Annotated in this window: 104 protein-coding genes, 1 tRNA gene and 1 pseudogene (2 of these 106 running past the window's edge); 50 read left to right on the plus strand and 56 right to left on the minus strand. The window is 59.4% G+C overall.

The features are described from left to right. The 6 genes in view from ACEN2T_RS12440 to ACEN2T_RS12465 are tightly spaced (at most 7 nt apart) and all read right to left on the minus strand, a layout consistent with a single transcriptional unit that may run on beyond the window. On the minus strand, window positions 1-286 hold the start of the coding sequence (locus ACEN2T_RS12440) for a DUF58 domain-containing protein (protein WP_442116805.1). The gene continues 1046 nt to the left of window position 1, outside the view; the window shows 286 of its 1332 coding nt (coding positions 1-286); it begins with the start codon at window positions 284-286; its stop codon lies beyond the left edge, outside the window. A 7-nt stretch (window positions 287-293) separates the two neighbouring features. Next, window positions 294-1289, minus strand: a complete 996-nt coding sequence (locus tag ACEN2T_RS12445) for an AAA family ATPase (RefSeq protein ID WP_099602757.1) — start codon at window positions 1287-1289, stop codon at window positions 294-296. Next, window positions 1286-2443 carry a DUF4350 domain-containing protein gene (locus tag ACEN2T_RS12450; protein ID WP_099602758.1) on the minus strand — a complete coding sequence of 386 codons (1158 nt, stop codon included), beginning with the start codon at window positions 2441-2443 and terminating at the stop codon, window positions 1286-1288. Before ACEN2T_RS12450 ends, ACEN2T_RS12445 begins: the two co-directional genes overlap by 4 nt. Then, a complete protein-coding gene (locus ACEN2T_RS12455; protein ID WP_442116806.1) occupies window positions 2440-3960 on the minus strand; it encodes a DUF4129 domain-containing protein in 1521 nt (506 codons plus the stop codon). The genes ACEN2T_RS12450 and ACEN2T_RS12455 overlap by 4 nt, the downstream gene beginning before the upstream one ends. After that, window positions 3947-4927 carry a stage II sporulation protein M gene (locus ACEN2T_RS12460; RefSeq protein ID WP_099602760.1) on the minus strand — a complete coding sequence of 327 codons (981 nt, stop codon included), beginning with the start codon at window positions 4925-4927 and terminating at the stop codon, window positions 3947-3949. The genes ACEN2T_RS12455 and ACEN2T_RS12460 overlap by 14 nt, the downstream gene beginning before the upstream one ends. Beyond that, window positions 4924-5616, minus strand: a complete 693-nt coding sequence (locus ACEN2T_RS12465) for an RDD family protein (RefSeq protein WP_099602761.1) — start codon at window positions 5614-5616, stop codon at window positions 4924-4926. The genes ACEN2T_RS12460 and ACEN2T_RS12465 overlap by 4 nt, the downstream gene beginning before the upstream one ends. A gap of 167 nt (window positions 5617-5783) precedes the next feature. Between ACEN2T_RS12465 and sbcB the strand changes: the two genes are divergently transcribed. Further along, the gene (sbcB, locus tag ACEN2T_RS12470) at window positions 5784-7211 is read left to right on the plus strand and encodes an exodeoxyribonuclease I (RefSeq protein ID WP_442116807.1); all 1428 of its coding nucleotides are present in this window, start codon (window positions 5784-5786) and stop codon (window positions 7209-7211) included. Window positions 7212-7300: 89 nt separating this feature from the next. Here sbcB and mvaT read toward each other — a convergent pair whose 3' ends face one another. Further along, window positions 7301-7675, minus strand: coding sequence for a histone-like nucleoid-structuring protein MvaT (mvaT, locus tag ACEN2T_RS12475; RefSeq protein WP_198760571.1), 375 nt, complete (start codon window positions 7673-7675; stop codon window positions 7301-7303). A 350-nt stretch (window positions 7676-8025) separates the two neighbouring features. Between mvaT and purU the strand changes: the two genes are divergently transcribed. After that, window positions 8026-8874, plus strand: coding sequence for a formyltetrahydrofolate deformylase (gene purU / locus ACEN2T_RS12480; RefSeq protein ID WP_442116808.1), 849 nt, complete (start codon window positions 8026-8028; stop codon window positions 8872-8874). Window positions 8875-8960: 86 nt separating this feature from the next. Continuing rightward, the gene (locus ACEN2T_RS12485; protein WP_442116809.1) at window positions 8961-9131 is read left to right on the plus strand and encodes a hypothetical protein; all 171 of its coding nucleotides are present in this window, start codon (window positions 8961-8963) and stop codon (window positions 9129-9131) included. 6 nt (window positions 9132-9137) lie between these two features. On the opposite strand, the gene ACEN2T_RS12490 is transcribed toward ACEN2T_RS12485, so the two are convergent. Together ACEN2T_RS12490 and ACEN2T_RS12495 are read right to left on the minus strand one after the other, a co-directional pair. Next, window positions 9138-9902, minus strand: coding sequence for a methyl-accepting chemotaxis protein (locus ACEN2T_RS12490; protein ID WP_371260758.1), 765 nt, complete (start codon window positions 9900-9902; stop codon window positions 9138-9140). 93 nt (window positions 9903-9995) lie between these two features. Next, window positions 9996-11027, minus strand: a pseudogene (locus ACEN2T_RS12495) (HAMP domain-containing protein); the annotation flags it as partial. Between the two features lie 190 nt (window positions 11028-11217). On the opposite strand from ACEN2T_RS12495, the gene ACEN2T_RS12500 reads away from it, so the two are divergent. After that, window positions 11218-12696, plus strand: coding sequence for a helicase HerA-like domain-containing protein (locus ACEN2T_RS12500; RefSeq protein WP_032891084.1), 1479 nt, complete (start codon window positions 11218-11220; stop codon window positions 12694-12696). 4 nt (window positions 12697-12700) lie between these two features. On the opposite strand, the gene ACEN2T_RS12505 is transcribed toward ACEN2T_RS12500, so the two are convergent. Continuing rightward, entirely contained in the window at window positions 12701-13156 is a 456-nt protein-coding gene (locus ACEN2T_RS12505; protein ID WP_032890886.1) for a DUF721 domain-containing protein, read from the minus strand. Between the two features lie 294 nt (window positions 13157-13450). Between ACEN2T_RS12505 and secA the strand changes: the two genes are divergently transcribed. The 3 genes from secA (at window position 13451) to ACEN2T_RS12520 (ending at window position 18490) form a co-directional block, all read left to right on the plus strand. Next, on the plus strand, window positions 13451-16186 hold the full coding sequence (gene secA / locus ACEN2T_RS12510; protein ID WP_032890888.1) for a preprotein translocase subunit SecA: 2736 nt from the start codon (window positions 13451-13453) through the stop codon (window positions 16184-16186). Between the two features lie 123 nt (window positions 16187-16309). Then, complete coding sequence (argJ, locus tag ACEN2T_RS12515; protein ID WP_032890890.1) at window positions 16310-17527, plus strand: bifunctional glutamate N-acetyltransferase/amino-acid acetyltransferase ArgJ; 1218 nt, start codon at window positions 16310-16312, stop codon at window positions 17525-17527. 18 nt (window positions 17528-17545) lie between these two features. After that, window positions 17546-18490, plus strand: a complete 945-nt coding sequence (locus tag ACEN2T_RS12520; protein ID WP_032890892.1) for a Nudix family hydrolase — start codon at window positions 17546-17548, stop codon at window positions 18488-18490. Window positions 18491-18567: 77 nt separating this feature from the next. Here the strand turns inward: ACEN2T_RS12520 and ACEN2T_RS12525 are convergent, their stop codons facing one another. The 3 genes from ACEN2T_RS12525 to ACEN2T_RS12535 are packed head-to-tail and all read right to left on the minus strand — an operon-like array spanning window position 18568 to window position 22149. After that, on the minus strand, window positions 18568-19146 hold the full coding sequence (locus ACEN2T_RS12525; protein ID WP_095185765.1) for a cob(I)yrinic acid a,c-diamide adenosyltransferase: 579 nt from the start codon (window positions 19144-19146) through the stop codon (window positions 18568-18570). 2 nt (window positions 19147-19148) lie between these two features. Further along, window positions 19149-21185, minus strand: coding sequence for a sensor histidine kinase (locus ACEN2T_RS12530; RefSeq protein WP_286819482.1), 2037 nt, complete (start codon window positions 21183-21185; stop codon window positions 19149-19151). 46 nt (window positions 21186-21231) lie between these two features. Continuing rightward, complete coding sequence (locus ACEN2T_RS12535) at window positions 21232-22149, minus strand: putative 2-dehydropantoate 2-reductase (protein WP_032890897.1); 918 nt, start codon at window positions 22147-22149, stop codon at window positions 21232-21234. A gap of 123 nt (window positions 22150-22272) precedes the next feature. On the opposite strand from ACEN2T_RS12535, the gene ACEN2T_RS12540 reads away from it, so the two are divergent. Next, the gene (locus tag ACEN2T_RS12540) at window positions 22273-22758 is read left to right on the plus strand and encodes a YajQ family cyclic di-GMP-binding protein (protein WP_003175814.1); all 486 of its coding nucleotides are present in this window, start codon (window positions 22273-22275) and stop codon (window positions 22756-22758) included. Between the two features lie 136 nt (window positions 22759-22894). Next, window positions 22895-23734 (plus strand): mechanosensitive ion channel family protein, encoded by an 840-nt coding sequence (locus tag ACEN2T_RS12545; RefSeq protein WP_032890899.1) that lies wholly within the window; start codon window positions 22895-22897, stop codon window positions 23732-23734. A 268-nt stretch (window positions 23735-24002) separates the two neighbouring features. Here ACEN2T_RS12545 and ACEN2T_RS12550 read toward each other — a convergent pair whose 3' ends face one another. Next, window positions 24003-25343 (minus strand): OprD family porin, encoded by a 1341-nt coding sequence (locus ACEN2T_RS12550; RefSeq protein ID WP_122756131.1) that lies wholly within the window; start codon window positions 25341-25343, stop codon window positions 24003-24005. Window positions 25344-26085: 742 nt separating this feature from the next. Between ACEN2T_RS12550 and ACEN2T_RS12555 the strand changes: the two genes are divergently transcribed. Beyond that, window positions 26086-26511 (plus strand): HIT domain-containing protein, encoded by a 426-nt coding sequence (locus tag ACEN2T_RS12555; protein ID WP_442116810.1) that lies wholly within the window; start codon window positions 26086-26088, stop codon window positions 26509-26511. A gap of 3 nt (window positions 26512-26514) precedes the next feature. Next, the gene (locus ACEN2T_RS12560) at window positions 26515-26721 is read left to right on the plus strand and encodes a SlyX family protein (protein WP_032890904.1); all 207 of its coding nucleotides are present in this window, start codon (window positions 26515-26517) and stop codon (window positions 26719-26721) included. A 70-nt stretch (window positions 26722-26791) separates the two neighbouring features. Here ACEN2T_RS12560 and ACEN2T_RS12565 read toward each other — a convergent pair whose 3' ends face one another. Beyond that, window positions 26792-27394: a cold-shock protein gene (locus ACEN2T_RS12565; RefSeq protein ID WP_032890906.1), complete on the minus strand. Its 603-nt coding sequence runs from the start codon at window positions 27392-27394 to the stop codon at window positions 26792-26794. Window positions 27395-27820: 426 nt separating this feature from the next. On the opposite strand from ACEN2T_RS12565, the gene ACEN2T_RS12570 reads away from it, so the two are divergent. From ACEN2T_RS12570 to ACEN2T_RS12665, 20 genes are all read left to right on the plus strand, one after another. Next, window positions 27821-28294 (plus strand): Dps family protein, encoded by a 474-nt coding sequence (locus tag ACEN2T_RS12570; RefSeq protein WP_003193874.1) that lies wholly within the window; start codon window positions 27821-27823, stop codon window positions 28292-28294. A gap of 180 nt (window positions 28295-28474) precedes the next feature. Continuing rightward, window positions 28475-28816 carry a ribbon-helix-helix domain-containing protein gene (locus ACEN2T_RS12575; protein WP_095185763.1) on the plus strand — a complete coding sequence of 114 codons (342 nt, stop codon included), beginning with the start codon at window positions 28475-28477 and terminating at the stop codon, window positions 28814-28816. Between the two features lie 179 nt (window positions 28817-28995). Beyond that, the gene (locus ACEN2T_RS12580; protein WP_010208103.1) at window positions 28996-29217 is read left to right on the plus strand and encodes an FmdB family zinc ribbon protein; all 222 of its coding nucleotides are present in this window, start codon (window positions 28996-28998) and stop codon (window positions 29215-29217) included. A gap of 107 nt (window positions 29218-29324) precedes the next feature. Further along, window positions 29325-31100 carry an aspartate--tRNA ligase gene (aspS, locus tag ACEN2T_RS12585; protein ID WP_032890910.1) on the plus strand — a complete coding sequence of 592 codons (1776 nt, stop codon included), beginning with the start codon at window positions 29325-29327 and terminating at the stop codon, window positions 31098-31100. 135 nt (window positions 31101-31235) lie between these two features. Further along, on the plus strand, window positions 31236-31982 hold the full coding sequence (locus ACEN2T_RS12590; protein WP_122680773.1) for a YebC/PmpR family DNA-binding transcriptional regulator: 747 nt from the start codon (window positions 31236-31238) through the stop codon (window positions 31980-31982). Between the two features lie 157 nt (window positions 31983-32139). Continuing rightward, window positions 32140-32664 carry a crossover junction endodeoxyribonuclease RuvC gene (ruvC, locus tag ACEN2T_RS12595; RefSeq protein WP_032890913.1) on the plus strand — a complete coding sequence of 175 codons (525 nt, stop codon included), beginning with the start codon at window positions 32140-32142 and terminating at the stop codon, window positions 32662-32664. Between the two features lie 68 nt (window positions 32665-32732). Continuing rightward, window positions 32733-33344, plus strand: a complete 612-nt coding sequence (gene ruvA, locus ACEN2T_RS12600; RefSeq protein ID WP_003175802.1) for a Holliday junction branch migration protein RuvA — start codon at window positions 32733-32735, stop codon at window positions 33342-33344. Continuing rightward, window positions 33345-34403: a Holliday junction branch migration DNA helicase RuvB gene (gene ruvB / locus ACEN2T_RS12605; RefSeq protein ID WP_003175801.1), complete on the plus strand. Its 1059-nt coding sequence runs from the start codon at window positions 33345-33347 to the stop codon at window positions 34401-34403. It abuts the gene before it with no gap. Window positions 34404-34542: 139 nt separating this feature from the next. Beyond that, entirely contained in the window at window positions 34543-34998 is a 456-nt protein-coding gene (ybgC, locus tag ACEN2T_RS12610) for a tol-pal system-associated acyl-CoA thioesterase (protein ID WP_032890914.1), read from the plus strand. Between the two features lies 1 nt (window position 34999). Then, window positions 35000-35695, plus strand: a complete 696-nt coding sequence (gene tolQ / locus ACEN2T_RS12615; protein ID WP_032890916.1) for a protein TolQ — start codon at window positions 35000-35002, stop codon at window positions 35693-35695. Window positions 35696-35718: 23 nt separating this feature from the next. Beyond that, a complete protein-coding gene (gene tolR, locus ACEN2T_RS12620; RefSeq protein WP_160384999.1) occupies window positions 35719-36171 on the plus strand; it encodes a protein TolR in 453 nt (150 codons plus the stop codon). Continuing rightward, on the plus strand, window positions 36171-37244 hold the full coding sequence (gene tolA / locus ACEN2T_RS12625; protein ID WP_032890917.1) for a cell envelope integrity protein TolA: 1074 nt from the start codon (window positions 36171-36173) through the stop codon (window positions 37242-37244). Before tolR ends, tolA begins: the two co-directional genes overlap by 1 nt. A gap of 17 nt (window positions 37245-37261) precedes the next feature. Beyond that, window positions 37262-38542, plus strand: a complete 1281-nt coding sequence (tolB, locus tag ACEN2T_RS12630; protein WP_032890919.1) for a Tol-Pal system beta propeller repeat protein TolB — start codon at window positions 37262-37264, stop codon at window positions 38540-38542. A gap of 55 nt (window positions 38543-38597) precedes the next feature. Next, window positions 38598-39098: a peptidoglycan-associated lipoprotein Pal gene (gene pal / locus ACEN2T_RS12635; RefSeq protein WP_003209827.1), complete on the plus strand. Its 501-nt coding sequence runs from the start codon at window positions 38598-38600 to the stop codon at window positions 39096-39098. A 6-nt stretch (window positions 39099-39104) separates the two neighbouring features. Beyond that, on the plus strand, window positions 39105-39941 hold the full coding sequence (gene ybgF / locus ACEN2T_RS12640; protein ID WP_032890921.1) for a tol-pal system protein YbgF: 837 nt from the start codon (window positions 39105-39107) through the stop codon (window positions 39939-39941). A gap of 164 nt (window positions 39942-40105) precedes the next feature. Further along, window positions 40106-40753, plus strand: coding sequence for a 7-carboxy-7-deazaguanine synthase QueE (gene queE, locus ACEN2T_RS12645; RefSeq protein WP_095185762.1), 648 nt, complete (start codon window positions 40106-40108; stop codon window positions 40751-40753). A 1-nt stretch (window position 40754) separates the two neighbouring features. Continuing rightward, the gene (gene queC, locus ACEN2T_RS12650; protein ID WP_122753127.1) at window positions 40755-41432 is read left to right on the plus strand and encodes a 7-cyano-7-deazaguanine synthase QueC; all 678 of its coding nucleotides are present in this window, start codon (window positions 40755-40757) and stop codon (window positions 41430-41432) included. A gap of 63 nt (window positions 41433-41495) precedes the next feature. After that, window positions 41496-41571, plus strand: a tRNA-Lys gene (locus ACEN2T_RS12655). Between the two features lie 190 nt (window positions 41572-41761). Further along, on the plus strand, window positions 41762-42340 hold the full coding sequence (locus tag ACEN2T_RS12660; RefSeq protein ID WP_032890927.1) for an NAD(P)H-dependent oxidoreductase: 579 nt from the start codon (window positions 41762-41764) through the stop codon (window positions 42338-42340). Window positions 42341-42503: 163 nt separating this feature from the next. Further along, complete coding sequence (locus ACEN2T_RS12665) at window positions 42504-42887, plus strand: MerR family transcriptional regulator (protein WP_032890929.1); 384 nt, start codon at window positions 42504-42506, stop codon at window positions 42885-42887. Window positions 42888-42989: 102 nt separating this feature from the next. Here the strand turns inward: ACEN2T_RS12665 and ACEN2T_RS12670 are convergent, their stop codons facing one another. From ACEN2T_RS12670 to ACEN2T_RS12720, 11 genes are read right to left on the minus strand one after another with little or no spacing between them, the layout of a single operon-like run. Beyond that, window positions 42990-45599 carry an efflux RND transporter permease subunit gene (locus ACEN2T_RS12670; RefSeq protein ID WP_442116811.1) on the minus strand — a complete coding sequence of 870 codons (2610 nt, stop codon included), beginning with the start codon at window positions 45597-45599 and terminating at the stop codon, window positions 42990-42992. A 35-nt stretch (window positions 45600-45634) separates the two neighbouring features. Beyond that, the gene (locus ACEN2T_RS12675) at window positions 45635-46465 is read right to left on the minus strand and encodes an outer membrane lipoprotein-sorting protein (protein WP_032890933.1); all 831 of its coding nucleotides are present in this window, start codon (window positions 46463-46465) and stop codon (window positions 45635-45637) included. Between the two features lie 49 nt (window positions 46466-46514). Beyond that, entirely contained in the window at window positions 46515-47798 is a 1284-nt protein-coding gene (locus ACEN2T_RS12680; RefSeq protein ID WP_032890935.1) for a DUF1302 family protein, read from the minus strand. Between the two features lie 2 nt (window positions 47799-47800). Beyond that, window positions 47801-48565, minus strand: a complete 765-nt coding sequence (locus tag ACEN2T_RS12685; protein WP_095185758.1) for an SDR family NAD(P)-dependent oxidoreductase — start codon at window positions 48563-48565, stop codon at window positions 47801-47803. Then, window positions 48562-49299: a 3-oxoacyl-ACP reductase family protein gene (locus tag ACEN2T_RS12690; protein WP_032890939.1), complete on the minus strand. Its 738-nt coding sequence runs from the start codon at window positions 49297-49299 to the stop codon at window positions 48562-48564. The genes ACEN2T_RS12685 and ACEN2T_RS12690 overlap by 4 nt, the downstream gene beginning before the upstream one ends. A 9-nt stretch (window positions 49300-49308) precedes the next feature. Beyond that, window positions 49309-52176, minus strand: a complete 2868-nt coding sequence (locus tag ACEN2T_RS12695) for an aminotransferase class III-fold pyridoxal phosphate-dependent enzyme (protein ID WP_442116812.1) — start codon at window positions 52174-52176, stop codon at window positions 49309-49311. Window positions 52177-52220: 44 nt separating this feature from the next. Continuing rightward, the gene (locus ACEN2T_RS12700) at window positions 52221-53438 is read right to left on the minus strand and encodes a beta-ketoacyl synthase N-terminal-like domain-containing protein (RefSeq protein WP_122680766.1); all 1218 of its coding nucleotides are present in this window, start codon (window positions 53436-53438) and stop codon (window positions 52221-52223) included. Beyond that, window positions 53435-54733 (minus strand): beta-ketoacyl-[acyl-carrier-protein] synthase family protein, encoded by a 1299-nt coding sequence (locus ACEN2T_RS12705; RefSeq protein WP_122763793.1) that lies wholly within the window; start codon window positions 54731-54733, stop codon window positions 53435-53437. The genes ACEN2T_RS12700 and ACEN2T_RS12705 overlap by 4 nt, the downstream gene beginning before the upstream one ends. Beyond that, entirely contained in the window at window positions 54730-55791 is a 1062-nt protein-coding gene (locus tag ACEN2T_RS12710; protein WP_233896887.1) for a beta-ketoacyl synthase, read from the minus strand. The genes ACEN2T_RS12705 and ACEN2T_RS12710 overlap by 4 nt, the downstream gene beginning before the upstream one ends. Before the next feature lies 1 nt (window position 55792). Continuing rightward, complete coding sequence (locus ACEN2T_RS12715) at window positions 55793-57067, minus strand: beta-ketoacyl-[acyl-carrier-protein] synthase family protein (protein ID WP_122753123.1); 1275 nt, start codon at window positions 57065-57067, stop codon at window positions 55793-55795. Window positions 57068-57076: 9 nt separating this feature from the next. Continuing rightward, window positions 57077-57646 (minus strand): acyl carrier protein, encoded by a 570-nt coding sequence (locus tag ACEN2T_RS12720; protein WP_032890945.1) that lies wholly within the window; start codon window positions 57644-57646, stop codon window positions 57077-57079. 325 nt (window positions 57647-57971) lie between these two features. On the opposite strand from ACEN2T_RS12720, the gene nadA reads away from it, so the two are divergent. Beyond that, window positions 57972-59030 (plus strand): quinolinate synthase NadA, encoded by a 1059-nt coding sequence (nadA, locus tag ACEN2T_RS12725; RefSeq protein WP_032890946.1) that lies wholly within the window; start codon window positions 57972-57974, stop codon window positions 59028-59030. A 138-nt stretch (window positions 59031-59168) separates the two neighbouring features. On the opposite strand, the gene ACEN2T_RS12730 is transcribed toward nadA, so the two are convergent. The 6 genes from ACEN2T_RS12730 to gcvH form a co-directional block, all read right to left on the minus strand. Continuing rightward, the gene (locus tag ACEN2T_RS12730; RefSeq protein WP_032890948.1) at window positions 59169-59657 is read right to left on the minus strand and encodes an RDD family protein; all 489 of its coding nucleotides are present in this window, start codon (window positions 59655-59657) and stop codon (window positions 59169-59171) included. A gap of 94 nt (window positions 59658-59751) precedes the next feature. Beyond that, window positions 59752-59964, minus strand: a complete 213-nt coding sequence (locus ACEN2T_RS12735; RefSeq protein WP_014339904.1) for a cold-shock protein — start codon at window positions 59962-59964, stop codon at window positions 59752-59754. A gap of 392 nt (window positions 59965-60356) precedes the next feature. Continuing rightward, window positions 60357-61481 carry a glycine cleavage system aminomethyltransferase GcvT gene (gcvT, locus tag ACEN2T_RS12740; RefSeq protein WP_442116813.1) on the minus strand — a complete coding sequence of 375 codons (1125 nt, stop codon included), beginning with the start codon at window positions 61479-61481 and terminating at the stop codon, window positions 60357-60359. 39 nt (window positions 61482-61520) lie between these two features. Further along, window positions 61521-62897 (minus strand): L-serine ammonia-lyase, encoded by a 1377-nt coding sequence (locus tag ACEN2T_RS12745; protein ID WP_442116814.1) that lies wholly within the window; start codon window positions 62895-62897, stop codon window positions 61521-61523. Window positions 62898-63055: 158 nt separating this feature from the next. Continuing rightward, window positions 63056-65893: an aminomethyl-transferring glycine dehydrogenase gene (gene gcvP, locus ACEN2T_RS12750; protein ID WP_442116815.1), complete on the minus strand. Its 2838-nt coding sequence runs from the start codon at window positions 65891-65893 to the stop codon at window positions 63056-63058. A gap of 10 nt (window positions 65894-65903) precedes the next feature. After that, window positions 65904-66287, minus strand: coding sequence for a glycine cleavage system protein GcvH (gcvH, locus tag ACEN2T_RS12755; RefSeq protein WP_032890954.1), 384 nt, complete (start codon window positions 66285-66287; stop codon window positions 65904-65906). 357 nt (window positions 66288-66644) lie between these two features. Between gcvH and ACEN2T_RS12760 the strand changes: the two genes are divergently transcribed. Continuing rightward, on the plus strand, window positions 66645-71309 hold the full coding sequence (locus tag ACEN2T_RS12760) for a hypothetical protein (protein WP_442116816.1): 4665 nt from the start codon (window positions 66645-66647) through the stop codon (window positions 71307-71309). A 9-nt stretch (window positions 71310-71318) separates the two neighbouring features. Here ACEN2T_RS12760 and ACEN2T_RS12765 read toward each other — a convergent pair whose 3' ends face one another. From ACEN2T_RS12765 to arcD (ACEN2T_RS12790), 6 genes are all read right to left on the minus strand, one after another. Next, entirely contained in the window at window positions 71319-72827 is a 1509-nt protein-coding gene (locus tag ACEN2T_RS12765; RefSeq protein WP_122756143.1) for a sigma-54-dependent transcriptional regulator, read from the minus strand. 188 nt (window positions 72828-73015) lie between these two features. After that, window positions 73016-73378: a DUF5064 family protein gene (locus tag ACEN2T_RS12770; RefSeq protein WP_032890958.1), complete on the minus strand. Its 363-nt coding sequence runs from the start codon at window positions 73376-73378 to the stop codon at window positions 73016-73018. Between the two features lie 18 nt (window positions 73379-73396). Beyond that, window positions 73397-74326, minus strand: coding sequence for a carbamate kinase (arcC, locus tag ACEN2T_RS12775; RefSeq protein ID WP_032890960.1), 930 nt, complete (start codon window positions 74324-74326; stop codon window positions 73397-73399). A 158-nt stretch (window positions 74327-74484) separates the two neighbouring features. Continuing rightward, window positions 74485-75495, minus strand: coding sequence for an ornithine carbamoyltransferase (locus tag ACEN2T_RS12780; RefSeq protein WP_010208131.1), 1011 nt, complete (start codon window positions 75493-75495; stop codon window positions 74485-74487). 68 nt (window positions 75496-75563) lie between these two features. Continuing rightward, window positions 75564-76820: an arginine deiminase gene (gene arcA, locus ACEN2T_RS12785; protein ID WP_032890964.1), complete on the minus strand. Its 1257-nt coding sequence runs from the start codon at window positions 76818-76820 to the stop codon at window positions 75564-75566. Window positions 76821-76844: 24 nt separating this feature from the next. Then, window positions 76845-78272, minus strand: coding sequence for an arginine-ornithine antiporter (gene arcD, locus ACEN2T_RS12790; RefSeq protein ID WP_032890966.1), 1428 nt, complete (start codon window positions 78270-78272; stop codon window positions 76845-76847). A gap of 450 nt (window positions 78273-78722) precedes the next feature. On the opposite strand from arcD (ACEN2T_RS12790), the gene arcD (ACEN2T_RS12795) reads away from it, so the two are divergent. After that, entirely contained in the window at window positions 78723-80150 is a 1428-nt protein-coding gene (arcD, locus tag ACEN2T_RS12795) for an arginine-ornithine antiporter (protein ID WP_442116817.1), read from the plus strand. A 327-nt stretch (window positions 80151-80477) separates the two neighbouring features. Here arcD (ACEN2T_RS12795) and ACEN2T_RS12800 read toward each other — a convergent pair whose 3' ends face one another. The 7 genes from ACEN2T_RS12800 to ACEN2T_RS12830 form a co-directional block, all read right to left on the minus strand. Continuing rightward, a complete protein-coding gene (locus ACEN2T_RS12800) occupies window positions 80478-81869 on the minus strand; it encodes a CoA transferase (protein WP_442116818.1) in 1392 nt (463 codons plus the stop codon). 40 nt (window positions 81870-81909) lie between these two features. Further along, window positions 81910-83253 (minus strand): sensor histidine kinase, encoded by a 1344-nt coding sequence (locus tag ACEN2T_RS12805; protein ID WP_095185748.1) that lies wholly within the window; start codon window positions 83251-83253, stop codon window positions 81910-81912. A gap of 68 nt (window positions 83254-83321) precedes the next feature. Then, window positions 83322-83786 carry an LTXXQ domain protein gene (locus tag ACEN2T_RS12810; RefSeq protein WP_032890971.1) on the minus strand — a complete coding sequence of 155 codons (465 nt, stop codon included), beginning with the start codon at window positions 83784-83786 and terminating at the stop codon, window positions 83322-83324. A 124-nt stretch (window positions 83787-83910) separates the two neighbouring features. Beyond that, entirely contained in the window at window positions 83911-84588 is a 678-nt protein-coding gene (locus ACEN2T_RS12815; protein WP_032890972.1) for a response regulator transcription factor, read from the minus strand. A gap of 7 nt (window positions 84589-84595) precedes the next feature. Beyond that, entirely contained in the window at window positions 84596-85003 is a 408-nt protein-coding gene (locus tag ACEN2T_RS12820; RefSeq protein WP_032890973.1) for a hypothetical protein, read from the minus strand. Window positions 85004-85109: 106 nt separating this feature from the next. After that, window positions 85110-85409 carry a YciI family protein gene (locus tag ACEN2T_RS12825; RefSeq protein ID WP_027605568.1) on the minus strand — a complete coding sequence of 100 codons (300 nt, stop codon included), beginning with the start codon at window positions 85407-85409 and terminating at the stop codon, window positions 85110-85112. A 1-nt stretch (window position 85410) separates the two neighbouring features. Continuing rightward, window positions 85411-86007 (minus strand): septation protein A, encoded by a 597-nt coding sequence (locus tag ACEN2T_RS12830; protein ID WP_032890974.1) that lies wholly within the window; start codon window positions 86005-86007, stop codon window positions 85411-85413. A gap of 87 nt (window positions 86008-86094) precedes the next feature. Here ACEN2T_RS12830 and ACEN2T_RS12835 point away from each other — a divergent pair, with 87 nt between their 5' ends. The 7 genes from ACEN2T_RS12835 (at window position 86095) to ACEN2T_RS12865 (ending at window position 92063) form a co-directional block, all read left to right on the plus strand. Further along, window positions 86095-86958, plus strand: coding sequence for a PHP domain-containing protein (locus tag ACEN2T_RS12835; RefSeq protein ID WP_032890975.1), 864 nt, complete (start codon window positions 86095-86097; stop codon window positions 86956-86958). 13 nt (window positions 86959-86971) lie between these two features. Next, on the plus strand, window positions 86972-87601 hold the full coding sequence (locus ACEN2T_RS12840) for an L-threonylcarbamoyladenylate synthase (RefSeq protein WP_015885581.1): 630 nt from the start codon (window positions 86972-86974) through the stop codon (window positions 87599-87601). Window positions 87602-87721: 120 nt separating this feature from the next. After that, window positions 87722-88420, plus strand: a complete 699-nt coding sequence (locus ACEN2T_RS12845) for a segregation and condensation protein A (protein ID WP_177326464.1) — start codon at window positions 87722-87724, stop codon at window positions 88418-88420. Window positions 88421-88432: 12 nt separating this feature from the next. Beyond that, window positions 88433-89359, plus strand: coding sequence for an SMC-Scp complex subunit ScpB (gene scpB / locus ACEN2T_RS12850; RefSeq protein WP_032890978.1), 927 nt, complete (start codon window positions 88433-88435; stop codon window positions 89357-89359). Window positions 89360-89386: 27 nt separating this feature from the next. Further along, window positions 89387-89578 carry a DUF1289 domain-containing protein gene (locus tag ACEN2T_RS12855; RefSeq protein ID WP_095185745.1) on the plus strand — a complete coding sequence of 64 codons (192 nt, stop codon included), beginning with the start codon at window positions 89387-89389 and terminating at the stop codon, window positions 89576-89578. Window positions 89579-89722: 144 nt separating this feature from the next. Then, on the plus strand, window positions 89723-90934 hold the full coding sequence (rluB, locus tag ACEN2T_RS12860; RefSeq protein WP_032890980.1) for a 23S rRNA pseudouridine(2605) synthase RluB: 1212 nt from the start codon (window positions 89723-89725) through the stop codon (window positions 90932-90934). A 226-nt stretch (window positions 90935-91160) separates the two neighbouring features. After that, window positions 91161-92063 carry a tyrosinase family protein gene (locus tag ACEN2T_RS12865; protein ID WP_442116819.1) on the plus strand — a complete coding sequence of 301 codons (903 nt, stop codon included), beginning with the start codon at window positions 91161-91163 and terminating at the stop codon, window positions 92061-92063. Between the two features lie 126 nt (window positions 92064-92189). On the opposite strand, the gene ACEN2T_RS12870 is transcribed toward ACEN2T_RS12865, so the two are convergent. Both ACEN2T_RS12870 and ACEN2T_RS12875 read right to left on the minus strand, forming a co-directional pair. Next, a complete protein-coding gene (locus ACEN2T_RS12870; protein ID WP_099602782.1) occupies window positions 92190-93149 on the minus strand; it encodes a leucyl aminopeptidase in 960 nt (319 codons plus the stop codon). A gap of 70 nt (window positions 93150-93219) precedes the next feature. After that, the gene (locus tag ACEN2T_RS12875) at window positions 93220-93357 is read right to left on the minus strand and encodes a hypothetical protein (protein WP_003175756.1); all 138 of its coding nucleotides are present in this window, start codon (window positions 93355-93357) and stop codon (window positions 93220-93222) included. A gap of 636 nt (window positions 93358-93993) precedes the next feature. Between ACEN2T_RS12875 and ACEN2T_RS12880 the strand changes: the two genes are divergently transcribed. Beyond that, complete coding sequence (locus ACEN2T_RS12880; protein WP_099602783.1) at window positions 93994-95412, plus strand: amino acid permease; 1419 nt, start codon at window positions 93994-93996, stop codon at window positions 95410-95412. 179 nt (window positions 95413-95591) lie between these two features. Beyond that, the gene (gene arfB, locus ACEN2T_RS12885) at window positions 95592-96005 is read left to right on the plus strand and encodes an alternative ribosome rescue aminoacyl-tRNA hydrolase ArfB (protein WP_095185741.1); all 414 of its coding nucleotides are present in this window, start codon (window positions 95592-95594) and stop codon (window positions 96003-96005) included. Here arfB and ACEN2T_RS12890 read toward each other — a convergent pair. From ACEN2T_RS12890 to ACEN2T_RS12900, 3 genes are all read right to left on the minus strand, one after another. Further along, entirely contained in the window at window positions 96002-97198 is a 1197-nt protein-coding gene (locus ACEN2T_RS12890) for an MFS transporter (RefSeq protein ID WP_032890985.1), read from the minus strand. The genes arfB and ACEN2T_RS12890 overlap by 4 nt on opposite strands. 105 nt (window positions 97199-97303) lie before the next feature. Next, a complete protein-coding gene (locus tag ACEN2T_RS12895) occupies window positions 97304-97486 on the minus strand; it encodes a hypothetical protein (protein WP_032890986.1) in 183 nt (60 codons plus the stop codon). Between the two features lie 363 nt (window positions 97487-97849). Further along, window positions 97850-98161 carry a DUF962 domain-containing protein gene (locus tag ACEN2T_RS12900; RefSeq protein WP_032890988.1) on the minus strand — a complete coding sequence of 104 codons (312 nt, stop codon included), beginning with the start codon at window positions 98159-98161 and terminating at the stop codon, window positions 97850-97852. 162 nt (window positions 98162-98323) lie between these two features. Between ACEN2T_RS12900 and ACEN2T_RS12905 the strand changes: the two genes are divergently transcribed. Further along, a complete protein-coding gene (locus ACEN2T_RS12905; protein WP_442116820.1) occupies window positions 98324-99382 on the plus strand; it encodes an AraC family transcriptional regulator in 1059 nt (352 codons plus the stop codon). On the opposite strand, the gene ACEN2T_RS12910 is transcribed toward ACEN2T_RS12905, so the two are convergent. The 6 genes from ACEN2T_RS12910 to ACEN2T_RS12935 form a co-directional block, all read right to left on the minus strand. Then, entirely contained in the window at window positions 99339-100793 is a 1455-nt protein-coding gene (locus tag ACEN2T_RS12910) for a TrkH family potassium uptake protein (RefSeq protein ID WP_032890990.1), read from the minus strand. The two genes, ACEN2T_RS12905 and ACEN2T_RS12910, sit on opposite strands and share 44 nt — an antisense overlap. A 258-nt stretch (window positions 100794-101051) precedes the next feature. Then, window positions 101052-102395 carry an imelysin family protein gene (locus ACEN2T_RS12915; RefSeq protein WP_032890991.1) on the minus strand — a complete coding sequence of 448 codons (1344 nt, stop codon included), beginning with the start codon at window positions 102393-102395 and terminating at the stop codon, window positions 101052-101054. A gap of 126 nt (window positions 102396-102521) precedes the next feature. Further along, window positions 102522-104573, minus strand: a complete 2052-nt coding sequence (locus ACEN2T_RS12920) for a putative bifunctional diguanylate cyclase/phosphodiesterase (protein ID WP_099602785.1) — start codon at window positions 104571-104573, stop codon at window positions 102522-102524. A 513-nt stretch (window positions 104574-105086) separates the two neighbouring features. Continuing rightward, entirely contained in the window at window positions 105087-105683 is a 597-nt protein-coding gene (locus ACEN2T_RS12925) for a superoxide dismutase (protein WP_032862548.1), read from the minus strand. Between the two features lie 177 nt (window positions 105684-105860). Next, window positions 105861-106463 carry a LysE/ArgO family amino acid transporter gene (locus ACEN2T_RS12930; RefSeq protein WP_032890993.1) on the minus strand — a complete coding sequence of 201 codons (603 nt, stop codon included), beginning with the start codon at window positions 106461-106463 and terminating at the stop codon, window positions 105861-105863. A gap of 5 nt (window positions 106464-106468) precedes the next feature. Beyond that, window positions 106469-106870, minus strand: a complete 402-nt coding sequence (locus ACEN2T_RS12935; RefSeq protein ID WP_032890994.1) for an ACT domain-containing protein — start codon at window positions 106868-106870, stop codon at window positions 106469-106471. A 97-nt stretch (window positions 106871-106967) separates the two neighbouring features. Between ACEN2T_RS12935 and ACEN2T_RS12940 the strand changes: the two genes are divergently transcribed. From ACEN2T_RS12940 to ACEN2T_RS12965, 6 genes are all read left to right on the plus strand, one after another. Beyond that, window positions 106968-107861 (plus strand): LysR family transcriptional regulator ArgP, encoded by an 894-nt coding sequence (locus ACEN2T_RS12940; protein WP_032890995.1) that lies wholly within the window; start codon window positions 106968-106970, stop codon window positions 107859-107861. 52 nt (window positions 107862-107913) lie between these two features. Beyond that, on the plus strand, window positions 107914-108912 hold the full coding sequence (locus tag ACEN2T_RS12945; RefSeq protein WP_032890997.1) for an NAD-dependent epimerase/dehydratase family protein: 999 nt from the start codon (window positions 107914-107916) through the stop codon (window positions 108910-108912). Window positions 108913-109038: 126 nt separating this feature from the next. Then, window positions 109039-109884, plus strand: a complete 846-nt coding sequence (locus ACEN2T_RS12950) for an ATPase (protein WP_032890998.1) — start codon at window positions 109039-109041, stop codon at window positions 109882-109884. A 250-nt stretch (window positions 109885-110134) separates the two neighbouring features. After that, window positions 110135-111394, plus strand: a complete 1260-nt coding sequence (locus ACEN2T_RS12955) for a D-mannose isomerase (protein WP_286819041.1) — start codon at window positions 110135-110137, stop codon at window positions 111392-111394. Window positions 111395-111498: 104 nt separating this feature from the next. After that, entirely contained in the window at window positions 111499-112785 is a 1287-nt protein-coding gene (locus tag ACEN2T_RS12960) for an ABC transporter substrate-binding protein (RefSeq protein WP_442116821.1), read from the plus strand. An 80-nt stretch (window positions 112786-112865) separates the two neighbouring features. Next, window positions 112866-113425, plus strand: partial view of a carbohydrate ABC transporter permease gene (locus ACEN2T_RS12965; protein ID WP_003175732.1) — the 5' portion only. 349 nt of this gene lie beyond the right edge of the window; 560 of the gene's 909 nt are visible here — the first part of the coding sequence; it begins with the start codon at window positions 112866-112868; the stop codon falls past the right edge of the window.

Here is a 113425-nt window from a genome sequence, read left to right on the forward strand (position 1 = left end):
GAACCGTCAGCGCCTGCGAGGAGTCGTGTTCCAGGGCCAGACGTACTTCGCCCCAGCGACCCAGCGCCAGGCTGCCGGGCATATGCCGATGCACACGAGGCGACGGTCGACGGCGCAGTCGCGCGGCGTCCAGCAAGGCCAGCAGCAACAGCGCCAGGAGCAAGCCCCACGCCACCGAGTGCAAGGTGGCGGGCACCTTGAACTGCAAGGCGGTTGCAGTGCCTAGCAGGATGCTCAAGCCCAGCAGTACGCCAAGCCAAACTGATAACAGGCGGGTCGGTTTCATGGGCGATTCATTGCCGGGGAGCTGCAATCTGGTCGAGTAACTGTTTGAGTACCTGGTCGACCTCCAGCCCGTCGATGTCCAGTTCTGCCGCTATACGTACGCGATGACGGAGTACTGCAAGAGCGCAGCTCTTGACGTCATCCGGCGTAACGAACTGGCCCCCGCGCAACAATGCTCGAGCGCGGGCGCCGCGGATCAGTGCGATGGAAGCTCGCGGGCCTGCGCCGATGGCGAGACCTGGCCAACTGCGGGTGGCTCGTGCCAGGCGCACGGCATAGTCGAGTACGTGTTCATCCAGGGCTAGCTCACTGGCGATCTGTTGCAGTTGCAGCACATCTTCGGCCTGTAGCACGGTGCGCAACGGTTGCACATCCAGCATGTCGGCCCGTGAAGAGCGTGTCACTTCGCGCACCATATCCAGTTCCTGCTGCGCGTCGGGATAGTCCATGCGTACCTTGAGCATGAACCGGTCCAGCTCGGCTTCTGGCAGGGGGTAGGTGCCTTCCTGCTCGATAGGGTTCTGGGTGGCCAGCACCATGAAGGGTTGCCCGATGGGCAGCGCTTCACCTTCGAGGGTTACTTGTCGTTCCTGCATGGCTTCGAGCAGGGCGGCCTGGGTCTTGGCCGGGGCGCGGTTGATTTCGTCGGCCAGCAGCAGGTGGGTGAATACCGGTCCCTTGCGCAGCTTGAATTGCTCGGTGTGCAGATCGTACACGGCATGGCCAGTGACATCGCTGGGCATCAGGTCAGGGGTGAACTGAATCCGCGCGAAGTCGCCGTCAAAGCAGCGGGCCAAGGCGCGTACCAGCAAGGTCTTGCCCAGCCCGGGTACACCTTCAAGCAATACGTGGCCGCCGGCGATCAGTGCAGTCAGCACATCATCGATCACCTGATCCTGCCCGATCACCGCCTTGCGCAGTTCCATGCGCAAGGCCTGGGCTTGCTGGCTGGCGTGCTGTAAGGCTTCACCGGACAGGGTGTTAGCGCTGGGAAATTCGCTCATAGGGCATTCCTGAGAGTTTGCAGGCATGCCACCTGCCGGCTGAAATCGGCGCTGGAAAGCCGTTTTGCCGGGAGTGGGCCGAGGGCCTGGCTGATGACGTGAGAGGGTTGGCGCGTAAGGTGTTCCAGTACCCGCCATTGTTCTGAGTTGTCGAGATGTTCGAAGCCTGGATGGCGGCGTCGGGCCGCACGTAGGATGTCGTGCTGCAAAGCCTTCAGTAGCGTGCCTTGGCCGCTGCGGCGCAGCAGGAAGTCGGCGCTGGCTTTCAGGTGTTCGTGCAACTGCCGGCGCGCCTTCGAGGCGGGGGCTTGGATCGGGCCCTGGCGCATACCCGCCTGCCAGAGTACGAGGGTTATCAGCGCAATGAGTGCTACCACCGCCTGGGGGAAATATCGCAACAGCAGGGTGAACAGATCATCCACGTCGCTGTTGAACAACAAAGTCACGGCAGTCCCCTGGTTCAGGTGCCACAGCAGCCAGGCATTGTCGTGTTTGCCGATATCGGGTGTTTTCCACAATTCGCTGTCGGTGATTACCGTAACGCGGCCTTGCCCGAGGTTAAGTTGCATCAGGTGGCTAGACCTGGCGCTATTGGCTGAAAATTGTGCCATGTGCTTGGGGTCGATGAGGTTGAAGTCAGTGTCGAAGCTGAAGTAGGCCGGAGCGGTGTCATTGTCGACATAGAGCTTGGTCAGGTCTGGCGTTTTGTTTTTACGGGCCGGTGCGGGTTCTTCGGGGTCGTCACTCAGCGTCTGGTGGATATGCAGGCGATCTAGCAACAGGTCGCCGCTCTTGCCGGTCTCTTCATCCCACAGCGCTTCGGCCACTAACAATAGATGTCCGCCGGATTTGGCCCAATCCAGCAGTTGCCCTACCTGGCGTGGCGACATGTTGCTACGTTCGCCCAGTAACAACAGGCTATTGCCGGCGGCGGGCAGGGTGGCCAAGCGTTCGAGGCTATTGGCATGTGCCACGGCCAGGCCTTGCTGGCGCAGAAAATATTCGGCAGCCAGATAGGGGTTGGCAAGGGCTTCCGGGGCGGGGCCACGGTCCACCACTTTTTCATAGGGGGTCGCTTTGCTCCAGGCGTAAAATCCGCCCGCAGTAAGCAGGCATGCCAGGAGCAACCCTATCCCTAATAAAAAACGGTTCATCGGGCGCCCTCCGAGCTGAACAGGGCACGCCAATCGCTGCATAATTTTTGCTGGGCTGAGGCGGGTGGGAGTTGATGGCCGTAGGCTAGGTTTTGCCAGTGCCGAGTCAACTCTTCACTGAACGCCAGCAGTTGCGGTTGCTGCAGCAGGTAAACGCGTTGCAGCACCTGGCCTTCAGTGTCGGCGTTTTTAAGTGGCAGGTTGAAGTCATGCAACAAGCGGCTCAGAAGACCACGATACAAAAGACCCAGGGCTTCCCGTGGTTGGCTAGGCCAGAGTTGTTCTGCAGTGCTGGCGATATCCGTGGGCAAGGTCTCGGTGCCCAATTCGAGGCCGAAAAGTTGTGCGGGCACTGGCCTGGCTGCTTTGGGGCCGCGTGGTCCGCGCCGGGTGACAAAGGTGCGTAGCCAGTCACGATAGCGCCACACCAACAGGGCCAGGCCGCCGATAAGTACGCTCCACAGCAGCACTTCCAGGCCTTGGGCCACATGCTTGAAAGTATCGCTGTTGAGGTTATCCAAGAGTGTCTGCAGCCACGCCGGAAGTTTGCCGTCACCGTGTGCCTTGTTTTTAACGGCGGGCTTTTCCTCACCAAAGCGATAGCGGGTGACGGTTTCCGGGTTTTTGAACGGGGGCTTTTCCAGCAGCGAATGGATTGACTGGCTTGCGCTTTCAGGGCTCAGCGGTTTGCTTTCATCAGCCATGGCGGGTGGGGTGTATGGCAGTAATGTCAGCCCTAACGCCAGTAATAAAAGTGACGCCACATTGCTCAGGCGCTGGCGTAGGCGGCGGAATACCAGTTCCAGGTCCCAGGCTTCCAGCACGGTGCGACGATTGAGATAAAGGCTGAAGCCACAGGCGACATAGACGGGCTCCCAAAACACCAGAATCAAGGCGTAGAACGCGTTGCCCAGATGCTCCAGCCACACCGCTTCGGAGCCGGTCGCCAGCGCCAACCGCTGCCAATCCCAATCCAGTTCAAGTTGTTGCGGGATGAGTAGATAGAACAGCGCCATGCAGCCAAACCATAGGCCGATTTCCAGGTGCACCCCGACAGTGGTTAACCAGCGAGCGGCGCCGGCGTTGCGCTGCAGCAGTACACCCAGGCGTTGCTGACGCGCCTGGCCGTCCATGCCTTCAAGCTGACTGACCGGCATCACAAAACTGCGGCTGAGGCTGAGTCTGCGCCAGGTCAGGCTGGCCAGCAGTTGGCTGTTAAGCAGTTTTGGCCATTGGCGCACAGCCTGCTTGAGGCTAGGCGCTTCGCCGAACAGGGCTGTGGAGAGGATATATAAAGGTAAGCGGTCGAAAGCCGGTTTCAACCACCAGAACAGGAACATGGCCATGGAGGGGTAATTCCATAGCAGTGCGGTGAGCAACGCAAAAACCGGAAGGGTCACCAGCGCCCAGCTCCCCATCAACAGCAAGCGATGTTCCTGGGCCATTAATACGCCAAGATCCATGGCCTCCCAGGCGGTGCGTGGGCGAATCACTACGCTGGCATCACTCAGAGGCATGGCGAGCCCTTCCGGCAAAGGTCAGGTAAGCGCCCACCAACAGCCACAGTGCAGCGCCCACCAGGTATTTGATCCAAGGGGCTACCTGGGTGGTGGAAGACCAGTAGGCTTCGATAAAGGCTGCGATCAGTAGAAACACCATGACGCCGCACAGGAGTTGCACGCTCTCGCGAGCGGCAAGTCGCAAGGATTCGCTTCGTGTCAGTTGCCCAGGTGCAATCAGCGCCCAGCCCAGTTGCAAGCCTGCGGCGCCAGCGAGGGCGATAGCCGTCAACTCAAAGGCACCATGGCCGATGACAAATGACCAGAAGGTCTGCCCATAGCCGATTTCAGTCAGGTGCCCGGAAATCGCGCCGATGATCAGCCCGTTGAATATCAGGAAAAACACACTGCCCAAGCCGAACAGCAACCCGGCGGCGAATGTCTGGAAGGCGATGCCGATGTTGTGCATCACGTAGTAGCCAAACATCATCCAGTCTTCGCTCGATGCTCGCTCGGCGGCTCGACCCAAGCGGCTGGCATCGGGGTCATACATGCCCTGCATCTCCGCCACTTGCTGGGGGCTGACAATGCTGTAGATCAGGTCGGGAAACAGATAGACCAGCAAGGCAATGCTCAGCAGGCTGCCAAAGAACAGCAGACTGGCAATCAACACGAAGCGCCACTGTTCCCGCACCTGTCGCGGAAAGTCGGCCAGCACAAAGCTCAGCACTTTCGCCGCCAATTGGCTGCGGTGGCGATAGAGTTGTTGATGTCCGCGCAACGCCAGTTGTTGCAGCGGGTCCACCAGGTAACTGCTGTAACCGCGCTCCTGGGCCAGGGCCAGGTGCTGGCATAGACGCCGGTATTGGTGAGGGAAATCGGCCATGTCACCGGCCTTGGCCTTGCCTTGTTCCAACTGTTTCAGTTGTTCGGCAAAGGCTTGCCATTGCGGTTGGTAACGGCTTTCGAAGAGGCTCTGTTTCATGTTGGCCCCAACAGGCCACGGGCCAAGCCATTGAGTTGCTCCACGGCACGGGCGGGGGAGACTTGAAGCGGCGTTGCGAGGATGGAAGCGAGTTCGTGTACCCGCTCGGCGGAGAGTTCGCCTTGGCGTTCCGCGAAACCCAGGATCGCCCGCTGTTCACTCAGGTCCAGGGCAAACGGTAAGCGCAGTGCTACAGCTTGAGGCACCTGGGGGCGTTTCAGGGGCTGTTCTCGGTAGATCACCAGGGTGCCGGCGGCCAGGTCACCAAGGCGTTTGAAGTGAGGGTGTTGCAGGCAACTGATCGCGCCAAGAAAGTAGCCGAACGGCAGCATGTCGACAAACCGCAGCAGGTTGCGGATCAGCGAGGCTGACCAACTGATGGGCGTGCCGTCGTCCTGCACGACCCGCAAGCCCATAACCTGTTTACCCGGTGAGCAGCCCTGATTGAGCACCTCGAACAGCACCATGTACCACCAACTGACCAGGAACAGCAGCAGCGAGCCCAGGCCGATACCAATATTGCCGAGCAGGGCCAGTGGCACCAGAAGTACGCCCATTATCACTGCGCGGGCGACGAGGTCGAAGGCAAATGCCAGCGCCCGTGGCACCAAGCCGGCGGGGCGCAGTGGCAGGTCGATTCCTTCTGGGGTCTCGATCTGGTAGCGGGTATCCAATGGGATTGATGGCATCGCGATCCTTGGCAGTGCAGAGCGGCTGGGTGGCACGGATGCTAACAGCGTCGGCGATGGAAGCAACTATTCAAGGTTTTGCTGGATGTTTGTACAGGTTATTTGGTGCTGGCCCCGAACAGGGCTCAACGCCTAGACTTTGTGGATCTTCAGCACAGGAATAGCCCGTGACCTCCATTTTCTGGTACGACTACGAAACCACCGGCATCAACCCGCGTAGCGATCGACCGCTCCAGGTAGCTGGCATTCGTACGGATCTCGAACTGAACGAGGTCGGCCCACCGGTCAACATTTACTGCCAGCCCAGCGACGATATTCTGCCCCATCCCGCCGCCTGTGCCATTACCGGGATCACCCCTGCCATTCTGGCCGAAAAGGGCCTGGCCGAGGCTGATTTCATGACTCGCGTACATGCCGAACTGGCGGCTCCGGGGACGTGCGGTGCCGGCTATAACACGTTGCGGTTTGACGATGAAATGACGCGCTACAGCCTGTATCGCAATTTTTTCGACCCTTATGCGCGCGAATGGCAGGGCGGTAATAGTCGTTGGGACTTGATCGACGTGGTTCGCACCGCTTATGCCCTGCGCCCGGAAGGTATCGAGTGGCCGCAGCAGGACGGGCGCGTGACCCTCAAGCTTGAGCGTCTGACTGCCGCCAATGGTATCGACCATGGTCAGGCCCACGATGCGTTATCCGACGTGCGCGCCACAATCGCCCTGGCTCGATTGGTGCGCGAGAAACAGCCCAAGCTTTATGATTGGCTGTTTCAACTACGCAGCAAACAACGGGTAATGGACCAAGTGCGATTGCTGCAACCGATGGTGCATATCTCCGGGCGGTTTTCCGCCGAACGTCATTACTTGGGCATTGTGCTGCCCCTGGCCTGGCACCCGCGCAACCGCAACGCGCTGATTGTCTGCGACCTTGGGCTCGATCCTCAGGGGCTGCTGGATATGGATGCCGACATTTTGCGTCGACGCTTGTACACCCGCCGTGATGAGCTCGCAGAAGGTGAGTTGCCGGTACCGCTCAAACTGGTGCATATCAACCGCTGCCCCGTGGTTGCGCCCTTGAACGTACTGCGGGTCGAAGATCGTGAGCGCCTGCAATTGGACATGAATGTTTTCCAGTCACGGGCTCTGCGGCTAACTGACGCACAGGAACTTTGGCTCGATAAATTGGCAGTTATTTACGGCGAGGAAGGCTTTGCACCGAGTGTCGATCCCGAACAGCAGCTTTACGAGGGTTTTATCGGGGATCGTGATCGACGGTTATGTGAGCAAATTCGCGTGGCTGAACCTGCGCAATTAGCTCGTCAGCAGTGGCCTTTTGATGATCACCGTCTGCCTGAATTATTGTTTCGCTACCGGGCGCGTAACTTCCCCGATACGTTGAACAGCGAAGAGCTACAACGCTGGAAATTTTTCTGTCAGCAACGTTTGTCAAATTCCGAATTTGGCGCACCGAATACCCTTGAGGCATTTAATCAAGCGCGACTGGAGTTGATGGTTAGTGCGACGCCGTTTCAGCAGCAGGTGCTGGAGCAATGGCAGGAATATGCCGACTCTTTAGCTGCTCGTATGGACCTGTGATAGAGGTTTGTAAAAAATACGATCAATAAAAAACGCCAGCATGCTGGCGTTTTTAATGGGTCGCGCATCAGGCGCAGACCTGGTGAAGCTTAGCCCAGCAGGGTAGCCCAACCTTCAACCACGTCACCGCCCCACTTGGCTTTCCACTCTTTCAGAGTTTTGTGGTTGCCACCTTTGGTTTCAATCACTTCGCCGTTGTGCGGGTTTTTGTATTGTTTGACTTTGCGAGCACGTTTGGTGCCGGTAGTTTTCACAGTGCCACGTGGAGCTTTAACTTTCGACTCTGGGTCCAGCAGCGCGATGATGTCACGCAGGGATTTGGAGTACTCACCCATGAGGGTGCGCAGTTTGCCTTCGAATTCCAGCTCGGTTTTCAGTTTGTCGTCTTGGGACAGGTTCTTCAAACGAGCTTGCAGCTCTTTGATAGCTTCTTCGGTGGCGCGGTATTCGTTGATCAGAGACATGTGGACTACCTTATGTAGAACGCTGATTGACAGGGATAGTGGCCTAATAATAGTCAGGCGATTTGCTCAAGTAAACATTTAAGACTGCATTTAGGTGAATTACTTTGAATGTTTGTGAATGCGCTATGCAATCGAGTTAATTAAGTAGGTGATGCACCTGAAGATAATGCCGTTAATTTTTTGTATAACTGCGTCAGCCTGCGCTGTTCGTTCATATAGGGGTGGTAAAACCATACGCTATTAAGGGATGTGCCTCGGGGGCGGATCAGAATAAGGCTCATTGAATACTGCAGTTTTTCTGCACAATCGCTAGAATGGCGGCCTTTGCGAAGTTCTGGAGTTTCCCCCTAATGCGCACTTTTCGGCTGGTGATTGCTTGCCCGGACCGGGTCGGCATCGTTGCCAAGGTCAGTAATTTTCTGGCCTCCCATAACGGCTGGATTACTGAGGCGAGCCATCACTCGGACAATCTCAGCGGTTGGTTCTTCATGCGTCACGAAATTCGTGCCGACACACTGCCCTTTGGCCTTGAGGCTTTTCGCGAGGCATTTGCGCCAATCGCTGAAGAGTTCTCGATGACTTGGCATATCACCGACACCGAGCAGAAGAAGCGCGTGGTGTTGATGGCAAGCCGCGAATCTCACTGCCTGGCCGACTTGCTGCACCGCTGGCACAGTGACGAACTGGACTGCGAGATCGCGTGCGTAATCTCAAACCATGACGACCTGCGCAGCATGGTCGAGTGGCATGGCATCCCTTACTACCATGTGCCGGTCAACCCTCAGGACAAGGAGCCTGCATTCGCCGAGGTTTCTCGCCTGGTGAAGCAGCATGAGGCTGACGTGGTGGTGCTGGCGCGCTACATGCAGATCCTGCCGCCGGAACTGTGCCGCGAATACGCCGGCAAGGTGATCAACATTCACCATAGCTTCCTGCCGTCGTTTGTGGGGGCCAAGCCTTACCATCAGGCGTCTCTGCGTGGCGTGAAGTTGATCGGTGCAACTTGCCATTACGTCACCGAAGAGCTGGATGCCGGCCCGATCATCGAGCAGGACGTAGTGCGTGTCAGCCATAGCGACAGCATCGAGGACATGGTGCGCTTCGGTCGCGATGTCGAGAAGATGGTGCTGGCCCGTGGCCTGCGTTACCACCTGGAAAACCGCGTGCTGGTGCACGGCAACAAGACCGTCGTGTTCTGATCAAGCCGTTTTGATTGAAGAAAAAAGGGCCTGGGCGTTAAATCGTTGCAGGCCCTTTTTCTTTGTCTGTCGTTGAGGATTGATCGATGAGTGACCCACTGGAAAAAGCCACCTCCAAAGCACCATCGACACTAGGTGAGGGGTGCTTGAGCCGTTACGACCCGGAGGATCTGGACAGTGAGGACGGCACCGAATTTCCCGGTGCCGCCGAGTTATGGGAACGCGAGCAGGCCAAGTTAGATCCCGCCGCAAAATAAAGCGAATCAGATCCGGAAGCTGCCCACCAATTGTTTCAACCGCGCCGCTTGCTGTTCCAGGTCGGAGCACGCGCGCAGGGTCGATTGCAGGTTTTCCACGCCTTCCTGATTGAGGGTGTTGATTTCAGTGATGTCCATGTTGATCGACTCCACGACCGAGGTCTGCTCCTCAGTGGCAGTCGCCACCGACTGGTTCATGCCGTCGATTTCCCCAATACGTTGGGTGACGCTGTTAAGACGCTCACCGGCCAGGTTAGCGATTTCCACGCTGTCATGACTGTGTCGCTGGCTTTCGCTCATGGTGCTGACCGACTCCCGGGCGCCGACCTGAAGTTCCTCAATCATCTTTTGTACTTGTTGCGCCGATTCCTGGGTGCGGTGTGCCAGGTTGCGCACTTCGTCGGCGACGACTGCAAACCCGCGTCCTGCTTCACCGGCACGTGCCGCTTCAATCGCAGCGTTCAGTGCCAGCAGGTTGGTTTGCTGGGAAATGCTGGTGATCACTTCGAGAATCTGGCCGATGTTCACTGTCTTGCTGTTAAGCGCTTCTATATTGCTGCTGGAGGCGCTGATCATCGCGGACAACTCAGTCATCGCCTTGATATTGCGCTCAACCACCTGTTGACCGTCTTCGGCCAAATGCCGCGCATCGCTGGCCTGGTTGGAGGCTTGCGCGGCGTTACGCGCGATTTCCTGAGCTGCGGCGCCCAGTTCATTGATGGCAGCAGCCACGCTGTTGGTGCGGTTGGCCTGTTCGTCGGAGTTGACCATCGACGAGTTGGATGCGCTGACAACCCGCAGTGCTACTTCATTCACCTGCTCGGTGGCCGAGGACACTTCGCGGATGGACGTGTGAATACGCTCTACGAAGCTGTTGAAGGCATTACCCAGGATGCCGAACTCATCGTGGTTCTGGATGGTCAGGCGACGCGTCAGGTCACCTTCGCCGTCGGCGATGTCCTGCATGGCGCGGGTCATCACATGCAGCGGTTGCAGCAGGACGCGAATCAGCATGCCCAGCAGGGCAATGATGATCACTACGGCAATGATCGTGGCGATCACCGCTGAGGTGCGAAATTCGCTGAGCATGGCGAAGGATTTGTCTTTATCCACCGAAATACCCAGGTACCAGTTCACCGACGGCAGGCCTTTGATCGGTGTGAAGGTCACGATGTTGTCCTTGCCATTGGCTTGAACTTCACTGAAGTCGCCGCTGATCTTCGGCGTGTTTTTTGGATACATGTCGGCCAGGGTTTTCATCACCAGGCCTTTGTCCGGGTGTACCAGCACTTTGCCGTCGGCGCTGACCAGGAACGCGTAGCCCATGCCACCGAAGTTCAGCGCGCCAATGTTATCCACCAGGGTTTGCAGGCTCAGGTCGCCGCCCACCACGCCAATGCTCTGGCCGCCTTTGGCGCTGGGGGTGGCGATGGAAATGATCAATTGACCTGTAGCGGCGTCGATATACGGCTCGGTCAGCGTCGAGCCGTTGCTGCTCTGGGCGCCCTTGTACCAGGGGCGAACACGTGGGTCGAAGCCATCCGGCATCTTGGTGTCGGGGCGGATGGTGAAGGCCCCTTTGCTGTCACCAACGTAGGTTGCCATGAAGGACGACGTCAGGGTTTTCTGTTCCAGCAGGCTGGCAACGGTCGAAGGCTCAGGGTTGATAGCGATGTTTTGTGCAGCGTTTTCCACCAGCGCAATACGCCCGGTGAGCCAGGTTTGAATGTTGCTTGCGGTGACATCGCCCATTTCGTGCAGGTAGCTGTTGAGGTCTTCACGAATGGCGTTACGTTGCAGGTAGTCGTTGTAGAGGGTGAATAGAGCGAAGGCCGCGATGACGATAAGGGAGGCTGCAAGCAGGATCTTGTGGCTGAAACGCAGATTTTTATTCATAGCTTGAAGGGTCCGCTAAGGTCTTAATATCCAAAGCGCGTCCTTGTGGAACACGCGGAAGGGTAGCGTAAAAAAAGTTTGATATTTCCGTTGGTCCCTGTAGGAGATATCTGAGCGATTTTTAGACTTTATGGGTCTCACATCTCTCTTATCGACCTGGCGGCACTAAAGATTAACCATGGGTGACGAAATGCCTGACTCCACACAACTTCTTATCGGTGCCGGTCTTGATGGCCAGCCAATTGCCCAGGCCATGCGCCTTGCCAACCGCCACGGGTTGATCGCCGGCGCCACGGGCACAGGCAAGACCGTCACGTTGCAACGCCTGGCCGAAGCCTTCAGTGATGCGGGCGTCGCGGTATTTGCGGCTGATATCAAAGGCGACCTCTGTGGCCTGGGTGCCGCCGCCAACCCTCAGGGCAAGGTTGCCGAGCGTATTGCCGGGATGCCTTTCCTTAATTACACGGCCAAGGCTTACCCCGTCACGCTGTGGGATATCCACGGGCAGTCCGGTCATCCGTTGCGTACCACCATCAGTGAGATGGGGCCGTTGTTGCTTGGCAGTTTGTTGGAGCTGACTGACAGCCAGCAGTCGGCCCTTTACGCCGCATTCAAGGTGGCGGATCGCGAAGGCCTATTGCTGCTGGATCTCAAGGATCTCAAGGCACTTCTCAATCACCTTCGCTACCACCCGGAACTGCTTGGCGAAGACGCGGCGCTGATGACCACAGGCTCCAGTCAGGCGCTGTTGCGGCGCTTGGCTGTCTTGGAACAGCAGGGTGCCGAGGCGTTGTTTGGTGAGCCGGCCTTGCAGCTTGAAGACATCTTGCAGCCCACAGGCGATGGGCGCGGACGTATTCACTTGTTGGACGCTAGCCGCCTGGTGCATGAAGCGCCGAAGGTGTATGCGACCTTCCTGTTGTGGCTGTTGGCAGAATTGTTCGAACAACTTCCGGAGCGCGGTGATGCGGACAAACCGCTGCTGGCGCTGTTCTTCGACGAAGCGCATCTCTTGTTTGCCGACACTCCCAAGGCTTTGCAAGATCGCTTGGAGCAAGTGGTGCGGCTGATTCGTTCCAAGGGGGTGGGGGTGTATTTCGTCACTCAATCGCCGGGCGACTTGCCGGATACCGTGCTGGCGCAACTCGGTTTACGGGTGCAGCACGGCCTGCGGGCGTTCACCACGAAAGAGCAGAAATCCTTGCGGGCGGTAGCGGACGGCTTCCGCCCCAACCCGACATTCGATGCGTTATCGGTTTTGACTGAGCTGGGCACCGGTGAGGCATTGGTGGGTACGCTGCAGGAAAAAGGCACGCCGGAGGTCGTTCAGCGCGTATTGGTCGCGCCGCCGCAATCGCGCATCGGGCCGCTCAGTGCGGCAGAGCGTGCCGCATTGGTGGCCACTTCACCGTTGCAGGGTCGCTATGACAAGCCGATTGATCGGGAGTCCGCCTATGAAGTGTTGATGGCGCGCAAGGAGCTTGGGCCTAACGAAGAGCCTCGGCAGGGCGCCGAGGAGCCCAGCTTCACGGACAAAGCTGGGGCGTTCCTTGGAACAACCGCAGGCAAGGCGCTGAAGTCAGCGATGCAGCAGGCGGCCAACCAGATGGGGCGTCAATTGGTGCGTGGTTTGTTGGGGTCTTTGCTGGGCGGCAGTAAGCGCAAGTAGTGCCTCAGGCCTTGGGCTTGCCATGGGCGGCCAAGCGCTCAAGCGCGGCGCGCAAGCCTGGATCGTTGATGCCGTCGGCCGTGGCCTGAATCGTCTCGGCCGCATGCTCCGACAGGTCCAGAGTGTGTCCGACTGCGCCTTGCTGCACGGTCGGTGGCTGTACCTTGAACTGGATACGCGTCAAGCTGGCGAACTCATCGAATGCCATCAATTGACGCTGCAGGCGTTTTTGCTGATAGCGCAAACGGGTCGCCCAATGACCGTCGGTGACAATCAATAGCAAATTACCTTCACGCCACGACGCCACGTGGCAATGCTCGCGGGCGGCGGGTTGTAGTTGGCTTTCGAGCAGGCGTTGCAAATGGCCCAAGCGTTGCGCATGGCCAAAGATGGCTTTCAGCGGCTTGGCTTCGCGAAGCAACACGCTGGGCGCGCGGGCTGTAAGAGGGCGAAATGCCATGATTGGACACCTTAAGTAACAGAGCGGCCATCTTAGCAGAATGCGTCTGCGCGGCCCCTGACAATGCATTGCCGGGCGGTTTCCCAGGAAATCAATCGGCTCCATGGGTTGAAGTTCGCGCAAAAGCCCTTATTTTAAACAAGCCCTCTCACAGCACCATGCCAGCATCGGGGAACAACGCCACTTTCCTCACCCACGATTCCGGGTAGAATGCGCGTTCGCATGCGGCCGTGAGGGCTGCTCGGGCCACTCACGGTGCGCCCTCCATCCCTATGTGTGGAAGAACCTGCCGATATGTTTGCGCCTTTGTTAAAGAAACTTTTTGGAAGCAAGAATGAGCGCGAAGTCAAACGCATGCTCAAGACGGTGCAGCTGGTCAATGCCTTCGAAGAGCAGATGGTTGCCCTGTCGGACGAGCAATTGCGCGCCAAGACCCAAGAGTTCAAGGCCCGCATAGCCAAAGGTGAAACCCTCGACAAGCTGCTTCCCGAAGCCTTTGCGGTTGCCCGTGAAGCCGGTAAGCGTGTCATGGGCATGCGCCACTTCGACGTCCAGTTGATCGGCGGTATGACCTTGCATGAAGGCATGATTGCCGAAATGCGTACCGGTGAAGGCAAGACCCTGGTAGCTACTCTGGGTGTTTACCTCAACGCACTGTCCGGCAAGGGCGTGCACGTTGTGACAGTGAACGACTACCTGGCTCGCCGGGACGCCAACTGGATGCGCCCGCTGTATGAATATCTCGGCCTGACCGTCGGCGTAGTAACGCCGTTCCAGCCGCCGGAAGAGAAGCGCGCGGCTTACGCGTGCGACATTACCTACGGCACCAACAACGAATTCGGTTTCGACTACCTGCGCGACAACATGGCGTTCAGCATGGATGAAAAATTCCAGCGTGAACTCAACTTTGCCGTGATCGACGAAGTCGACTCCATTCTCATCGACGAAGCCCGTACCCCACTGATCATCTCCGGCCAGGCCGAAGACAGCTCGCGCCTGTACACCGAGATCAACAAGTTGATCCCGCGTCTGGAGCAGCACATCGAAGAAGTGGAAGGCGTTGTGACCAAAGAAGGTCACTTCTCCATCGACGAGAAGACCCGCCAGGTCGAACTCAACGAAGCCGGTCACCAGTTCGTCGAAGACATGCTGACCCAGATCGGCCTGCTGGCTGAAGGCGAGAGCCTGTACTCGGCGCACAACCTGGGCCTGTTGACCCACGTGTATGCGGGCCTGCGCGCCCACAAGCTGTTCCATCGCAACGTCGAATACATTGTGCAAGATGGCCAAGTGGTATTGGTTGACGAACACACCGGCCGTACCATGCCGGGTCGTCGTCTGTCCGAAGGCCTGCACCAGGCCATCGAAGCCAAGGAAATGCTCAACATTCAGGCCGAAAGCCAGACGTTGGCCTCCACCACCTTCCAGAACTACTTCCGTCTGTATAACAAACTGTCCGGCATGACCGGTACTGCGGACACCGAAGCGTTCGAATTCCATCAGATCTACAACCTGGCCGTGATGGTGATCCCACCGAACAAGCCGCTGGCGCGTAAAGATTTCAATGACCTGGTGTTCCTGACCGCCGAAGAGAAGTACGCGGCGATCATCAACGACATCAAGGACGGCATGGCCCAGGGCCGCCCGATTCTGGTGGGTACCGCCACCATCGAGACTTCCGAGCACGTGTCTAACCTGCTCAACAAGGAAGGTATCGAGCACAAGGTTCTTAACGCCAAGTTCCACGAAAAAGAAGCTGAGATCATTGCCCAGGCCGGTCGCCCAGGCGCACTGACTATCGCCACCAACATGGCCGGTCGTGGTACTGACATCCTGTTGGGCGGTAACTGGGAAGTGGAAGTCGCCTCCCTGGACAACCCTACCCCTGAGCAGATCGCCCAGATCAAGGCTGACTGGCAGAAACGTCACCAGGCCGTGCTCGAATCCGGTGGTTTGCAGGTGATCGCGTCCGAGCGTCACGAATCGCGCCGTATCGACAACCAACTGCGTGGTCGTGCCGGCCGTCAGGGTGACGCCGGTTCCAGCCGCTTCTACCTGTCTCTGGAAGACAGCCTGATGCGCATCTTCGCCTCGGATCGGGTGAAGAACTTCATGAAAGCCTTGGGTATGCAGTCCGGTGAAGCGATCGAGCACCGTATGGTGACCAACGCCATCGAGAAGGCCCAGCGCAAGGTTGAAGGCCGTAACTTCGATATTCGTAAGCAACTGCTTGAGTTCGATGACGTCAACAACGAACAGCGTAAAGTGATTTATCACATGCGTAACACGTTGCTGGCCGCTGACAACATTGGCGAGACCATCGCCGATTTCCGTCAGGACGTGCTCAACGCGACCGTCAGTGCACACATCCCGCCACAGTCCCTGCCAGAGCAGTGGGATGTTGCTGGTCTGGAAGCCGCGTTGAAGAGCGACTTCGGTGTCGACTTGCCGGTCCAGCAATGGCTCGACGAAGACGATCACCTGTACGAGGAGACGCTGCGCGAGAAGCTGATGGCCGAGCTGCTGGCCGCGTACAACGAGAAAGAAGAGCAGGCGAGTGCCGAAGCACTGCGCACCTTCGAGAAACAAATCGTACTGCGCGTGCTGGACGACCTGTGGAAAGACCACCTGTCGACCATGGACCACCTGCGTCACGGCATCCACCTGCGTGGTTACGCCCAGAAGAACCCGAAGCAAGAGTACAAGCGCGAGTCTTTCACGCTGTTCTCCGAGTTGCTGGATTCGATCAAGCGCGATTCGATTCGCGTGCTGTCCCACGTTCAGGTGCGCCGCGAAGACCCGATCGAGGAAGAAGCTCGCCTGCGTCAGGAGGCCGAGGCACTGGCTGCGCGCATGCAGTTCCAGCACGACGAAGCGCCGGGTCTGGAAGCGCCTGAGGTGTTGGGCGAAGAGGTCGATGTGGCCTTGGCTCAGGCGCCGGTTCGCAATGACCAGAAGCTGGGCCGCAACGAACTGTGCTACTGCGGTTCGGGCAAGAAATTCAAACACTGCCACGGCCAGATCGAATAAGATTTTCGCCTGACGCTGCAATACCTAGCGCCGCGACCGGCCTCTGCCGTCGCGGCGTTTTGCCATTAATTTCACCGTCGATCACGACGGCACAGACATCATTTATCTTTAAGGAGCGCGTTCATGGCTGTTGGTCTTGGTCCTTTGCCCACATTGCACCCGGTTGCCGGTTTTGAGCTCGGTATCGCGTCGGCCGGCATCAAGCGCCCGGGGCGCAAGGATGTGGTGGTGATGCGCTGTGCCGAAGGTTCGACCGTCGCCGGTGTTTTCACCCTCAACGCCTTCTGTGCCGCTCCGGTGATCCTGGCCAAGCAGCGCGTCGCCGGCTCCATCCGTTACCTGCTGACTAACACTGGCAATGCCAACGCAGGCACCGGTGAGCCTGGTCTGGTCGCTGCTGCGCGTACGTGCGCCAAGCTGGCCCAGTTGACTGGCGTGGATGCCAGCCAAGTGTTGCCTTACTCCACCGGTGTCATCGGCGAGCCGCTGCCGGTTGAGAAAATCGAAGGCGCCTTGCAGGCCGCGTTGGACGACCTGTCTGTGGATAACTGGGCGGCCGCCGCCACTGGCATCATGACCACGGACACTTTGCCGAAAGGCGCGAGCCGTCAGTTCGTGCACGACGGCGTGACCGTCACCGTGACCGGTATCAGTAAAGGCGCGGGCATGATCCGCCCGAACATGGCAACCATGCTCGGCTACATTGCTACCGACGCCAAAGTTTCCCGCGACGTGCTGCACAGCCTGATCCTCGACGGCGCCAACAAGTCGTTCAACCGCATTACCATCGATGGCGATACCTCGACCAACGATTGCTGCATGCTGATCGCTACCGGCAAAGCTGATCTGCCGGAAATTACCGAGGCCAGCGGCCCGCTGTTCGCGGCATTGAAGCAGGCTGTGTTCGAAGTGTGCATGGACGTGGCCCAGGCCATCGTGCGTGACGGCGAAGGCGCCACCAAGTTCGTGACGGTTGAAGTCAACGGCGGCGGCAATCACCAGGAATGCCTGGATGTCGGCTACACCGTGGCCCACTCGCCGCTGATCAAGACGGCACTGTTCGCCTCCGACCCCAACTGGGGCCGCATCCTCGCCGCCGTTGGCCGTGCTGGTGTGCCGGATCTGGACGTGAGCAAGATCGACGTGTTCCTCGGTGACGTGTGCATCGCCAGCCGTGGCGCCCGTGCCGAGAGCTATACCGAAGCACAGGGCTCGGCGGTGATGCAGCAGGAAGAAATCACCATCCGCATCGAGTTGGGCCGCGGCGATTGCAGCGAAACCATCTGGACCACCGATCTGTCCCACGAGTACGTGAAGATCAACGCGGAATACCGTACCTGATAGAAGAGGATAACCGCGGTGAAACGAGTGCATGTAGCAGCAGCGGTGATCCGCGGTGTCGACGGCAGGATCCTGCTGGCGCGCCGCGCGGATACCCAGCATCAGGGCGGTCTCTGGGAGTTTCCCGGTGGCAAGGTGGAGGCCGGTGAGTCGGTCGCCACGGCCCTGTCCCGTGAATTACAGGAAGAACTGGGTATCCAGGTCGCCACGGCTCGGCCGTTGATCAAGGTGCAGCATGACTACCCGGACAAGCAGGTCTTGCTGGATGTCTGGGAAGTCTCGGCTTTTACCGGCGAGCCCCACGGTGTCGAAGGGCAACCCCTGGAATGGGTGGCGCCTCGGGATTTGCTCAACTACGAGTTCCCGGCCGCTAACGCTCCAATCGTTGCCGCCGCGCGCTTGCCTGCCGATTATCTGATCACCCCCGGCGAACTCGAAACCCCGACGCTGTTACGCGGTATTCAGAAGGCTGTCGCGGGCGGCATCAAGCTGGTCCAACTGCGTGCGCCGAACGGTTACGACCCCAAATACCGCGACCTCGCGGTAGATGCGGTGGGTCTGTGCGCTGGCAAGGCGCAGTTGATGCTTAAAGGACCGTTTGAATGGCTGGGGGATTTTCCTGCCGCCGGCTGGCACATGACCTCGGCGCAACTGCGCAAATACGCGAGCAAGGGCCGGCCGCTGCCGAAAGACCGTTGGTTGGCTGCTTCTTGCCACAACGCTGAAGAACTGGCGCTGGCAGAAATGATGGACGTGGATTTTGTCACGCTGTCGCCGGTGCAGCCGACCCAGACCCACCCTGATGCCCAGCCTTTGGGTTGGGAGCAGGCGGCAGAGTTGATCCGTGGGTTCAGCAAACCGGTGTTTCTGTTGGGTGGGGTTGGACCTGCTGATCGGGAACAGGCTTGGGAAGCTGGGGCTCAGGGTGTGGCGGGTATCAGGGCGTTCTGGCCACAAGTTTGAAGCTGCTCTGGCGGGCCTCATCGGGTGCGACGATTCGACTTGCCCCCGATCAGGCCCTGCCAGTCAGCGAATCATGATCAGTGTGGCTTAGCCGCCGCCTGCCACAAAATCTCCGCAATCCCCTGGCGCCTGGCAATCACCCGCGCCGCCACAAACAGCAAATCCGACAGCCGATTGATATACGCCAACCCCACTCCCTCTAACGGCTCCACCGCGTTGAGGTGCTGACAGCGCCGCTCCGCACTGCGCGCCAGGCTGCGACACACATGGGCCTGGGCGATCAACGCCGAGCCACCGGGCAGGATGAAGTTTTCCAGCGGCCCGACCTCTTCATTCCAGCGATCAATCGCGGCCTCCAGCCGATCCACTTCCGCTGCGTTCAGCGCCTTGTACACCGGCATCGCCAGCTCACCGCCGAGGTCGAATAATCGATGTTGGCATGGGGTCAGTACCTCGATCACATCTTTGAGTTCCGGATGCTTGCCACTCTGCTCTTCCAGGCCCGCCAGTAATAATCCCAGTTGGCTGTTCAGCGAATCGACTTCGCCGATGGCCTCAACTCGCGGGTGGTCCTTGGGTACACGGCGACCGTCGCCGAGGCCGGTTTCGCCTGTGTCTCCAGTACGGGTGTAAATCTTCGACAGGCGAAAGCCCATGGTCAGTGCTCCAGTTGGGTCAGTTCATTGGGCGGCAGTTGGCTGCCTGCCAAGGGTAAGCGCAGGGTAAAACAGGTGCCTTGACCGAGGGTGGAATGCACCTCCATCTGCCCTTTGTGGTTGTTGGTGACGATGAAGTACGAAACCGAAAGCCCAAGCCCAGTGCCCTGGCCGATCTCTTTGGTGGTGAAGAACGGCTCGAAAGTGCGTTTACGTACGTTCTCACTCATGCCGATACCGTTGTCTTCCACCTGAATCTCTGCCCACGGCGGGTTAAGACGTGTGCGCAGGATGATGCGCCCCGGTTCGCGATCGTCTTCACGCAGATGAATGGCCTGGGCTGCGTTTTTCAACAGGTTGAGCAGTACTTGTTCCAGCTCGTTGGCAGTGCCGGGCACCGGGCCCAATTGGGGGTCGAACTGACGAATGATCGCCTGGCCCTTGAAGTCGAAACCGATGGCCAGATCGAAGTCGTTACCGGCAATTTCCACGGCCTGGTCGATCAGCGCCGGCAGGTCGCAAGGCGCCATCTGCCGGTTGCTGCGGCGGCTGAAGCTGAGCATGTGAGTGACGATCTTGGCCGCTCGCGCACCGGCTTGCTGGATGCCATCCAGCAATTGTGGCACCTCACGGCCTTCCAGGTAGCGGTTGATCTTTTCCAGTTCGATACCTGCCTGCTCGGCGAATTCCAGGTTTTTGGGTAGGTCGGACGACAGCCGGCGCCGGATGTTCTGCACGTTATGCAGGATCGCCCCCAGCGGATTGTTGATCTCGTGAGCCATACCGGCGGCAAGCCCACCGACCGAGAGCATTTTTTCCGACTGCACCATCATTTCTTCCAGGGACAGGCGCTGAGTGATGTCGTCGATACGGATCACCACGCCCCGCCCGGCTCCGCCCATCAGAGGGTAGAAGGTCAGGGCGTAATGCTTGGGTTCATCATCCTTGATCCAGGTGACACGCTCGATGCGTTCTACCGTGTGCTGCTCCACCGTAGCCTTGATCTGCGGCAGGTACGGCTTGAGCGGTTGAAAAGCGAGGTAGATCGGCTGATTCAGCGCTTCATCCAGACGCGTACCGGAAAGCGCGCTGGCCTCCTGGTTCCACTGGGTGACGTAGAGTTGTTCGTCCAGGGCGATCAACGCCGAGGGCATCGAGTCGATGATGCTGTTCAGGTAGTTTTGAAAACCGGTGAGTTTTTTCTCGATCTTGCTGCGAACCTGGACTTCCAGCTCCAACTTTCGGTTGGTATGGCGTGTTTCTTCGGCCAGGCCTTGGGCTTGGTCGTAAGCGGCCTGGGAGTCGTCCCGTGCGCGCTTGAGCTGCTGTTCGCGAGCTTCGATACGCGACAGCATGGTGTTGAAGGCTTCGGCCAGGCTGCCGATTTCATCGCGGTTACCACGGCCGGCGCGCAGGGAGTAGTTCTCTTCGCGGGTTACTTGGCGCGACAGTTCTTCCAATTCGTGGATCGGCCGGGTAATCAGGCGCTTGATCTGCCGGGCGATGATCAGCCATAGCAGCACACTGAAAATCAGGATACCCAGGCTGGCCGTCAGCGTGCCGGTGTAGAAGGCCACCGGCAGTTCGCTGCTGGCCACCAGCAGCAAATGCCCGGAAGGCTGGCCTGCCCGGGGCAGGGTGATGATCTGGTTACTGCGAAACTCGGTAACACGCCACGCCTCGATATGCCGATAGTTGTCCGGCAAGTGCAGGCGATCACCGTGTTGCATCTGCGCCAGGCGGTTGCCTTCGCCGTCATACAGGGCAGCGGCGCGTAATGGCGAATAGCTGGTCAGCTCACTGAGCAGGGCATCGGCTTGGGCGGGGGATTCGAGCGCTTCGGCGGCGAGGCCCGGGTTGGATACCAGGCGACCGATGGCCTGCAACGCCTGAGGTGCCATGCTTTCCTGGGAAATCCAGTACGCGGCGCTGATAAAGGTCAGGTTGGCCACCAGCAATACGGTGGTCAACAACACCAACAGGGCGGCCAGCAGTTTCTGCCCAACCGGTAGATTTTCGAGGCGCTGGCGCAGCGGCATCAGGGTTATCCCAGGTGATAGACAGGCGGGCAGGGTAGCGCGTGGCTCAGTCGCGGGGCAATCCGCGTGCAACTAACTGATCAATCAAACGCACCTGCAACTGCTGCAAATGCGGCAGGTTCAATTGGTGGCGTGCGGCCGCCTGGCAAGCATAGCCCAACAGGTAACTGATTTCGGTGCGGCGAGCGTTGGCGACGTCCTGGTACATGGAGGAGTAGTTAGCGGCTGTGGCGTGGATCACCCGTTCCACTTCGTGTTGCAGGTCCAGCGCGGCGTCGGGTTGGCCGCAACATTCCAGCAGCTCACCGAGTTCAGCGCACAGGGTTGCCACTTCGCATTGATGGGTTTGCAGTTCTCCGTTGCGGCACTGGTAAAGCACGGTCAGCGGGTTAATCGCGCAATTGAGCGCGAGCTTGCGCCATAGCCTCGTAAGAATGTCGGTGCTCCATTCGTGGGGGATGCCGGCGGCGTGAAGGTCGTTCAGCCACAGCGGTGGGGCAGGGTGGGCTGCATCTCCCAGCCAGGTGTAGCCATGGCCTGCAAACACTACGCGCCAATCGCCGTCGCGAAACGCGCCTTCGGTGCTGGAGGCGAAGATGCAGCGTGCTTGGGGGAACTGAGCAACCACTGCGTCCTGGCTGCCAAGGCCGTTTTGCAAAAGGACCAGCTCGGCGTGTGGCGACAGGCGATGCTGCAAATGTGCGACGGCGCTCTGGGCGTCGTAGGCTTTGCACGCAACCAGCAGGCGATGAATCGGCTCGGGGTTGTCAGGCGTTTCGCCAATCACCGGATAAGTCTTTTCTATACCGTGTTCGACCAACGTCAGCCCCTTACCGGCCTGATAGCTGGCAAGGCGCGCCTTATCGCGCAGAATCATCCTCACGGGCAGGCCGGCGCGAGCCAAGCGCGTGGCCCAGAGTGTGCCCAGGCTGCCGGCGCCGAGAATATGCCAGGTGGTCGACATCAGTTTGTGCTCCGTAGGGTCGCCTGCGGTGAACGGGGCGAAAGAACCGCTATAATGCCCCGGCATTTTAGCTCGGGCGCGCTCCATCTCTACTGAACCCGCCCCTTATATTGGAGAAATCACATGCCTTCGTTCGACGTGGTATCTGAACTGGACAAACACGAAGTCACCAACGCCGTCGAGAACGCCGTCAAGGAGCTGGACCGTCGCTATGACCTGAAGGGCAAGGGCAGCTTCGAGTTCAAGGAAAAGGAACTGACCGTCAACCTGACCGCTGAAGCCGATTTCCAGCTGGAAGCGATGATCGAGATCCTCAAGCTGTCGCTGGTCAAGCGCAAGATCGATGCACAGTGCCTTGAAATCAAGGACGCCTACGCTTCCGGCAAGCTGATGAAGCAGGAAGCAGTGTTAAAGGAAGGCATCGATAAGGAGCTGGCGAAGAAGATCGTCGCCCATATCAAGGACGCCAAGCTGAAAGTCCAGGCGGCCATCCAAGGTGAGCAGGTTCGCGTCACTGGCAAGAAACGTGATGACCTGCAAGAGGCCATCGCTGCCCTGCGCGCCAAAACCTTCGACATGCCGCTGCAGTTCAATAACTTCCGCGACTGATGGCATTTTGGGGAACCAGCGGGCGATTTTGACGTCCCACGCCCCATAACCTGTGCCTGCACTTGAGCCCTACGGGGCTCATTTGCGTTTTTAGGCCGTCAATAAAGCCGCACATCCGCCAAACAGGAGACGATAGATGGATTTCAATGCTGAAGTGGATCACCTGATCAAGACCTCACAGTCGTGGATCCCGATGATCATGGAATACGGCAGCCGAGTACTACTGGCAGTGATCACCCTGGCCATTGGCTGGTGGCTGATCAACGTATTGACCCACCGTGTAGGTCGCTTGCTGGCTCTGCGTAACGCGGACCTGGCACTGCAACACTTCATCACCAGCCTGGCGAACATCGCGCTGAAGGTCATGCTGATTGTCAGTGTCGCGTCGATGATCGGCGTGGCGACTACCTCGTTCGTCGCGGCCATCGGTGCCGCGACCCTGGCCATTGGCCTGGCATTGCAGGGCAGCCTGGCCAACTTCGCCGGTGGCGTGCTGATTCTGTTGTTCCGCCCATTTCGCATTGGTGACTGGATCGAAGCGCAGGGCACCTCGGGCACTGTCGACAGCATCCAGATCTTCCACACCGTGCTGCGCACTGGCGACAACAAGACCGTGATCGTACCTAACGGCATCCTGTCCAACGGCATCATCACCAACACCAACCGTCAGCCGACCCGCAAGGTGGTGTTTGATGTGGGCGTGGATTATGACGCCGACCTGCAAAAAGCCCGTGACGTGCTTCTGGAACTGTCAAAAGATCCCCGTGTACTGACTGATCCTGCAGCGGTTGCGGTGGTCTCGACCTTGGGCGATAGCTCTATCACGGTTTCCCTGCGTTGCTGGACCAAAACCCCGGATTATTGGGATGTAGTCTTCATGCTCAATGAACTGGCGCGTGATCGTTTAAAGGCGGCGGGGATTGATATTCCGTTTCCGCAACGGGTTATTCGTGTGGTTCAGGAAGCGGCTGTGTAATCAGTTGCTTTATTAAATTGGCCGCTTGGTCAGCTATTGCTGTTAAAGACAAGGGGCTTCATGCCCCTTGTTTTTTGTCACTCCCCTTTGGCAACTATCAAGTTTTAATCGACGCCGAGTAACACAACTAGTAAGCCTAGGTTTTCTTAGTTAGCTTGCTATGTAAAATTGAAGCGCTTTTTGTAGGTCATAAAAAAACCGGCGACCTGATTAAGGGCGCCGGTTTTTATTAGCGTTACGCGTTAGCGCAATCAGCTGACCACTGAAATTACAAGATGCTCAGTGGGTATTCTACGATCACACGGGTGTCGACCAGGTTGTCGTAGTTGGTCGCGCGGTAATCGCTGTTGGTGCCGCTGTAGATTGCGTTACGAACGCGGAAGGACAGACCTTTGGCCGGGCCTTCTTGCAGTACGTACTTGGCTTCCACGTCCCATTCGTGCTCTTTACCATCGCTGGAATCTGCAACGGTAACGTTGCTACCGCGAGTGTAACGGGTCATGAAGCTCAGACCTGGCACGCCGAACGAGGCCATGTTCAGGTCGTAGCGAGCCTGCCAGGACTTCTCGTCTTCGCCAACGAAGTCGGAGATTTGCACGGAGTTGGCCAGGTAAACGGTACCGCCACCGTCGACACCGTAGTTGTAACCGGTTTTACCAGAGGACTGCTGGTAAGCCAGGGTGAACTTGTGTGCGTCGATGCTATACGCAGCTGCCAGGCTCCAGACGCGGTTGTCCAGGTCGCCGCCCAGCTTCTTGCCGTCATCCTTGCTGCGGTAGCCGTTGAAGTCGAAACTCAACGATTGTTTGTCGCTCAGCGGCAGGGTGTAGAAGACGTTGACGTACTGCTTCTTCCAGTAGTCTTCAACATCGGAGGCGTGGAACGCGAAAATGAAGTTTTCAAGACCCGAGTAGGTAAAACCAGCGATGTTCGCTGCTGTCAGACCTGGGTTTTGCTTGCCGGTAACACGGCTGCGGCCGTTGATGGTGTCACGGCCCATGCCGGTTTGCGCGCTCAATGCACTGAAGCGGCCGGCGGTCAATTCCAGACCTTTGATCTCGTTGCTGGTGATCAAGGTGCCGGTGGCGACTTCAGGCAGCAGACGGCCGTCGTCGGTAGTGAAAACCGGGCTGGATACGAACTGGTTGCCATATTTCAGCACGGTGTCGGAGATGCGGAGTTTCGCTGCCCCTGCCACTTTGGACTGGGTGGATTCTGGCTCGCCAGCGCCATTGGTTGCGAACAGACCGTTACCGGCACGGCCCGCACCGCCATCAAGCTTATAGCTGCCCATGGCCATGGCATCGACGCCGAAGCCGACGGTGCCTTGGGTGAAGCCGGATTGGTAGGTGAGCAACTCGCTGATACCGGTGTCCTGACGGTAGCCGCTGACTTTGTCGTCGGTGCCGGTGGTGTAGTTACCGTTACTACGACGCACGTTACCCACGCCGTCCTTGTAGTCACGGTTCATGTACATTGCACGGGTTTTCGCGGTCAGGGTGCTATCTTCGATAAAGCCCTTTGCGTCGTCCTGAGAGGACGCGATTGCGAACTGCGAGGTGCCTGCAGAAACAGCCAGGGCGATCATGCTCCACTTCATCACGCGCATCGTGATTTGCTCCTTTGGTTTTCGGAAGAGTACTGCCGTCCCACCTGTATTTTTATCTGGGCGGCTCTTTCTTTTTTGTGTCGGCGCAAAGTTATATCACGCAGACTCTAATGACGATACTTACCAAACTTTCCTTTCAGCTTCTTTACGAGGCTGTCGTAAATTGCTAGCTCCATGTCGCAAATTCACAGTCCTGAATGTTACGGGACTGACAACTTCAATGCTGTTTTCAGACCTCTTTCGAAGTTTGAAACCTTCCGTGGGGCGCATCGAAACGCTGCTGTTCTTTTATCGCGAAACACCTGCTTCCAAACGGGTGTCGTTGCCGACGATGTGAGTGTGAATGCAACAAGCGCGCCCAAACCGGTAACCGAATGTCATTTTTTCGTGAAAAGCGTGGTGGGCGTGTAAAAACCTCATAAGTACGGGGTTTTTACGCCGTTTTGTTTGGGCTTGACGTGCATGGGTTACGCCTGTTCGGTGGTACTAAAACACTGTGCCAGAGAAAAACGTTACCGGTTCACCCTACAAGTGGGTAGTCGGCGGATCCCTTTGATGCACAAGTGGGTCATTTTGGTGCGCCCTTGAAAGGCCCGGATTAGCGTAGCTCAAATATTTGCCTGCCTCTTAAGAGTGCAGGTTTTTATCGGTTTGCGTTACGTTGCTGCCATTCGCCGTGAAGCCTGGCGCGTTCATAGGTATGCTGGCGCCTGAAACTGACCTTCCGAACGGAGTGCCCGTGGTGTTCGCCTTAGATCAACGTTTGCAACAAGACACACTGGTCATCGGGGACTTCCCGCTGTGCCGCCTGCTGCTGTCCAATGATTCGAACTACCCCTGGTTCATCCTGGTGCCGCGTATCAACGGTATCAGCGAAGTGTTTCAGCTGGATGTCGCAGATCAAGATACCTTGTGGCAAGAGACCACTGCCTTGGCGCAGTGGCTGAATGAAGGGTTGGCCGCCGACAAGATGAACATTGGCGCGCTGGGCAACGTCGTGAGCCAATTGCATGTGCATGTGATCGTACGAAAGCGTGATGACGCTGCCTGGCCTGCTCCAGTGTGGGGCAAGCATCCGGCCCAGCCGTACACTGAAGAGCAACTGGCCGCCATTCGTTCGCGTCTGCGCGAGATGCTGCCCGCCGACTTTATCTTTACCCAGGGCTGAACCATGGATCTGCAAGACCGCGTCACTGAACTGGAAAGCCGCCTGGCCTTTCAGGACGACACCATCGAAACCCTGAATGACATCCTGGTCACCCAGCAGCGGGCCGTCGAACGGCTGCAGTTGCAGATGACCGCGCTGCTTAAGCGCCAGGAAGAAATGGGCGGGCAATTCGAGTCATCCGAAGAAGAAGCGCCGCCGCCTCACTACTGATCGACAGGCAATAAAAAAACCGCGACCCAGCCAGGCTGGATCGCGGTTTTTTTTGCTGCGACGGCTGGAATCAGCGACGCGGCAATGCAGCGATCACGTCTTCGGCTTGTAGGCCTTTGTCGCGATTCATCACGGAAAACTCCACGCGCTGGCCTTCAACCAGAACACGATGGCCTTCGCCGCGAATGGCCCGGAAGTGGACGAAGATATCGTCGCCCGAATCACGGGAAATAAAGCCGAAGCCTTTGGATGTGTTGAACCACTTGACGGTACCGGTATCCCGATTGGTCATGTCGTAGTTTTGCGACGCGGCCGCGGGGGACGAGCGGTAGAAGCTGATAGCCAGGTGAAGAGCGATGGCGACCACAGCAATTACCAGGCTGAGCAGGATGGCCGGATGGCCGCCGACTTCAGGCATGGGTGCCAGGAGGGTGAGGGTTTGTACGACAACGGTCAGTACCAGCAGCGCGCTGACCAGGTTTTGCAGTTGATGGCGCGTGCCTTTGTTCCAGTAAGGGATTACTGGGGCGAGCGTCAGGTTAAGAAGGCCGAACAAGGCCAGGTACAAAGCGTCATGTTGTTGCAGGTAGGGCAGGCTTTCAGGCTGCAGGCTCGGGATAAAGGACAGCAGCAACGCTGCAACGCCCGTTAGCAGGTGGACGATTTTCAACATTTTGATTAACTCACGTTAAGACGGATCACAAGGAAGAGCTGACTGGCACGGTTCGCTTCTGAACAATGGGAGGCGTTGGGCACGTGCACGGGTATCAGCCTATGCCGCTCGCCGTGAAAAAACGGCGGCGACACGCTGCCTATTTAACAGCAAAGGCTGTGCCTACTCAAATCAAGCATTTTCGTGCTTTGCAGGGTGCGGGGCATTTCTGCGTGAAACGCTGGTCCTAGACAGGTGCAGGTGTTTTTTGGGCGGTTGGCGGGAATTTTCCTGCGTAGCTCAAAGGGCTTGGTTGCCGCCGAAGAGGGCGTAAAGCGCAGGACCATTTGCCGCACCGTGTCCTTGGCGGGCTGCGCGTCAGCAGCACTCTTGCTACAGTGGTCCTGCACCTGATCAATGAATGCTTGTCAATTGAAGGGGATAAACATGGCAATCGATATCGGTATCAGTGAAGAAGATCGTAAATCCATCGTCGATGGGCTATCACGACTGCTTTCCGATACCTATGTACTGTACCTGAAGACCCACAACTTCCATTGGAACGTCACGGGCCCCATGTTTCGGACGCTGCACTTGATGTTCGAAGAGCAGTACAACGAGCTGGCGCTGGCGGTTGACTCTATTGCCGAGCGTATCCGTGCCCTGGGTTTTCCGGCGCCGGGTGCCTATTCGATCTATGCCCGTCTGTCTTCCATCAAGGAAGAAGAGGGCGTACCCAGCGCAGAAGAGATGATCAAGCAGTTGGTGGCGGGCCAGGAAGCTGTCACACGGACCGCGCGGGGTATTTTCCCGCTGCTTGATAAAGTCAGCGATGAGCCGACTGCAGACTTGTTGACTCAGCGTATGCAGGTTCACGAGAAAACCGCGTGGATGCTGCGCTCTCTGCTCGAAAATCAGTAGTCGTTGACCCGGAGTGGCGCCATCGCGGCGCCACTTGCTTGTTTCCATGCATTTCCTAGCGTTGTCCTACGCCTTTCAACGTCCCGTCTTCTGGCTGCCTGCCTCGTCCTGCTGTTTTATAGGGTCACTGCCCAATGGGAGGACCCGTGGGCTGCTGTTTGGCAATGGAGTGTCAGGTGTATGTCACGTGGAGTGGATATTGGAGTAATGGAAACCGGTGGTTTTCATAAGATAAACGTCGACCCCTTCGCCAAGGGGTTCGATATGGGGCTGGCCAAGCCAATGTCCCGATCGGTACGGCTCAATGGGTTTTCCACTTGTCTGCGGCTTGAGCAGATCTATTGGAACATCCTCACGGAAATAGCCAGGATCAATGCCTGCTCTGTCAGTGCGCTGCTGTCCTATGTCGATCGGGAAGTGCACTTGCGGTATGGAGGTGTGAAGAACTTCAGTGGCTTGGTCAGGGTTGTGTGCGTGGTTCATCTATTAAAAGGCCGTGTTGCCTCGCCAAACCCTGAGTGATCGGTCGGCTTTGGGGCCGGTCCGCCGTCGAAGTGGACCAGGCTCCGGGCAGAAAGCCGGCTGCGCTGCCTCGATTTACCAGATATAATCTCGCGCTTTGCTGCTGCCGGGGCTTTCTCCCTCTGCTCTACTCCAAGAGCGGGCGCGGCACAGTAACGATCGATCGCCGAGACATCGCCATGCCCATGTACGACTATCAATGTGCTTCCTGTGGACATCAGTTGGAAGCCATCCAGAAGATCAGCGCCGCGCCGTTGGTCGATTGCCCGGCCTGCCAGGCACCCGAGCTCAAGAAGATGTTGTCCATGCCAGGCTTCCGCCTGAGCGGCAGCGGCTGGTACGAGACCGATTTCAAGACCGGCTCGAAGAAGAATCTGGCCGGCGGCGACAAAGCAGACTGAGTTGAACTCCACGCGCAGGCTACTGCATTATCCGTCCCCTGCTTAACTGTGCGGTGACGAGGCAAGCCTCCACCGAATTACGAATTACGAGAAGTGAAACCACGACCATGATGCGCAGCCACTATTGCGGCCAACTGAACGAGACCCTGGAAGGTCAGGAAATTACCCTTTGCGGATGGGTTCACCGTCGCCGCGACCACGGCGGGGTGATCTTCCTCGATATCCGTGATCGTGATGGTCTGGCCCAGGTAGTGTTCGATCCTGACCGTGCCGAGAGTTTCGCCGCCGCCGACCGCGTGCGCAGCGAATACGTCGTGAAGATCACCGGCAAGGTGCGCCTGCGTCCAGCCGGTGCCGTGAACGCGAACATGGCCTCGGGCGCGATCGAAGTGCTGGGCTACGAGCTGGAAGTGCTGAACGAGTCGGAAACTCCGCCGTTCCCACTCAACGAATACTCCGACGTGGGCGAAGAAACCCGCCTGCGCTACCGCTTCCTGGACCTGCGTCGTCCGGAAATGGCCGAAAAGCTGCGTTTGCGTTCGCGTATGACCACCAGCATCCGTCGTTTCCTCGACGAGAACGGCTTCCTTGATGTAGAAACGCCGATCCTGACCCGGGCCACCCCGGAAGGCGCGCGTGACTACCTGGTGCCTAGCCGTACCCACGCCGGTTCGTTCTTTGCGCTGCCGCAATCGCCACAGCTGTTCAAGCAACTGCTGATGGTGGCCGGCTTCGACCGTTACTACCAGATCGCCAAGTGCTTCCGCGACGAAGACCTGCGCGCCGACCGCCAGCCGGAATTCACCCAGATCGACATCGAGACCAGTTTCCTCGATGAAAAAGAGATCATGGGCCTGACCGAGCAGATGATCCGCAACCTGTTCAAGGAAGTGCTGGACCTGGAGTTCGGCGAATTCCCGCACATGACCTTCGAAGAAGCCATGCGCCGCTACGGCTCCGACAAGCCAGACCTGCGTAACCCGTTGGAACTGGTGGACGTTGCCGACCAACTGAAAGAAGTTGATTTCAAAGTTTTCAGCGGCCCGGCCAACGACCCTAAATGCCGCATCGCTGCCCTGCGCGTGCCTGGCGGCGCGAGCATGCCGCGCAAGCAGATCGACGACTACACCAAGTTTGTCGGCATCTACGGTGCCAAGGGCTTGGCGTACATCAAGGTCAACGAGCGCGCCAACGGTGTTGACGGTCTGCAATCGCCGATCGTGAAAAACATTCCGCTGGACAACCTCAACGCGATTCTTGATCGCGTTGGCGCGGTCGACGGCGACATCGTGTTCTTCGGTGCAGACAAAGCCAAAATCGTCAGCGAAGCCTTGGGCGCGCTGCGCATCAAGCTGGGCCACGACCTGGACCTGCTGACTTGCAAGTGGGCACCGATGTGGGTTGTCGACTTCCCGATGTTCGAAGAGAACGACGACGGCAGCTTCAGCGCCTTGCACCATCCGTTCACCGCGCCGAAGTGCTCGCCTGAGGAATTGGAAGCCAACCCGGCTGGCGCACTGTCCCGCGCCTACGACATGGTGCTCAACGGCACCGAACTGGGTGGCGGTTCGATCCGTATCCATCGCAAAGAGATGCAACAAGCGGTATTCCGCCTGTTGGGCATCAACGAAGCGGAGCAGGAAGAGAAGTTCGGCTTCCTTCTCGACGCCCTGAAGTACGGCGCGCCGCCTCACGGTGGCCTGGCGTTCGGTCTCGACCGTCTGGTGATGCTGATGACCGGTGCCCAGTCGATCCGTGAAGTGATCGCCTTCCCGAAAACCCAGAGTGCTGCGGACGTCATGACCCAGGCTCCGGGTGTGGTGGATGCCAAGGCGCTGCGCGAACTGCACATCCGTCTGCGCGAGACGCCAAAGGCTGAGTAAGGCTGCTGCGTGAAAGCGCTATAGGGTTTTACGCAGTCAAAAAGGCGCATCTTCGGATGCGCCTTTGCGTTAAAGAGCTGTATCCCGCCTGGGGCGGGGTTGATCAAGGTTTCTAGAGAATTTCGGAGTTGTGTTATGGCTGGCCATTCCAAGTGGGCGAACATCAAGCACCGCAAAGAGCGTCAGGATGCCAAGAAAGGCAAGATTTTCACCAAGTGGATTCGCGAGCTGACCGTCGCTGCCCGTCAAGGCGGTGGTGATCCGGGCTCCAACCCGCGTCTGCGCCTGGCACTGGACAAAGCGCTCGGCGCCAACATGAGCCGCGACATTATCGACCGCGCTGTGGCCCGTGGTGCCGGCGCTGCCGATACCGACGACATGGTTGAGCTGACCTACGAAGGCTATGGCCCAGGCGGCGTGGCGGTGATGGTCGAGTGCATGACCGATAACCGCAACCGCACAGCCGCCGCTGTGCGCCATGCGTTCAGCAAATGCGGTGGCAACCTCGGCACCGACGGCTCGGTGGCTTACCTGTTTGAGCGCAAGGGCCAGATATCCTTCGCGCCGGGTGTGGATGAGGATGCGCTGATGGAGGCCGCCATGGAGGCCGATGCCGACGATGTGGTCACCAACGAAGATGGCTCCATCGACGTGTTTACCTCGTTTGCCGGATTCTACGCTGTGCGTAACGCCCTGGAAGCGGCCGGCTTCAAAGGCTCCGACGCCGAGATCGTGATGCTGCCGACCACCAGCGCCGAGTTGGACTTGGATGGCGCGCAGAAGGTGCTGAAGCTGCTGGATATGCTGGAAGACCTGGATGATGTGCAAAACGTGTATTCCAACGCCGATATTCCGGAATCCGTGGCCGAACAGCTAGGCTGAGGAATGACGTAGATCCAAATGTGGGAGGGGGCTTGCTCCCGATGGCGGTCGTCCAGTTAGACATAAGCTGACTGACACGCAGCTATCGGGAGCAAGCCCCCTCCCACATTGGAACTACGGTGTATCAAAAAATGTGTTTATCCAACCTGCAGGCGTTATGACTTTAATCCTAGGTATCGACCCCGGTTCGCGCATCACCGGCTTTGGTGTGGTGCAACACACCCCGCGTGGCTGCGTCTATGTCGCCTCGGGCTGCATCCGCACCGGCGCGGGCGAGTTAGCCGAGCGCCTGCAGATTGTTTATCGCGGCGTGCGCGAAGTGATCCAGACCTACGGGCCGGTGACCATGGGCATCGAAAAGGTGTTCATGGCAAAAAACGCTGACTCGGCGTTGAAGCTCGGCCAAGCCCGTGGCGCTGCCATCGTCGCCGGCGCCGAAGAGAGCCTGGAAATCGCGGAATACACTGCTACTCAGGTCAAGCAGGCCGTGGTCGGCACCGGCGCCGCTAATAAAGAGCAGGTTCAGATGATGGTCATGCACATGCTCAAGCTCACCTCAAAACCGCAGATTGATGCCTCTGACGCCCTGGCTATTGCCATTTGCCATGCACACACTCGTTCCAGCCTGCTGCCCCACGGGTTGGGCACAGCACGCAGTCGTGGCGGGCGGCTGCGTCTCTGATAGCATCAGCGCAATCGAAATTTGCGGTCAGGCCTCGATCTGACCCCCACGCTTTAAGGATTTGAACCGTGATTGGACGCTTGCGCGGCACCCTGGCTGAGAAACAGCCGCCGCATCTGATTCTGGATGTAAACGGGTTGGGGTATGAACTCGAAGTGCCCATGACCACACTCTATCGCCTACCGTCGGTCGGTGAGCCGATAACGCTGCACACCCATTTGGTGGTGCGCGAAGACGCGCAACTACTCTATGGTTTCATCGGCAAGCGTGACCGAGACTTTTTTCGCGAACTGATTCGCCTCAATGGCGTAGGGCCGAAACTGGCGCTGGCCTTGATGTCGAGCCTGGAAGTAGACGAGTTGGTGCGTGCCGTTTCGGCCCAGGACACCTCGGCTTTGACCAAGGTACCGGGTGTGGGCAAGAAAACCGCCGAGCGCCTGTTGGTCGAGCTCAAAGACCGCTTCAAGGCCTGGGAGGTTGTGCCGAGCATGTTCGCCCTGGTGCCGAACCAACCGGATATGCCGGCGGGCCAAGTAGCGAGCGCCGAAAGCGATGCGGTCAGCGCGCTTATCTCTCTGGGCTATAAGCCGCAGGAGGCAAGCAAGGCGGTGTCGGCGATTAAAGACAAGAACCTGAGCAGCGAAGACATGATCCGCCGAGCCCTGAAGGGAATGATTTAAGTGATTGAAGCTGATCGTCTGATTGCGGCCACTGGCCCGCGCGACCGTGAAGAAGTTCAGGACCGGGCCATCCGCCCCCTGAGCCTGGCCGACTACATCGGCCAGCCCACCGTGCGTGAGCAAATGGAGTTGTTTATCCAGGCCGCGCGCGGGCGCAGTGAATCCCTGGATCACACATTGATTTTCGGTCCACCGGGGCTGGGTAAAACCACCCTGGCCAATATCATTGCGCAGGAAATGGGGGTGTCGATCAAATCCACCTCCGGCCCGGTGTTGGAGCGTCCGGGTGATCTTGCGGCGCTGCTCACCAACCTTGAACCTCACGACGTACTGTTTATCGACGAGATTCACCGGTTGTCGCCCATCGTTGAGGAAGTGCTGTACCCGGCGATGGAGGACTTTCAGCTCGACATCATGATCGGCGAAGGTCCGGCGGCGCGCTCGATCAAGCTCGACCTGCCACCGTTCACCCTGGTGGGGGCGACGACTCGTGCGGGCATGCTCACCAACCCATTGCGAGACCGTTTCGGCATTGTTCAGCGTCTTGAGTTCTATAGCACGGCGGATCTGGCGACCATCGTCAGCCGTTCGGCGAGCATACTTGGCTTGCCCCTGGACCCGGAAGGCGCGTTTGAGATTGCGCGTCGTGCCCGCGGCACGCCACGGATCGCCAACCGATTGCTGCGTCGTGTGCGCGATTTTGCTGAAGTGCGGGCCAAGGGGCATATCACCAAGGCAGTGGCTGACCTGGCGCTGAACTTGCTGGACGTGGACGAGCATGGTTTCGATCACCAGGATCGACGTCTACTCTTGACCATGATCGAGAAATTCGACGGCGGCCCGGTGGGCGTTGACAGCCTGGCTGCGGCCATCAGTGAAGAGCGGCATACCATTGAGGATGTGCTGGAGCCGTACTTGATCCAGCAAGGTTACATCATGCGCACGCCAAGAGGGCGGGTGGTGACGCGTCACGCTTACCTGCACTTTGGGTTAAACATTCCGTCACGATTGGGTGAGATGCCCGTGGTAGACGAATTCCTCGATGCAGTGGACGATTAAAAGCTTCATGGGGGTCGATTTATTCGATGTTTGTGCTGTCCCAGTGTCTGGCGTCGTCATTCAGTCACTGCAAATGTTTCAAAGAATGAAAAAACAGTTGCCCAGCCGGATTGGCAACCTCAGGAGTAAGCACTAGAGTATGCGCGCGCAAAACGGGGATCAGTCGTTCGCACATCGCTGTCGCGTTTATTACGAGGACACCGATGCCGGCGGCATCGTTTATTACGTCAATTACCTCAAGTTCATGGAGCGGGCTCGAACCGAGCGGCTACGGGAGCTGGGCTTTGCCCAATCCCAGCTGGCAGGGGAGGACCTGTTATTCGTCGTGCATTCCAGCGAGGCGCGTTACCACGCGCCGGCGCGACTGGACGACGAGCTTCTGGTTAGCGCTGAAGTAATCGAATTGAACCGTGCCAGCCTGCGTTTCAAGCAGCAGGTCAGGCGGGCAACGGATGCAACGCTGCTCTGTGAGGGGCAGTTCCTGGTGGCGTGTGTACGCACCAACAGTTTGAAACCTCGGGCCATTCCCGAAACTCTACGTGCGGCCTTTGCCGCCGTGAGCGGCGCGGGTAAACAATCAAAGCAGGAGATTTAGCGTGGAACCTACCGTCGTCGACCATTCCTCCATGTGGAGCCTGGTCAGCAATGCCAGTGTTGTGGTTCAACTGGTGATGCTGATCCTGGTAGCCGCATCGGTTACCTCTTGGGTCATGATTTTTCAGCGCAGCAACCTGCTGCGTGCCGGTCGACGTGCCCTGGAGAGCTTTGAAGAGCGCTTCTGGTCGGGTATCGACCTGTCCAAGCTCTACCGCCAGGCCGGCAGCAACCCGGACCCGGATTCGGGTGTGGAGCAAATCTTCCGGGCCGGCTTCAAGGAATTCTCGCGTCTGCGTCAGCAGCCGGGTGTTGATCCGGAAGCAGTGATGGAAGGCGTGGCTCGTGCCATGCGCGTCGCCATCTCCCGTGAAGAAGAGAAGCTGGAGCAGAGCCTGCCGTTTCTCGCCACCGTTGGTTCCGTCAGCCCGTACATCGGCCTGTTCGGTACCGTGTGGGGGATCATGAACTCCTTCCGAGGCCTGGCCCAGGCCCAGCAAGCTACCCTGGCCACAGTGGCCCCAGGTATCGCCGAAGCTCTGATCGCTACCGCGATCGGCCTGTTCGCCGCTATCCCCGCTGTTATCGCCTACAACCGTTTTGCCGCGCGCGGCGAGAACCTGATTGGCCGTTACTACACCTTCGCCGATGAATTCCAGGCGATCCTGCACCGTAAAGTGCACACCAGCGAAGAATAAGCAGGTACTCCCCGATGGCTTTAATCACTCGAGCTCGAACCAAGCGCAAGCCGGTCGCCGAGATGAACGTAGTGCCTTACATCGACGTGATGCTGGTGCTGCTGGTGATCTTCATGGTGACCGCGCCGATGCTCAACCAGGGTGTGAAGGTTGATCTGCCCAAGGTTTCCAGCGAAGCCTTGCCTCAGGACAACAATACCCAGGTCTTGACCATCTCGATCAAGGCTGACAAGACCTATTACTGGAACCTTGGCAGCGAAGTCGACACCCAGAAGCAGCAGGACAAGGCTCTGACCCTGCCGGCGATGACTGATGCTGTGACCAAGATCATTCGCTCCGGCAACGAAGGCGGCAAGCACACCCAGGTCTTCATTCGCGGCGACAAGTCGGTCGACTACGGCTCCGTCATGGGCGCCATGGGCGGGCTGCAGAAGGCCGGCGTCGGTAACGTTGGCTTGATTACCGAGGCGCCCTGATGCAGCAACAGCGAGAGCCGTCCGCCTCGGAAAGCTACTTCTGGCCTAGCGTCTGGGCAATTGCCCTGCATGTCCTGGTGTTTGGCATGTTGTTCGTCAGCTTTGCCATGACCCCGGACTTGCCGCCAGCCAAGCCGATCGTGCAGGCGACCCTGTATCAGCTGAAATCGAAAAGTCAGGCCACCACCCAGACCAATCAGAAGATTGCGGGTGAGGCCCAGAAGTCGGCTGCGCGCCAGACTGAAGTCGAACAGATGGAACAGAAGAAGGTCGAGCAGGAAGCGGTGAAGGCTGCTGCGGAACAAAAGAAAGAAGAGGCGGCTCAAAAGGCCGAGGAATCGAAAAAGGCTGACGAAGCGAAGAAGGCCGACGAGGCGAAAAAGGCTGATGAAGCCAAGAAGTCCGAGAAAGCTGCCGAAGCTAAAAAGGCTGAAGAGAAACAATTGGCTGATATAGCCAAGAAGAAATCTGAAGAAGAAGCGAAAAAAGCTGCCGAAGAAGAGGCCAAGAAAAAGGCCGCTGAAGAGGCCAAGAAAAAGATAGTCGAAGACGCGAAGAAGAAAGCCGCCGAAGACGCCAAGAAAAAAGCTGAAGCAGACGAGGCGAAGAAGAAGATCGCCGACGACGCGAAGAAGAAAGCTGCAGCCGACGCCACCAAGAAAAAGGCCCAGGAAGCAGCGCGTAAATCCGCCGAAGAGAAAAAGGCCCAGGCCTTGGCAGATTTGCTCTCCGACACGCCGCAGCGTCAGCAAGCCTTGGCCGATGAGCGTGGTGATGAAGTCGCGGGCAGTTTCGACGACCTGATTCGGGCACGGGCAGCAGAAGGCTGGACACGTCCACCTTCGGCGCGCAAAGGCATGACAGTAGTGCTGCAGATCGGCATGTTGCCGGACGGTACGGTGACTTCGGTCAGCGTGGCCAAGTCCAGTGGTGATGGTTCGTTCGACAGTTCGGCGGTTGCCGCAGTCAAGAACATTGGCCGGTTGACCGAGATGCAGGGAATGAAACCAAGCGACTTCGCTCCCTATCGTTCATTCAAGATGACATTCACACCTGAGGATCTAGCCTTGTGAGAAACCTTCTTCGAGGAATGCTTGTCGTTATTTGCTGTATGGCAGGGATAGCGGCGGCGGATGAAAAGAACATCCTGGTAACCAGCGGTAGCGACCGGGCCACCCCGATCGCTGTTGTACCGTTCGGTTGGCAGGGCGGCAGTGTGCTGCCGGACGACATGGCCCAGATCGTCAGCGACGACCTGCGCAACTCCGGTTACTACGCGCCGATTCCGAAAGGCAACATGATCAGCCAGCCGAACCAGGCCAGCGAAGTCGTGTTCCGTGACTGGAAAGCCGTTGGCGCCCAGTACCTGATGGTCGGCAACATCGTGCCGGCCGGCGGTCGCCTGCAAATCCAATACACCTTGTTCAACGTGGCCACCGAGCAACAGGTCCTGACCGGCAGCGTTTCGGGCACCACCGAACAACTGCGGGACATGGCCCACTACATCTCGGACCAGTCGTTTGAAAAACTCACCGGTATCAAAGGGGCGTTCTCGACACGCCTGCTTTACGTAACGGCTGAGCGTTTCTCTGTAGATAACACTCGCTACACTCTGCAGCGCTCGGACTACGACGGCGCACGTGCCGTGACGTTGCTGCAATCGCGTGAGCCAATCCTGTCGCCGCGCTTTGCGCCGGACGGCAAGCGCATTGCCTACGTGTCGTTCGAACAGAAGCGTCCGCGCATTTTCGTCCAGCACATCGATACTGGTCGTCGTGAGCAGATCACCAACTTCGAAGGCCTCAACGGCGCGCCAGCCTGGTCGCCGGATGGTTCGCGCCTGGCATTCGTGCTGTCTAAAGACGGCAACCCGGATATCTACGTGATGAACATGGCTTCGCGCCAGATCAATCGTGTTACCAGTGGCCCGGGTATCAATACTGAACCGTTCTGGGGCAAGGATGGTTCGACCATCTATTTCACCTCTGACCGGGGCGGCAAGCCACAAATCTACAAATCGAGCATTAGTGGTGGCGGCGCGGAACGAGTGACCTTTATTGGTAACTACAACGCTAACCCTAAGCTTTCGGCTGATGAAAAGACGTTGGTGATGATTCACCGTCAGGATGGCTTCACTAATTTCCGGGTTGCGGCCCAGGATTTGCAGCGTGGAACCGTAAAAATCCTCACAGATACCAACCTTGATGAGTCAGCTACTGTTGCGCCCAACGGCACCATGGTAATCTACGCCACCCGCCAGCAGGGCCGGGGAGTCTTGATGCTCGTGTCCATTAATGGACGCGTGAGGCTCCCGCTTCCTACCGCTCAAGGCGAAGTCAGAGAACCGTCCTGGTCCCCTTACCTGAACTGACGCGGCGCTACAAAAAGAAGTACTTAACACACTGGGGTTCATTAGGAGTTTCACGATGGAAATGCTGAAGTTTGGTAAGTTTGCTGCTCTGGCTCTGGCTCTGTCCGTAGCCGTTGGTTGCTCGTCTAAAGGCGGCGACAATGCCGGTGAAGGCGCAGCTGTTGATCCAAACGCTGGTTACGGCGCTAACACTGGTGCAGTTGACGGCTCCCTGAGCGAAGAAGCTGCTCTGCGCGCTATCACCACTTTCTACTTCGAATACGACAGTTCGGACCTGAAACCAGAAGCCATGCGCGCTCTGGACGTTCACGCGAAGGACCTGAAAGCTAACGGCGCTCGCGTTGTTCTGGAAGGTAACACCGACGAACGTGGTACTCGTGAGTACAACATGGCACTGGGCGAGCGTCGTGCGAAAGCCGTTCAGCGCTACCTGGTACTGCAAGGTGTTGCTCCAGGCCAACTGGAACTGGTTTCCTACGGTAAAGAGCGTCCAGTTGCTACTGGCCACGACGAGCAGTCCTGGGCTCAAAACCGTCGCGTCGAACTGCGTAAGTAATTCGTCATGCGAACGTGCCGTCGTGCTCTAACTGTATTGGCTCTCAGCTTCGCACCGCTTGCGGTGTGGGCTGCGGTTCCTGTGGAAGATAGCAACTCTGGCTATAACAATAGCGGGAGCAGCTATCCGCCAGCAGGTTATGGCACGAACGGCGCCTATGCTGGGGGGGCGGCTACGTCCGCCCCTTCGGCACAGGGCGAACTGTTCAACCAGCTGCAACGCATGCAGGATCAATTGGCGCAGCAACAAGGCACCATTGAAGTTCTGCAGAATGAAGTGCGTCAGCTGAAGCAAGAAGGCCTGGAGCGTTACCAGGATCTTGATCGACGCATAGGAGCCGGCGTTACACCTGCCGCTACTCCTGATAATTCTTCTGCCGGTGGCGCGCCAAGCGCCGCTGCCGGTGGTGCAGCAGTAGGGGCCGCGGCCGCGAGCCAAGCCCCTGCCGCCAGCAGTGAACCGGGTGATCCTGCGAAGGAAAAGCTGTATTACGATGCAGCCTTCGACCTGATCAAAGCCAAGGATTTCGATAAGGCCAGCCAGGCGTTTACCGCCTTCCTGCGCAAATACCCAAACAGCCAGTACGCGGGCAACGCCCAGTACTGGTTGGGCGAGGTGAACCTGGCAAAGGGTGATTTGCAGGGGGCGGGCCAGGCATTTGCCAAGGTCAGCCAGCTGTACCCCAAGCACGCCAAGGTGCCGGATTCGCTGTACAAACTCGCTGACGTAGAGCGCCGCCTGGGTCATACCGACAAGGTCAAAGGCATTCTGCAGCAGGTCGTTGCCCAATATCCGGGCACTTCTGCTGCACAGTTGGCTCAACGGGATCTGCAACGCTTGTAAGCGATGCTGTCCGTTTAGAAGAAACCCGCGCCTGGCGCGGGTTTTTTCGTTAGAATCCACGCCCTTTTATGACACCCGCTTCCTGGGGCCTACGCGTTGGCGGGGTTCCTTGAAGTGCCTGACGGAGGCGGACAGCCTGTTTAGCTGTTACGCCCGTGGCGACTATGCAAGACACATTACGCATCACCGAAGTTTTTTACTCGTTACAGGGTGAAACACGCACCGCCGGCCTGCCCACAGTATTTGTGCGCCTGACCGGCTGCCCGTTACGTTGCCAATACTGTGACAGCGCCTATGCCTTCAGTGGCGGCACCGTTCGAACCCTTGAAGACATTCTGGAGCAGGTTGCCGGCTACCGGCCGCGTTACGTCTGTGTGACAGGCGGCGAGCCCCTGGCTCAGCCCAACGCCATTCCTTTGCTCAAGCAGTTGTGTGATGCCGGTTACGAAGTCTCCCTGGAAACCAGCGGTGCTTTGGATATCTCCGCGGTAGACCCGCGTGTGAGCCGAGTGCTAGACCTCAAAACCCCAGGCTCCAAGGAAGCGCACCGCAACCTTTACGAGAACATCGAACTGCTGACGCCCAACGATCAGGTCAAGTTTGTCATCTGTTCTCGTGAGGATTACGACTGGGCCAACTCCAAGTTGATCCAGTACGGCCTCGAACGCCGTGCCGGTGAAGTGCTGTTCTCCCCCAGCCACCATGACCTGAACGCACGCGATCTGGCCGACTGGGTGGTTGCCGATAACTTGCCCGTACGCCTGCAATTGCAGCTGCATAAATACCTGTGGAACGACGAGCCGGGGCGCTGAGATGACTGATCAAAAGCGCGCAGTCATTCTGCTGTCCGGTGGTCTCGACTCCGCCACATTGGTGGCCATGGTGCGAGCGCAAGGCTATAGCTGTTACACCATGAGCTTCGATTATGGCCAGCGTCACCGCGCCGAGTTGAACGCGGCTGCGTGCGTCGCCCGCGACCTCGGTGTGATCGAGCACAAGGTGGTTGGCCTGAATCTAGGCGGGATGGGTGGTTCGGCGTTGACCGACAGCACCATCGACCTGCCAGAAGCACCCTCGGAAGGCATCCCGGTCACTTACGTACCGGCACGCAACACAGTGTTCCTGTCCCTGGCCCTTGGCTGGGCCGAAGTGCTTAACGCCCGCGACATCTTTATCGGCGTCAATGCGCTGGATTATTCCGGTTACCCGGACTGCCGTCCGGAGTTCGTCGAATCCTTCGAACGCATGGCCAACCTGGCCACCAAGGCCGGTGTAGAGGGGCAGGGGTTTCGTATCCAGGCGCCGCTGCAAAACATGAGCAAGGCCGATATCGTGAAGGCTGGCGTAGGACTTGGCGTCGATTACGCGCTGACTGTTTCCTGCTATCAGGCAGACGAAGGCGGTAGTGCCTGTGGGAAATGTGACAGCTGCCGGCTGCGTGCAGAGGGCTTCAAAATGGCCGGAATTACGGACCCAACGCGTTATTTCTGATTTATTTCAAATAAGGTGTTGAATAATCCTTAGAAATCAGTATTATACGCGCCACCACACAGCGGGTCGTTAGCTCAGTTGGTAGAGCAGTTGGCTTTTAACCAATTGGTCGTAGGTTCGAATCCCACACGACCCACCATTTTTGGCGGTTTAGAAAATCCGGAAGGCCCACGTAAGTGAGGATTTCCGGGTTTTTTTTTGCCTGCGATTTGGAGCTTACCTGCCGGTGCGCAATGCACCCGGCTATACCAGCATTTGGCAAACCTCCCTGTTGACTCTCCCGTTACGGGCACACCCTATTCTGAACGCTCAACTTTCAGGATGAAGTGATGATGAGTAAGCGAGTTCTGGTGATTTTGGGGCATCCCTCAACCGACAGTTTCTGTGGAGCACTGACCGACACTTATGTGGAGGCGGCTACACGTGCGGGGCATGAGGTGCGTCTGTTACGGCTGGATGCGCTGCGCTTCGATCCCGTGCTGCACGATGGCTACAAGCAGGTTCAGCTCTTGGAGCCTGATCTGCTCAAGGCGCAGGCCGATATCACTTGGGCTGAGCACCTGGCGTTTGTGTATCCCATCTGGTGGGGAGGGATTCCGGCCTTGATGAAAGGCTTTTTCGATCGGATATTCCTTCCCGGTTTCGCCTTCAAGTACCGCGAAGGCAAAGCCTTTCCCGACAAGCTCTTGAAGGGGCGCACCGCTCACTTGCTGGTCACGATGGATACCCCGCCGTGGTACTACAAATGGTTCTATCGCATGCCGGGGCTACACCAGATGCGCAAGACCACGTTGGAGTTCTGCGGCATCAAACCGTTGAAGACCCTCACGTTCGGGCCGATCCTCGGTTCCGGCGATTCCCAGCGACAAGCCTGGCTCAAGCAAGCTCAGGAGATCGCTGCTCGTTGACACACCGCTGTACAGCATCGCCTTGCAACAGGCGATGCCTGCTTCATCTCTGCCACTGCATAGCCTTTTGACACTGTCGGGTTTCAGACGCCGCACACATGTGTGAAGATGCGGCGCGCCAAAGTGCGCCCCCCCCGTCTGTGCCATAAAAAAGGACTTTTACATGTATATCGGCAAAGCAGCCCAGCTGTCGGGCACGACAGTCAAGACCATCCGCCACTATGAAGACATTGGTTTGCTGCCACCGCCTGCGCGCGAAGGTAAGTACCGGGTCTATAGCCAGCAAAGCGTTGAACTGCTGACGTTCATCAAATGCGCGCAGCAGCTTGGCTTCAAACTCAAGGAAATGCAGGCGATCCTTCAGGATCACCGCGGCCAGGAGCTGCCGTGGGATTTGGCCAACCAGGCCATTGCGGATAAAAAGCTGGAACTGAAGACTCAGATCGAAGGGTTGCAAAGCATCTACGACGGCCTTGAACAGTTCGAAAGCAGCCTCAAGGACGCCCAGTACCAATGCCAGTTTGAACATCTGTCCAAAACGGCCTGAACGAACGTGCTGCACAATCTCATGAAGCGGTGTGTGCGCTTCGCAAACGCCGGCAATCCGTGGTTGCTCAATGGATATGGCCGGCGTCGTCCTCTTCAGCGTTTATCCCAAAGCGCCCTGGCGTTCTGGGTGTTCGCGTTCATCTCCCCGTTGCTCGGGCACAATGGCTGCGAAGAACCACGGAGATATCAGCGTTACTAACAAAATGGTCATCACACCGCTGGAGAACAGAGCCAGCGCGACCAGCGTGCCCAAGTCAATGACTGGCTTGTAGGCGGAAAACAGCAGGGCCAGGAAACCTACGGAGAAAATCACCACGTTGACCACCGTCGAACGCCCGACACTGTGCATCGCCGTCAAAATCGCCTCGTCCACGTGGATACCTTCCTGGACCAGCAACTTGATACGCGACAGCAGGTGCACCGCGTAATCCACCACGCCCACTACAAGGAACGTTACCAGTGTCGTGCCAATGTTCAGCTCAATGTTCAGCAGGTACATAAAGCCGTACACCGTCACCGAGGTGGTCAGCAGCGTCAGCATGCCCAGAATCCCCAGCCGGACGGATTTCAACCAGAACATCATCATCAGCGTGACCACCAGCAGCGCGAGCGAGAAGCTCAGGACTTGGCCCTGGGTGATCTCCGCCAGGATGCCGGTCCAGATTTTCGGCGTACCGGCATGGGTCACCTGCAGGTTGGCCGGCTTGTTCACCAACAGCCAGGCGTCCAGGCGATCAAGCATGTCTTTGTAGTCGCTGGCCACCGAAGAGGTCATGGTGTAGAGCGTCAAGGCCTTGGAGTAGTCGGCATTGAGCACGTTCTGCAAGTCTGAGCCGCCGCCGTTCTCGAACATCATGATGTGTTGCTCGATCAGCGAGTTTCCGTCGACATCAAAGGTTTCCGCCTGCCCCTCATCGTTGACTGACGTCACCTGCTCCACGGCCTGCGGTACTCGCAGGTATTCGGGGTTCATGTCATTGAGCACAAGGTTCATGCGCTTGACGTAGGCCGCCACCGAATAGGTATAGCTGACGTTGGGCTGGGACTTGAGAAAGTGGTCGAGTTTGTCGAGGAACTGCACGGTCTCAGTGGTCAGCGCGCCACGCGGAGTCTTGGTATCGAACGCAATCCAGCCAGGTGAAGTGCCCGCGATCCGTGAGCGGTTGATGAACTCATCGGAAACACGCACCGGGCTGTCTTTCTTGAAGTAAGCGATGCCCGAGTCTTCGATATCGACCATGAAGGTAAACACCGTCATCAGCGCCAACATCGGCAAGCTGACCAACAGCACCGGTTTGCGCCAGCGGATCAGGCGGGCACAAAAAGCCACCAGGTAGCGCGAGATAATCGACTCTTTGTGTACGGTTTTACGCAACGGCTGGTCTTTACCCCAGATGGAAATCCACGCCGGAATCAACAGCAGCGAGATGATCAGCGCGGCCGTCAGCCCGATGGACATGAATACCCCGAAATTGCGGATGCTGACGATGTTGTTGGTGGTGGAGATCATGAACGTGGCGATGGTGGTCACGGTGGTCAACACGACCGGGACCACCATGCGGCGCATAGTCTCGCGGTTGGCCTCGCGGTACGTCTTGCCCGCATTGAGTTGCTCATAGTACTCAGCCATCACGTGTATCGCGTCGGCACAGCAGATCGTGAACAAAAATACCGGCAGCACACTGGTAAGCAGGTCGATGGGCACCTTCAACAATGCCATCAGCCCCAGCGTCCAGATCGTGCAGAAGAGGATATTGAACAGCGGCAGGAACACGCCCAAGGGCTTGCGGAAAAAGAACACCAGCATGGAGGTCACGAGCAGGAACACGATCGGAAACAGCAGCGCCAGGTCGTGATCGATGATCTCTTGTTGGGCGGCGATGAAGATCGGGGTTCCGGCGATGAACACTTCATCGGTGAACTGCGGATGTTTGCTCTGGTAGTCAGCGACGATCTGGCGAACCTGTTGGTACGCCCGCAGTTGCGCCTGAGCATCGTCTTGCTTGGTGCCTAACTCGGCCACCACCACCGCGACTTTCCTGTCAGGGGAAACCACTCCACCGACCATTTGCTCATTGCCCATGATCTGGGCTTCGACGAGTTGCGGGTCCATGTCCAAGGCGTGCAGTGTCTTGTGAATCCACAGTTCGCCGTCAGCGCTCAGGCTGATGTTTTCCAGGTCCGCCATCGAGGCCATTTCCTGGATCGGATTGATCCGTTCTGCCAGGAAGGCTAGAAACTGCTGATCGCGCTCCTCCCAGCCCTGGCTGCGGGCGTGATCGCGCAGGGCCTTGGCTTGGGCGTAATCGTTCTGGCTGAACCCATCGCCGAGGATATCGCTGGCCAACAGTTGGGCGCGACTGTCGCTTTCGTGTTTGCCGACAATGCGGCGCAACTCGACCTCATCGTCGGCATTGGCCAGCATCAGCCGGCGAAGGGCCTGGGAGATTTCGAACTGGGCGTTAAGCGACTGAGTGTTAAACACACTGTGCGCATTACTCTGGGCCACCATGACCGAGTCATAGGTGCCGGTGAACTCGTGTTGCAGTTCAATAATGGTTTTTCGCGCTGGATGGCTTTCCTTGAGCAAATAGGGATTGGTGTCCGACATCAGCGAGCCGAGGGCATAGGTGAAGTAGGCCGTGATCGCCACCAGCACAAATACAATCGTGCGCGCATAGCGCTCAACGAAGTTCAGGTATCGTTCCATAGTTCAATCGGTTCCACGAAAGGCAGGCGCAGTATTCAGCGAGCGGAGACGGCAAATTCAGGCAGGTCGCCAGTTTTGAGGCCGCGTTTGATCGCGGTCTGGTTGAACAGCCAGTCGTCCAGTTCGACGTTGTACTGCAACTGGTTGAACTTCAGTTGGGAGCGCGTGCCGGCGATGAAGTCTTCGGTTTCGCTGAGGGTGATGCTGTCGATCTGATCGACTGTCTCGACTTTCAGCGTCCGCATCTGCTTGAACATCACGCCTTTGACGTCGAAGAAATCCTGACGCATGACCAGCCTGTTCTGCTTGTCGATCCAGACCTTGAGTTGGTTGTAGCCGGTTTTGGCCAGGATCTGCGCAGACACCGGCGTGCGCTCGATGACGTAGCATTCACGCCCGTTGATGGTCTCTTCGCCTACCAGTGTCTGGCTGTAGTCATCGGCCCGGATCTTGTCCAAATCCGCGTAGGAGTAATCACTGCCCATGAATGCGCCACGCTTGTCGGTGGTCGAGATCCGGCGTGTTTGCCGGCTGACCGGCAGGTACATCCATTGGCTGTCCTCGGCACTCAGGGCTTCGTGGGGGTTTTCGATGTGGAAGGCGACGTTGCGGACATCGTTGGGGGCCGAGAAGTACATGGTGAACTTGTCACTGTCCGGGTAATCCTTTTGCAGGTAGCTGAACTCGCGCACCCGGCTGTTGCCTTGCTTGTCCAGCAGGATCAGCGAAACCTGCGACATGAAGCTCTTGCCGTCATTGCGGTCACGGGCCTGACGAATGATTTCGTCGGCGTTCGGGGCGGCCAGTGCCCCCATGCTGGTGAGCATCAGGAGGCTGGCGGTCAGGACCTTGAGGGGCGGCAACATAGAAATTTCCTTTTCTTGAAGTGGTTTTTTATTGAGGTCGGAACGGGGCTCAGAACAGATAACCCGCCGACACACGCAGTTGGTCGCGCTGGCTGTATTGGCCAAACGTGCGGTCTTCTTTGCCAAAAAACACATCCACCTCCAGCCCCAGCTTCAGCCAGTCCACGGGGGTGTACGTGAAGATGCCTTGCAGCAAGGCGTCGTCCTTGGCGGGAGGAGACATCGCCAGTACCAGGCGGGATTTGAGGCGGTCACGCAGGTGGGTGCCTTCGGCGGACAGCGTGAACAGCGGCTCGCGTTTGTCCTGCACCATGCCCTGCTGCCAGTCGAGCAATTGCTGCTCCTGCCATTGCACGGAGATCAGCCAGTTGCGCAGCAGGTAGTCCACGCCCAGCAAGGACTTGACCATCGGGCTCTGGCTGCTGCCGTGGTTACGGTACGGATTGGTGACGTGCCAGCGGTCGAAGTAGGCCACCTCACTGCGCACCACGATGCTGTGGCCGGCGTCGATCGCCAGGCCGGCACCGCCCATGCTGTAGCGGGGGAACTGGCGCTCCAGAACCACGCGCTGATCGTCAGCGATACCTTCGACGGCATACACCGGGTCTTGCTGGCGGGCGTTGAGGGCGACAAAGCTGGCGTCCACCGAACCGATCCTGCCGTTGGCGCTCATGCCATAGGAGAACCCCTTTTGCCCGCTGTAGTCCGGCTTTGAACCGACCAGGAACAGGTCCGGGTCCGGTACTGCGAACAACGGAGCGTCGAATTCGCTGCCTTGGGCCGGCGCCTGGTTTTTCAGGAAGTCGGTTATCCACAAGGCTTCTACTTCCCACTCGCCCACGGGTTGGGTCAAACGCACCATCGGCACCGCGATGCGGCTGTCTTCAAGCAAGGCCGTCACGCCTTCGCGGTAATCGATAGGGTTGACCTGGTCCAACACCCGCAACTCATCGGCGCGGCCCCAGACGACTTGCTGCCAACCCACGGTGACCTCACCGTCACCCAGGTAATGGCCCCAATACAGATGCCGCCAGTCGGCACTGAAACGGTAGTCATCCCGTGCCTCCTGGCTATAAGGGTTATGCCCGTCATAGCGCGCGTCGTAGCGTACCCGGCCTTTGGCCTTGTAGTAGCCGCTGTCCCAGTTGTCTTCCAGGTTGGCCTTGAAATACACCGCCTTCTGCGTGACCGGATCATCCCCGTGCAAGCGCAGGGCACTGGCCAATCCCACTTCCGCGTCGGCATGGGTCGGCAGCAGGTCCGCACCCGCCAGGCGTGGCGCCAGCGATATCAGGCCAAGCAACAGGCTGCGTGTGAGCAATGCTGTGTTCATGGCTACATCCCCAACCCGGCGCCGCCGTCGATCATTAGGCTCTGGGCCGTGACGCCGGAGGCCTCCGGGCTGACCAGGTAACGCACCATGGCGGCGACTTCGTCAGCCTGGATGAAACGGCGCAACGGCAGCTTTTTCTTGGCATTGCGCAGGATCTGCTCCTGACTGATTCCGGCAATACTGGCTTGAGTCGCCAATTCGCCTTGAAGCATTGGCGTATCAATCCAGGCTGGCAAAATCGCGTTCACGGTAATCCGGCGCGGTGCCAGGTCCAGCGCCAGTGCTTTTGTCATGCCGATAATGCCGTGCTTGGAGGCGCAGTAAGCGGTGTTTCGGACCTTGCCGATGCGGCCCAGGATCGACGACAAATTGATGATTCGCCCTCGGTCCGCCAGCAGTGGCAGGCACAGCGAAGTGACATAAAAGGTGCCGTTCAGATTGACCGAAATCACCTTGTGCCAGTTGTCCAAGTCCTCCGGTTCGTTCTCGTTGCAGACACCGGCGCTGTTGACCAGGACATCGATGTAACCGAGGCGCACCGACAGGTCGTTGAATAACGCTTGCACGCTCGCAAGGTCGGCGATATCGACGCCATGGGTTTCGATGCTTGCGGCAAATGCCCCGTTGCCGACCCAGCTTTGTAGCTGGGCCAAGTCACGGTCCACCAGGATCAGGCGATGGGCTTCGTCGGTGGCGAAGTGTTCCGCGACTGCACGGCCAATGCCGTTGGCGGCACCGGAAATCAAAAAAGTTCGAGATGCGCTCATGGCATTTTCAACCCGCCATTGACCGACAACACTTCGCCGGTCACATAGGTGGCGCGGTCGGCCAGGTACAGCACGGCCTCGGCGATATCCCCTGGCACGGCAAAGCGCTTGATCAGCAGACGCGACTGGACCTCCTGCTCGTGGGTTTCGAGCAAGGCGGCGGTCATGTCGGTGCTGACGATCCCCGGCGCCACCGCGTTGACGCGGATATTGCGCGGCGCCAACTCGACCGCCAGGGCACGTGTCAGCGCCTCCACACCTCCCTTGGCGGCGGCGTAGCTGCTTTGGCCTTTGCCAGGCTTTTGCGCCGCCACCGAACTCAGGTTGATGATGCAGCCTTGACGCTGGCGCATCATGCCGGGCACCACCTGTTGGCAGCAGAGCAGTGTGCCGATCAGGTTGGTCTGGATCACCTCGCTGATGGCCTCGACCGAGAGCGTTGCCAGCAAACCATCCCGAGTAATCCCGGCGTTGTTGACCAGCAGGTCGATGCGTTCGAAGTGTTGTTCAACCTGTTCGAAAAACGCCTTGATGCTGTGGGCGTCGCTGATGTCGCACTGCGCGGTAAGGCATTCGCCGCCCATCTTTTCGACTTCATCGCGCACCGCCAGGGCCGCCGCTTCGTCGCGCACGTAGTTGAATGCAACCCGGTAGCCGGCCTCGGCCAGTGCCAGGACAACCGCTTTGCCGATGCCGCGACTGCCTCCGGTGACTACCGCTGTTTTAGTGGTCATGGCCGTTCCTTAGAGTGAGTTGTGAGTCTTGAACTGCGCCAGGCCAAAGCCATGGATCGCCGCCAACGCACGAATCTGCTGCACTTGTTCGCGGCTGATGTCGCCGTAGGAGTAATGCTGGGTAATTCCCGCAAGCCCCATCAGCACCGACTCGGCCATGCAGGCATACAACTGGCCCTGTTTCAGGTAGGCCCGCACATTCGGCGCGAGCCCGTCGTCGAACGGCGTCTGGACAATGCCACCGTGCATGTACAGCACGTCGCTGCGCTGGGTGCCGATCGCTTGGTCAACGTTCAGCGGCACGGCGATGTCGCAGATCACGCTGTGTTCGGCGAAATGCCCAGCGTCGAGAAACGGCTGCGCTGCGTTTGCCGCACACAGCACGATGCGTGCGCGCTTGAGGGCTTGCAGGTCATCGGTGACGGTAATGAAGGCGTTGGCCCCCAGGCGTTCTTGCACCAGGCGCGAGACCTGCAGGCCCAACTGCGAGCTGCTGCCGAAGTCCTTTAGCAGCGCGTGAATGCCGTCGATGTCGAGCAGGCGCTGCGCCAGCAAGTCGTCGCTGGCCGTGCCCTTGAGAATCGAGCGAGCCGCGTCGGCGTAAATCAGATGGGCGGTTTTTTCCAGACGGCGCAGCGAGCCATCGCGGCCGCTGCCAATCAGGATCACGTGGTCGACAGCGGCTGACAGCAGCGACGCATAGGTCGACGCCACGTTACCGGCGGCGCCGACCACGGCTGCCGTTTGTGCGTGCAACTCAAGCCCCTGTTGTTTGCAGCCTTGCTCGATGGCCTCAAGGCCCATGCCGATGGTCAAGGCGTTACCGGACGTCAGCGCCATGTCCGGAATTTTCAGGGCCTGGCAGTTGTTGGTCACGATGGAGGTGTACATCCCCAACCCGGCAACGCGGTAGCCATCGGCGCGTGCGTCCAGGATGCGATTGCCGACTTCTTTGCGAATCACGTCGAGATCGCCGCTGATGATGTAGTCCGCCATGGCGTTGGAGTCCATGCACAGTGGGTACAACGTGAACTCCACGGCCATGCCCAGCTTCGAGCGGATCACCACCGGGCCCACGGGGGCCGCCCGGCGTTCCGGTGCGGTGCGTTGCATGAACACACATTTTTGTTCGGTGCTCAGTTGGCCGAGTGAGGGATCGACATCACCGAGGATGTCGGCATCGATCAAGTGATTGATAAAGGCCACGCGGGCGACGATGGGGGTGTCCTGCGGGGCGTTAGGCAGGGCGTTGACCTGGAAGCCGGTGTCGCGCGGCGCGACCGCCGGGATCAGGTCATTGCAAATGGTAGCGGCCAACGGGAACGCATCTCCGCGTTGCAGCATGTCGCAGACCTTTTGCAGGGCTTTGATCAGCCCGTCGATCTCGGCGAATGTGATGCAGGCGGGCGGCTCCAGGCGGATCACATTGGAGTTGCTGCCCGAAGGCGCCACGCGCAGGGCTTCAAACTGCAACAGGTAGCCGGCAATCAGGTAACCCAAGGCGTCGTTGTACTGGGCTGAAGCCTGCACCAGCGAGCTGTTGGTGCTTTGGTCGTGCAGCTCAAAGCCCAGCAACAGGCCGCGGCCCCGCACATCGGCGATCACCCCTGGGTAGGCCGCCTTGAGCTCAAGCAGTGAGGCCTTTAGGTATTCGCCCTTGGTGTGCACGTCCTTGAGCATCGCTTGGTCATCGGCAAACAGACGATTGAGCGCCGAGAGGGCGATGTGGCAGGAGGCATCGTCTTCGGCGAAGGTCGAGCTGTGGATATAGCTGAAGTCTTTTTCATAGTGGCTGCTGCGAATCACGGTGGCCGCGATCTTCATCAGGCCACCGCCCAGCGCTTTGGACAGGCAGTAGTAATCGCCTTGCAGATTGAAATGACTGCTGGCCAGGAAGGTGCCGGTCCGTCCGAAGCCCGACTGCACCTCGTCGATAATCAACGGGCACTGCTGCTCGTTACACAGGCGACGCAACGCCCGGTAAAAATCAGTCGAGAATTCGATGATGCCGCCTTCGCCCTGGATCGGCTCCATCAGTACGGCGGTGATCGCGCTGAACGCATCGCGCTTGACCAGCAGTTGATCCCCGCTCCATTGCAGGCTCAGCCAATGTCGGGTGTGGCGCGCGGGCAGCTCCTGGAGTTGATGGGGTTGCTGGGGCTCAATGAACTCCACGTTCAGGCCGAAACGCGCGAACGGCTGGCGATACTGGCGGCCGTACGTCAGTTGCACAGTGTTGACCAGTTTGCCGTGAAAACTGCCGCGCAAAGCGACAAAGACCGGCTCGACATGCAATTCGGCGAGGTTGTGCTGGCGCACCGCTTCAACCACCTGGCGCACCGTGGCCGTGTTCAGGTGCGCGGGCAGCAGGCCTGCCGGCAAGTCGAGGTCAGCGACATCCACTTCGCGGTAGGCGCGGTCGCTGGAGGTCAATTGAGCCAGGGTAAAGTCGAGTTCGTCGAACTGGCGTTGCAGGTTTTTCTGACGACGAAACTCGGCATGCTTGACGGCAATTTCGACCGCTTCGGCACCACTGTTGGAAAAGGTCGAAATGTATTGTTCGTTGTTCTTCAGCTCGCGATTGAAGGCTTCGCTCAACGCGCGCGCTAGGGCTCCGGCCGTGCCGCGGATCGACATCTGGGCGTTAAAGGGCACGTCATTGCGCAACAGTGTGCAGAGCTGTTCGACAAACTGCGGGTCGTTGTGACCAAACAACGCCGCGCCATAGCCACCGAGAAAATCCGTCACGGTGACCTCGTCACCCTTGCGGTTGCGGTAGAACAATTGACTGCCCAGTGCGCGTTTGAACTCACACTCAAGCCCCAGGGCCTGGAGCAGATCTACAAACTTTGGGCGAACAAAATCACGGTAATCCATCACATCCATGTCCTATAAAAGAGGAGGGTGTTGTACAAAAAACGTCAGGCGTTATTGGCCTGCTCGCTGTACTTCAATTGGTAACAAGCGCTGAAACCGTTGTCGTCGCGGTTGAGCACCAGGCAATCGGTGAGCGTCGTTGAATAGGGAGCGCCCATCACAAAGGGCAGGTGCGCGGCCACGGGTTGGCTTAGCCCGGCAATTGGTGGCACGCGCTGGGCGAGCAGGGCGCAGCGGGCCAGGATCAGGTCTGCCAGGCTGGGAGCCGCACTGAGCAGGCCGGTCACCGGCACGCCACTGGTGATGTGGGCGCCGCCGGTGCGGCCCAGTACGTGGCTCAATTGCCGATCTTTGTCGGGCGTGCCGGTGCCAGTGCACACCAGCAGATCGGTTGGCTGGTCTGGCAGGTTCAGTGCCTCGATAGAGACATGGGCGGTCATTGTTTGCAGGCAGACCTGGGGTTCATCCCCCAGATCCTCGCGACGGCGCAACACCAGGGCTGCCGCGCCTTCACCCGCGATACCGCCCGTGCCTTGCGCGTCGAAAGCTCGCAGGGTCTCCGAGCCGTCCGCACTGATGGTGCCGGCCTGTACCAAGGCGCTGAGTGCCAGGGCATCGAGTTCGCTGCCCGCACCGACAATGATCGCGACATCAATGCGCCCGCTCTGCAACGCGGCACAGGCTTCACGCAAGGCTGCCAGGTTGCCGGAGACGCCCTGCATGTAGGCGTTGCATTCACACTCCAGCTTGAGCGCCAGGCTGGTCACGCCCAGCAGGATATTGCTCAGGCCCTTGAGCACCAGGAACGGATCCTGCGCCCGCTCCTGCAAAATACGTCGGGCCAGCAGGTGCATGTCTGCCCCTTCGCCCTGGCGGCATTCGTGGAGCAATTCGCCGTAGGACGCCAGAGAAGGATGGGTGTATCCACCCTGGCAGCAATAGAGCCCATAGGTCAGGCCGTCTGCACCGGGTGTCAGGTCCGCATCGGCCAGTGCCTGACGAACCGCACTGACACCCCAGATGACGGCGGGCGTGCAGTAGCGTTGCAGGTTCTGCGCGAGGTCCTGACGACTGCGTTGATGATCGTCATAGTGGATCTGGCCAAAGGCCGTGACCCGCTCGCTATGAAACTGCAAGGAGCGCAATGGCTTGATCCCGCTGCGCGACTCGCAGGCCGCAGTCCAGAACGCGTCCACGCCCCATCCGCTGGCCAGGACACAGCCGCTGCCGGCGATAGCGATGGGTGTTTGTGCGGCACTCATTGTGCGTGCTCCTGGTATTTGCCCAGCACCAGGCAGGTATTGAGCCCACCGAAGCCGAATGAATTGCTCAGCGCCACGTCAACTCGGCGGTTGACCGTCTGATGGGCGCAGTAGTCCAGATCACAGTCGTCGGCGGCGCTGTGCAGGTTGAGGGTCGGGGTAATCCGGTCGTGCTGGCAGGCCAGTGCGGTGACGATGAACTCGGGTGCGCCAGCGGCCGCGATCAAGTGCCCGAACTGGGACTTGTTGGCGCTGATTGCCAGCCGTCTATAGTGCTCGTCCTGGGCGAATACCGACTTGATGGCCAGGGTTTCGGCGGCATCGTTGAGCGGGGTGGACGTGCCGTGAGCGTTGATCAGGTCCACCTGTTGCGGGCGGATGCCGGCATCGTGCAAGGCGGTCTGCATCGCCAGGGCGGCGCCTCGCCCTTGCGGGTCGGGTGCGGTGACCTTGTAGCCGTCCAGGCTGCTGCCAAACCCCAGCACTTCGGCATAGGGCACGGCGCCACGGGCAAGGGCGCTCTCCAGGGTTTCGAGCACTACAAAACCACCGCCTTCTCCAGCAACCAGGCCGCTGCGATGGCGATCGAATGGACGGCAAAGCCCTTCGCCCCAGCGTTGCTCGCTGCTGGCTGCGCCCAACAGGTAAAGCGCGGTCATGGTGTCCAGGCTCAACACCGAGTCGGCCCCGCCGGCGACAGCGACGTCGACTTCACCCCGGCGGATCATCTGGAAGGCATTCCCGATGGCCTGGGACGCCCCGGCGCAGGCGCTGCTGATGTTGATCACCGGGCCTTCGCAACCGCTGTCGTCAGCGATCACCCTGGCCAGCCGGTCGTTGCTCTGGCACAGCGAGTGGGCCGCACTGACCTGATCAGCCTTGGCCATCAAGTGGCGCCATGCAGGGCAAGCCTGCTGCTCGCCGGACACGGTCAGCAGCATGTCCTGAATGTTGTGGGCCGGTGCGCCGGACGCGCACAGTACGGCCGCATCGCGAAGTTGTGCGGCGCTCAGGCCGCTGTCGGTGATCGCTTGGCTGGCCGCCACCCAACCCAACTGGCTGCGTTTTTCCAGGGGCATCTGCCAGGCGCGATGGCCTTTCAAGTAGTCCGGCAGTTGGCGGGTGTCTACTGGCGCGGCGTAACGCACCGGGAAGCTACCGTCGGCCACGCCTTCGGGTTGCCATGGGCGGATGCAGTGCTCACCGCGCAGCATCTGCGCCCACATTGATTGCCACTCGAAACCGAAACCGGTCACGGCACCCAGGCCGGTTATCACAATCCTTGGTGGGCTCATGCCTGTTTCTCCATGGCTTCTTTGGCCAGTAATACGGCGCCCCAATGGCCCGCACGGCTGTGATTGAGCAGCAATGTGTACCCATCGCGCTGGTCGTGAAGGGTCAGGGCGATTTCAGTCAACAGGGCGCTTGCTCCCAGGTCGCCGGTCATGGGCCGGGAGCTGTGAAGCGTCGCCTGGGTGTCTGCGAGCAGAAGCGGCAGGAAGGGGGTGTCCGGCGCGGCGACGACATGTGCTACGTCGCGCAAACCTACTTTCTCTCGGCTTAATGCTTGTTGGATGACCTTGTGCGCCACGGCGTTCGAGCGTTCGGGGCAAGCACTGTAACCACGGGCGAACCCGGCGATGCGCAAGGCGCCGTGGGTTGGCGTGCACGACGTCAGCAACAGGCACGCTGCGCCTTCCCCATAACGATCCGGCGCCGGGAGTGCAGGCTGTTCGGTGCTGTCGCGCAGGTACAGCGCAGGCGAGAGGTTCGGGCTACTGCTGACCACAACCCCGGCGTCGGCCCGGCCACCGGCGATGTGTTCGAACGCCTCAATCAGCGCATCGACTCCCGCATTTCCCTGTGAGCAGAAACCGCCCATCGGGCCACGGCAGTGCAGCGCCTCGGCTACATAGGCCATGACGCTGCTGTTGAGCATCATCAGTGCGTGCAGCGGCGGGGTATAAGCGAAGAGTTGTGCGAGCAGTGCGTCCGGTTGTTCGGCGATGGCCTGCACGGCTTCCCAGCAGGAACTGGGGCCGTCCACTTCCGGAATGGCGGCCATCAGCGCCACGCGCTCGCCAGGCAGGTGCAAGTCATTCAACGCGCCGGCAAGCTGCCCGGCGCAATACAGCAAACGGGCGCCCTGAGGTTCGACGCTGCGTTGAATCTTGCGGTCGAACACCGTGGTGGGCAGTCGCGGTACGGTCACGGGATAGGCCAGGTGGTCCGGGGCAAAATCCAACGGCTGGGCGGCCCGCACCGGGCCATGTAAATCGGCGCACTCAGTGCCTGCGTGGTTGAACACCGACGCAGCGATCAAGTAGACGGGTTTTGTCTGGAGGCTGTTCATTTCATGCATTTCCCAACACCAGCGAACTGTTGACGCCGCCGAAACCGAACGAATTGGACAGCACTACCTTGATGGGCTGTTGCTGGGCTTCGGTCAGGAAGTTCAACTCAGGGAACTCGGCATTTGCCGGGTCATAGTTAAGGGTGGGGAGCAGCACGCCTTGCTGCAGACTCATCAGTGACAGCACCGCCTCAATGGCGCCGCTGGCCGCCAGGGAGTGGCCAATGGCCGATTTGTTGGCGGTGAATGTCATCGTGCTCACGGCGGTGCCGAATACCCGCTCAATCGCCAGGGCTTCACTGCGATCGTTGGCCTGGGTCGAGGTGCCATGGGTATTGACGTGATCGACGGCGTCGCAGTCCAAGCCGGCATTCGCGATGGCGGCTTGCATGCAGTGGGCGTAATGGCTGCCATCGCGGCTGCTGGAGGTGATTTTCTGCGCTTCGCAATAGTTGGCGTAACCCAGGACGCGGCCGATCGGGGTGGCCTTGCGTCGTTCGGCATGTTCCCTGGACTCCAGCACGATCATTGCCGCGCCTTCGCCGAGGACGAAACCGCAGCGGTCGTTCATGAACGGGCGGCTCTGTTGTTCGGCAGTGAGGTCGGCCCGCTGGCAAATGGCACCGAGGCCGTCGAAGCTGTAATAGGACAGTTCATGGGCCATCAACTCAACGGCGCCACAGATGGCCAAGTCGATCTCGCCGCGCTCAATGGCGCGAAACGCACTGCCGATCGCCATGGTGCCGGCCGCGCAGGCATCGGAATGGGTGCTGATATGGTCGCGAATGCCGAGCAGCTTGGCGATGTGCCAAGTCTGCTGATCAATCCGTCGAGCAAACGGACCGCCCGCCAGTGTGTGCTGATCCAAGTAGCGATCAAGGTCGACGCTGCCGGCGTCGTCCATATAGCGGCTGGCCTCTTGCAGGTCACGGCTCACGCAATGCTTGTTGGCGCCGAGGAACACACCGCTGGCCGCACGGGAGAAGTCCGCGGGAACCAGGCCGGCCTGCTGGAGCGCTTGCCTGGCAACAAACTCGGCGAGCAGGCACTGACGGGGCAGTGGCGTGGCGCCCACCGCAACCTGAGCGCCAATGGCGTGCCACTGATCGTGATCGATATAACCTGCGGCGTTTACCGCAAAACCCAGCTCGGCAAACACCGGGTGTTGACGAATGCACGACCGCTTGGAGCTGATCTGCGAAAACAACGTTGCAGCGTCCAGTACCGTGGGCGCTACCAGCCCATAGCCTGTGACTAAAACCTCTCGCGGCCCCATGAAAAACTCCTAGGCCGTTTCTGGCAAACGGGACGCGGCAAACTGCTCTACCAGTTGGCGAGAAATTTCGTCGCCTTCCAGCGGCGTCAGTCGCGCACTGCAACCGCCGCACACCACTTGGCGACGCTCATTGAGACGTGCCTGCTCGGCGTTGCACTCAGGGCAGGTGGCGGGTAAGTGGTCAAACATCCGGTAGCACTGTTCGGCCCAATTGCGCACGGTCGTGGCCGCGAACACATCTGCCGGCTGCATGCCTGGACGCAATTGGCCGGGCGCAAATGCGCTCAGGCTTTGCTCCAGAAGGTCCACGCCGGACTGGGTGATACGGCCTTTTTCGACCAGCTCGCTCACGTCGCCAAACACCGCAACCGCATGGTCTAGCACGCTGGTCTTGGGCAATGTGCAGCCGTAATGGCGACCCAGCTGAAAACTTAGGTCGACGATATCCAGGGAGTCGGCATTGAGGTCCTCGACGATGCTGCTGTGTTCGTTCACCTCTGTGAGGTCCATCACCAACAGCTGCGCGAGGATTTCGCGGGTAGTGGTAATGACGCTGTTCAAGTCCAATGGATTGTTCATCGGCTATCTCCCTATAACGCGTGAATGGGGGGCTAAGCAGTGGCGCTGAGGGGCCATTTGCTTGAGGTGATGTGTGAAGGCGGCGCAGCGTAAACCCTCCCCTGAGGGGGAGAGTCAATGTGCCATTACCCTTTTTTGTCGGACAATCGAACGCGTCAAAAGCCAGATTAGGCTTTTGAATCCATTCGATATTCTGTAGCCTTGCGCAGCTTCACTTTTAGCCGTGCTTGATGAACACAATCACTTCGTCCGGCGGCGCCCGAAGGGCTCCAGAGCCGGTGGTACACTCGACTTTCGCGCTACTGCGCCTGCAGGTCTTGCGAACATGACGCAGATATCTGAACGCCTACTGGTTCAAGCCCACCTCGACGCCAAGCAGCCCAAGGCCCTCAGCGCCGATGAAGAGGCGAGCCTGCGTGCCGCCATCGCCGCCGAGCTGAAAGCTCAGGACGCGGTATTGGTTGCCCACTTTTATTGCGATCCGGTGATCCAGGCCCTGGCCGAAGAAACCGGCGGCTGCGTCTCCGACTCCCTGGAAATGGCCCGCTTCGGCGCCGCCCACCCGGCCAAGACTGTACTGGTCGCCGGTGTGCGTTTCATGGGCGAGACCGCCAAGATCCTCACCCCCGAAAAACGCATCCTCATGCCAACCCTGGAAGCCACGTGCTCCCTGGACCTTGGTTGCCCGGTCGATGAATTTTCGGCGTTCTGCGACCAGCATCCCGAGCGCACGGTGGTGGTGTATGCCAACACCTCGGCGGCGGTCAAAGCCCGAGCCGATTGGGTGGTGACCTCCAGCTGCGCGCTGGAAATCGTCGAAAGCCTTATGGACAACGGCGAGACCATCATCTGGGGACCGGACAAGCACCTGGGCACTTACATCCAGCGTCAGACCGGTGCCGACATGCTGCTGTGGGACGGTGCTTGCATCGTCCACGAAGAGTTCAAGTCAAAGCAGCTCGAAGACATGAAGGCGCTATACCCGGATGCAGCGATCCTGGTGCATCCGGAATCGCCGACCGCGGTGATCGAACTGGCGGATGCCGTAGGTTCTACTAGCCAACTGATCGCTGCGGCGCAACGACTGCCGAACAAAACCTTTATCGTCGCCACCGACCGCGGCATCTTCTACAAGATGCAGCAGCTGTGCCCGGACAAGGTTTTCGTTGAAGCGCCCACGGCCGGTAACGGCGCGGCGTGCCGCAGTTGCGCGCATTGCCCGTGGATGGCGATGAACACGCTGGAGCGCACGTTGCAGTGCCTGCGTGAGGGCAGCAATGAGATTTTCGTCGAGCCGTCGGTGATTCCTCACGCTGTTCGACCGCTCAAGCGCATGCTGGATTTCACCCAGGCGGCGCGCCTGAAGCTGGCGGGCAACGCCTGAACCGAGGCAAGCTCGGTTAAAAATGTGAGAGGGGGCTTGCCCCCGATGACGGTGTATCAGCCAATAGAAATATTGAATGTAGAGCCGCTATCGGGGGCAAGCCCCCTCCCACATGTAGATCTTTAATTAAGAAGGGTTTTATTTCTTTTGCTTCGGGATGCGCACTAACTGGGTGTCCGAATAGATGTCATGCCAGCCGCGTTTCTGTTTATCGAACAACGCCCAGATAAACCCCAGCCCCACGCACAACCAAGACGCAATCGACACCACAAAGCGCAACAGCGCCTGCCACAGGCTGATGCGCGAGCCATCGGCGTTCTGCACGCGCACGCCCCACACCTGCATGCCCAGGGTCTGCCCGGAATGGGTCCAGAACTTGGCGAAGAAACCGAACAGCACAAAGAACAGAATCGTCGACAGCAGCGGGTCGCCGTCCAGGGCACCGGATTCGGTGAGGGTGCGCATCCTGGCTTCGCCTAGAAATGCCATCCACACCAGCTTGTAGATAAATGCGGTGACGATCAGCAGGGCGGTGCACAACAGGAAGTCATAGAACATCGCTGCCAGGCGACGGCCCAGGCCAACGGCGGGGAATTCGCCTTGGGGGCTCAGCAGGGGTTTGGACATGGCAGGATTCTCTGAGGAAAAAACGCATTTTACGGAATCGCGTCCATAAAAAAGCCCCTGATGTCATATCAGGGGCTTTTTGTCGCAGTAAGGATCAACCTTCTGCTTGTACTTCGTCAGCCTGCATGCCTTTTTGGCCCTGCACCGCAACGAATGTCACTTTCTGGCCTTCTTTGAGGCTCTTGAACCCGTTGCCCTGAATAGCGCGGAAATGCACGAACAGATCCGGACCGCTTTCTGGAGTGATAAAACCAAACCCTTTTTCGTCGTTAAACCACTTGACGGTACCGCTCTGACGATCAGCCATTTTCTTATTTCCTTGACGCTATAAATTAATGACAGCCCCTTTCACATGAAAGAGTACTGGGCTGGGTTGCAGGAAAGTAAGAGACGTCGAACGGGTTGTAGCACAACTACTTCAGCTACTGCCCAGGTCCAGGTTCCAAGCGACCCATGCAAACACAGTGGGCAAACTCTACGCCAACTAATAGAGAAAAAACAAGCCCTGCAAAACTCCATGTTTTGCTCGGCCGCATGACACTTCGTTGAATAATGTAGAGCGGACTTATTCGATAGATTCGCTCACTTGTTATAGCTGTACACCTATAACAATAACTATCGTGAATGCACTGTTTTATGGCGGTTGCGTTACAGATTAGTGCACGTTAACGCAACCGCGTTACTTATAGGAACAGTCAATCAACCACGATAGTAACGCTGTGGCACGAATGGCATTTTACTTACACGAAGCGGCACCTTTTTCCCACGCACCAACGCAGCGACTTCGGTATCCAGTGCAATGAATGCGCTGTCCAGGTAACCCATGGCCAAAGGGCCGCCGAGGCTTGGGCCAAAGCCGCCGCTGCAGACGCTGCCGATCACAGTGCCGTGCTCATCGACAATTTCTGCCCCTTCGCGCACCGGAGTGCGTTCCTGGGGTAACAGGCCGACGCGTTTGCGGCTTACACCGGTCTGCTGCTGGGTGAAGATTCGGTCGGCACCCGGGAAGCCGCCGGCGCGTGCGCCATCGGCACGGCGGGCCTTGGAGATGGCCCACAGCAGGCTGGCTTCAATGGGCGTGGTTTCGGTGTTCATGTCGTGGCCGTACAGGCACAGGCCGGCTTCCAGGCGCAGGGAGTCGCGGGCGCCCAGGCCGATGGCCTGTACTTCGCTCTCGGCCAACAGGCTGCGCGCAAGGCTTTCGGCATTGGCCGCAGGCACGGAGATTTCAAAGCCGTCTTCACCGGTATAACCGGAGCGGCTGACGTAGCAGTCCACACCCAGCAGGCGCAGGGAAGCGAACTGCATAAAGGTCATCTTGGTCACTTCCGGCGCCAGGCGCGCCAGCACCTTCACCGCTGCGGGGCCTTGCAGGGCGAGCAGGGCGCGTTCTTCGAACAGCGGCTCGATGGTGCACTGATCACCAATGTGTTTGCGCAGGTGCGCCAGGTCCTGGTACTTGCAGGCGGCGTTGACCACCAGGAACAGTTCGTCGTTGCCCAGGTTGGCGACCATCAGGTCATCCAGGATGCCGCCTTGCTCGTTGGTGAACATTGCGTAGCGCTGCATACCTACGGGCAGGTCGATGATGTCCACGGGCACCAGGGTTTCCAGGGCCTTGGCGGCATTGGCGCCGGTCAGGCGGATCTGGCCCATGTGGGACACGTCAAATAACCCGGCGTGTTCACGGGTGTGCAGGTGTTCCTTCATCACACCCAGTGGATATTGCACCGGCATGTCATAGCCGGCGAAGGGCACCATGCGTGCGCCCAGTTCGATGTGCAGGGCGTGCAATGGGGTTTTCAACAGGGTTTCGGTGGACATATTCAGCTCCTGAAAAACGTGCTGCCGCGCCTTTAGGCGTCAGCACTCGATAATGTTGACCGCCAAACCGCCACGGGCGGTTTCCTTGTATTTGCTTTTCATATCGGCACCGGTCTGGCGCATGGTGCGGATGACCTTATCCAGCGAAACGAAATGCTGCCCGTCGCCGCGCAAAGCCATGCGCACCGCATTGATGGCCTTCACCGAGCCCATGGCGTTGCGCTCGATGCACGGCACCTGTACCAGGCCGCCAATCGGATCGCAGGTCAGGCCGAGGTTGTGTTCCATGCCGATCTCGGCAGCGTTCTCCACTTGGGACACGCTGCCGCCCAGCACTTCGCACAGCGCGCCGGCAGCCATGGAACAGGCCACGCCGACTTCGCCCTGACAACCGACTTCGGCGCCGGAGATCGACGCGTTTTCCTTGTACAAAATCCCGATGGCGGCGGCGGTGAGCAGGAAGCGCACCACGCCGTCTTCGTTCGCGCCTGGGATAAAGCGCATGTAGTAATGCAGCACGGCCGGAATGATCCCGGCTGCACCATTGGTGGGCGCCGTGACCACGCGTCCGCCGTTGGCGTTTTCTTCGTTGACCGCCAGCGCGTACAGGTTGACCCAATCGAGCACCGACAACGGATCACGCAGCGCCGATTCCGGGTGCTTGCACAGTTGGCGATGCAGCGCGGCGGCACGGCGTTTGACCTTCAGGCCACCGGGCAAAATCCCTTCATTGCGACAACCGGCGTCCACGCAGTCCTGCATCACCTGCCAGATTTTCAGCAGGCCGGCGCGGGTTTCCGCTTCAGGGCGCCAGGCACTTTCATTGGTCAGCATCACTTGGCTGATGGACAGGCCGTAAGTGGCGCAATGGCCGAGCAAGTCCTTGGCGTGTTTGAAGGGGAATGTCAGCGGCGTGGCATCTTCGACAATCCGGTCGGCACCGGCGGCGTCTTCATCCACTACAAAACCACCGCCGACCGAGTAGTACTCGCGGCTGCGAATCTGGATGTTGGCAGCGTCGAAGGCACGAAAAATCATGCCGTTGGGATGGTAGGCGAGGGGTTTGCGAATCATCGCCAAGTGTTCTTTCTCGTTGAACGCAATGCTGTGTTCGCTGAGCAGGTTCAAGCGGCCATCGCTGCGCATCTGTGCCAGGCGTGCGGCGACGGTTTCAGTGTTCACGGTGTCCGGGTGTTCGCCTTCCAGGCCAAGCAACACAGCCTTGTCGCTGCCGTGACCTTTACCGGTGGCACCGAGGGAACCGTAGAGTTCCACCTTGATGCTGCAGGTGGTGGTCAGCAGGTTGTCACGTTTGAGGCCTTCGACGAATCGAGCGGCGGCGCGCATGGGGCCGACGGTGTGGGAACTGGAGGGGCCGATGCCAATCTTGAACAGGTCGAACACGCTTAAAGACATGAGTGGTTCTCCGGTTTCTTATTATGTTTTGGGTGTACTCGGTCAGTGTGGGAGGGGGCTTGCTCCCGATGGCAGTGCGTCAGTCAACAGAGATGTTGAATGTAAAACCGCCATCGGGAGCAAGCCCCCTCCCACATTTGATTGAGTTCAGCCTCAGGTTACGCGTAGCTCTCGATTGAAGGGCATGCGCATACGAGATTGCGATCACCAAACACGTTGTCGACCCGACCAACCGGCGGCCAGTACTTGCCTTCGATCAGCGAAGCAACCGGATACACCGCCTGTTCACGGCTGTAGGGGTGGCTCCATTCGCCCACCAGTTCCGCCGCAGTGTGCGGAGCGTTCTTGAGTGGGTTGTCGTCCTTGTCCAGGGTGCCGTTTTCCACTGCGCGGATTTCTTCGCGAATGGCGATCATGGCGTCGCAGAAGCGGTCCAGTTCTTCTTTGGATTCACTTTCCGTCGGCTCGATCATCAAGGTGCCGGCCACCGGGAACGACATGGTCGGTGCGTGGAAACCGAAGTCGATCAAGCGCTTGGCCACGTCATCCACGCTGATGCCGCTGCTGTCTTTCAAAGGGCGCAGGTCGAGGATGCATTCATGCGCCACCAGGCCGTTGCTGCCGGTGTAGAGCACGGGGTAGTGCTCTTCCAGGCGGCGGGAAATGTAGTTGGCATTCAGGATCGCCAATTGCGAAGCGCGCTTGAGGCCAGCGCCGCCCATCATGCTGATGTACATCCAGGTGATCGGCAGAATGCTCGCGCTGCCGAACGGTGCCGCACAGACCGCGCCTTCCTTGCGCTCCATGGCCGCGTGGCCCGGCAGGAATGGCGTGAGGTGGGACTTGACGCCAATCGGGCCAACGCCCGGGCCGCCACCGCCGTGAGGAATGCAGAACGTCTTGTGCAGGTTCAGGTGGGACACGTCGCCGCCGAACTTGCCCGGGGCGCAGAGGCCGACCATCGCGTTCATGTTGGCGCCGTCGATGTACACCTGGCCGCCGTTGTCGTGGATGACGCCGCAGATCTCGCGGATGCCTTCCTCGAACACGCCGTGGGTAGACGGGTAGGTGATCATCAGTGCCGCGAGGTGATCGCGGTGCTCGATGGCCTTGGCGCGCAGGTCTTCAATGTCCACGTTGCCACGTGCGTCGCAGGCGGTCACGACCACGCGCATGCCAGCCATGTTAGCGGTGGCCGGGTTGGTGCCGTGGGCCGAAGACGGGATCAGGCAGATGTCGCGGCGTTCTTCGCCACGGCTCTGGTGATAGGCACGAATGGCCAACAGACCGGCGTATTCGCCTTGGGAACCGGCGTTCGGCTGCAGCGAGATCGCGTCATAGCCGGTGGCCGCGCAGAGCATGGCTTCCAGGTCGGAGGTCAGTTGCAGGTAGCCGGCGCTTTGTGCGGCCGGTGCGAAGGGGTGCAGGGCACCGAATTCGGCCCAGGTCACCGGGATCATTTCGCTGGCGGCGTTGAGCTTCATGGTGCACGAGCCCAGCGGGATCATGGTGCGGTCCAGGGCCAGGTCTTTGTCTGCCAGCTTGCGCAGGTAGCGCATCAACTCGGTTTCGGAGTGATAACGGTTGAACACCGGGTGGCTGAGGATCGGCGACTGGCGCAGCAGCGCGGCCGGCAGGGTGCTCTCAGTTGCCGCGAAGGCTGGCAGGGCCTTGCCGTCGGCGAAGATCGCCCACAGGGTTTCGATATCGGCTGGGGTGGTGGTTTCGTCCACCGACAGGCCAACACGCTTAGCGTCCACCACACGCAGGTTGATGCGCTGGGCGCTGGCCTTATCGTGCAGGGCGGCGGTGTGGGCGCCGGTGTTGAGGGTGAGGGTGTCGAAGAAGTGTTGCTGCTCGACGTTCAAGCCCAAGGCAGTCAAGCCTTTGGCCAGGATCGCGGTCAGCTGGTGAATGCGCTGGGCGATCTGGGTCAGGCCTTTAGGCCCGTGGTACACGGCGTACATGCTGGCGATGTTGGCCAGCAGCACTTGGGCGGTGCAGATGTTGCTGGTGGCCTTCTCGCGGCGGATATGTTGCTCGCGGGTCTGCATGGCCAGGCGCAGGGCCGGCTTGCCGAAGCGGTCAACAGACACACCGACCAGACGGCCCGGCATGTCGCGCTTGAACGCATCCTTGGTGGAGAAGTACGCCGCGTGAGGGCCACCGAAGCCCAGCGGCACGCCGAAGCGTTGCGCGCTGCCGATGGCCACGTCGGCGCCGAATTCGCCCGGAGGGGTCAGCAGGGTCAGGGCCAGCAGATCGGCGGCCACGGCTACCAATGCGTTGGCGGCGTGGAAGCGTTCGGTCAGTTCGCGGTAGTCGAACACGTCACCGTTGCTGGCCGGGTATTGCAGCAGGGCGCCGAAGAACGGGCTGACGTCGGTCAGTTCACGCTCATCGCCCACAACCACATCAATGCCCAGCGGTTCGGCGCGGGTACGCAGCACGTCGAGGGTCTGCGGGTGACTGTGCACCGAGGCGAAGAAGGCGTTGCTGCCTTTGTTCTTGCTCAGGCGTTTGCAGAAAGTCATGGCTTCGGCAGCGGCAGTAGCTTCGTCCAGCAGTGAGGCGTTGGCGATCGGCAGGCCGGTGAGGTCGCTGATCAGGGTCTGGAAGTTCAGCAGCGCTTCCAGGCGGCCTTGGGAAATTTCTGGCTGGTACGGGGTGTAGGCGGTGTACCAGGCTGGGTTTTCCAGCAGGTTGCGCAGGATCGGTGACGGCGTGTGGCAGTTGTAGTAGCCCTGGCCGATGTAGGTCTTGAACAGTTGGTTCTGGCTGGCGATGGCCTTGATCTTCGCCAGGGCCTCGGCTTCGCTCAGGCCGTCTTCCAGGCCGAGCACGCTGGTGCCCTTGATGCTTTCCGGGATCACACTGGCGCTCAGGGCTTCCAGGGAGTCAAAGCCCAGGCTGGCGAGCATGTGCTGCTCATCTTCCTGGCGCGGGCCGATGTGGCGGGCGATGAATTCGTTAGCGGTGCTGAGATTGATCGTCATGGTGCGCTCCTCAGGCTTCAGCGTTGGCTTTGATCAGGCGGTCGTACGCATCCTGATCCAACAGCTTAGCCACTGCGTCGGCATCGGCCGGTTTAAAGCGGAAGAACCAGCCTTCGCCCATCGGATCTTCGTTGACCAGTTCCGGGCTGCCATCGAGCTTGTCGTTCACTTCGAGGACTTCACCGTCCAACGGCATGTACACACCGCTGGCAGCTTTTACCGACTCCACGGTGGACGCTTCGGCGCCTTTGTCATAGGTCTGCAGCTCAGGCAGTTGCACGAAAACCACATCACCCAGCGCGTTCTGCGCAAATGCGGTAATGCCCACGGTGACGCTGCCATCGGCTTCGGCACGCAGCCATTCGTGATCTTCAGTAAAACGCAACTCGCTCATGGAAATTCCTCAGGGCCAGATTCGTCTGGTGGACGGGATTGGAATAATGGGGAGTTACTTAGCAAGATCGCGGCCAATGTTATTAATCACTTATAAATCAATAGCTTAATAATTTTGGCTGCGACGTTGGCGATGGCGGCTGTAGCGATTTCGATACAGCGCGGTGCGCGAAAAAAAGCCTATGTGGATCAAAGCCTTGCATGGCGCGTAAAAAGCAGGGCTGTAGCGATATCGTTCCGCTGTAGCGCTTTCAGTACGGTGAAGGTCGCTTTCAGCCCTTTGTGCAAGATAGATGTACTGCTTTGGGCCTTCCCTGACGCTTTAACGTGCCGTGATCTCGTTATCAGGATGCATCCCATGCGTGCTTCAACTGCAAATTCTCCGGAGCTCACCCAGGCGCGGATGTCCCGCGATTACTTATCCAAAGTGTTTGCCCATCGCTTGAGCCTGACCGCTGTGGCCCAGTCCATGATCCAGGGCTGGCTGGAGGAGCGGTTCGCCGGTGCGCGCCTGCGGGCGCACACTGCTTGGATCGGTGTGATACAGGCTGACGGTGGTTACACACAGCTCATCACGTTGAGCGATGCGCTGATCAAACGCTGCATGAGCGGCGAAGCGCTGAACTACACGCCAGGCCATCATCAACTGCTGACTCGCTCGGGCGAGCGGGTGTTCGAGGCGGTGACCGACGCGATCACCGTGGACGACATCGAGCAGATGCTCAACGCCCTGGCCCCCGGTGTGCTGGAGGGGGTTGCCGAACGGTTGGTGGACTACTGGAACGAGCGCGTGTCGGACGGTTCGGCGCACAGTCGCTGGGACGCGGTCGGCCGCCAATTGCGTGCGTGCCTGATGACGGCGCGGCAGAACCCGCCACTAAGCTCGGAGCACGCGCGCGCGCTGCTGGGGCAGGGCGATGAACATACCCAGGTCTGGAGCGACCGCGCGGATCGCGAAGCGTTGGGCCAGCCGCATGTATTGCGGATCTATCAGGTGTTTGCGGTCCAGAACGAACGCCAGGGCGAATGGCTGCCTTTGCTGGTGTTGCAACGTCAGGTGCAGGGCCAGCGTGTCACGCTGCTGTACGTCCCGGCGCTGAACCTGCTGACGCTCGATAACCTCGACGCGTTGGGCAATCTGTTGCCGCGCTATATGAACCACTATTTGCCCGGGGTTCCCGTCCACTGGGTGCTGCGTGAGCCCGAGGGCAACGTGTTCGATGCCCTGGCCCAGACGTTGCTGGAGCGCCAGTTGCGCAGCCTGTATCGGGTCGATTGGTCGGCACTGCCGGAGATTGGCAGTTATGAACAGTTGTTTATTTCACTCACCTCACCGCTGGCCTGGTTCGACCCCGACGCACTGCAGCAACCCCACGAAGAACAGTTGCCGCTCTGGTTGCAACTGGCCGGCAGCGCAGATCGTCTGGTTTATGGCCAGTGGCTTGAGCGCCTGCAGCAAACCACCGGTGGCGCATCATTTCTGGATGGCCTCGACTCAATAGATGTCTACGCGCGCAACGCCCTGCGCCGGCAAATGCGTCTGGACCGCCCCGGCCAGGCGATCATCGACCCGGATGATTACCAACTGACCTTCGAGCGCACCCAGGGCGGCACCGTTGGCTGGACCCAACGCACCGCCAGGACCTTGACCCAATGGTCGCTGGAAAACCCCTTCGTCACGGCATATGCCAGCGTGCAGATCAGCCATCAGACCCAGCCGGAAAGCGTGCCCGGCTGGCTGACAGCTGCGTACCTCAAGCAACTGATCGAACGCGTGGACGTGGGCAAGCACTATCCGACGCTGCTTGAGCGCGCGTTGATTTCGGACCCGGTGGACTGTCCACGTCGGCGTCGCTTGTTTGTCGATCAGATGACGATCCAACTGCCCATGCGCGCCTTTGAAAACAGCCTGCGCCGGCGCCACGGTTTTACCCGGACCGGCGCCCTGGTGGTGCGCACGATGCTGCAGGAAGACCCGCTCAAGCGTGTGCTCAGTGGCGAGGTGATTGTGGCGCGGCCCCTGGCGTTCCTGCTCCATGCCGGCGGGCGTGCCCACAAGGCGGACAACCTGTTTGTGATCGGCCCGCGCGATAACAGCCCGCTGCCCCACATTCTTTATCGGCCGGATCACGTCGACGCCGTGTTGCAACAATTCCCCAGTCGCCAGGCGCTACTTGATGAAATCGCTCGCGTCGACAGCGATCTGCAGCGCCTAGTGTTGCAACGCTTGCCGGACGCCAGTCGGGCGTTGTTCGGCAATGGCGGTTTTCTGCGGCCCCACGTTCAGCGTTTTCTACCGGGGGATGAATACGACGCGCAGCCCACTTCAAGCCCGGTCCTGCTCAGTGATGAAGTGATAACCGGTGATTTTCTGGCGGTCGTGTTCGATGAAAACGCCCACAGCCTCTGGCAACTGGCGGTGAAGCAGTCGGCGTCCAACGAGACGTTGCGCTGGGCCGTGTTCAAGAATGATCTGTGGCAATTGTTCAATGCGCTGCTGCCCATGATTCGCGGGCCGGTGGCGGTCGCGGGCTGGCTGTTTCAAACCTTCAAGACGTTTCGCGCGGTCCTGGCGCTGCCGCCAGACGCCAGCCAGGAAGACGCCGCCGCTGCCCTCACCGAACTGATCGGTAGCCTGGCCGGCTTGCTCCTGAGCCCGGTGGTCAAACTGGATGAACGTTTGGGCCTGAGTGCGAGCAAAGCCGTCACCACCGGCACGGTGCACACCACGGACGTCATCCCGGTCGGCCACGTTCGCCAACCAACGTCGACGTTTGCCTGGCCGCGTTCGCTCGCGGATATCACCGCTATGGATTATTCCTGGGCTAATTCACGGCTCAAGCTCAATCCGCAGCAGCAGGCAAAGCTTGAGACCTTCCAGTGGGCGCCTGGTCGGGGAGAGCGTGGGCCCGACAGGTCCGCGGTGTTCTCGGCCGACAGCCCGGTGCGCGGACAGGTCCAGGTGCTGCGCGACGGTGGCGCTGCGAGCCAGGAAAACTACACGTTGCTCGACAGCAAGGTATACGGCGTGACGGCAGTGGAAGGTGGCTGGCGAATAGCTGATCTCAGGGATCCCCAGCGCCTGGGGCCGTGGCTCAGGAAAAGCCCGGATGACGTATGGAAAGTCGACCTCGGCCTGCGCTTGCTCGGTGGGCAGAGGAGAAGCCCGGCTGCGCGGCGCTATGCGCAAGTCGAGCGCAAGAGTCTCTTGGTTAAGGATGAGTACGACGCGGCTGTCGCTGAACTCATAGCGTGCGAACGCAAAGTGAAGGCAGCCGAAAGCCTGTGCGAAAAGGCCCATTCAAGCGCTGAAGGGCAATTTACCGACCAGCACCGGCGCGATGCCAGGATGCGCTTTTTGGCGGAAATGGAAAAACAAGAGGGCGCGCAACAAAAACAACTCAATCTGCTTATCCGCAAGAACAGCATTAAGCCCATGGATGGTTTTGAAAGAGAGCATTGCGCGCAACTGAAGACCATGCTGGAAACCATGCGCCGACGCATGTACGTATTGACCTTCAATCGTCGTGAGGAGCAGTTGCCACCAGCGCGCATAGAGCAAGTGACCGCGCAGTTTGAGGATGCTGACGTGACGGTGTCCCAGGCCGCCGAGCGTGTGCTGAACGAAGAAGCGCATAAGATCGGCGAGTTTCAGCAATCCATGGTTAACCTGAGCTTCTGGGAACGTGTGTTCTACCAGCGTTTGCAGGGTGTACCTGGCTATAAATCCTTCGTCGGCGACTTGGCGCCTTCGTCCTATGGTGCGCCGCTCGACTGGAGGACGCTGCAGTTGCAGACCCTCAAACAGATGATCTGGCGTCGACGGCCGACGCCCGAAGAACACGACGATTGCATGCGGGTCAAGGGGGCGATCGACGAGGCGATTCAATCGGCCCAGTCGCAAAAAACCATTGATGAAGCGGGCGTGCTCAGTGTGCAGCAGCGCATTGAAGGTATTCGGGCGATTCTGCACGAGTACGCCAGCACCCTGGCGATACTCGCGGAGTACCGCGAAGCACTGCCGGAGGTGATTCACAGCGACATTGAAGTGCCTGTGGAGTCGACAATCCTCAGCCTGGATCAAGAGTCGCGAATATCGTTGGCCAAACTGCTGCGCGAGCAGGAGGGTAGCCCCCAGGCGACGGCATTGCGACGCCCTGGCGCCGATCAACGGCTGGTCCGTGACTCGAAAAAACGCTACCAACTGGGGCGGGTGCGTGCGCGTACGCCGGATTCGGGTGAAGAGATCGTCGACCTGATCAGCCCGGTTGATCAGCGCGTGGTGGTCAGTTTGCAGGAGCGGGCCGGTTCAACTGAGTTCGAAGCGATTGCCGAGGCGGCGCCTGTTGTGCCGCGTCCGACACGTTCCCTGGAAAACCTCAAGGGCGACGCCCGCCGTTTGTTGCAACGCGAACCCATGGTGCTGCAACAGGCGCGCAACGAGGCGCTCGGCAATACCCCGCCGGAGAACGTTGAGGCGCGGCTGACGCGGCAATCCGCGACCGTCCGGGCGGTTGCCGACAAGTTGCGCAAGGCGCTGCCAGCCGCGCCCGATGTTGTGTCGCAGACGTTGCTGGATGATCTGGAGAAGGCCGCGCAGCGGTACCTGGAACAGGGGCGATTGTTGCGCATCGAGATGATCAAGCGTATGCCGCCCAATGAAAGCGGGATCGCCTGGCTTCATGCTCAAGACCAACTGCAGATCGTGCGCATCGAGGGGCGTATTGCCCTCAAGCGCGTCGATGATTTTTTGCAGGAGTATGTGGTCAAGGACAAGCAGGGCAGGGTGCTGGCGTACGCGCACTTTCATTATTTGACGCCCACCGCAGCGGATGCCGATTTCAAGGCCGGGCATCTGAAACTTCCGGAGCAGCGCTTCACTAGTTTCCGCAGCCTGGCCGACAAGACCGATTCGGATGTGGTCGCGATCTATTACTCGCGCATCAGCGCGCCCATGGCCGAGCGGCTGTTCTTTCGCGCAACTGACTCGGTCAAGCACCGAGGGCGGCGGGCGTTCTGGTGACGATTGGGTTCAGGATTTGCCGGGAATGCCGTACTTGCGCAGGCGATGGGCGATGGCGGTGTGAGAGGTCTGCAGGCGGCTGGCCAGTTGTCGGGTCGAGGGGTAGCTGACGTAGAGCGTCTCCAGCAGGCCGCGTTCGAAGTCCTCGACCGCCTGTTCGAGGCTGTCGACTTCGCCGTCGCTCTGGCGTGCCACTGAGGTGCCGGCGATGTCCAGATCGCCGATGTCCACCAGGCTGCTTTCGCAGATGGCGGCGGCGCGGAAGATCACGTTCTGCAACTGGCGCACATTGCCTGGCCAGCGATTGCCCAACAGCGCCGGGTAGGTGCCTGGCGCCAGGCGGCAGACCGGACGCTGGATCTGCGCGCAGGCTTGCTGCATGAAGTAACGCGCCAGCAACAGAATGTCCTGGCCACGCTCGCGCAGCGGCGGTACTTCGACGTTGAGCACGTTGAGGCGGTAGAACAGGTCTTCGCGGAACGTGCCTTCGGCGACCATTTTTTCCAGGTCGCGGTGGGTGGCGCTGAGGATGCGCACATTGACCTTCACTTCACGGTCGCCACCCACCCGACGAAAACTGCCGTCATTGAGGAAGCGCAGCAACTTGGCTTGCAGGTACGGTGACATTTCGCCGATTTCATCGAGGAACACCGTGCCCTGGTTGGCCAGCTCCATCAGCCCCGGCTTGCCGCCGCGCTGGGCACCGGTGAAGGCGCCGGGGGCATAACCGAACAGCTCGCTTTCGGCGAGGTTCTCCGGCAGCGCCGCGCAATTCAATGCCAGAAACGGTGCGCTGTGGCGCGTGCTGATAGCGTGGCAGGCGCGCGCCACCAGCTCTTTGCCGGTGCCGGTTTCGCCCTGGATCAACAGTGGCGCATCCAGTGCCGCGACCCGTTGGGCACGTGCCTTGAGGGTGCGGATCGCCGGTGATTCGCCGAGCAGCGCATCAAAGCCCTCGGCGTGGTCGTGGTGCAGCGCCGACAGTTGTTCGCCGATGCGGTTGGGTTGGTACAGCGTGAGCAGGGCGCCGGCGTCGGTGATCGGCGTGGCATCCAGCAGCCAGGTCTGACCGTTGATGCTGATCTCGCGCAAGGGCAGGCGAAAGCCCTGCTCCAGCAAGGTATCGAGCAACGCCATGTCATTGAAAAGCTCGGCGATACTTTCCCCGGCCGGTTCGCGTCCGTACAACGCAATCAGCGCCGGGTTGGCCAGCAGGATCTTGCCCGCACTGTCCAGGGCCAGCACCGGGTCGGTCATCGCTGCCAGCAAAGCATCGAGTTGCAGGTGGCGGCGTTGGCCGGGGAGGATGTCCACCACCCTTACCGCTTGCACGCCCTGAACGCTGAACAGCGCGTCGCGCAACTCTTCCAGTACCTCGGCGCTCAGGGTCGGGGCGTCGATGTAGACGTTGGGCGGCACCATTTCCACCGCATCCAGGTTGAGATTGCGCCCACCGAGCAAGGCCAGGACTTCCTGGGTAATGCCGACGCGGTCGATGAAGCTGACGTGGATACGCATGGGGCGCTAACAATTCTGGGGAGCGGGAGGCGGCAAGTATGCCTTGGCGCGGATGTAGATCAAAATGTGGGAGGGGCGGTGCGACGATTCGACTTGCTCCCGATAGCAGGGTGTCAGTCAGCTTACTTTCAGTTGACACACCGCCATCGGGAGCAACCCCTCCCACATTTGGAGCAGGGTTGTGTCAGTTATTCCAAGTGCTCAGGCTTGATCGGGTCGCCGGATTTCACATCCAGCTGATGCCGCACATCCTCGAACATCTGGTCGTACTGCTTGTGCATCGAGCCATTCAACACCGCGATCTTCGGCATCCCGTACTTCTGCGCGATGTTCATCGCGTGCCGCGCGAAGTCGAAGGCCTGGTCCTTGGGTAGATAGAACTCTTCGTTGATGTCCTTACCCTGCACCGAGCCGTGCAGCTTGAACAGCATGCCCGTGCCTTCCTTTGGGTCCTGGCTGACTTCATAGTCAATGCACAGGTTGTAGCTGTAGTCGTCCTTGTTAAGGGCGTGACGTTCGACGTGCAGGTGACCGGGTTCAAAGGTGGCCATAGGCGTATCTCCTCTACTTCACAGATAGGTGATGCCAGGTGTTGCCGTGCTGATGCGCGTGCCGGCGCTGCCCTGGACGATGGCTTCGATGTCCGAGAGTGAACCGATGACCGCAGTTTTGCCAGTCTGACGGGCGAATTCACAGGCGGCCTGCACCTTGGGCCCCATGGAGCCGGCGGCGAAGCCGAGTTTTTCCATGTCATCGGGATGGGCCTGGCCGATGGCCTTTTGCGTCGGTTTGCCAAAGTCGATGAACGCTGCGTTGACGTCGGTGGCGATCACCAGCAGATCGGCGTTCAGTTGCGAGGCCAATAGCGAAGAGCACAGGTCTTTGTCGATGACCGCTTCAATACCTCTGAGCTTGCCGTCTTCACCGTACATGGTCGGGATACCGCCACCGCCGGCGCAAATCACAATGGCGCTTTTTTCCAGCAGCCACTTGATTGGGCGGATTTCAAAGATGCGTTTGGGGCGCGGGCTGGCGACGACGCGGCGATATTTATCGCCATCCGGGGCAATGGCCCAGCCTTTCTCGGCGGCGAGTTTTTCCGCTTCCGCCTTGGAGTACACCGGGCCGATGGGTTTGGTGGGGTTCTGGAAGGCCGGGTCCTTGGCGTCCACTTCCACCTGGGTGAGCAGGGTGGCGAACGGCACTTCAAAGTCCAGCAGGTTGCCCAGTTCCTGTTCGATGATGTAGCCGATCATGCCTTCGGTCTCGGCGCCAAGCACGTCCAGCGGGTAAGGAGAGACGCCGGTATAAGCGGCCGCCTGCAACGACAACAGGCCGACTTGCGGGCCATTGCCGTGGGCGATCACCAGCTCGTTGCCGGAGTGAATCTTGGCGATTTGTTCGGTGGCGATGCGGATATTGGCGCGTTGGTTGTCTGCGGTCATGGGTTCACCACGGCGCAGGAGGGCGTTGCCGCCCAGGGCTACGACGATGCGCATAATTCAATCCTTCTATGGGTGTGAACACAGAGGCCAATGTGGGAGGGGGCTTGCTCCCGATAGCGGTATGTCAGGCAACTTATCTGTAGCTGATCCGCCGCCATCGGGGGCAAGTCGAATCGTCGCACTGCCCCTCCCACACTTAACCCGTGTAGCCTTTAGATATCCGCGAGTGCCGACACCAGGATCGCCTTGATGGTGTGCATGCGGTTTTCCGCTTGCTCAAAGGCGATGTTGGCCGGCGACTCGAAGACGTCCTCGGTCACTTCCACGCCATTGGCCAGGTTCGGATACCGCGCGGCAATGTCCTTGCCGACCTTGGTCTCGCTGTTGTGGAACGCCGGCAGGCAGTGCATGAACTTCACACGTGGGTTGCCCGAGGCTTTCATCATCTTGGCGTTGACTTGGTACGGCAGCAGTTGCTCGATGCGCTCGTCCCACGCTTCCACCGGCTCGCCCATGGACACCCAGATATCGGTGTGGATGAAGTCCACGCCTTTGACTGCTTCTTTCGGGTCTTCGGTGATGGTGATGCGTGCGCCGCTTTCCTCGGCGAATGCCTGGCATTGCTTGATGAAATCTTCATGGGGCCACAGGGCTTTCGGCGCGCCGATGCGCACGTCCATGCCGAGCTTGGCGCCGATCATCAGCAGCGAGTTGCCCATGTTGTAACGGGCGTCGCCCAGGTAGGCGTAGCTGATGTCATGCAGCGGCTTGTCGCTGTGCTCGCGCATGGTCAGGGTGTCGGCGATCATTTGGGTCGGGTGGAATTCAGCGGTGAGGCCGTTGAACACTGGGACCCCGGCAAACTTGGCCAGTTCTTCGACGATTTCCTGTTCGAAGCCACGGTATTCAATGGCGTCAAACATGCGGCCCAAAACGCGGGCGGTGTCTTTCATGCTTTCTTTGTGGCCGATTTGCGACGAAACCGGATCGATATAGGTGACGTGGGCGCCTTGGTCATGGGCCGCCACTTCGAACGCGCAGCGGGTGCGGGTCGACGTTTTTTCGAAGATCAGCGCGATGTTCTTGCCTTTGAGGTGTGGGCGCTCGGTGCCGGTGTATTTGGCGCGCTTGAGGTCGCGGGACAGGTCCAGCAGGTAGTTCAGCTCGCGAGTGGTGTGGTGCATCAGCGAGAGCAGGCTGCGGTTGCGCATATTAAAAGCCATGGTGGATCTCCTTAGGTTTCGGTTATCCCCTCGGCTGCTGCTGGATAAGCAGCGGCCAAGGCCAAAAATTAATAGTCGATAGGGTCGCGGATGATCGGGCAGGTCATGCAGTGGCCGCCGCCACGGCCACGGCCGAGTTCGCCGGCGCTGATGGTGATGACTTCCACGCCAGCCTTGCGCAGCAGGGTGTTGGTGTAGGTGTTGCGGTCGTAGCCGATCACCACGCCTGGCTCCAAGGCCACTACGTTGTTGCCGTCGTCCCACTGCTCGCGCTCGGCGGCGAAGCTGTTGCCGCCGGTCTCGACCACGCGCAGGGCCTTGAGGTTGAGCGCGGCGGCAACGGTCTCGAGGAAGTTGGTTTTCTCCCGTTGGATGTCGATGCCGTGGGGCTTGCTGTCGTCAGGGCGCAGGGTGAAGGGCACGATCTGGTTGACCACTTCCGGGAAGATGGTCACCAGGTCGCGGTCGCAGAAGCTGAACACGGTGTCCAGGTGCATCGCCGCGCGGGATTTCGGCAGGCCGGCAACGATCACCCGTTCCACAGCTTTGTTCTTGAACAGGTTGCGCGCCAGTTGGCCAATGGCCTGGTGGGACGAACGCTCGCCCATGCCGATCAACACCACGCCATTGCCAATGGGCATGACGTCACCGCCTTCCAGTGTGGCGGCACCGTGTTCCTGGTCGGGGTCGCCGTACCAGATCTGGAAGTCGGCGTTGGTGAACTCGGGATGGAATTTGTAGATGGCGCTGGCCAGCAGGGTTTCCTGGCGTCGCGCCGGCCAGTACATCGGGTTGAGCGTCACGCCGCCGTAGATCCAGCAGGTGGTGTCGCGGGTGAACTGGGTGTTGGGCAGAGGCGGCAGGATGAAACTGGCGTGGCCGAGGAAGTCGCGGAACATCTCGATGGTCTTGCCACCGAAGCTGCTCGGCAGGTCATCGGCCGACACGCCACCAATCAGAAACTCGGCGATCTTGCGCGGCTCCAGGCTGCGCAACCAGGAGCTGACTTCATCGACCAGGCCCAGGCCCACGGTGTTGGAGGTGATCTTGCGTTCCAGGATCCAGTCCAGGGCTTCGGGGATGGCAACGATATCGGTCAGCAGGTTGTGCATTTCCAGCACATCAATATCCCGCTCGCGCATTTTGGTCACGAAGTCGAAATGGTCGCGCTTGGCCTGGGCCACCCACAACACGTCATCGAAGAGCAGTTCATCGCAGTTATTCGGGGTCAGCCGTTGGTGGGCCAAGCCTGGGGAGCACACCATGACTTTGCGCAGTTTGCCGGCTTCGGAATGTACGCCGTACTTCACTTTTTCCGTGGTCATTACAGATCCTCCAAGGAGCAACAGTTACAGAGTCAGGAAGCCGTCGTAGAGGCCATAGGCAGCCACCAGGGCGCCAATGACGACTGCGGCGAAAATCAGCTTCTCGACGTTGGTGAAAATCGGTTTGCCCAGTTCATGCTTAGCCTTGGCGAACAGGATCGCGCCGGGGGCATAGAGCAGGGCGGACAACAGCAGGTACTTGGTGCCGCCGGCGTAGAGCAGCCAGACCGCGTAGATCAGCGCGACTGCGCCGATGAACAGGTCTTTCTTGCGCTCTTTGAGGGCGTTTTCGTAGGTTTCGCCGCGCACCGCCAACAGCAGCGCGTAGGCCGCCGACCACAGGTAAGGCACCAGGATCATCGAGGTGGCGAGGTAGATCAGCGACAGGTAGGTACTGGCGGAAAACAGCGTGATCACCAGGAACACTTGGACCATGGCGTTGGTCAGCCACAGGGCGTTGACCGGCACATGGTTGGCGTTTTCCTTACGCAGGAACTCCGGCATGGTGTGGTCCTTGGCGGCGGCGAACATGATCTCCGCACACAGCAGCACCCACGACAGCAACGCCCCCAGCAGCGAGATGATCAAGCCGACGCTGATCAGCACCGCGCCCCAGTGGCCTACCACATGCTCCAGCACCGCAGCCATTGACGGGTTCTGCAACTTGGCCAGTTCCGGCTGGGTCATGATGCCCAGGGACAGCACGTTCACCAGCATCAGGAACAACAGCACAGTGATAAAGCCGATCACGGTGGCCTTGCCGACGTCGCTGCGTTTTTCCGCACGGGACGAGAAGATGCTCGCGCCTTCGATGCCGATGAACACCCACACGGTGACCAGCATCATGTTGCGCACTTGGTTCATCACGCTGCCCAGGTCCGGGTTTTTTACGCCCCAGATGTCAGCGGTGAAGATGTCCAGCTTGAACGCGAACACGGCGATCAGCACGAACAGTACCAGTGGCACCACCTTGGCGACCGTGGTCACCAGGTTGATGAACGCCGCTTCCTTGATCCCGCGCAGCACCAGAAAGTGCACGGCCCACAGCAACACCGACGCGCCAATCACCGCTGCGGGTGTGTTGCCTTCGCCGAAGATCGGGAAGAAGTATCCGAGTGTGCTGAACAGCAATACGAAGTAGCCGACGTTGCCCAGCCAAGCGCTGATCCAGTAGCCCCAGGCTGACGAGAAACCCATGTAGTCGCCGAATCCGGCCTTGGCGTAGGCGTACACGCCGCCATCGAGGTCGGGCTTGCGATTGGCGAGGGTCTGAAACACGAACGCGAGGGTCAACATGCCGATGGCGGTAATCACCCAACCGATCAATACCGCGCCAACATCAGCGCTGGCGGCCATATTTTGCGGCAGGGAAAAGATCCCGCCGCCGATCATTGAGCCCACGACAAGTGCAACCAGTGCACCTAATCGAAGTTTTCCGGGGGATTCAGACATTGCATAACTCCAATGCAGGAGAAGAGAGACCACAGAATAATTCCGTGTGCTAATCAAACAGCTGACTCAGATCACTTCATTGGCACATCCCATTGTGAATAAATGACTTAGGCTGGAAACTCGTGGGCGATAAAAATCCTTGGAAACGCGCTGCGCAGAGCGGTTAACCCCATTAAATTTAATTATTTGGCCGGTGAGATGGACGTTTGAAGCTAAACCTTTTTGCCGGATGTGCAAACTATTTGAGCGGTGTTTCACTTATTCGCTATAAATATTAAGAGTTGATGCACTATTTAAAATCTAAATAAGCCTAAATGTTGTTAATTTAAATGCCATTTGGTTATGAACGGATTGATTTAATCGCCATCCCTAATAAACGCTACACTCGCTGATTTAATTAGTTGAGTGCTCAGTTGTCAGCTCAACTCGGTTTTTCAGTCAGGAGTGTTCATGTCTCAACCGGCCCAGAAACTTCGACTCAGCGCCCTGATCGCCTTGGTGGTGGGGTCGATGATCGGCGGCGGGATCTTTTCCCTGCCGCAAAACATGGCCGCCCGTGCCGAGGTGGGCGCGGTATTGATCGGCTGGGCGATCACCGCCGTCGGCATGTTGACCCTCGCGTTTGTGTTCCAGACCCTGGCCAATCGCAAACCCGAGTTGGACTCAGGGGTGTATGCCTACGCCAAGGCCGGTTTTGGCGATTACATGGGGTTTTCGTCGGCTTGGGGCTATTGGATCAGTGCCTGGATGGGCAACGTCGGTTACTTCGTGTTGCTGTTCAGTACCCTTGGCTACTTTTTTCCGGTATTCGGCCAGGGCAATACGCCGGTTGCCATCGGCTGTGCATCGTTGTTGCTGTGGGCGGTGCATTTCCTGGTCATGCGTGGGATCAAGGAGGCGGCATTCATCAACCAGATCACTACCGTGGCGAAGATCGTGCCGCTGCTGATGTTTATCGTGATCGCGGCCGTGGCCTTTAAAGCCGATATTTTTACCCGTGACATCTGGGGCCTGGGCAACCCGCAGCTCGGCAGCGTGGTGGATCAGGTGCGCAACATGATGCTGGTCACGGTGTTCGTGTTTATCGGCATCGAAGGCGCCAGCGTCTATTCGGCCCGGGCCGATAAACGCTCGGACGTCGGGCGCGCCACGGTGATTGGCTTTCTTGGCGTGCTGGCGCTGTTGGCGCTGGTGAATGTGCTGTCCCTTGGGATCATGAGCCAGCCAGAGCTGGCCAGCCTGCAAAACCCCTCCCTGGCGGGCGTGCTGGAGCATATTGTCGGCCCTTGGGGCGCCCTGCTGATCAGCCTGGGCCTCGCGGTGTCGCTGTTGGGCGCATTGCTGTCCTGGGCGTTACTCTGCGCGGAAATCCTCTACGCCACGGCTCACGACAAGACCATGCCGGCGTTCTTGAAGAAGGAAAACGCCAACCAGGTGCCGGTCAATGCCTTGTGGCTGACCAATGTGATGATCCAGATTTTTCTGGTGATCACGCTGTTTTCCCACAGCACTTACACCACGCTGATTTACCTGGCGTCGTCGATGATTCTGGTGCCGTACCTGTGGTCGGCGGCGTATGCCGTGCTGTTGAGCGGGCGGGGAGAAACCTATGAAGGTGCCCACCGCCATCGCATCAAGGACCTGCTGGTGGGGTTGATCGCCCTGGGCTACGCCCTGTGGCTGCTCTACGCGGGGGGGCTGAAATACCTGCTGCTGTCGGCGCTGCTGTATGCGCCGGGCGTGATCCTGTTCGCCCTGGCCAAGCGCGAACAGGACCAGCCGTTGTTTACCCATGTTGAGAAGGGCATTTTCAGCTGCGTGATCGCCGGTGCAGGGCTGGCGGCGTATGGGTTGTACAGCGGGGTGTTGTCGTTGTAGTGGGGGGACTGTGCTGGCCTCATCGGGAGCAAGCCCCCTCCCACATTTTGATGGGTGAACCTATTCAAAATGTGGGAGGTCCCACTACCTTTTCGACGTAGCGCTGTCGCGTAGCAAACGGGCGAGCTGGCTTGCGCCGCGTTGGGGGGGAAGCGCCCCTGATTAAGACGAATGCGGTGTATCAGGCACTCTTCTGTGCCTGGTTTTGGGGCTGCTTCGCAGCCCAACGCGGGGCAAGCCCGCTCGCCACAGTTACAGTGTTCCTCCTTAACTGACTGGCATTAGGACAAGCCCGCTCGCCACAGGAATGCGCTCGTCTGAAATGGTTTATGCAAGACTCAGGGCTTGCTCCCCATGGCGGCGGTCAAGTCGCCATTGCGGCCTGTGCGAGCCCAACTCTCCAGCCGGCAAATCCCATTGCAATGGCGTACCGCCGATGGTCAGCGGGGGCAGCAGCCGGTGGGCCTGGCCCCAGGCGGTTTGTTCCACGACCAGGCCTTGATCTCCAGGTTCTTCCTCTCGCAACGCCGGTTGCTCCGCGGCCTGGCCTGCTTCCACCAGTAACGTTGCGGTGCGCGCCAACGACAACCGCGCCGAACCACCGCGCCCGGACTGCAATCGTTCGCCCAGCGCCTGAATCGCACTGGCCGCCATGAGGTACCCGGTCGCGTGATCCAGCGCCTGCAACGGCAGCGGCACCGGTTTACCCGCGTGTTTCCAGAGCATGCCCGCCTCGGCGATCCCGCTGCTCATCTGCACCAGGCTGTCGAAGCCCCGACGATTTCGCCACGGGCCGCTCCAGCCATAGGCGTTGAGGCTGACGTCAATCAGGCCGGGGGCGATGTGTTGCAGTTCTGGGGCGGTGTAGCCCAGGTGCTCCAGGGCGTCAGCGCGGTAACCGTGGAGCAGGATGTCGGCGTCCTTGAGCAAACGCTCGAAAATCATCCGGCCTTCGGGCGTTTTCAGGTCCAGGCGCGCGCAGCGTTTGCCCAAGGTCATTTCCGGGACCACGCCGGGTTCGTTCCAGGTGGGGGAGTCGATGCGCAGTACATCCGCGCCGAGGCCGGCAAGAAAACGACTGGCCACGGGGCCGGCCAATACGCGGGTCAGGTCCAGCACCTTGAGGCCGGCCAGCGGGCGTGCCGCCGAGCCGAGCCAGGGTTTGTCGGTTGTGGTTTTGAAAGTCCGGCGTTGGACCAACGCCTCGGCGTTCACCGCCAACCCTTGCGGATGTTGCTGCCAGGCGCGCCACGCACGCATCTGCGCCGCGCAGCCACCTTGGTCGACAATCGCCTGTTCCAATTCGGCGGCGTTCCACGCAGCGACCTTGCCGGCCATCTCGGCGCGGTCGGCGACCTTGCCCAGCACACGTTCGGCGGCGGCGCGGTGATGGGGCGCGTTGGTGTGCAGGCGAATCCAGCCATCGGCGCTGGCGTAGTCGCCGGCTACCGGGTCCCACAGTGGCGGCACTTGCCAGCCTATCGGGCGGATCGAGGAAGAAAACCAGAAAGAGGCGAGGCGCCGGTCCACACTCACACTGGGTAAGCGCCCGGTCTGTTGCTGGATCAGTTGTGCGACGGCCTGCCCGGCAGCGCCGATGCTGGCACTGGCCAGTTCGGTGACGGCGTAGGTCGAGGGCAGGGCGCCAGCCTCGGTGAAGGTCAGCGGGGTGTGGGGTAGATCGAGTGCGGCTTGGATGGGAGTCAGCAGGTCAGTCATCGAAGGCCCTCCGTAAGAGAAGGGCCACTATAGAAGATCATCACACCGGCGTTGCAACCCCTGGTTCCAACGGCAGGTCGATGCTGGCGATAAAGCCGCCGTCAGGATGATTGGCCAGGATCAGGCTGCCGCCATGGCGTTCGGCTGCACGCCGCGCAATCGCCAAGCCCAGGCCGTGGCCTTGAGCAGTCTGGCCGGGCGCGCGGTAGAACGGCTCGCCCAGTTGGCTCAGGTGTTCGGCGTCAACACCGGGGCCATGGTCGCGCACGCTGATCAGGATGCGCTCGCCGTGGCGCTGCGCCCGTAACTCGATCGCCTGGCCTGGCGGGTTGAACCGTTGGGCATTGCGCAGCAGGTTGTCGACGGCGCGTTCGATCATGGTCGGCCAGCCCTTGAGCTGCAGGTCATGTTCGCTGGCCAGTTGGACCACTTGGTCTGGCGCGCCGAGCTGGGCGTCTTTTTGCAGGGTCTTGAGCAGGGGGTTGAGGTCGACATCCTCAGCGCTGGCGTTGTCGGCATCGACGCGTGCCAGTACCAGGATCTCGCTGATCAGAGCTTCCAGGCGGTCGCATTCGCGAGTCAGGCGCGGCCAGAGTTTTTCTCGTTCTTCGGGCCCGGCGCGTTCGGCCAGGGCCAGCGCGATCCGCAGGCGGGCCAGGGGCGAGCGCAGTTCGTGGGACACATCGCGCAGCAACTGGCGCTGGCTGCCGATCAGGCTTTGCAAGCGCGCGCCCATGCGATTGAAGTCAGTGGCGAGTACACCGAACTCATCACGCCGATTGGCCAGGCGCGCCAGGCTGTTTTGCTGGTAGGTGGCCTGGCCAAGGTCATGCACCGCACCGCGCAGGCGGCTCAGCGGGCGGGTGATGGATAAGGTGACGAACAGGCTGAACAGGGTCAGCACCACTAGGGCAATGGCCAATGCGCTCAATGGCCACGTCAGGCTGCTGCGGTGCCATTCGTCGAGCTCCGGGTGGGCGATGCGGTAGATCAGCAGGTACGTGTCGCCGGTTTTCTCGCTGGTGTACTCGGCGGTCAGACGGCGCCAGGGAAGGTGGCCTTCCTTGCTGTCGTTCTGTCGGGCTTCAAAGGCGGCGGCGCGGCGCGGGAAGGTGCCACGCACCACTGGCTCGCCGCTTTCGTTCAGCACTTGCACGTCGAGGTGATACTGGCGCTTGCGCTGTTGCAGCAATTCCTGGGCAGCATCTTCGCCCTGGGTTTCGTAGAGTTGGGTCCACTCTTCGGCCAGGTTTTTGAGGCCAGGGTGCCGGCTGAGAATCCAGGCGTCTTGATTGAGCATATGCCCAAGCAAGATCGACAACCCGGCAACCAAGGCGATGGCCAGCCAGAAACTGGCCAGGATGCGCCAGAACAATGAACGCACAGGAAACCCTCAAACAGGAAAAGCCCAGTGGCGGGAGCCACTGGGCTGGGAGCTTTAACGCGGGAGCATTATTGCGCTTTTTGCGGCTGTTGCGCTTTCCAGGCCTGGAATTCCTTCCATTCGGCTCGACGCTGTTCCTGCTTCTTGACGATCTCGTCAAACTTCTTCTGCTGGTCAGGTTTGAGCACGGCACGGATATCGGCCTGCGTTTTCTGCTTGCCGGCGGCGATTTCATCCTGCATGGCTTTCTGGTCAGCGGCCGGGAGTTTGTCCAGGTACTTTTTGGTCAGGTCTTTGCGAGCGTGCCATTGGTCGCCCATCAGCTTGCCGATCTGCTGGCGCTGTTCCTTGCTCAGGTCCAGTTGGCTGAAAGGGCCGCCTTTGCCACGCGGACCGTGTTCACCGCCGTGGCCCGGGCCGCCCATCATGTGGCCTTCAGGACCGCCCATCGGGCCTGGGCCTTCGGGCATCGCGGCCATGGCAACGGTTGGCAGGGCAGCGGCGAACATCAAAGCGATAAGGGTCTTGCGCATGGTGATTCTCCTGTCTCTATTCCGGTGAGTCCGGATGTGAGTAGGTTACCCAGATCAAGGTCAGCGGCAGTCAGGGGAGCGTAAAGCTTGGGTAAAGACGATTTTGTGCTAACTGACAAAACTTTCAGGGGGCGTAGTAATAGCCTCGGCTGCGCAACGCCACGATCCGTGGACGTCCGTCCGGGTGCGGGCCGATCTTTTTGCGCAGGTTGCTCACGTGCATGTCCAGGCTGCGGTCGTACAGGGTCAACTTGCGGCCCAGGGCGATCTGCGCCAGTTCCTGCTTGTCCAAGGGCTCGCCGGGCTGGCGCAGCAAAGCTTCCAGCAGGCGGCTTTCGGAGACGGTGAGGGTAAATTCCTGTTCATCGATGCTGACCACGCCACGCACCGGGCTGAAACACAGGTCGCCCAGCTCAAGCTGGCTGGACACGGCGGCCGGGTGGCTGCGGCGTAATACCGCGCGCAGGCGGGCGGTCAGTTCACGGGGGTCGCAGGGCTTGGCGAGGTAATCGTCGGCACCCAGTTCCAGACCGAGGATGCGGTCCAAGGGTTCGCCCCGGGCCGATAGCATCAGCACCGGCAGCTCCGGGTGATCGTTGCGCAATTGCTTGAGCAGCTCCAGGCCGCTGCCGTCTGGCAGCATTACGTCGAGCACGACCGCTGCCGGAGCACTGTCGGCCAAGGCCTTGCGCGCGCTCAAGCCATCGTGGCAGGCATGCACCTGAAAGCCTTCCTGGCTCAACCAACTGGTCAGCAGCTCGCAGAGCTCCTGGTCATCATCTATCAGTAACAGCTCGCTCATGACTCACTCAATTTAGCCATTGTCGACGGCGACGGTGCCCCCCGCTGGCGAAGATCCCGCACAGCAAGGCGATCAGTGCGACGGCCCCGCCGGTGACAAACCACTGCTGTTGCTCGGTCAGCCATCGGCTTAAGGTACCGCCCTGTGAATCTTTGAGTTGCTGGGCCAGCTTTTGGTTCTCTTGGCGAAGGCGACTCAATTGGGCGCTTTCGCGCGTAGCATCCGCGCTTTGCAGTTGTTTGGTCAGTGCTTCACGCTGCCGTTCGCTTTCTTTCAAACGTTGCTGCAGCTCGCTGATCTGGCTGCCGGCACTCAAGGACAAGGGCGTGGAACTGCCGGTGTTCGAGGTTTCTTCAGCGTGGGCCGTAGCCCCGATTGTTAACACTGCCAACAGACAAAACTGACGTAAGCGCATCGGAACTCCTGATTCCACACGAATATTCAGAACGTTGTCGGCAGGTTACCGAGAATAATGAGTAATAAGCAGCGCGCCGAACGCAATCGGTTCGGCGCAGCTTGGGTTAAGGCAGGACTTGTTTGAACGGCTTGATCACGACATCGGCGTAAACGCCCGCCGCGACATAAGGATCAGCCTTCGCCCAGGCCTGAGCATCGGCCAGGGAGGCGAACTCGGCGACGATCAGGCTACCGGTGAAGCCAGCGTCGCCTGGGTCGTTGCTGTCTACGGCCGGGTGCGGGCCGGCCAGTACGATGCGGCCTTCGGCTTGCAGCACTTTGAGGCGCTCGACGTGTGCCGGGCGAACGGAAAGGCGTTTTTCCAGCGAGTTGGCAACGTCAGTAGCAATGATTGCGTAGAGCATGTCAGTCCTCGGTTTTCGGCGTAGTGGTCTCGGCATCATGCAGGTGGCGCGACAGATAAATGCCCTGGGCGACCAGGAACAACACGGTCATGCCCAGGCTGCCGAACACTTTGAAGTCGACCCAGTAATCCTGGAAGGTAAAGGCCACGAACAGGTTGGCGGCGCCGCAGAAGATGAAAAACACGATCCAGGCGATGTTCAGGCGCGTCCAGACCGGTTCTGGCAGGGTGAGCGCGTGGCCCATGATTCGCTTGATGAGCAGGCGGTCGCCGATGAAGTGGCTGCCGATAAACGCCAGGGCAAACAGCCAGTTCACCACCGGGGCTTTCCATTTAAGAAAGGTTTCGCTGTGGAAGGCCAGGGTCAGGCTGCCGAAGACCAGGCACGCGACCAGGGTCAGCCATTGGCTTTTTTCCAGTTTGCGCTGGGAGATGAAGATAGCGCCGTAGACCACGACAGAGCTGATGATCAGCACAGCGGTGGCGCTGTAGATGCCGCCGAAGGTGAGCTCGTGGCCGGCCAGATCGATGACCCGAGGGTCGAGTTTGTAAACGATGAAGAACAGCAACAGCGGGATGAAGTCGATGAATTGTTTCACAGTAAGAGCCAGAAGCTGGATGTGGCGGCATAATAACAAACATCCTTGGTTGCGAAAGCGCCAGCTGACTTGAGGTTACACACTCCCGTGAATGTTGATTTGCACTGCCACAGCACGGCCTCCGACGGCGCCCTGGCGCCTGCGGTACTGGTTGCGCGTGCGTTTGAAAAAGGCGTGCGAGTCCTGGCGTTGACCGACCACGACACCCTTGAAGGTCTTGACGAAGCGCGCGCAACCGCCCATTCGTTGGGCATGCAACTGGTCAACGGTGTCGAATTGTCCTGCACCTGGGGCGGGGCCACCATTCATGTGCTCGGTTATGGTTTCGATCAAAACGCCGCGCCGTTGATGGAGGCTATCGCGCAATTGCACGATGGCCGCTGGCTGCGGTCCGAAGAAATAAGCCGCAAGCTGGCCCTCAAAGGCATGCCTAATGCCCTCGACGGCGCCCGCGCGATCCAGCAGGAGCTGGGCGACAGCGGCAATGCGCCGGCCCGTCCGCACTTTGCCGATTGGATGGTGCGTGAAGGTTTTGTTAAAGACCGCGCCGAGGCTTTTCGCAAATGGCTGGGCGCCGGCAAGTTGGGCGATGTGAAGCAACATTGGCCGACCCTTGAAGACACCGTCGAGACCCTGCGGGCCTCCGGGGCCTGGGTCAGCCTGGCGCATCCCTGGCATTACGATTTCACTCGCAGCAAGCGCCGCAAGCTGATCAGCGACTATATTGGAGCGGGTGGCCACGCAATCGAAGTGGTCAACGGGCATCAACCCGCCGAACAGGTCGGCAGCCTGGCGATTCTTGCCCGCGAATTTGGTCTGCTGGTCAGTGCCGGCAGTGACTTTCATGGCCCAGGCGGCTGGTCCGAGATCGGCGAGTACCGCGCGATCCCGGAAGATTTGCCGCTTTTGTGGGGGCGATTCAAGCATGACCCCATTGTTGCCACCGTCTGAACAGGTAGAGCTCGTGAGTCAATTCTTCCAGATTCATCCGGAAAATCCCCAGGCGCGCCTGATTAAACAGGCCGTGGAGATTATTCGCGCCGGCGGCGTGGTGATCTACCCAACAGATTCGTCCTACGCCATCGGTTGTCAGATAGGTGACAAGGGCGCGGTCGAACGTGTGCGGCGCCTGCGTCAGCTGGACGACAAGCATAACTTTGCACTGATCTGCAGCGATCTATCCCAACTGGGGCTGTTCGCCAAGGTCGATACCGGTACTTTCCGCCTGCTCAAGGCCCACACGCCGGGGCCTTACACCTTCATTCTCAACGCCACACGCGAAGTGCCGCGCCTTCTGCTACATCCCAAAAAACGCACCATCGGCCTGCGTGTGCCGGAGCACCCGATTGCCCTTGCGTTGCTGGCGGAGCTGGGGGAACCGCTGATGAGCGTTTCGTTGATCATGCCTGGCGACACTGAGCCGCTGGAAGACCCGTACGAAATGCGCCAATTGCTGGAAAAGCAGGTAGACCTGATCATCGATGGCGGCTTCGGCGGCGGCAAAGCCTCCACCGTGATCAACCTGGCCGACGGCGAACCTGAAGTGATCCGTGTGGGTTGTGGCGATCCGGCGCCCTTTATGGTCGAGGCCTGAATGTCGTCAGTGGAAACCGTCGACCCCCAGGCAGGTGCGCAGCAGGAGCTGCCGTTTGCGATGGTGTACGGCCAGGCCGTGCTGGAAATGCCCCTGGATCTGTACATTCCGCCGGACGCCCTGGAAGTCTTCCTTGACGCCTTCGAAGGCCCGCTGGATTTGTTGCTGTACCTGATCCGCAAGCAGAACATCAACATCCTCGACATCCCGGTGGCGGAAATCACCCGGCAGTACATGGGGTATGTCGAGTTGATGCAGTCGGTGCGCCTGGAGCTGGCAGCCGAGTATCTGGTGATGGCCGCCATGCTGGCCGAGATCAAATCGCGCATGCTGTTGCCGCGTTCGGAGACGGTGGAAGCCGAAGAGGACGACCCGCGCGCCGAACTGATCCGTCGCCTGCAAGAGTACGAACGCTTCAAGGCGGCCGCCGAAGGCATCGACGGCCTGAGCCGCGTGGGCCGCGACGTGGTGGTGCCCAAGCTGGATGCTCCCGAAGCTCGCGCACGCAAGCTGCTGCCGGACGTAAGCCTGGAAGAGTTGCTGATGTCCATGGCCGAGGTACTGCGCCGGGGCGATATGTTTGAACACCACCAGGTCAGCCGCGAGGCCCTGTCTACTCGCGAACGCATGAGCGATGTGCTGGAGCGCCTCAAGGGCGGCGGCTTTGTGCCGTTTGTCGAGCTGTTCACCAAAGAAGAAGGGCGACTGGGGGTGGTGGTGACCTTTATGGCGATCCTCGAATTGGTCAAGGAATCCTTGGTCGAGCTGGTCCAGAATGAGCCTTTTGCGGCTATCCACGTGCGGGCGCGAGCCGAATAAAGAGCTGAATCGATGAATCTGACTGAACCCCGCGAACTGGCGCCGTTGCTGGAAGCCTTTCTCCTGGCCTCGGGTAAACCGCAATCCCTGGAGCGCCTGTTCGAACTGTTTGAAGAGGCTGAGCGCCCTGAGCCGCCGGTGTTCAAGAAAGCGCTGGAGATCTTGCGCAAGTCCTGTGAAGGCCGCGCGTTTGAACTGCGCGAAGTGGCGTCGGGTTATCGCCTGCAAATTCGTGAGAAATTTTCCCCGTGGGTCGGCCGCCTATGGGAAGAACGCCCGCAGCGTTATTCACGGGCGATGTTGGAGACCATGGCGCTGATCGCCTATCGCCAGCCGATTACTCGGGGTGAAATCGAAGATGTGCGGGGCGTGGCGGTCAACAGCCATATCGTCAAGACGTTGCTGGAACGCGAGTGGATCCGCATCGTCGGCTACCGCGACGTGCCGGGCAAACCGGCGATGTTCGCCACTACTAAGGTGTTCCTCGACCACTTCAACCTGAAAAACCTCGACGACCTGCCGCCGCTGGCCGAGTTGCGTGAGATGGAAGCCGAGCCGGTGCTGGACTTCGACGACGCCCCGGTGCCGCCAGGTTTGCAGGAACTTGCCGATGCCACGGCCGAGCCTGAAGAACCGAAAGACGAAACCAGTTTCCACACCCTTTTGCTGGAACTGGACGACATGGAGCAGGGGATCAAGACCGACTTCGATGATTTGCTGCGTGATGGTGCGGCTGAGCCTGAAGCCGAAGTGAACGTTGAAGTTGAGCCTGAAGTCGAAGCTGAACCTGAGGAAGATATCCTCGGCGTGGCTGAAGCCCGCGAGAAACTCCTGGCTGCCGTTGCCGCTCTCGAACCGCCGCCGCTGAGCGATGAAGAAGACGAAGCCCGTGCATTGGCCGAAGCTATTGAGGCGGAACGCCGCGAATTCGAAGACTGATGCGGTCAATGCGGGATGTGAGAAGACATGAGTTCAACCAAAGACCCTTGCATCAGCGTCTGCAAATTCAGCGATGAGATCTGCGTCGGGTGCGGTCGCAGCAAACGCGAAATCCGTGCCTGGAAGAAACTCGACAAGACCGACAAGCGCACTGTCCTGGCCGAAGCCGAACTGCGTTTGTTGGCCTTGGGCGCCACCGGTCGGCGGAAAAACAAATGACTTGGCGCATATCGACTAGTCTCTGATGCGCAACGCGCGCCTTACGCGTATGATTCGCGACCCTTTGCCGACCTATTCGGCCAAAGCCCCGCTTTCAACACTCTTCAGGCCACGCCTGAATCGACCCACCGGGAGGTGCTTAAGATGAACGATAAAGACCAGAACGACAGCCAGGAAATCGGCCCTGCAGGCGAAAAGCTGCAAAAGGTGCTGGCGCGTATCGGCGTGGGCTCGCGCCGCGACGTCGAAGCCTGGATCACTCAGAAGCGCATCAAGGTCAACGGCGTCGAGGCCACCCTCGGTCAGCGCGTCGATCTGCACGATGCAATCACCATTGATGGCAAAGTCATCAAGCGTGAAGAGGCCGCCGAATCGGTGCGCCGCGTGATCATGTACAACAAGCCCGACGGCGAGATCTGCACCCGTGACGACCCGGAAGGCCGTCCGACCGTGTTCGACAAAATGCCTAAGCCTAAAGAAGGCCGCTGGATCAACATCGGTCGTCTGGACATCAACACCACCGGCTTGCTGATGTTCACCACCGACGGTGAACTGGCCAACCGCCTGATGCACCCGTCCTACGAGATGGACCGTGAATACGCGGTACGTGTACGTGGCGAAGTCGATGACGAGATGATCGAGCGCTTGAAAGCTGGCGTCGTCCTCGAAGACGGCCCGGCCAAGTTCACCGACATCAAGCAGGCTCCAGGTGGTGAAGGTTTCAACCACTGGTACCACTGCGTGGTGATGGAAGGCCGTAACCGTGAAGTACGTCGCCTGTGGGAATCCCAGGGCCTGGTGGTCAGCCGCCTGAAGCGCGTGCGTTTCGGCCCGGTGTTCCTGAACTCCGACCTGCCGATGGGCCGCTGGCGCGAAATGAGCCAGTACGAAGTCGACATCCTCAGCGCCGAAGTGGGCCTGACGCCGGTTGCCATGCCGCAGATGAACGCCAAGAGCAAAGACAAGCTTGAGCGCATGCAGCGTAAATCGTCACGTCCTGTGGCACGTGCCGAGCGCGTGGCGCGCACTGTGCGCCCGGCGCTGGATGCTCCGGCGACCGGCGGGCGTATCTCCCGTCAGCCGCATATTGAAGGTGAGCGTCGTCCAACGGCCCCATCGCGTCAGGAAGGCGAGCGCGCACCGCGTGCACCGCGTCCTGCGCCGGCCGGTGGTCGCAGCAACCGTGGCGAAACGGATCGCCCGGCCGACAACGCCAGCACCAAGCGCCCAGCCAAGCCGGCGGCGAACAAGCGTCCCGGCCCGAAACTGGTCGCGGACGAGCCGTCGGGCAAGCGCCGTGGCGCTCCAGCGGGTTCGGGTCAGCGTCCGGGGTTTGGTCGCAAGAAGCCGCAGTGATGCAATAAGCGCTGCATAAAAAAAACGCCAACTGTTGAAGTTGGCGTTTTTTTTTGCGGCGGGATTTGCGCCTGGAGCGTTTCACCGGATCGTTATTCGTCGAGTGATGGTGTGCGGTGTGGGCTAAACAGTTACCACCGGCGTTCACCACCGCGGCACTAGATTGAGCCCTGCACTCACTTATGCCACGAGGCGACGACCATGTATCCGCATCAATCACCGCTACATGACCCGTGAACAGAAAGCCCTTTTTATCCAGGCCATCCTGCTGCTGAAAAACGACGTCCAAAGTGTCCTGCGTCCCGGACAGCAAATGCGCTATGACGATTACGTACAGGTTCACAGCAACGCCTTCGACGGCCCGGAGGCTTTCACGCCGATGCCGCACCGCTCGCCGCCGTTTTTCCCTTGGCACCGCGTATTCCTGCGTCAATTCGAGCGGGATCTGCAAAGCGCGGTTAACGATACCAGCGTCACCCTGCCATTCTGGGACTGGTCGATGGAGGGCTCAAGCAATCCATTCACGCCTGGCTTTTTGGGCGGCGACGGCGACAGTGCTCAAGCCCAGCGTGTAACGTCGGGCCCATTCGCTTATCAGGACGGGCGCTTTGAAATTCGCCAGGGGGTTCCGGAGGGGGATAAGGGCTTGCGTCGCGAACTGGGCGCAGGGCCCGGCGCGCATCTGCCGAACTCCGAACAAGTGCTGGATGCGCTGGCCAAGACGCCGTATGCCCCGGGGCCGGACAGTTGGGGCAATTTCTGTGAAGGCGTGCTGCATGACCCTGTGCATCGCTGGGTGGGCGGTAACATGTCGATGCCGTCCTCACCCAACGATCCGGTGTTTTTCCTGCACCACTGTTACCTTGACCTGTTGTGGGAGCGCTGGAAGCGTCAGCATCCCACCTCTTTGCCCTATTATCCGGTATCGGATATGCCTGGGCTGGACCGTCAGGCCACACTGGTCTTCCATGCTCCGAACAATCCCGCTCCTTGGCCGGAGACCTGGACTGTTGACAGCGTGATCACGACTGAGAGTCTGGATTACACCTACGGTGTGTTCACCTCAGTACCCGCATCCCTCGGCTCGCCGACGCTGACGACATGCGAGATGGGCTCGCAGAACGTGTGACTCTCTTCTGACACACCTGATCGATCAAGAAAACATCAGCAGGCTTGCTCGCGCAGGCGGTGTGTCAGGCGCTTTACACAGGCGTTGTCATACGGCCTCGCGAGCAAACCCATACTGGGATTATCGTTAGAACGCAAAGGTGCCATCGAACACGGGCTTGTCATCCAGTGCCAGCACCCCACTGGCGAAGATCAGGTCCAAGTGATGGCTGCCTTTCTGCCCTCCACCCAGACCCAAGTGCAGTCCACAGTGGCGCTCCTCGAACCCGGCATTGCGCGCATACAAGTCTTTCACCCCTTCATTGGTGCCAATTCCCAATTCCTCCACCCGACGATTGGACGGGTTGGCGTTCAAGTATTTGTTGAAGTCATCCACCAGCCCGGGCACATCGCTGGCCACGCTGCAGACGGTCGAATTCTCAATCCACAGCTCCAGCGGTGATTGCAGCACGCCGTATTTGCGCGCGAACGGGATGGTGCTGAGAAAGGTGCCGACAAACCGTACCTGCCCGTTGATGGCCTCGCTGTGAGTGGCGATCTCACCGGGGGCAAGGTCGTGGTTGCCCACGCCGTTGATATTGGTCCACTTCTTGATGCTGCTCAGCGGCGCCTCAAGGCGTGAGCCGTGCTTATCGGTAAAGCTCAGCACATTCGCCTGGCCCATGCGCCGGATCAGCGTGGCGTTGAGGTCGGCAATGCGTTGCGGTTCGACGCTGAAGGTGTCGTAGAAGTAGTCACCGTAATCCTTGAACAGCAAGGACTTCTTCCAGTGTTCAGCCATCACACCCTGCAGGGCACGGATAAAGTCAGGGCCTTCGGCGCGAGGGTTGGGCAGGGTCGAGGAATCGTACAGAAACAGATACAGGTCACAGCCTTCAATAGCCTGGGCCAGGGTGTCGCTGGCGGTCAGGTCCAGGCGCTGCACCTGGAAGTTGAAGCGTGCGGCGTTGCTGTGGTTGATGGCTTGGGCGATGGCATCGTAGCGCTCGGTATGGCCCAGCAGTACGTTTGGGCAGTTCAGGCCGCTGAGGGCCGGGTGGTGGGCGAGGTAGTAGAGAAAGTGTTCAACGGCGCGGGCCTTGTCCATGACGTCTGTCCTTGTGTGCCTTGGGTAAGGGGGCAGGCGCCGTGCACAGCACCTGCCGGATGCCTGCCGGTTAGAAAGGCCACATCGCGGTGCCAAATGGCACTACGGCATCAGCTTGCATCATTTCTACGGCGGCCTCATGGGTCGGCGCTTCAAACCAGTCGTCGAGTTGCAGTTCGGTTTCCAGGTCGTTTTCCAGTGCTTGCATGGTGTATCTCCTAGAGGACGGTGTTTGAGAACGGCCTGCCAACGGGCGTCGCTGGCAAGTGGAATGAACCTAGGAGACCCTGTTGTTTAATGCAAAATATTTATTGACACGGTTTCATTTGGATTTTTTCTTCTGTTTTTTTAGCGGGCGTTTTTTCTGAGGAAATACAGTGAGCTGCCAGCGCCTTTTGCGCGGAAATTTCTTACCGCCAATTTTTCCAAAGATGACAGCTGTAACGCAGTGTTTCCGGTATGTAACGATTAGTTTACGAGTAAGTCTCGGCGTTGTTGGTCAACTCAAGGCTGTAAGGAATCCCTGACAGATCGTCGCACGCACCGTTCGGGGGCGGGCGTAAGCTGTCGAGCGGTGTACAATGCGCCGCGTTTTACTGTGACCCCCTTTGCGTAACCCGCAAAAGGCCAAGACCTCGGGGTTTGCCGACCCTGATCATTCCGCCTGGCCACGAGCCTGGCGGGTTCGATTTCGTCACAGATAAAAACAAACAGGTGACGCATGACCGTTAGAAAGACGCTGTACTCCTGGTGCCTTCGCTGGGGTTTGAGCGGCGCTGCTTGAGGCGGAATTCAAGTCAGCCACGTGCATTCACATCATCAAACCTTGCGTGAGACCCTTTTCATGAGTGGACCCAATTCCTCTTCAGGCGAGCTGAAACGCGGCCTGAAAAATCGGCACATCCAGTTGATCGCCCTCGGTGGCGCCATCGGCACCGGCTTGTTCCTCGGCTCGGCCGGGGTGCTCAAGTCCGCCGGCCCGTCGATGATCCTGGGCTATGCCATCTGCGGCTTCATCGCCTTCATGATCATGCGCCAACTCGGCGAAATGATCGTCGAAGAACCGGTCGCCGGTTCCTTCAGCCACTTTGCCCACAAGTACTGGGGCGGTTTCGCCGGCTTTCTGTCGGGTTGGAACTGCTGGATTTTGTACATCCTGGTGGGCATGTCCGAGCTGACCGCCGTCGGAAAATACGTGCACTACTGGTGGCCGGAGATCCCGACGTGGGTCTCGGCAGCGGCGTTCTTCGTGTTGATCAACCTGATCAACCTGGCCAACGTCAAAGTCTTCGGTGAAGCCGAGTTCTGGTTCGCCATCATCAAGGTAGTGGCGATCGTCGGCATGATCGCCTTGGGCAGCTATCTGCTGGTCAGCGGCAGCGGCGGCCCGCAAGCCTCGGTGAGCAACCTGTGGGAACACGGCGGGTTCTTCCCCCATGGCGTGGGTGGCTTGGTGATGGCCATGGCGATCATCATGTTCTCCTTTGGCGGCCTGGAAATGCTCGGCTTCACCGCCGCCGAAGCCGATCAGCCACGCACTGTGATCCCCAAGGCGATCAATCAGGTGATCTACCGCATCCTGATTTTCTACATCGGCGCCTTGGTAGTGCTGTTGTCGCTGACGCCATGGGACAGCCTGCTGGCGACCCTTAATGCGTCCGGCGATGCCTACAGCGGCAGCCCGTTCGTGCAGGTGTTCTCGATGTTGGGCAGCAACACCGCCGCGCACATCCTCAACTTCGTGGTCTTGACCGCAGCGTTGTCGGTGTACAACAGCGGCACCTACTGCAACAGCCGCATGCTACTGGGCATGGCCGAGCAGGGCGATGCGCCCAAGGCCCTGGCCAAGATCGACAAACGCGGTGTACCGGTGCGATCCATCCTCGCCTCGGCGGCCGTGACCCTGGTGGCCGTGCTGATGAATTACTTCATCCCGCAACATGCCCTGGAACTGCTGATGTCCCTGGTTGTGGCCACGCTGGTAATCAACTGGGCGATGATCAGCTTCTCCCACTTCAAGTTCCGCCAGCACATGAACCGCACCGGCCAAGTGCCGCTGTTCAAGGCGCTGTGGTACCCGTATGGCAACTATGTGTGTCTGGCGTTCGTGGTGTTTATCCTGGTCATCATGCTGATGATTCCGGGGATCCAGGTGTCTGTGTATGCGATCCCGGTGTGGGTGGCGTTTATGGCAGTGTGTTACTGGATCAAGAACAAGCGCAGTGCCGAAGCGGCGCTGACTGCGGCAAGTGCGCTGAAGTAAGCCCGCTCGCGTAAACAGGAAACCCGGCGCTTTGCCGGGTTTTTTGTTGGCGGGGCGGTGATTTGAGCGGATTTCGTCTCAATGATGCCAAACTGTTCAAAGGCGCCGTGATTTCCAAAGCCCAGGCGTCGATGTTGTTGTCCGAGTAGGGCTTGTCCGTTTCGTAAGGTTTTTGATTGATGCTGGTTATTTCCAACAACGTGCACCTGCCCGACGCCGAGATCGAGCTGACCGCCATCCGTGCCCAGGGCGCGGGTGGGCAGAACGTCAACAAGGTGTCGAGCGCGGTGCACCTGCGTTTTGACATTCCGGGGTCGTCGTTGCCGGAGTTCTACAAGGAGCGGTTGCTGGCGCTGCGCGACAGCCGGATCACCAGCGAAGGGGTGCTGATACTCAAGGCCCAGCAATATCGCACGCAGGAACAGAACCGTGCCGATGCGTTGGAACGTCTGGTGGAGTTGATCCTCAGCGCCACCAAGGTGGAAAAAAAGCGCCGGCCGACCAAGCCTACCCTGGGTTCGAAGAAGCGGCGCCTGGAATCCAAGACCAAGCGCGGCAGCATCAAGGCGGGGCGTGGCAAGGTCGACTTTTAGTCGCCGCGTGCCTCGCGGGCCAGGGGTGCTTGCCGGTAGAGGTACACGCTCAGCAGCAAGCCACCGAGGGCGGCGAGGGCGGCGAACAGGAAGATCGACGCAAAACCGAAGCCTGCCGCCACGGCCCCGGCCAACGGACCGGTGATGCCTAGGGACAGGTCGATAAACAGCGAGTAGGCGCCCACCGCCGAACCGCGGCTGGACGCGGGCACTAGGTTGACCGCTTCCACCCCCAGTGCCGGAAACACCAGGGAAAACCCGAACCCGCTCAATGCCGCGCCGGCCAAGGCCAGGTTGGCGTCAGGCGCCAGCCACAGCAACAGCAGGCCGAGGATCTCTACAGACAGGCACGCAATCGCCACGCGAAAGCCGCCGATGCGGTTGATCAAATTCCCGAACAGTAGCCGTGCGCCGATAAAACTGGCGCCAAACAGGCTCAGGGCCCACACCGCGTTATCCCAGTGCTGAGTGGTGTAATACAAGGTGATGAAGGTGGCGATGGTGCCAAAGCCGATGGACCCCAAAGCCAGCGCGCAGCCGTGGGGCAATACGCGGCCCAGCACGTTCATGAACGGTAAGCGCACACCGGCCACGATCGGCGCGGCAACCTTGTTCCAGGCCAGCAACAGGCCGACTACGGCCAGCAGGATAATGCTGACGCCCATGCTCCATAGCCCGAAATTCTTCACCAGCACTACGCCCAACGGCGCGCCGACGGCCAGCGCGCCATAGCTGGCAATGCCGTTCCAGGAGATGACCTTGGCCGTATTCGCCGCGCCAACTCGGCCGATGCCCCAGCCGATGGCGCCAGACCCCACCAGGCTTTCTGCGCTGCCCAGTACCAATCGACCGACGAGCAGGCTGCCCAGGCTGACAGCCGGCAGGTTTGAAAACCACGCAGCGAGCAACATGAACACGCCACTCAGGCCGCAGCCCGCCAGGCCGATCAGCACCGCGCGCTTGCTACCCAGGTTATCGATGATTTTGCCCGCGTAAGGACGGCTCAGCAGGGTGGCCAGGTATTGCACGCTGATCACCAGCCCTGCGATCACCGCGCCATAGCCCAACTCACTGTGGACATAGCCCGGCAACACTGCCAGGGGGATACCGATATTCAGGTAGCCGATAAAGGTGAACAACACGATGGAAACAACTTGCAGCGTGACCGCCATGGGGCGCTGGGTATCTGGCATGGGGAGAGGTCCACTGTCGCAGCAGGTAAAGATAGGCTGCTAATGATACCGGTGCTTTGACGTGTGCAGGGCGGTAAAACGCAAAAACGTCAGATCAAAAAGACGTCAGGTTTTGGTCGGGGCCAGTAATTGGGTGGTGACCAGAGCAGCCAAGGCGTTTTCCTGGGTACCGAAGCGCTTGAGCAGTACGGCTTGCTTGTCCGCGCTGAGGCGGTTCCACACCTCGACCATCTGCAAGGCGGCGTCGAGTACGGCGGTGTCCGGGGTATTGGGGAGGGTATCGGTCATGGCGGGGATCTCGGAGGATTCAGGCAGTGTGGAAAGCGCTCAAAGCTGCGCTTTCCACACGGTCTGGTACGGCGTCAGTCCTGGCTTTTGCTGTCGACTGGTTTTGCTTCTTTGGCCTCAGGCTGCTTCGCGCTGGCCTGCTGCGGTGTTGGCTGCTCAGTTTCGTGCAGGCTTGGGAAGGGGAGATTAGGTATCTCGTGCATCGTCGTCGCTCCTCGCAAGGTCTGTTTTTTCAATCGCAGGTGATTCCGCGCTCTCAAAAAGCTTTGGCAGGATACAGCACTGTAAATGACAAAAAGACTTTTATATCGGCGGATGCACGAACCTTTATGGCTTCACGCAAGTGACAAGAGGTCACACCGTTCAGAACGGCACCTTGCCCAGGATCATGTCGCGGTACATCACAAAATCTCCCAGCAGGCTGTAGAACGGGTGCTGAAAGGTTGCCGGGCGGTTCTTTTCGAAGAAGAAGTGTCCGATCCAGGCAAAGCTGTAGCCGGCAATCGGCACGGCCAGCAATAGGCCTAACGACCCCCTGCCAATGGCATAGGCCAAAATACCGATCACGAGGGTGGTGCCGATAAAGTGCAGGCGACGGCAGGTGCTGTTGGCATGTTCGGCCAAATAGTAAGGGTAAAACTCGGCGAAGCTATTGAATCGCTTGACGTTTTCCACGGTGACCGGCCCTTTTGATTGTTGTGCCGCCCAACAGATGTTCGGCGGGGAGCTTATTTGAGTCTAGAGTGATCAGTGGTAACAGCCAGTGACATTAGATGCCACTTTAGTATCCTTGGATTCCTGGCTGCCGTTATGAGCCTGCTTTATTAAGAAGACGCCATGAGCGAACGAACAACTTCTGCAAGCTGGGCGATGGGGATAGTCAAGGCACTGGAAATGGATGGTCTGGATTGCCGCGCCCTGTTCAAGCAACTGGGCCTTGACTACGCCGCCCTCAGTGACCCCGATGCTCGGTTCCCGCAAGACTCCATGACGCGCCTGTGGCAACGGGCAGTCGAGCTGTCGGGCAACCCCGCGATTGGCCTGAACATGGGCAAGGTAGTGCGCCCGGCGTCGTTTCATGTGGCGGGTTATGCGTTGATGTCCAGTAACACCCTGGCCGAGGGCTTCATGCGGCTGGTGCGTTACCAGCGGATCATTGCCGAAAGCGCCGACTTGAGTTTCCGACTGCTACCCGAAGGCTATGCGCTGATTCTGACGGTGCATGGCGATCATCTGCCGCCCACAAGGCAAAGTGCCGAAGCCTCTCTGGCCTGTGCATTGGCACTATGCGGCTGGCTGACCGGCCGTACCTTGCAGCCGCGTAAAGTCATGTTGCAAGGTGAACAACCGGCGGATCTGGAGCCTTATAAGCAAGCTTTCCATGCACCATTGGAGTTCAACGCGCCCTATGACGCGTTGATTTTCGAACGAGCCGACATGGACGCACCGCTGCCGACGGCCAACGAGGCGATGGCGTTGTTGCACGACCGTTTTGCCGGTGAATACCTGGCGCGCTTTTCCGAGAGCCGCGTGACCCACAAGGCGAGGCAAGTGCTGTGTCGTCTGTTGCCCCAAGGCGAACCCAAGCGTGAAGTGGTGGCCCAGACGTTGCACCTGTCCCAGCGCACCTTGCAGCGGCGTCTGCAGGAGGAGGGCACGAGTTTTCAGACCTTGCTCGACGACACCCGCCGCGAACTCGCCGAGCAATACCTGGCACAGCCGAGCATGACGCTGCTGGAGATTGCCTACCTGCTGGGCTTTGCCGATCCGAGCAACTTCTTTCGCGCGTTTCGCCGCTGGTTCGATACCACGCCCGGCGAATACCGTGCGCGGTTGCAAGACACGTCGACCGTCAGTGACGCCAGAACGCCGGGATGCACAGAACAAAGACTGTGATGATCTCCAGCCGGCCCAGCAGCATGCCCAGGGACAGGATCCACTTGGCCGCATCCGGCAGGCTGGAGAAGTTGCCCGCCGGGCCGATCGTTTCCCCAAGGCCAGGGCCGACGCCGGAGACGGTACTGGCGGCGCCGGTGAGTGCGGTCATCCAGTCCAGGCCCAGGAGCGAAAGGGCTAACGCGATAGCGCAGATGGTGATGGCAAAGAAAAACGAGAACGTCAGGATCGAGCGCACGATCTCTTCGTCGAGACGGTGGCCGTTGTACTTCTGCTTGATCACCGCGCGCGGGTGAATCAGCTGGTTCAAGTTGGCCTTGAGCAGGATATAGGCGACCTGGAAGCGGAAGATCTTGATCCCGCCGGCGGTGGAACCTGAACAGCCACCGATAAAGCCCAGGTAGAAGAACAACATCAGTGAGAAGTTGCCCCACAGGCTGTAGTCCCCCAGCGCAAAGCCGGTGGTCGTGACGACTGAGGTGACGTTCAACGCCACGTGCCGCAGTGCATCCAGCCAGTGCAGGTTGGTGGTCCACCAGTACCAGGTGCCGAGCACCAGCCAGGTCACTACCAGCAAACCGAGCAAGCCCTGTACCTGCTGGTCCCTGAGCAGCGCCCGGCGGTTGCCGCGTAAAGTGGCGACGTACAGGGTGAATGGCAGGCTGCCGAGGATCATCACCACCACCGCGACCCAATGCACCGCCGGTTGTTTCCAGTGGGCCAGGGATTCGTCGGAGGTAGAGAACCCACCGGTGGAAATCGCCGACATCGCATGGTTGATCGCGTCAAACAGGCCCATGCCGGCCCACCAGAACGCCAGGCTGCCGAGGATGGTGATGCCTACATACGCCGCCACAATCAGCCGCGCCACCATGTGCGAGCGGGGCATAACCTTTTCCGAACGATCCGAGGACTCGGTCTGGAACAGGCGCATGCCGCCAATGCGCAGCAGCGGCAGGATCGCTACCGCCATGCCGATAAACCCGATACCGCCCAGCCAGTGCAGCAGCGAACGCCACATCAGGATGCCCGGCGACATACTGTCCAGCCCGCTGAGCACCGTAGAACCCGTGGCAGTAATGCCGGACATGCTTTCGAAAAACGAGTCGGTGTAGCTGATGTGCTGGGTCAGCAAAAACGGCAGCGCGGCGAACACACACACCACTACCCAACTGGTGACCGTGAGCAGGTACATGTCCCGCGGGCGCAGGTGCACGTGCTCGGGGCGACCGGGGATTACAAGGGCAAGGCCGGCGATAAAGGTGATGAGGCTGGCCCACAGGAACGAGGGCAGGTCGCTGGTGCGTTCGAAGATCACCAGGGTGGCCATGGGCACGACCATGGCGATCGCGAGGGTGATCAGGAAGATGCCGATGATGAAACCGATGATGCGTAGGGTCGGCAACGCCATGAAATGAGCTCGAAATAGGGCAGAGGCGTCATTCTACCTAGGGTGCAGGGCATGTAAACCGGGCCTTGAAAGCGACGCAAATCAAATGAGGAAGGGGGCTTGCCCCCGATGGCGGTGTGTCAGCGAAGGAAATATCTGCTGAACCAGCGCTATCGGGGGCAAGCCCCCTCCCGCATTGGTTCCTGAGTGTTGGTACTGCTGTGAAAGGCAGGTAAAAAAAAGGCGACCCGAAGGTCGCCTCATTCAACACGGCACGGATCAGAACTCGTGATCAGCGTTATCCGGGTTCAGGTCGCTGATGCCCAGCTTGCCCGCTGCGGCTTCGATCGAACCGGTCTGCTTGACCAGCGAAGCAATCGCGTCGCGCACGATTTGGTTGCCTGCGTCGTTGCCGGCCGCGATCAACTGGTCGTAGTGCTCACCCTTGTTGGCATGATCAACGATGACCTGCATCTTGGCTTCGGTCGCAGCCAGGTCGGCCTTCAGAGCGGTGTCGGCAGCCGGATCGGCCTTGGCTACCAGGGACGACAGGCTCGCGCCGGTCATCTTGGTGCCGTCGACGCGGGTGTATTCGCCCAAGTAGACGTTGCGGATGCCCTTGGCGTCGTAGAACTGCGAGTTGTGGGTGTTATCGCTGAAGCAATCGTGTTCGTCTTCCGGCGAGTTGGCTTCCAGGGAAACCTTCATGCGCTCACCGGCCAACTCGCCCAGGGACAGGCTGCCCATGCCGAACAGCATTTTGCGCAGGCCGTCGGTGGCAGGTTCTGCCTCCAGGGTGGCGCGGTAGTTGTCTTCGACGTTGGGTTTCCAGTTGCCGACCATTTCCTGCAGGTCGCTGACCAGCAATTGGGTCACGGCGCTGAGGTAGGCACGACGACGCTCGTTGTGGCCGCCAGTGGCGCCATCACCGGTCAGGTAGTCCGAGGCAGGACGGTTGCCGGCGCCAGGGCCGGTGCCGTTCAGGTCTTGGCCCCAGAGCAGGAATTCGATGGCGTGGTAGCCGGTGGCGACGTTGGCTTCGGAACCACCCAGCTCGTTGAGACTGGCGAGTTTTTCCGGGGTGATGTCCTTCACGTCGATCTTGTCTTCGCCGACCTGGATCTCGGTGTTGGCGATGATGTTGGCAGTGGCGCCAGGGTTACCCAAGGCGTGCTCGTAGGATTTGTCGACGTAGTCGATCAGGCCTTCGTCCAGGGGCCAGGCGTTAACCTGACCTTCCCAATCATCAATGATGGTGTTGCCGAAGCGAAACACTTCGCTCTGCAGGTACGGCACGCGCGCTGCAACCCAAGCGGCACGGGCGGCTTTCAGGGTTTCGTCGTTGGGCTTGGCGAGGAAGGCGTCGATCGCGGTTTGCAGGGTTTTTGCGGTGGATTCGGCATCGCTGTACACCGCGAAGACCATATCGGCGTAATGCGCGACAACGGCCTTGGCCGCCGCTTCGTCGACCTGACCGGCAGGAGTGGCAGCCGCTGGAGCGGTGGTGCTGGCGGCCGGGGTCGGCGCCTGGGGCGCTGCGGCCTTGTCTTTACCTTCGCCGCAACCGGCGAGAGAAATGGCAATGGCCAGCAGACTGGCGGTGGCCAGGGGCATACGAATCATGGCGAACATCCTGCTTCGGTTGTTAATAGGGCACGCGGGGGCGCGCAAAACTGCAACATAATGCGAAAGATTTGCATTTTGTGTAAAGGGTTAAACGCGGGAAATATTCAGTATCGTTTTGCCACGTCAGAGAATGGCTGCGTTATTACGCTCAGCCTGCTTCAGAAAAACTGCCAGCTCCCGGGCCTGCAAGGGTTTGCTGTAGTAGTAGCCCTGACCTTCATGACAGCCCTCAGAGATGATGTAGGCCTCTTGCTCGGCGGTTTCCACGCCTTCAGCGATGACCTGCATGCCCAGGCTTTTGCCCAGTTGGATAATCGCCCGCACGATGGTGGCATCGTCGTCGTCGTCCAGCAGGTCCTGGACGAAGCTTTTGTCGATCTTGATCTTGTCCAGCGGCAGGCTCTTGAGATAGCTGAGCGATGAATAGCCGGTGCCAAAGTCATCGATGGCGATCAACGCCCCGGAGCGGCGCAGGCTCAGCAGATGTTGGGCGGCGGTGCTGATGTCTTCCATCAGCCCGGTTTCGGTAACTTCCAACTCCAGGCTGCGCGGCGGTAAACGGTAAATCTGCATCAGGTTATTGACCACCCGCGGCAATTCGGCGTGGTGCAACTGCACGGTGGACAGGTTGACCGCCATGCGCAGGTCGATGAAGCCCTGGTCATGCCATTCGCGCAATTGCCGGCAAGCCTGGTCCAGCACCCATTCGCCGATCGCAATAATGGTGCCGTTCTGTTCGGCCAGCGGGATAAACAGGTCCGGCGGCACCAAGCCGTGTTCTGGATGTTGCCAGCGGATGAGCGCTTCCACACCGACCACATGCTGGTCGCGATAGCTGATCTGCGGTTGGTACACCAGGTGAAACTGGTCACGTCCCAGGGCGTCCCGCAGGTCTTTCTCCAACTCACGGCGACGGCGCATCTCGCTGTCGACGCTGGCGATATAAAACTGATAGCGGTTGCGCGAACGGCTCTTGGCCAGGGTCATGGTCTGTTCGGCTTTTTGCAGCAGCTTCTCGGTGCTGTCGCCGTCTTCCGGGAACAGGGTGATGCCGATCGTGGCCCGCAGACGAATCTGTTCGTGGTCGAGGGCGAATTCCCCTTCCAGATCGTCGAGGATACTTTGCGCCAGTTCGGCGGCTTCATAAGGCTGTTCGATATCGGCCTGTACCAGGGCGAACTGGTCACCCCCCAAGCGGGCGAGCGCGCCGAGGCGGCCGCTGTGGGCCCGCAGACGGTCGGCCAGGGCGAGTAGCAATTTATCGCCGGCCTGGTAGGTGAACTGCTCGTTCACGCTTTTAAAATCATCCAGCCCCACGCACAACACCGCTACGCGGCGCTGACGGCGGCCGGCGTCGATCAGGATCTTGTCCAGCTGCTCCTGCAGTTTCTGGCGATTCGGCAGGCCGGTCAGGAAATCATACTGGGCCATGCGCAGCAGGCTGCTTTCTGCTTCGTGGCGCAGATGGGTATTACGTTCGATAGATTCGAGTAACTGATTGGCGGTATTGATCCACAACCCTAATTCGTTGCGTTCATGGCCCTTGAGCTGCGGGATCTTGTGTTCGCTGGGGCGGTCCGGGTTGATCGACGTCAGGTGCCCGATAATCCGCGACAGCGGCTTGGTCAGCAGCCAGTGATACACCAAGTACAACACCAGGCCCATGGCCAATGCGCGTAATACCCCGGAAATAAAGATGATCACTGAGCTGACAATAAAGCCTTTGCCATAGGTGGCGGTGTCGAGGGTGATGCTCAGGTCGCCGTAGTACTCGCTGTAGGGGCCTTTGCCGACCAATGCGGTGGTGAACGTGCGCTCCTGTCCCAGAATCAGGTCGGTCAACCAGCGGCTGGAGGAATGCTGCAAAGCGCGGCTTTTTTCCGCGAGCATGGTTTCGTTGGGATGGCCGATGGAGGCCATGCGCACGGCATCGTCCTGAAACAGACCTTCAATCACCTGCATACCCATCTCGCGGTCCAGGCTGTAGACAGCCTGGGTCGAGGGGTCGCGGAACATGTCGAGGATGCGCTGGGCATCTTCGGCCACGGCCTGGCGCGTCTTGTAGGCATCGAAAACGATCTGCGCCACGCTCAGCGCAACGCCCACGATCAATGCCGACAGCAGCACAACCCGTAGCAACTTCACCGACAAGCTGTTTTTGAGTTCCAGCTTCAAAGGGGCATTCCTTGTCTCATGCGGGTGGCCTTCAATATGCCATGAGTATTGGCAATCTGGTGATGGCAGTCAAAGGAACATTGCAGTGAGAAGGGGATGGATGTTTTGTTCGGGCAGGGGGCAGGAAAACGGCGGATTTGATCCGCCGTTATTTGTTACGCGTGCGAGTGCGAAGGGGCGTCAGCGGGTGGCGGATTAAAACTCAATCTTTGGCGGGGCTGGTGGCTGTTGATCCGCCCCTAACTGAGGGGCCTTGGCGCCCAATATGTCCTTAACCACATCCATCCCTATTTCCGCCGCTTTACCCAGGACAGGCAAGAGCGCGGAAGCTGCGCCGCCGATCATCGACATTGGATTCATCACTGATTCTCCGACATTGAGTGAGAGGTGTATTCCTCTCACCGGTTGGGTGGCGTATTCCTCTTATTGAGTTCCACACTTCCCGGTCGGTCCAGAGTCGACGCCCACAAAAAAGCCCGGCAATCGCCGGGCTCTTTCTACTGCAAGGGTTGCTTAGGCAGTGAAGGTCTTGCCTTCGAACTGCTCAGCCACGAACTTCCAGTTGACCAGGTTCCAGAACGCTTCCACATACTTTGGACGTACGTTGCGGTAGTCGATGTAATAGGCGTGTTCCCATACGTCGCAGGTCAGCAGCGGGGTGTCGCCGCTGGTCAGCGGGTTGCCGGCGCCGATGGTGCTGGCCAGGGCCAGGGAACCGTCAGCCTTTTTCACCAGCCAGCCCCAACCGGAACCGAAGGTGCCGACGGACGTCTTGGTGAACTCTTCCTTGAACTTGTCGAACGAACCAAACGCAGTGTTGATGGCTTCAGCCAGCGCGCCGGTTGGTTGGCCGCCGGCGTTTGGCGCCAGGCAGTTCCAGTAGAAAGTGTGGTTCCAGACCTGAGCGGCGTTGTTGAAGATGCCGCCCGAAGAAGATTTGACGATCTCTTCCAGAGTCTTGCCTTCGAACTCGGTGCCAGGCACCAGGTTGTTCAGGTTCACGACGTAGGTGTTGTGGTGCTTGTCGTGGTGGAACTCCAAGGTTTCCTTGGAGATGTGCGGCTGCAGGGCATCGTGTGCGTAGGGCAGCGGCGGCAATTCGAAAGCCATGATGATTCTCCTAATCAGGTCAGTTGCGGTGAGCGCAAGGCCGATCACGGGCGGCCAAACAAGCGCCGGGGAGTTTGTACTCTTTGCGGCGCAGGGGCAGGATCATAGCACCGGGGGTGCGGCAAAACCACGCAACAACTGTGTGGGATAGAGGTTCCAGAGCCTTTTGGAATAAGTTCATGGCGCGCTTATTAATTGGTAAGCCACGCTGAACATCATCACTGCCACCACCAAGTCCAGCAGCCGCCATGTGGCCGGGCGTGCGAGCCAGGGGGCCAGCCACGCGGCGCCGAGTGCCAGGGTGGCAAACCACAGGAATGATGCACTTGCGGCCCCTGCTACGTAGGCGCCAGGTTCGGTCTGTTGCGCGCCGAGTGAGCCGATCAGCAGCACCGTGTCCAGGTAAACGTGGGGGTTGAGCAGTGTCACCGCCAAGGCACTGAGCATCACCGCGCGCAACGAGCGCACTTTGAGGTTGCCGCCTTGTTCCAGGCTCTGTGTCGAGAACGCCCGACGCAGTGCCAAGGTGCCGTACCACAACAGGAAGGCCGCGCCGCCCCAGCGGGCAACTGCCAACAGCAGCGGGTTCTGCGCAAGGACCGTGGCCAGGCCGAACACCCCGGCCGCCACCAGTAGGGCATCACACACCACGCACAACGCCGCCACCGGCAGGTGATGTTCACGGCGCAGGCTTTGCGCCAATACAAAAGCGTTCTGCGTACCGATGGCCATGATCAGGCCCAGCGCCACCAACAGCCCATTCAGATAGCTTTGCCACATAGGGTTTACTCCGAGTCCGTAGCCAGTTGCCGCAACACATGCATCGCGCGTTCTGCATCGGCCCGGCCGACAAACAGATGGTCGTGGTAGTAGCCGGCAATCACGTTACAACTGATCCCAGCCTTGCCCAGCGCACTGGCGAAGGCGGCCGTCAGGCCAACGGCTTCCAGGGCTGAATGCACATTCAGGGTGATCCAGGCGGCTACGTAATCGAAGGCCAACCCAGCGTGTTCGGCTTGCTGGCGTTCCAGGATCAGCGTCAGGCCTTCCTGTTCACGGAAGCTGCCGATCACTTCGCATCCTGCCGGGATGTTGTGATCGGGCAGGGTGCAGAACACGTAATCACCGTCATTGAGGTGAGGGCTCATACTGCGCAACAGGGTTGCCAGGGCGGTTTCGCCAGCCATGTGAGATTCCTTAATAGAGGTAAGCAATGCTGGTCATTCTCACGGGCTTACCTGTATAAGAAAAACCAATACTGCTGATCGCTCATTAGAGAAACTGATGTTCGACTATAAATTGCTTTCCGCCCTGGCGGCGGTGGTGGAACAGGCTGGCTTTGAACGAGGCGCCCAAGTGCTGGGGCTGTCGCAATCGGCGATTTCTCAGCGCATCAAATTATTGGAAGCGCGCATCGGCCAGCCGGTGCTGGTACGCGCCTCACCGCCGACGCCGACCGATATTGGCCGACGTCTGCTTAACCATGTGCAGCAGGTGCGCTTGCTGGAGCGCGATCTGCAAAGCCAGGTGCCCGCGCTGGACGAAGAGGGCATGCCCGAACGCCTGCGTATCGCCCTCAATGCCGACAGCCTTGCCACGTGGTGGGCTGAGGCCGTCAGTGACTTCTGCGCCGAACAGCATTTGCTGCTGGATCTGATTGTGGAAGACCAGACCGTTGGTCTCAAACGCATGCGCGCCGGTGAAGTGGCTGCGTGTATCTGCGCCAGCGAACGTCCGGTGGCCGGCGCCCGCAGTCTGTTGTTGGGCGCCATGCGCTATCGGGCCCTCGCCAGCCCGGCCTTTATTGCCCGTCACTTTCCACAGGGAGTGCGCGCCGATCAACTGGCCCGCACACCAGCGCTGGTGTTTGGTCCGGATGACTTCCTACAGCACCGCTACCTGGCATCCCTCGGCGTGGACGGTGGTTTCGAACACCATTTATGCCCATCGTCCGAAGGCTTTATCCGCCTGGCGGAATCCGGGCTTGGCTGGGGGTTGGTGCCTGAACTGCAGGTGCGCGACCAGCTGGAAAAGGGTGTGCTGGTGGAGTTATTGCCAGATAAGCCCATCGATGTGCCGTTGTACTGGCATCATTGGCGCAGTGGCGGGCAGTTGTTGGGCCTGCTGACCGACCACCTGGCCCACGCATGTGGCCAATGGTTGGTGCCGTTGGACTGAGAGCGGTCGTCAAGGCAACAGCGATGAAAAACGAAAGAACACGGGGTAATACATGAAGATTCTGGTCACCGGCGCAAGCGGCTTCATCGGCGGGCGCTTTGCGCGTTTCGCCCTGGAGCAGGGCCTGGACGTGCGGGTCAACGGGCGGCGCGCCGAGGGTGTGGAACACCTGGTACGGCGCGGCGCCGAGTTTATCCAAGGTGATCTGAACGACGCCGACCTGGTGCGCGACCTGTGCCGCGATGTCGAAGCCGTGGTGCACTGCGCGGGTGCGGTGGGACTGTGGGGGCGTTACCAGGACTTTCACCAGGGCAACGTGCTGGTCACCGAAAACGTCGTTGAAGCCTGCCTTAAACAGCGGGTTGGGCGCCTGGTGCACCTGTCGTCGCCTTCGATTTATTTTGATGGCCGCGATCATCTGGGCCTGACTGAAGAACAAGTGCCAAAACGCTTCAAACATCCCTACGCTGCGACTAAATACCTGGCGGAACAAAAGGTTTTCGGTGCCCAGGAGTTCGGCCTTGAAGTGCTCGCCCTGCGCCCGCGTTTCGTTACTGGTGCCGGGGACATGAGCATTTTCCCGCGCTTGCTGAAAATGCAGCGCAAGAAGCGCCTGGCGATCGTCGGCGACGGCCTGAACAAGGTCGACTTCACAAGTATCCATAACCTCAACGAAGCCCTGCTCAGCAGTTTGCTGGCCCCCGGTTCGGCGTTGGGGCGGGCCTACAACATCAGCAACGGCGCACCAGTGCCGGTGTGGGATGTGGTGAACTACGTGATGCGCCAAATGGAACTGCCCCAGGTAACCCGGTATCGGTCCTACGGCTTGTCCTACAGCGTGGCGGCGTTGAACGAGGCAGTCTGCGCACTGTGGCCCGGGCGCCCCGAGCCGGCGTTGACGCGTCTGGGCATGCAGGTGATGAACAAAGATTTCACCCTCGACATCAGCCGCGCCAGGCATTATTTGGATTACGAGCCGAAGGTCAGCCTGTGGACCGCCCTAGACGAGTTCTGCAGTTGGTGGAAGGCGCAGGATCCGGGGCTCAAATAAGGTCACACCAGGCAACACATCGGGAACCGAATTCAGGGTTCCGGGTCGATCAGTGCGACGGGGCTGGGGTTTATACTCCCGTCGCTCGGCCACCAGCCAGCTAACTCACCGATTCAGGGTTGATTCATGCGTAACGATGCTAAAGACGATTTCGACAACGTTCCCAGCCTGCGGGCCGATCATGGGGATGACGATGATTTCGAACCTTCCCCGGCCACCTCGGTGCGTTCGCGCAACGTCCCGGTCGTCAAGGTCAAGGGCGCCAGCACCGGCCCGCTGTGGGCATTGATCGGCGCTCTGCTGATCGCCTTTGCCGGCCTGGCCTGGTGGAGCTTCCAGCAGATATCCCTGATGGGCCAGCAGTTGGTTGCCACCCAGGAAAGTTTTGCGCGGATCAGCGAAGAAGCGGCGGGGCGCCTGCAGGATATCTCCGGCAAAGTGGTAGCCAGCGAAGCCAGCGTGAACAACGGCAGCGAAGCATTGAAACTGCAGATCAAGCAGTTGGAAAGCCAACTGCTGGAGCAGGGCAAGCAGCAACTCGGCGTAGCCGGCCAGGCCACCGAACTGGACAAGCGTCTCGCACAAATGACGTCCAGCACCAACGAGCTGTCGAGCGCCAATGCCAAGCTGCAAGGTCAGGTGCAGGCCCTGACCGACGCCGTAGCCAGCCTCAAGGCTGCGCAAGGTGATGCAGGCAAGCGCGACGGTGAGATAAAAGAGTTGGTCGCCGACGTTGCCGCGCTGAAAAAACAAGGCAACCCAAGCGCCGCCATCGCCCGTCTTGAGCAGGATTTGGTTGTGCTCAAAAGCGCGCAGGACAACCAGCCGGCCAATAACGATGCGCCGACCAATAAAGAGTTCGATGTGTTCCGCATCCAGACCACCCGCAATATCACTACCCTGCAAAGCCAGGTGCAGAACCTGCAACAACAGCTCAACGCACCGGCGAAGATCACCCCTCTGGGTCAATGACCAAAACCAGCCTTAATGTGGGAGGGGGTTTGGTCCCGATGGCGGTGGATCAGTCAATAGATGTAACGACTGACACTCTGCTATCGGGAGCAAGCCCCCTCTTACATTTGGATTGGATGCTTAGGGTGGAATAATGCTCACCTTTAACATTGTCACTGCTTGGTGACATTTACCTTCCCCTTCGTTACTTGCCCTCATCTCGCCCTTGTTTAGACTCCGGTCACCCCACAAAAAATAATAAGGGCCACCCATGACTACGCAACGACTGCCTGCCAGCAGTTGGCTGAATGCACCTGCCCATCACGCTTGGCTCGCCGCCGAAGGGCAGCGCTTGCTGGCATTCGCCAAGGCCTCGCGTCTGCCTGAAGGTTTTGGCAACCTCGACGAAAAAGGCCAACTGCCAGCCAATGCCCACGCCGAAACCATGAATACCGCACGCATGACCCACAGCTTCGCCATGGCCCATGCCATGGGCTTGCCGGGCTATGCCGAATTGGTTGAGCACGGTGTTGCGGCCCTCAGTGGCCCTTTGCGTGATAGCAAACACGGCGGTTGGTTCGCCACGCCTCAGGCCTTCGATGGCAATACCGGCAAGGCCGCCTACCTGCATGCTTTCGTCGCCCTGGCAGCCAGTTCTGCCGTGGTGGCGGGCGCGCCTGGTGCGCAAAACCTGCTCAATGATGCGACCCACATCATCGACCAGTTTTTCTGGAGCGAAGAGGAGGGCGTTATGCTCGAATCCTTTGCTCAGGATTGGAGTGGCGTCGAAGCCTATCGCGGCGCCAACAGCAATATGCACGCGACCGAAGCCTTCCTTGCCTTGGCCGATGTGACGGGCGATACCCGCTGGCTGGACCGTGCACTGCGTATAGTCGAGCGCGTGATCCACACCCACGCCGCCGGTAACCAGTTTATGGTCATCGAGCATTTCGACCCGCACTGGCGCCCGTTGCTGAACTACAACGAAGACAACCGCGCCGACGGCTTCCGCCCCTACGGCATCACTCCAGGCCACGGTTTTGAATGGGCGCGGCTGGTGCTGCACCTGGAGGCCGCCCGCCTGCAAGCCGGGCTGGCTACGCCAGATTGGTTGGTGAGCGACGCCAAAGGCTTGTTCGCCAGCGCCTGCGAATACGCCTGGGCCGTGGATGGCGCCCCCGGCATCGTTTACACCCTGGACTGGAATCACCAGCCGGTGGTGCGCGAACGCTTGCATTGGACCCACGCCGAAGCCTGCGCCGCAGCCCAAGCCTTGCTTAAACGCACTGGCGAACTGCATTACGAAACCTGGTATCGGCGCTTCTGGGAGTTCTGCGAAACCCACTTTATCGACCGCATCCACGGCAGTTGGCACCACGAACTCAACCCGCATAACCAGCCCAGCAGCACTATCTGGGGTGGCAAGCCGGACCTGTACCATGCCTGGCAAGCGGTGGTGCTGCCTGCACTGCCCTTGGCACCGAGCATGACCAGCGCATTAAGCGCTGGGCGCTATGTCACCAACTGGTGACATTTGTGCGTCCCTTTGTTACCCGCGCTCGAAAAAACCATGTTTAAACTCCGTGCAGCGCAAGCTCTAGACTTGCATGCATAACAACAAGAAAAGGTATTCAGATGAACGCGATTAATCGCCTCGCCGTAGCTATTTCCGTTGCCTCGTTGTTTCCCCTCAGTGCATTTGCCGCCGACTCCAAAGGTACGGTTGAAGTTGTGCATTGGTGGACCTCGGGTGGCGAAAAAGCGGCTGTAGATGTCCTGAAGGCCCAAGTCGAGAAAGACGGCTTCACCTGGAAAGACGGTGCCGTTGCAGGCGGCGGTGGCGCCACTGCCATGACCGTGCTCAAAAGCCGCGCGGTCGCCGGTAACCCTCCCGGCGTTGCCCAGATCAAAGGCCCCGATATCCAGGAATGGGCGTCCACTGGCCTGCTCGACACTGACGTGCTCAAAGACGTCGCCAAAGAAGAAAAATGGGACTCCCTGCTCGACAAGAAAGTCTCCGACACTGTGAAGTACGACGGTGACTACGTCGCCGTGCCGGTCAACATTCACCGTGTGAACTGGCTGTGGATCAACCCGGAAGTCTTCAAGAAAGCCGGTATCACCAAGAACCCAACCACCCTCGAAGAATTCTACGCAGCCGGCGACAAGCTCAAGGCTGCGGGCTTTATTCCGCTCGCCCACGGTGGCCAGCCTTGGCAGGACAGCACCGTGTTCGAAGCGGTCGTGCTCTCGGTGATGGGTGCCGATGGCTACAAGAAAGCCCTGGTTGACCTGGATAACGCCGCGCTGACCGGCCCGGAAATGGTCAAGTCCCTCACCGAGCTTAAGAAAGTCGCGACCTACATGGACGTCGATGGCAAAGGCCAGGACTGGAACCTCGAAGCCGGCAAAGTCATCAACGGCAAGGCCGGTATGCAGATCATGGGTGACTGGGCCAAGTCCGAATGGACTGCCGCCAAGAAAGTCGCCGGTAAAGACTACGAGTGCGTAGCCTTCCCGGGCACCGACAAAGCCTTCACCTACAACATCGACTCCCTGGCGGTGTTCAAGCAGCAAGACAAAGGCACCGCTGCCGGTCAGCAGGACATCGCCAAAGTCGTGCTGGGTGAAAACTTCCAGAAAGTGTTCAGCATCAACAAGGGTTCGATCCCTGTTCGTACTGACATGCTCAATGAAATGGACAAACTCGGCTTCGACTCCTGCGCCCAGACCGCTGCCAAAGACTTCCTGGCAGACGCCAAGTCTGGCGGCCTGCAGCCAAGCATGGCGCACAACATGGCCACCACACTGGCCGTGCAAGGCGCGTTCTTTGATGTCGTGACCAACTTCATCAACGACCCGAAAGCAGACCCGGCCGACACCGCCAAGAAACTCGGCGCTGCGATCAAGTCAGCCAAGTAAAAGCTGACCTTGTGAGGGGGACCCCTAACCCCTCACAAGGCCTGTTCCTGTAGTCCTTTTTCCCCGTATTGGATTTCCCCATGAGTTCTGTTGCTGTGTTCAGCAAAGCCTCGCCGTTCGATGCACTGCAGCGCTGGCTACCCAAACTGGTGCTGGCGCCCAGCATGTTCATCGTCTTGGTGGGCTTCTACGGCTACATCCTGTGGACGTTTGTGCTGTCGTTCACCACATCCACGTTCCTGCCAAGCTACAAATGGGCGGGTCTGGCGCAGTACGAGCGTTTATTCGACAACGATCGCTGGTGGGTGGCGAGCAAGAACCTGGCGCTGTTTGGCGGCATGTTTATCGGCATCACCTTGGTGATCGGCGTGACGCTGGCGATTTTCCTCGACCAGAAAATCCGCCGCGAAGGCTTCATCCGCACCATTTACCTGTACCCGATGGCGCTCTCGATGATCGTCACCGGTACCGCCTGGAAATGGCTGCTCAACCCGGGCATGGGCCTGGACAAACTCCTGCGTGACTGGGGCTGGGAAGGCTTCCGTCTCGATTGGCTGATCGACCCGGATCGTGTGGTCTATTGCCTGGTAATCGCCGCTGTGTGGCAAGCCTCCGGATTCATCATGGCGATGTTCCTCGC

It is taken from the genome of Pseudomonas sp. W22_MBD1_FP4 (assembly GCF_052113765.1).
GTDB classification, from domain to species: Bacteria; Pseudomonadota; Gammaproteobacteria; order Pseudomonadales; family Pseudomonadaceae; genus Aquipseudomonas; species Aquipseudomonas sivasensis.

Excerpts from the sequence above, each read along its gene's own strand:
- ACEN2T_RS12765 (WP_122756143.1), bottom strand. The coding sequence starts at position 72,827 with ATGCGTATCCACGTCAGCTTCATCGACCGCGTCGGCATTACCCAGGAA.
- gcvT (WP_442116813.1), bottom strand. The coding sequence starts at position 61,481 with ATGTCCACCGAAACCCTGTTGAAAACCCCATTGCACGCCCTGCACATC.
- ACEN2T_RS12565 (WP_032890906.1), bottom strand. The coding sequence starts at position 27,394 with ATGTTGAAAATCGTCCACCTGCTAACGGGCGTTGCAGCGTTGCTGCTG.
- ACEN2T_RS12865 (WP_442116819.1), top strand. The coding sequence starts at position 91,161 with ATGACCCGTGAACAGAAAGCCCTTTTTATCCAGGCCATCCTGCTGCTG.
- mvaT (WP_198760571.1), bottom strand. The coding sequence starts at position 7,675 with ATGTCTCTGATCAACGAATACCGCGCCACCGAAGAAGCTATCAAAGAG.
- gcvH (WP_032890954.1), bottom strand. The coding sequence starts at position 66,287 with ATGAGCGAGTTGCGTTTTACTGAAGATCACGAATGGCTGCGTGCCGAA.
- ACEN2T_RS12960 (WP_442116821.1), top strand. The coding sequence starts at position 111,499 with ATGAACGCGATTAATCGCCTCGCCGTAGCTATTTCCGTTGCCTCGTTG.
- ACEN2T_RS12570 (WP_003193874.1), top strand. The coding sequence starts at position 27,821 with ATGGCAATCGATATCGGTATCAGTGAAGAAGATCGTAAATCCATCGTC.
- tolB (WP_032890919.1), top strand. The coding sequence starts at position 37,262 with ATGCTTGTCGTTATTTGCTGTATGGCAGGGATAGCGGCGGCGGATGAA.
- ACEN2T_RS12910 (WP_032890990.1), bottom strand. The coding sequence starts at position 100,793 with ATGGCGTTGCCGACCCTACGCATCATCGGTTTCATCATCGGCATCTTC.
- ACEN2T_RS12450 (WP_099602758.1), bottom strand. The coding sequence starts at position 2,443 with ATGAACCGTTTTTTATTAGGGATAGGGTTGCTCCTGGCATGCCTGCTT.
- ACEN2T_RS12455 (WP_442116806.1), bottom strand. The coding sequence starts at position 3,960 with ATGCCTCTGAGTGATGCCAGCGTAGTGATTCGCCCACGCACCGCCTGG.
- arfB (WP_095185741.1), top strand. The coding sequence starts at position 95,592 with ATGCTGGTTATTTCCAACAACGTGCACCTGCCCGACGCCGAGATCGAG.
- ACEN2T_RS12720 (WP_032890945.1), bottom strand. The coding sequence starts at position 57,646 with ATGAACAATCCATTGGACTTGAACAGCGTCATTACCACTACCCGCGAA.
- ACEN2T_RS12950 (WP_032890998.1), top strand. The coding sequence starts at position 109,039 with ATGCGTAACGATGCTAAAGACGATTTCGACAACGTTCCCAGCCTGCGG.
- ACEN2T_RS12535 (WP_032890897.1), bottom strand. The coding sequence starts at position 22,149 with ATGTCGACCACCTGGCATATTCTCGGCGCCGGCAGCCTGGGCACACTC.
- ACEN2T_RS12940 (WP_032890995.1), top strand. The coding sequence starts at position 106,968 with ATGTTCGACTATAAATTGCTTTCCGCCCTGGCGGCGGTGGTGGAACAG.
- secA (WP_032890888.1), top strand. The coding sequence starts at position 13,451 with ATGTTTGCGCCTTTGTTAAAGAAACTTTTTGGAAGCAAGAATGAGCGC.
- ACEN2T_RS12550 (WP_122756131.1), bottom strand. The coding sequence starts at position 25,343 with ATGCGCGTGATGAAGTGGAGCATGATCGCCCTGGCTGTTTCTGCAGGC.
- ACEN2T_RS12505 (WP_032890886.1), bottom strand. The coding sequence starts at position 13,156 with ATGGCATTTCGCCCTCTTACAGCCCGCGCGCCCAGCGTGTTGCTTCGC.
- ACEN2T_RS12695 (WP_442116812.1), bottom strand. The coding sequence starts at position 52,176 with ATGGATTACCGTGATTTTGTTCGCCCAAAGTTTGTAGATCTGCTCCAG.
- ACEN2T_RS12760 (WP_442116816.1), top strand. The coding sequence starts at position 66,645 with ATGCGTGCTTCAACTGCAAATTCTCCGGAGCTCACCCAGGCGCGGATG.
- ACEN2T_RS12730 (WP_032890948.1), bottom strand. The coding sequence starts at position 59,657 with ATGTCCAAACCCCTGCTGAGCCCCCAAGGCGAATTCCCCGCCGTTGGC.
- ACEN2T_RS12905 (WP_442116820.1), top strand. The coding sequence starts at position 98,324 with ATGAGCGAACGAACAACTTCTGCAAGCTGGGCGATGGGGATAGTCAAG.
- scpB (WP_032890978.1), top strand. The coding sequence starts at position 88,433 with ATGAATCTGACTGAACCCCGCGAACTGGCGCCGTTGCTGGAAGCCTTT.
- ACEN2T_RS12675 (WP_032890933.1), bottom strand. The coding sequence starts at position 46,465 with ATGTTGCCGCCCCTCAAGGTCCTGACCGCCAGCCTCCTGATGCTCACC.
- arcD (WP_442116817.1), top strand. The coding sequence starts at position 78,723 with ATGTCTCAACCGGCCCAGAAACTTCGACTCAGCGCCCTGATCGCCTTG.
- ACEN2T_RS12560 (WP_032890904.1), top strand. The coding sequence starts at position 26,515 with ATGGATCTGCAAGACCGCGTCACTGAACTGGAAAGCCGCCTGGCCTTT.
- purU (WP_442116808.1), top strand. The coding sequence starts at position 8,026 with ATGCGCACTTTTCGGCTGGTGATTGCTTGCCCGGACCGGGTCGGCATC.
- ACEN2T_RS12670 (WP_442116811.1), bottom strand. The coding sequence starts at position 45,599 with ATGGAACGATACCTGAACTTCGTTGAGCGCTATGCGCGCACGATTGTA.
- ACEN2T_RS12800 (WP_442116818.1), bottom strand. The coding sequence starts at position 81,869 with ATGACTGACCTGCTGACTCCCATCCAAGCCGCACTCGATCTACCCCAC.
- ACEN2T_RS12915 (WP_032890991.1), bottom strand. The coding sequence starts at position 102,395 with ATGATTCGTATGCCCCTGGCCACCGCCAGTCTGCTGGCCATTGCCATT.
- ACEN2T_RS12880 (WP_099602783.1), top strand. The coding sequence starts at position 93,994 with ATGAGTGGACCCAATTCCTCTTCAGGCGAGCTGAAACGCGGCCTGAAA.
- queE (WP_095185762.1), top strand. The coding sequence starts at position 40,106 with ATGCAAGACACATTACGCATCACCGAAGTTTTTTACTCGTTACAGGGT.
- ACEN2T_RS12935 (WP_032890994.1), bottom strand. The coding sequence starts at position 106,870 with ATGGCTGGCGAAACCGCCCTGGCAACCCTGTTGCGCAGTATGAGCCCT.
- ACEN2T_RS12465 (WP_099602761.1), bottom strand. The coding sequence starts at position 5,616 with ATGCCATCAATCCCATTGGATACCCGCTACCAGATCGAGACCCCAGAA.
- ACEN2T_RS12745 (WP_442116814.1), bottom strand. The coding sequence starts at position 62,897 with ATGTCTTTAAGCGTGTTCGACCTGTTCAAGATTGGCATCGGCCCCTCC.
- ACEN2T_RS12825 (WP_027605568.1), bottom strand. The coding sequence starts at position 85,409 with ATGCTCTACGCAATCATTGCTACTGACGTTGCCAACTCGCTGGAAAAA.
- ACEN2T_RS12490 (WP_371260758.1), bottom strand. The coding sequence starts at position 9,902 with ATGGTCAACTCCGACGAACAGGCCAACCGCACCAACAGCGTGGCTGCT.
- ACEN2T_RS12460 (WP_099602760.1), bottom strand. The coding sequence starts at position 4,927 with ATGAAACAGAGCCTCTTCGAAAGCCGTTACCAACCGCAATGGCAAGCC.
- ACEN2T_RS12580 (WP_010208103.1), top strand. The coding sequence starts at position 28,996 with ATGCCCATGTACGACTATCAATGTGCTTCCTGTGGACATCAGTTGGAA.
- ACEN2T_RS12705 (WP_122763793.1), bottom strand. The coding sequence starts at position 54,733 with ATGAGCCCACCAAGGATTGTGATAACCGGCCTGGGTGCCGTGACCGGT.
- ACEN2T_RS12690 (WP_032890939.1), bottom strand. The coding sequence starts at position 49,299 with ATGACCACTAAAACAGCGGTAGTCACCGGAGGCAGTCGCGGCATCGGC.
- ACEN2T_RS12955 (WP_286819041.1), top strand. The coding sequence starts at position 110,135 with ATGACTACGCAACGACTGCCTGCCAGCAGTTGGCTGAATGCACCTGCC.
- ACEN2T_RS12665 (WP_032890929.1), top strand. The coding sequence starts at position 42,504 with ATGTATATCGGCAAAGCAGCCCAGCTGTCGGGCACGACAGTCAAGACC.
- ACEN2T_RS12735 (WP_014339904.1), bottom strand. The coding sequence starts at position 59,964 with ATGGCTGATCGTCAGAGCGGTACCGTCAAGTGGTTTAACGACGAAAAA.
- ACEN2T_RS12500 (WP_032891084.1), top strand. The coding sequence starts at position 11,218 with ATGCCTGACTCCACACAACTTCTTATCGGTGCCGGTCTTGATGGCCAG.
- ACEN2T_RS12710 (WP_233896887.1), bottom strand. The coding sequence starts at position 55,791 with ATGAACAGCCTCCAGACAAAACCCGTCTACTTGATCGCTGCGTCGGTG.
- ACEN2T_RS12680 (WP_032890935.1), bottom strand. The coding sequence starts at position 47,798 with ATGAACACAGCATTGCTCACACGCAGCCTGTTGCTTGGCCTGATATCG.
- gcvP (WP_442116815.1), bottom strand. The coding sequence starts at position 65,893 with ATGACGATCAATCTCAGCACCGCTAACGAATTCATCGCCCGCCACATC.
- ACEN2T_RS12930 (WP_032890993.1), bottom strand. The coding sequence starts at position 106,463 with ATGTGGCAAAGCTATCTGAATGGGCTGTTGGTGGCGCTGGGCCTGATC.
- ACEN2T_RS12530 (WP_286819482.1), bottom strand. The coding sequence starts at position 21,185 with ATGCCGCTGCGCCAGCGCCTCGAAAATCTACCGGTTGGGCAGAAACTG.
- ACEN2T_RS12810 (WP_032890971.1), bottom strand. The coding sequence starts at position 83,786 with ATGCGCAAGACCCTTATCGCTTTGATGTTCGCCGCTGCCCTGCCAACC.
- ACEN2T_RS12815 (WP_032890972.1), bottom strand. The coding sequence starts at position 84,588 with ATGAGCGAGCTGTTACTGATAGATGATGACCAGGAGCTCTGCGAGCTG.
- ACEN2T_RS12485 (WP_442116809.1), top strand. The coding sequence starts at position 8,961 with ATGAGTGACCCACTGGAAAAAGCCACCTCCAAAGCACCATCGACACTA.
- nadA (WP_032890946.1), top strand. The coding sequence starts at position 57,972 with ATGACGCAGATATCTGAACGCCTACTGGTTCAAGCCCACCTCGACGCC.
- ACEN2T_RS12540 (WP_003175814.1), top strand. The coding sequence starts at position 22,273 with ATGCCTTCGTTCGACGTGGTATCTGAACTGGACAAACACGAAGTCACC.
- queC (WP_122753127.1), top strand. The coding sequence starts at position 40,755 with ATGACTGATCAAAAGCGCGCAGTCATTCTGCTGTCCGGTGGTCTCGAC.
- ACEN2T_RS12780 (WP_010208131.1), bottom strand. The coding sequence starts at position 75,495 with ATGGCTTTTAATATGCGCAACCGCAGCCTGCTCTCGCTGATGCACCAC.
- ACEN2T_RS12875 (WP_003175756.1), bottom strand. The coding sequence starts at position 93,357 with ATGCAAGCACTGGAAAACGACCTGGAAACCGAACTGCAACTCGACGAC.
- arcD (WP_032890966.1), bottom strand. The coding sequence starts at position 78,272 with ATGTCTGAATCCCCCGGAAAACTTCGATTAGGTGCACTGGTTGCACTT.
- ACEN2T_RS12660 (WP_032890927.1), top strand. The coding sequence starts at position 41,762 with ATGATGAGTAAGCGAGTTCTGGTGATTTTGGGGCATCCCTCAACCGAC.
- rluB (WP_032890980.1), top strand. The coding sequence starts at position 89,723 with ATGAACGATAAAGACCAGAACGACAGCCAGGAAATCGGCCCTGCAGGC.
- ACEN2T_RS12945 (WP_032890997.1), top strand. The coding sequence starts at position 107,914 with ATGAAGATTCTGGTCACCGGCGCAAGCGGCTTCATCGGCGGGCGCTTT.
- ACEN2T_RS12895 (WP_032890986.1), bottom strand. The coding sequence starts at position 97,486 with ATGACCGATACCCTCCCCAATACCCCGGACACCGCCGTACTCGACGCC.
- ACEN2T_RS12925 (WP_032862548.1), bottom strand. The coding sequence starts at position 105,683 with ATGGCTTTCGAATTGCCGCCGCTGCCCTACGCACACGATGCCCTGCAG.
- ACEN2T_RS12525 (WP_095185765.1), bottom strand. The coding sequence starts at position 19,146 with ATGGGCTTTCGCCTGTCGAAGATTTACACCCGTACTGGAGACACAGGC.
- aspS (WP_032890910.1), top strand. The coding sequence starts at position 29,325 with ATGATGCGCAGCCACTATTGCGGCCAACTGAACGAGACCCTGGAAGGT.
- ACEN2T_RS12545 (WP_032890899.1), top strand. The coding sequence starts at position 22,895 with ATGGATTTCAATGCTGAAGTGGATCACCTGATCAAGACCTCACAGTCG.
- ACEN2T_RS12820 (WP_032890973.1), bottom strand. The coding sequence starts at position 85,003 with ATGCGCTTACGTCAGTTTTGTCTGTTGGCAGTGTTAACAATCGGGGCT.
- pal (WP_003209827.1), top strand. The coding sequence starts at position 38,598 with ATGGAAATGCTGAAGTTTGGTAAGTTTGCTGCTCTGGCTCTGGCTCTG.
- ACEN2T_RS12855 (WP_095185745.1), top strand. The coding sequence starts at position 89,387 with ATGAGTTCAACCAAAGACCCTTGCATCAGCGTCTGCAAATTCAGCGAT.
- ACEN2T_RS12445 (WP_099602757.1), bottom strand. The coding sequence starts at position 1,289 with ATGAGCGAATTTCCCAGCGCTAACACCCTGTCCGGTGAAGCCTTACAG.
- ACEN2T_RS12700 (WP_122680766.1), bottom strand. The coding sequence starts at position 53,438 with ATGAGTGCCGCACAAACACCCATCGCTATCGCCGGCAGCGGCTGTGTC.
- ybgC (WP_032890914.1), top strand. The coding sequence starts at position 34,543 with ATGCGCGCGCAAAACGGGGATCAGTCGTTCGCACATCGCTGTCGCGTT.
- argJ (WP_032890890.1), top strand. The coding sequence starts at position 16,310 with ATGGCTGTTGGTCTTGGTCCTTTGCCCACATTGCACCCGGTTGCCGGT.
- tolA (WP_032890917.1), top strand. The coding sequence starts at position 36,171 with ATGCAGCAACAGCGAGAGCCGTCCGCCTCGGAAAGCTACTTCTGGCCT.
- ACEN2T_RS12685 (WP_095185758.1), bottom strand. The coding sequence starts at position 48,565 with ATGAGCGCATCTCGAACTTTTTTGATTTCCGGTGCCGCCAACGGCATT.
- ACEN2T_RS12715 (WP_122753123.1), bottom strand. The coding sequence starts at position 57,067 with ATGGGGCCGCGAGAGGTTTTAGTCACAGGCTATGGGCTGGTAGCGCCC.
- ruvC (WP_032890913.1), top strand. The coding sequence starts at position 32,140 with ATGACTTTAATCCTAGGTATCGACCCCGGTTCGCGCATCACCGGCTTT.
- ACEN2T_RS12590 (WP_122680773.1), top strand. The coding sequence starts at position 31,236 with ATGGCTGGCCATTCCAAGTGGGCGAACATCAAGCACCGCAAAGAGCGT.
- ACEN2T_RS12770 (WP_032890958.1), bottom strand. The coding sequence starts at position 73,378 with ATGGCCACCTTTGAACCCGGTCACCTGCACGTCGAACGTCACGCCCTT.
- ybgF (WP_032890921.1), top strand. The coding sequence starts at position 39,105 with ATGCGAACGTGCCGTCGTGCTCTAACTGTATTGGCTCTCAGCTTCGCA.
- ACEN2T_RS12890 (WP_032890985.1), bottom strand. The coding sequence starts at position 97,198 with ATGCCAGATACCCAGCGCCCCATGGCGGTCACGCTGCAAGTTGTTTCC.
- ACEN2T_RS12575 (WP_095185763.1), top strand. The coding sequence starts at position 28,475 with ATGTCACGTGGAGTGGATATTGGAGTAATGGAAACCGGTGGTTTTCAT.
- ACEN2T_RS12870 (WP_099602782.1), bottom strand. The coding sequence starts at position 93,149 with ATGGACAAGGCCCGCGCCGTTGAACACTTTCTCTACTACCTCGCCCAC.
- arcC (WP_032890960.1), bottom strand. The coding sequence starts at position 74,326 with ATGCGCATCGTCGTAGCCCTGGGCGGCAACGCCCTCCTGCGCCGTGGT.
- arcA (WP_032890964.1), bottom strand. The coding sequence starts at position 76,820 with ATGACCACGGAAAAAGTGAAGTACGGCGTACATTCCGAAGCCGGCAAA.